The organism is Holdemania massiliensis (genome assembly GCF_022440805.1).
Classification (GTDB): Bacteria; Bacillota_I; Bacilli_A; order Erysipelotrichales; family Erysipelotrichaceae; genus Holdemania; species Holdemania massiliensis_A.
Window position 1 is genome coordinate 3,686,938 of record NZ_JAKNTK010000001.1, and the last position, 115,343, is coordinate 3,802,280.

The following is a 115,343-nucleotide window of genomic DNA, read 5'->3' on the forward strand; positions in this document are numbered from 1 at the left end:
CTTTGGATGCTGGTGTGAAGCCGAGATCGTCCTCATCAATCGGATTGGCGCCGATCACATAGGCATGACCGACATCATTTTTCATATATTGAGCAATGCCCATCGCGAGTGGATTATCCTTGCCGCCGTCGTTAAGAACGATGACCGCGTGCCGTTTTGTAAAGCCCATGGTCGGACCGTGCAGACCATCATCCATCTCATAACCGACGCACATGAAGCGTTTGGCAATTTCCAGAATTTTGAGTGCGCCTTCCAAGGCCACACCATACAAACTGCCTGGACCATACAGAACAAACGCATCGACATCCATCAGCGCTTCCTTGTTGTGGTCAAACCAGGTCAGCGTACGGTCGCAGATTTCCTTATGATCCTTCGTCACGGCCAGCGCATCTTCAATGTAAGCGGCAGCTTCTGCATCACTGACAACGCCGCGAGCCTGTCCGAGCGCGACGCCCATCAACATTTCCGTTAAAATACTTGCACAGTATCCGATCGTCCGCATGCCGTATTCTTCATAACCGCAGCCCATGTCGATATGCACATCGGCAGCCTGAGCCAGCGGAGTCGTCGGTGCTTCTGTGATAGCCGCGGTCAGACAGCCCAGCGCCTTGACTTTCTTTAGCGCCTTCTGGGTCAGAGTTGAAGTCCCGGATTGGGAAACAAAGACATACAGTGCTTTGGGATTGTAAACTGTTTTAGCTAAAAATTCATTCGGAATCATCGTGCTGGTTGACAGCTGACTTGCTTTTTCAACAAAGCGGTAAGCGGTAACTGAACACGTATTGCTTGTGCCGGAGCCGACAAATAGGATTTCATTCAGATCATCCAGACGATCCTTCACCGCTTCCAACAGCGGCGCAAACGTGGCTTCGCGATGCTCGACAATGCTTTCAATCACTGCCGGGACGCGGTAGATGCAGTCCAGTAAAGTAACCATTTCTTTTCCTCCTTCAAATGGGCAGAATCCGATCAGGCAGAGAAAACCCTGCCTGATCCTGTTTCTTCTTTCTTTTATTGTAGCGTTTTATTGGTTGAACCGATATCCTCGGTTTAGAAAATTCCAATCCAGATGCCCAGGATCGCGAAGATCATCAGACCGAAGATTAAAATCGTTGGATTCACTTTATTTTTCAATAGTTTAAAACAGAATAAGGTCAGAAGCAGTGGAAGCAGGTTCGGGAAAATCGTATCCAGCATCGCCTGAATCGACTGTTCAGCACCATTCATTTCAAATACAAAGCCGATATTGCAGGAAACCATCGTCGCCGTCATCGCGCCAACGGTCATCAGACCGACGGTACTTGCCGCCTTTGTAATCGTACCCATAATCCCATTCTCAGCGGCATCGCTCATAAACTTCGCGCCTAAGCTATAACCAACAAATGGACCGATATAACGAACAAATGTTGCCGGGATGTTATAGACTAACAAGAAGATGATCGGTCCTAAAATACTTCCATTAACAGCAAAGCTTAAGCCGATACCCATAGCGATAACGCGCAGTGTACTCTGGAAAATTGAATCGCCGATCCCCGCAAACGGGCCCATCAGAGAAGACTTGACCGCGGAAATCGAAGATTTATCGAAATTCGGATCTTCGGCTCCCTGTTTTTCCATGGAAGCCGCCAATCCCGTGATGAAACCGGAAACGCTTGGCGTCGTGTTGAACAGTTCCCAATGCCGCTTGTAGCCTTCAATCCGGTCTTCCTTGTCCGGATAGTATTTGTTGATAACCGGGATCATCGTATACAAGAAGGCTAGGGCTTGCATTTTTTCCCAACAATATGGAGCACTCATAGTGCAGGATCGCATAGCGATCTGACGACACATCTTATTTTCTTCTTCAGTTAAATTGAATTTTTCCTTAATCATTGAATAATTCCTCCTCTTCTTCCACGGCACTCGTTGATTTACCGTTGTGATTTTGTTCCACAAAGAGAATAATAACGTACAGAATTCCTAAAATAGCAACCGCCATTAAAGGTAAACCCAAATAGGATGAAAGAATGAATCCAACGAAGAAGTAAACCGCGAGTTTCTTCGTCCACATCATCTTTAACAATAGCGCAAATCCAACGGCTCCCAGCATACCTGCTGCAACGCCCATACCATCCAATAATACGGTTGGCAAAACGGCGATGAAACTTTCAACAGCTGTGGATCCCAAGGCAATCGCGCAGGCGCATACGACGCCACGCGGAATGAATGTCGTTAAAGATACTAACGGCATGATTCTTTCCAACGTTTTATAATCGCCTTTTTCTACCCATTTATCAATTGCAGGGCTCCAGAGAGATCGTAGTGCTGTAAATGGGACAAACATCATCTGACAGAGCATTGAAGCTGGAATGGCTAAAGCGAAAGCAGTTTCTACGCCTTGACCTAAAATGATCGCGTAGGCAGTTCCCACTGCAGTTCCGGCAACTGCATCCGGCGGTACCGTACCGCCAATAGCCATGACGCCCATGAACACTAATTCCAGGCTAGCTCCAACTACGATACCGGTTGTAATGTCCCCTAATACGATACCGATGACTGTACCTACAATCAACGGTCTGGTTGTCATAGGATAAGAAAACCACGTTTCTACGAAATCGCAGAAAATGACTGCTAATCCTACTAACAAAGCTTGTGTCATAATTGTTTCCTCCTCTAAATTAATTTACTGACATCTGTTTTTGATTCGCTAGGAACCATTCGCAATTCAACGTAAACCAGAGAGTTTAGTTCTCTGAGTGCCGTTAAATCGTCATCGTTCATATGGACGTTGGCCGCCACCTGTCTGCTTCCCTCCTTTTTCTTGACTCCTCCGATGTTGACACTTTTTATTTGGCCTCCTGTTGCCTTAACGAGTTCCAAGGCGTCCTGAACCGTTCTGACAATCAGGAAAATCCGGGTTTTCTTCGTGCGCGGATCATTCAGCAGCACCGCCGCATCCTTCACCGTTTTGATCGCCAGCTTCACCCCGGCCGGTTTGGCCATTTTGAACGCCAGCTTGCTCATCTCGTTGGTCGCCGCTTCGTCATTGGCAATCAAAATCGCATCAGGGGCAACTTGATTGACCCAGGTCACCGCGACCTGTCCATGAAGCATCCGATCATCGACTCGGCACAGCTCTACCATAAAACATCATCCTCCATTCCCTTCTCAATTTGTTCCACCGCCTGCTTGTGCGACAACACGGTAATCGTGTTTTTAGCCGACTGCACGGCGTTTTCCACCAATTCCATGGTTTCGATGTCCTGAACGTTCAAGTGACATTCCAGAATCATCGACAACGTCACGCCGCCAACCAGATACACATTTGGATATCGGCATAACTCTGTCAGCTGATTGTGAACACTGCCGCCATGGATATCGCAGAAAATAATGAAGTCGCAGGCGGGTTCTGCTGCAACCTGCCGCTCAATCTGACGGGCAATTTCCGTCGGGGATTCATAATGATCCAATCCCAGAGCCTGAATTTCTTCACAATCCCCCATGATCATCCGGGCGGCGCTGAGCACCCCTTCAGCCATGGATCCATGAGAAGCCAAAATTATCTTTCTCACGGGCTGTCCTCCCTTCTCTACTTACGCTCAAATATAAGCAATTAGTATGCCAATTCACCCATTTTTTTAACAAATGGCTCTTAAGTATAGAAAAAAAGCTGAAATTCAAGAAATTTTTCTGAAATTTCAGCCTCAGTTCTGACCTGACAGACCTTTCTATTCAAAGTATCCTGTTTCATCTTCGACACTATTTTCTTCTTTTTCGACACTGCCGAGGGTGATGTATTCATATAAATAGCCAATTTCCGATAAAGGAATCGACACATTATAAATCCGTTCCACCTCGGCAAAACTTTTGCGGATCACCGCGATGAAATCCTGGTGATCCCGCTGCAGCTGTTCCAGCTTGTCGTAGGGCGCCACTGTCTTGTTAATAATCAGCCGTTCGATCAGACAGCTGATATGCAGATACAATCCGACCTTGACATTGCTTGTAATCCGCAGACCCAGCTGCGCTTCAATCGAGCGGATGATTGTTTCAACATTGCCCAGGATGATTTCCGGATTGAGAATCGTCAGATAGTTCAGCAGATTTTCCATCGGAAAGTTGCGCAGCAGATTGTCATTGAATTGTTGGATTTCTTCCTCATTCAGCAGGCCGTTGAGCAGCTCCGAGATCTTTTCAATGTTTTTCTGTTCGATTAGCTCCTCCAGCGAGATAAATTCCACACCTTTGATCTTCGGATCCATCGTGCCGACGACAAACAGAATATTGTATTTATCAAAGACCGGAGCCTGGGAACCCATCGTTTCTATGCTGTCATATTCATAGGAAAGCACTGGAATATTCTGATTTGGCGGCAAACTTTTCTCCAGCAGCTTTTTGATTTTCTCCGCCGTGCCGAAGCCGCTTTGACAAATTGAGAGAATCGCATTGGGGCGCTGACGGTTGCGCACGATCAGATACCGATGCTGATTGCGGTTGGCGGCTTCCTCCAGGATCGTTTCAATTCCTTCGCCTTCCATGATCATGCAGCCGATATCCAGAGCCAGCTTAGTCGTGACGTTATTGATGATCCCGATGTCGATGTTTTTAAGATTTTCTGTGTACTTGTAGATTTCCTCCAGCGATCCCATATCCACCATCAGAAGCACTTCCTTGCACCCTTCCAGATGCTTCAAATAATTGGAGACCTTGCGGATGATGACATCCACACCGCATTCAATCGGCATGTCGATTGCGTCAAAGATCTTGCGCCGCAGCAGCTGATTGGCCACCTCGGCAATACTGCTGGCAATATTGAAGCCATGCGCGATGATCAGCACTGGGATCTGCGAGGTTTCCATCTCGCGGTTGAAATACATCATGTAGATCAGCAGATCGAGATAGCCGATCCCTTCCAGTTTGATGTTCAGGCTGTCCTGAATCAGCCGGGCGACATTGCGGATCGCCGTGGCATTGATCGGAAACAGATGCTGAATGGATTCAATGCAGTCCTGAATTTCCTTATGGTATTTCTTATCCAGCGGCAGGCAGGAGGCATTGTGACTGGCAAAATCCAGAATGAAGCGCGTCATCGTCACTACCTCGGAATTGCTCAGTTTTTCCAGATTGTATTTCTGCGCTGTAATCCGATAGATATTCTCAACCAGACTGGCCGTCAGATCATCCTTCGGTGTTTTCCCCGCGGGATTGTTGAAAAACAGATAATCCGTATAGCCTTCTAACAGAATATAGGCTTTTTCGATAAATTCCGGCATCGGCAGAGGAGTTAAATACTGATCAATCAGTCCTTTGTTGAACGTGTACAGCATCGTATCAAAATATTTCTGCTTCATCATCTGCCGGGTGTCGATGATCTTGCCGTCGTCATATTCCATCAATTCACCGTTTGCGGTTCCACTTTGCAGCAGAAAGCTGGGCAGATCATACAGATGCAGTTCAACCGGATCGGCAGCCGGATCGCGCAAATAGGCTTTGGCTACACTGGCGCGGATGGTGTTGACCAGTTCTCCAACATTGCCGGGATAGGCATGATTGACCAGGGTTTGATAGGCCAGTTCGCTGAACACCACCTGCCGGGTGATCTTGGCGCTTTCCGTCGTTACAATTTCATGCACAAGCTCGCGTTTTTCCTGCAGAGAACGGTCGATCAGCGACGGTACCTGAACCACAATCGGAATGCGTCTTAACAAGGTTTTCAACAGAACCTTCTGCGGATCTTCCGTCGTGGCGAAAATCAGCCGCACCTGCGCGGAATGCCAGGTTTCGTTATCGCCCACCATGTGATAGATGCCTTTGTCCATAAACAGAAAGATTTTTTCCTGACATTCCGGCTTGAGCGCATGGATTTCATCGAGAAACAGGACTCCGCCGTCCGCCAGTGCCAGCAAGCCGGCCTTGTCTTTCTCAGCTCCAGTGTAGGAGCCTTTTTTATAGCCGAACAAATTGGTCAGAAACAGTTCAGGATTGTTGGCATATTCAGCGCAGTTGACCGTCACGAAATTGCCCTTTTTGCCAATGATTCCTTTTTCCACACTGTACTCATAAGTCAGCTGGGCGATGTAGCTTTTGCCGGTTCCCGTCTGTCCCTGCAAAAGTATCGGCAGACCGATGCCGGGATAGGTGATCGCAGCTTTGCATTGTTCTACGCATTGTTTCAGACTTTCCTGATGTCCGACCAGCTTGCGGAAAGAAACAATTTTCTCTTTCCGGGCCGCACCGTCTTTCATTAATTCCTCGACCGAATCATAAACCGATTTCAGATCTTCCGCCTTCATCCGCTCACACAGTTCAGCTTTGCTCAAAAAATAAACAGGACGTGTATTGATCTTAATTACCAATCCCTCGTTGTGTGCTTCATTGAGATATTGTGAAATAAGATTGCGGCTGAGTCCGAAGTGTTCCGCTAGGCTCTGAGCACTCAAATCAGACAGATCATTCCAGGCAAAATGGCGGGTAGTCTCCCCCAATGCATCCAGAATTTTTTTCTTTGCCGGACTTTCCATCATTTCCCCCTCCTTTGATTTTTTCTTTTTAATTCGTGTGCAAAAAGATTACAATTTAAGAATAGGTTCGGAATTCGACTTTGTCAATCAAACGTGAATTAATTTTGTGAGCGCTGTCATCGGTGCCGGGTTGTGCTACAATAAAACAAAAGGAGGCCGACCGCATGAACAATACGTTCTCATTGAAGCCGAAGGTTCAGACGAAAACCAAACTGAAACCGGCGATGTTTCAATCGTTGAATATCCTGCATATGAGCTCGGATGCGCTGTCTGCCTACCTGAATGAACAGATGCTGAGCAATCCGCTGCTGGAATGGAACGATCAGCGCTTGGCAAAAAGTGAAGATCTTTACACCAAAGCGGAACAATTTGTCGCTGATGATATCTCTTTGAAGCAGCAGCTGCAGCATCAAGCGGCGATGATCCTGGATCCGCAGGATCAGCAGATTGCGGACGTGTTGATCAGCTTGTTGGATGACGATGGTTATCTGCGGGAAGATCCTGCCGAGTTATGCCGAATATTGAAAATCGGCGAAGGTCGGCTGAATCGGATCCTGACACAGTTAAAAAATCTGAAACCGGCCGGGCTCTTTGCTCATGATCTGCGGGAGTGTCTGCTTTATCAGCTTATGGAAAATCATCCGGAAAATGAACTGGCACAGCGTTTGACCGATCATCTGGAAGCCTTAGCCCGCGGAAGCATGAGCGCCTTATGCCGAACACTTCACTGTAGTGAAGCCGCGCTTCATGAAGCACTGGCTTTGCTGCGCAGCTGCGATCCCAAGCCGGGCCGCAGTCAGGGAACACCGGCCGCACCGTTAGTCTGCGAAGTCCAGGTGGAAATCGAAGAAGAGCAGTTTAAGATCACGCTGACCCACAGCTTCAGCGAACTAGTCTTCCATCCCATGCCGCTGGATGATCCATCGGTTCAGGATTATTTAAAGCAAAAAACATCAGAAGCGAAAAATCTGCTTCTGGCGATTCAGAAACGCAATCAGACGCTGGTTTCCATTACTCAGGCAGTTTGTCTGAATCAGAAAGCCTTCTTTCTCAGCGGACAGCCGTTAGTGCCGTTGACCCGACAAAGAATTGCGGAACAGCTGGGGCTGCATCCTTCCACCATTTCCCGTTCGCTTTCCGGCAAAGGGTTACAGTTTCAGGGTCAGCTTTACCCCTTTTCCTTCTTTTTCCCAACACAGGTACAGGCGGATCTCAGCCAGGATCAGGTGCTGCGGGAATTAAAAAAGCGGATTGATCAGGAAGATTCGGCCCATCCCTTCAGCGATCAGCAGCTCAGCGACTGGCTAAAAGCTCAAGGCTGTCCGATCTCACGGCGGACGGTTGTCAAGTATCGACAGAAACTGCGCATTCCTGATTCCCGGGTTCGCCTGCAATGGGCAAAAGCCGCAGCGGCAAGGAAGAACAAGCATTAAGGGTGCTGAATCTTGCTGCCTATTTGCAAAACTCATCACAAACAAAAAACACGGTTCCTCAGAATCGTGCTTTTACATTGGTTACTTGGATGATTATCGCTGTCCATTCCATTCAGCGAAGAATTCCTGCAGATACTCTTCCATGAAGGCCGTGCGGTGCCGTGCTAAACGCCTGCCAGTTTCGGTGTTCATCTTTCCCTCCAACAGCAGCAGTTTTTCATAAAAGTGGTTGATCACAGTGCTGCGTTCCTTACGATAACTCACGGCGTCCATCTGGGCGCGCGGGGGAAGTTTGGGATCATACATTGCATTGCCGACATGTCCCCCATAATAAAAGGTACGGGCAATTCCAATTGCGCCAATCGCATCCAGCCGGTCAGCATCCTGTACGATCTGACCTTCTTTGGACAGCGTCTGACTCTGATCTAAATTCTTGGAAAAGGATAAATGATCAATAATCGCAAAAACCGGCTCTTTGACAGCCGGATCAATCGCTTCCAGCGCTTCTGCCAGACGGTCATGTTCCTGCTTGGGATTCGCAGTCAGCTTATCATCAATCACATCATGAAGCAGCGCGGCTGCCACGATCAAATACAGATCGCAGGGTGTTTCATCACTGGCAATCAAAACTGCATTGTTGACAACACGAAGTATGTGATCCAGACTGTGTCCACTGGTATCGCTGGCTAAGCTGGTTTGGGCAATCGCGTAGAATTTCTGACAATTTTCAATTTGTTTGGAATTCATTTTTCCTCCTGTGGGCTGAGCCCATTTTTTTATTATTCATCAAAAAGACATAAGTATCAAACTGATCCGTTTTCCATCCAATCCAAGCTTATTTAGAATTCTTTTCTGTTATAACATTATTTTATCTTGATTTAAAGAAGATTCTTTTTAATCCATTCTGCTGGTCCGTCTTGATCATTACTTGCACAAACATCATAAGCAATTTTCTTTATTTCTGAAGTTGCATTTTCTACAGCAATCCCAATTCCAACTTGCTGCATGATTTCTTCGTCGTTATAATCATCTCCAAAGTAAATAAATTTTTTCACCTCCATGGATAACTGATCACAAATATCCTTTAATCCGCGATACTTAGTTGCAAGGATATTCACGATGACAAAATAACCCGGCGTATGTGAATTAGCAATAATTTTAACTTTATCCACATCCAAATCAAGCTGATCCAATAATTTCTCATCTTCTAAGTCCAGAGAAATCTTTAGAACATTGGATGAATCATAATTTTTAAAATCACTGAAAATATAAGTAGGATCAATTTCGCATATTTCAGGATCGTTTGTTAAAATTCTTTCGGCATAAGTAAGCGCGATGTTTACGTTCGGTTTATCAATCAAATATCTAACCGTTTTTTCAATAATATCCGGTTCTATAAAATAAGAAGAAATTAGCTTTCCTTGATAGAAATTTAACGCTCCATTTAGTGAAATAAGGCCATCCGGTAAGACTAAGTCGCTGTATTTTTTCATGCGCATTACCGATCTTCCTGAAGCAAAAAAGAGATTCTTATTCAAATGTATTTGTTTTAAAATTCCTACTGTATTTGAAGATATGCTTTTATCTTTATGCAGCAAAGTTTCATCTAAATCAAATATAATTCCGCAGCAATCATCCATACTTACCTCCTAAACCACTTTTTGTGGATATATAAATACATATTATCACTTTTTACAGCTTATAATCTATTTGTTATGAATTTGTAATACCTATTCCGAAAATGCAAATTACAAAAGCAAATGCATCCCTTTTTCCGGAAGAGATGCATTCTAATTTTCCTGGCTCCTGCTGCTTAGATAATTATAATCATTCTTTTTTACGTTTGAATATTTCGTTTCCTATAAGCAATGAATAGAAAAGAGGTTATTTTCTTTTACTTCTCCATAGGATCAAACACCGTATATTCGCCATAGATCTGAATCTGCTGACCCTTGACTTTCACGAAGGCGTTATCGCACAAAGCGAGAATCGGGGCGATGCGGCTGGCCTGGCGAATTTCTTCCTTATGTTCTATATTGGATGCATCATAATGCGGCTCTAAATTAATCTTGGTCAGACCCAGTCCCCGGTATTCGCTCAGCTGCGGAATATGATCACTTTCCTGTTTTGCTAAAACAACATGATCACCCATGTTGATTGCACCGGCGCTCATTCCAATGATGACCGCATTCGTGGTTTTTAATTTTTCCCGCAGACCTATCCGTTCAAATGAAGCATGCTGACGCAGCGTGTCGCCGCCAGCCAGCCAAATGACATCCACCTGCTTTAAGCATTGATCTATCTGACTTTCCGATAAACGATCATCCAGCAGTGTCAGTGTTTTAAAGTCGAGGTCTGCTTCATGGAACAGGGTTAATATAGCTTTAGCATACTTCTCAGTTTTTTCGGCTTCATCAAACGCCGACGCGACAAAAACAAAATTATTAAGCTGGGGAATCGCAGCTTTTAATTCCTGAACAAAAGCTTCAGGAAAGCCGTTGGGAAAAGCACTGGTTAAAAAAAAGGTTTGCATATCCAACCTCCTAAAATCATCGGATATCATATATATCTCATATTCTTAAGCAGAACAGAGAAATCAAAGTTCGGCTGATCAGCGATGTTATGATTCCCTGATCATGTTGTTAGCTCCAGTTACAGGGATGCAGAATCAAATCTTTTATTCATCGAATAAAATCGAATGCAGATGAGCACGAATCTCCGGCATCCGTCTCGTTTCAAAAACAGGATGATCTTTCAGCCATTTGCGGTTTAAGGGGGAAGGGTGCGGAAGCGTATAAACAGGTTTTCCCTGAAAACTCTGGGTGCTGAAAATTAATGTTTCCAGCGGAATTTCTGGGAATAACCATTGTGCTGCATAACTGCCGATTACGATGTATAACTGCGGCTGTACAAGTTCCAGTTCCTGCCTCAGATACAGCTCCGCACACCTTACAGGCGGACGCTGATCACCGCTGCCTTTCGCTTTTCCAGGAAAACAACGGGCAATGGAAGCAATGTAAAACAGCTGCGGATCATAGAACTGAGCGTCGCTGATCTGATACCATTCCTGTTTCAGTTTGCGGCCACTGGCATCATTGAACGGCAGTCCAGTTTCCATTACGCGTCGTGAAGGCGCCTGGCTGATCTGAAAAATTTTTGATCTGAGATCACCCTGAAAGATCGGATGCCATCCCTCTTCCTGCTGCCTTGGACAAATACGGCAGTGCAGCAGCTGAGCTTTCAGTTGTTCAAATTGTATGGAGTTTTCTTGATTTTTCATCGTCTTTTCCTTATTTCAATTGATGTTCTTTTATTATACCACGCTGCAATAAAATTCGGCTTTCTTTCCTAATCCCTACTCTTATAAAGACGAGAAAAATGAGAAATGATGATCAGGGTCTTCCCCGTTCTTTAAGTAAATGGATTGCAATAGAAAGCAGAAGATGGTTTAATTCAGACAGAGCCCCTTCAGCCCTCTGGAAACTGATTCTTCGGTTTCCAGATGTTTGCCATTCTGATAATCAGGAAAGGAGCAAAAGATGAAACACATCAATAAAATCCTCTGCCTTGCCATGCTTTTTCTCGGAATCGTAACAGGCTGTTCACAAAATGTTGATTCCCAGCCCCAATCCAGTCTGAAACCCGCGGCCTACAACCAGGAAGACACAGCGATTGCCAAACAGTTTGGTTATACTGCGGATCCGCAGATCTTTCAGTTTGCGGCCGACACTGCGATCCAATCATTGCATTATACGGTTTACAAGCTGAATCAGGGACAATGGGAAGTTCAATGGACCGCAGATCAGACTTTATCCGGAGCTCGCGGACGGATCGCCGTTTATTCCGATGCTTTGCCTTCCGGATATACGATCATCATGCAGTGTGATAATATCTGCGTTAAAGATCAGCTGCAAGTTGACAATCCTGACTTTACGCTGCCGGAAGAAGCCGCATTTTCTCACACTTCCTTAAACAAAGAAATCCCATTGGAATTCACACAGGAAATTCCGGTTCTCCTTCAGCAAATTTCAACAGATAAACAACACAATTCTGTCGAACTGGATCAGTTCTTCAATCCGGGTACGTTTTCGGATCAAGATGAAGTCTGGGCTTTAACCTTAACTTTTCAGGCATCCAAAGCATCCCGTCAGCTGCCGGCTTAAAGAAACCGGATACCCTTGCTTACAACTCATAATAATAGAGTAGAGGGAAAGTTTTAACTTTCGCCCCTCTCATTGAACCGTACGTACGGGTCTCGTATACGGCTCTACATTTATATCGAATCACAAACTCTTAAGATAGTATTCTAGGGGATTGACTAAACCTGGTCTGTCCCCTTTCTTTATGCCTAAAACTTTTGGTGATAATGTAAAGTTTACGATATTCATCCCACTTCTTTTATACCACCCTAATCTCGTGTTAGCACACTTATAGATATCTTCTTCGCTAAACTTACATTTGCTCACTATATTTAGCTTCATTAGATTTCTATATATCGTCTTTGGTTTCTTCCATTGCTTGATGATGATACATCGTACCTTATGGCGTAGCCATTGCCCAAATTCATCAAGAAACATTTTAATGCTACCTATCTTAAAATAGTTTATCCAACCTCTTACAGTTTGATTTACTTTCGCAAATGTAACTGCCAGCGGTCTTGATATGGCATGTTTTCTCTTCATCAATGTTTTAATCTTAGAATACAGTCGTTTCTTTCTATCTTTCGTAGGTACGCATTTCCAATCTTGTCCATTCTTATAAAAGGTAAATCCTAGGAATTGCCCTTTCGTTGGGCGGACGACTTTTGTCTTTGTTGCACTCACTTTCAAGAATAGTTTTCTCTCTAGCCATGATGTCACTGACTTCATTACACGGTTCGCACTCATTTCGCTTTTGACGAAGATCATACAGTCATCGGCGTATCTTACAAATTTAAGGTTTCTAGACTCTAGCTCTTTATCCAATTTATCTAAATAGATATTTGATAAAATAACGCTAATTGGTCCTCCTTGAGGTGTGCCAACCGTAGTACTTTTGACGAGTCCATCCTCTAACACACCTGCTCTTAGATAGGCTCTTATCAAATGTAATGTTGTTGCGTCATTGACATTCTCTCTTAAGATTGAAATTAATTTGTCATGATTTACGGTATCAAAGAATTTTTCAATATCCAAATCAACTATCCATTCGTATTCATCATTTAAGTTATTTAACACTTCTTCCATTGCCATATGTGCACTTCGCCTTGGTCGAAATCCAAAACTATGTTCACTGAATATAGGCTCATAGATTTTTGTGAGTTCTTGTAGAATAGCTTGTTGGATAACTCGGTCAACAACGGTTGGTATTCCTAATGGTCTTTGTTTTCCATTTGGTTTTGGAATATAGACTCTTTTCACTGGCATGGGTCGATATTGCTTGTTCATTATCAAGGAAACAATTTCTTCTTGATATTGTCCAAACCCTTGTTCGACTTCTTGCACTGTCATCTTATCCATTCCAGGTGCTCCCTTGTTTTGTTTGACCTTTTTGATTGCCTTTTGCAAATTCTCTTCACTTAAAATCTTTTCCATTAATTTCATTTGCTGCTCCTCCTTCTACTTGTAAATCGATTTGGAAACATCCCCACTACTTTCACCATCTGTGCTTACGATTCACAGTTCTAGGCTATCCTCATTTTCGGACTATCCAAACATTGCTTATAGCGATTCGCACTCTATAAACGTTTCAGTCCTTCGGTATTTCTACCTACTATGACTTCATCTGACTTCTTGCGATAAACCTTTTTCGACCATGGGTACCATCACTGATTTTAAAGTTTATTGGACTTCCTTGTTCGCAAGATCTCCCAGGGTAAGACATATATCTTTCTCTTCACAACCTCTTGATTTACTGTCTTGGTTTTACGTTTACCTTTTGGACTTTGGTTTGTACTGCAACCTTATCCACCATTTAGCCTCATCAAGTTTCTTTTCGTAAGCTCGAAAGATTCGCTACACCACTTCCTTCACCCATGGTATCACTACCAACGGCTTGTGGTTCACTACACTTGGCGGCAACTACCCGTGACTGGACTTTCACCAGTTAGATATATGTCATGCCTGGCACACAGTTAAAACAGCCTGGACTTGCATCGAAGCATTCCGGGCTGTTTTGTTTCAGCTTTGATTTAAGAAATGTTCGGCAATAAACCGACCGATTCCGTCATGATCATGATCGTCCGTAATATAATCTGCGGCACTTTTGGTTTTTTCACTGCCGTTGGCCATCACCACGCCAATCTTAGCATTCACCGTCATATCATAATCATTATCTGCATCGCCAAAGGTACAAAGTTCATCCATCGTAAAACCATGCAAGGTCATGAATTCCTTCAGTCCTTCCGACTTCGATACCCGCGGATCCATATATTCAAATAAGATGCTCGCTGTAATCAATCCGGCAGACTTGGTTTTCGGTACCGTAAAGGTATGACTGCGGGCAATCACGGTATCCATCATCGCCGGGTCACAGACGATCATGACCTTCGGCCGCGGTTCGTTCAGAAATTCATGATAGTCAACGACGTGATAAGGAATGTGATCGGCTTCAGACAGCTTTCGGATATGTTCATCATCCTTCGGCGTATACAGTTCTCCTTGCCAAGGAATCGCAAAATTCACGTCCAGATCCTGATAATGTTCGATGACCTGGCGGATAACATTTCCCTCCAGCGGATAACTGCTTTTTTCCACATTCAGCTGGAAATCCGCAATTTCCGCGCCGCCGGTTCCAACAATCGCGTCGACCAATCCTTCGATTCCCCATCGGCTTAGCTGTTCCTTAACACTATGCACATCCCGGCCGGTAGCCAAACCGAACAACATTCCCTGCGCCTTGACTTTTTTTATCTGTTCGATCGTATAGGGCGAAACAACTCCCTGGCTGTTCAACAATGTTCCATCCACATCACACATGATTGCTTTGATCATCTTATTTGAATCCCCCTCTGATTTACAAGTCTTATTTATTATAACAAGAAAGGGACTGCCGTGCATTCGGATTGTATCCTTTTTCACTGCCGTCCCTTTTCCTGTTCCGTCTTTGGATTTAAATTCTGAGAAAATATCCGGTTACCGTTTCTAATCAACCGTGAAATCGGAAGATTGAAAATGACTGTAATACCGCCCGCTCTTCGCTGTGAATTTTAAAATCAGCTTGACTGTGTCTTCCGTTTCCTGACTTTCCTGCAAGGATTCCAACTGATTGATGTCTGAGGACGCTTCCCTCTGAAAGAACCCTTTCAGGCAAACCCCACGGTAAAACCGCTGATCCATAAAATAAAGACTTGCCGGACGCGCCGCAAAGTCAGCACCAAAGCAGCCGGCAGCTGGATCGATCTCAAACCAGAATTCACGAATGCCCTCCCGTCGGAAAGGCTGCGGCATCACCTGGGTTTCCGGATAACCCTGTTCATCAATAAAACTGCCAATTCCATAGCGGACATTATCCACCATTTTTCCGATTGTCTGTTCAGGATTTCGAATCATTGTTTTCTTCTCCTTTCTGCGGCTTTAGGACCGCTTTTACAATCTGCAGCATTTCCCCATCCACAATGGAGGACTCAAACTGAATTTTGTCTTGGCTTATCCAATAGGTTTCCGTCATCACCGTATTCAGACCGCAGGCTTCCCCGACAAACAACAACATGCCTGCTTCGGCTGTACCTATTTTCCACCGGATGCCCGGCGCTCCATGCAGCTTGAAGCGCTTCAGGATGCTGCCCACCTGCTTCATCAGACGGGTACAAAACTGAATGATTTCAGCCTGTCCATGGCAGACGGATTCCGCCATATTGGTGACGACAACCGCATCGGCAGCATAATCGCGGGCGATAATCCGGGCATTCAGCGATCCCATCATCAACGCATGATGATAAAACTTCTTTTTCGCACTCGGGGAATCCGGAATGATCTGCCCACCTGCAAACAGCGGAAGCCTGATCTGTAAATCGCTGAGCACCAGGGTGAAGGCCGTGATTTTTCCGGCTTCCTGACGGCAGACATAACTGCAGAAGGGGGTAATCGTGGGCAAAGAAAGGGCGATCACACCGAATTCTTCTGTGCTTTCCTTTACTGAAACAACACGCTGGGAGCGCGCTTGGTAACAGGCCTCGGAAGCAAACAGACATTGAAACAGCTGAATTGCGGCTGTATAATCCAGCTTCATCATTTTCCCACGGTAACTGGCCAGTCCTGTTAAAGAAGGGGACAAGTCTGCCAGAAAAGCCTCGCTCTGTAAATCGGCCAGGGCTTCCAGATGTTGATTCATTTCTGCATTCATAAATAAAATCCTTTCTGCCAAAACTGGCTGGATTCTGCATTCACACAGCTCGGATCACCTGAAATTCTTTGCTTTTTCAGTTCAGTAACTAGGCATCCAGTCAAAGAATTCAATCCGCTGCATCGGCGCAGGTCGTTTTGTTCTGCCTTTATTTTTGGGGCTGACGCCGCTTGCCTTCAGTCTTCGCTGTCAAAGCAAAACTCTGACTGATCACTTCCTGAATGACCTCATCCTCTAGCGTTCCATCGAGAACCACAGTGATCCAATGTTTTTTGTTCATGTGAAACGCCATGTAGAAACCCGGATGACTCATTTGTTCGGCAATCTGTTCCGGCTGAGTTTTTAAAACTAGAATTTCAACTTGCCCCGTCTTTTGCGGATCCAGCTTTCGATAATCAATGCACATCAGCACACCGAACCATTTCTGTGTTTCCTGATGGCGCAGGGCTGCCGAAGTGGGCGAGCCTTCCCAGAGATATTCTGGCTTCACCCCATAGTTTTGCTCGATCATTTGGATGATCCGTCCCGCTTGTTCTGTGCGAAATTCATCGGCTATAAAACAGGCCGAGGCGATTTCCTTCAGCTTCTTGCCGATCTCCTCGCGCAGCTCCGCGATAAAATTTCCCTGGGCATGCACTGAATGGATCAGCGTATATTCTTCCCCGGTGACCTCGTCGATCACAGCATAGGACAGCACACCGGAAGCATCCACATCCAACTGAAGCAAAAACTGACCTTCCTTAAGCGGCAGTTTCAGCGTATAACCAGCCTCTTTCGTTTGAAATCCATAGGCGATCAAACGCTCCGGTACCGGTTTTTTTAATTGAAATAGCGCTTCTGCTTCAATCACTCGGATCCCCTCCTTTTCTCGTTTAAGCCGCCTGCCGTTTTGGTCTGGGCATGCGGGAATAGCAGTCTGTTTTCCATTGGCAAATTCAGCTGTTTTCCGCTTGACAAACGTAACACAACATTCTGATAGCTCGTCTGTTTCATACCGTTTCCCCAACCTACTAACCAACAGTTCACTCACCGAAGACGTGGTGCGGATCAGTCGGGAAGCCGCAGATAGACAGAAGCGGAAAAAACATCTTCTTTCTTTTCAAAACTGGCATAACCGCGGTAAGCCGCAGCAATGTCCTGAATTGACGCCACGCCGATCCCCATGCCTTCCCGTTTGGATGACAACGGCAGGGAATTGGAAAAGCGAATAGACTGGGTGCAGGAATTATCGGTTAAGATCAATAACGCATGGTGTCCCTGCGGCTGAATCCGCAGCTGGATCCAGCGAGCCTCTGCCGGATCTCTCAAACACCCTTCCACCGCATTTTCCAGTAAATTTCCTAACAGCACCGTGATTTCCGTCGCGGAGATCGGACAAGCCTGAGGATAATCCACTTTGACTTCAAACCGGATTTTATGGCTGCGGGCTTGGGCAGCATAATATCCGATCACAGCATTCACAACTTCGTTGCAGGAAAACAGCTCCACCTTCTCCGGCGGCAGTTCATTCTGAACCAAAACCAGATATTCCTGTAAACCCTGCTTATCATCCTTTTCTATGAATGAATGCATCACAGTCAAGTGCTGCCGCAGATCGTGGCGGGCCTTACGGGTTTCTGCCATCGTCGCCGCCAGTGCATCATACTGTTTTTTCTGCATTTGAAGACTGCGCCCAGCATATTTCAGCGCTTCTTCCATCTGCGCCCGGGCCCGCGAAGTCTGCAGGATTTTTAAAGCCGCGCCGGATGCATAACAGGCACCAAACAGCATTAAATAGCGGGAAACCAAAAACTGCCATGAAGCATAAGCATAGACATCCTGCGTCGTGCAGTAAAGCATGCCGAACAAGGCTGAAAACAAAGGAATAATCCATAAGGAACGCCACATTTCAGGATCTTCCATTTTCAGCGCGTCGCCAACCGTGTGATAGAAAAAATGAATGAGGAACGGACAGGTTATCAAATAGAGGACACTCCGCGCCACATTGTAGATCAGATACGGATGTTCATCAGAGAAGGTCCAGAAAAAACGCGATTCAATGTAGTTGGCATTGCCCAGGACAAAAAACATCCAGGCCAGAAACAAAAGATAGGTAAACATCTGTTTGGGAAACGATTCCCGAATTAACAGGAAGCTCAGCGCCAAGAATACCAGCATGAAGCCGTAACGAACAAGGGTTGTCCATTGCGCCGCCGTTTCAAGGCCGGCCTGATTGATTGCATAAAAGACCGCACAATTGAGAGATATCAAAAGCAATTGAAGCAGTACAACCTGAGGAAAGGGAATCCGCAGCTTATCCTTAAACAGCCAGTATCGCGGCAGGCTGAACGGCAGAAAATCCAAAACCGGGAAAAGCAGTACCATTATCAGATCGATACCTTTCATAACAGAACCTCCCGCCGGGCCTGGTCAAATAAATAGGCATGATACTGCGCTTCGATTTTCCTGCGCTCCCGTTTGGAAAACGGTATCCGATCCCCCGTGTCCATCACAAAGTCCAGCACATCCATCACGTCGACCCGCTGCATATTGACAAGACAGCCCTTATAACACATCAGAAACTGCGGATACGCTGACAGCTGATCCAGCAGCTGAGCAAAGGGCATGCGATAACGGAACAATCTCCCGTCATCGGTATGGATTTGGCAATAATGTCCGCTGACATCGCACCACAGAATTTCCCGCAGCAGCAGTTTATCCTGTTCAAGGCAAAGGCACTGCGCCCTGCGGATCTTTTCCATTCCGACATTATCCAGCATCCGGTCAAAAGCCTCCTGCGTATACGGTTTAACGAGATATCCACAAGCCCGTACACCATAGCTGTCCACCGCATGATCACGGCTGGTTGTGACAAATACAAGCGGAACCAACGGATCTTGGCGGCGGATTTCCTGAGCGGTTGCCAGACCGGAAAGTCCGTTCATATATTGATCGAGAAACAGAAGATCATAGCTCTCTTTCCTGAAAGTCTTTAAAAACGTTTCGCCGCTGGCGTATTCATCCAGCCGCAGCGTTTCTGCCGGCATGCGGTGCTTCGCATACCGCCGCAGTGATTCGCAGATTTCAGACCGGCATTCCTGCTGATCATCAAGAATTGCGCACTTCATCTCGATCCCCCCTGACTGCCCATCCGCTAAGACTTAATATCATTTTAACTTTAAAAGGAAGGGGATACAATACGATTTGCCGCCAAAAACTGCCGGATGCCGCCAACCGCTTGTCCATCGTTTCCATTTCGATTATGTTAGAGATGACAAAGCAAAGGGAGAGGGGAATCTTGATGATCAGAATAATGATCTGTGATGATGAGCAGCAGGAACGAAAGCAGCTGATTAAAGATGTCCAGCAATGGTGCGAAAAGCGGGCCCAGCCCGCGCTGATCGAATTTTGCGAAAACTGGTCAGATTTGGCAGAAAAAATCAAATGCCGCAAACCGGATTTATTAATTATCGCTAACAACGGTGTAGCCGGACTGGATCTCGTTACCAACGCGCTGGCTTTAATGCATAAGATTCTTTGGTTTTCTGATTTGGATTTCAGCCTTCAGGCTTATCGGCTATGTCTGCCTTATTTCTGCCAAAAGCCTCTGACCTCCGCTAAAGTCGAGTATGCCCTGGATCGGATCGCAGAACAGAGGCCGGCAGGGTATCCTGTATGAGTATCAATGAAGCTTCGAATGAGGGTGCAAAAGCTCTCATTTTTTTTATTGTTGGCCTAGTTTCATTCATCCAACAGCAGATGGATCATCTCTGCCACGGAGGCAACGGTATGCGCGGCTCTTGCGGCTACATGCGCTTCTGCCAGGTCGATGCAATAGCTGTGTCTTGTAATTTCAAACATCGGAATGTCATTTTCGGAATCGCCGACAACAATCAGATGGTCACGGTCAAGCTTGAAGCGTTCGCACAATTCAAGAATGGAAATTCCTTTTGAGCTGTTCAGTGGCCCAATATCAATCATATCCTGATCGCTGGTCGTGATGAGACCCGGATAGTTCTGTTTTTGAATAAAGGCTCTCAATTCATCCCTTTGCGGAGGTGGGACAAAGATCTGAATCCGCTCCACCCCAGCAGTCGGATCAATCGTTTCCAAATCTGCCTGAATCACAGAATCCCACACGGAATCATATGCTGGAACACCGCGTGGATAACGATCCGTTCTTGACCAAATCCATTGGTTATTGAACCCCGTGGTCACACTGATATTCAGATCCTGTTCAATTACCTTGCGGCAGAGGTCGATATAAACGCTGCACGGCAGCTGCTTGATGATCGTCTCCCCGGTTTCCAAACGTACCGCTGCGCCATTGCCGCCAATGAAATTGATATCAAAGCCAAGGGCTTCTGCGATCACAGGATAATGATGCAGTCCCCGGGCTGTAGCAACCGCAAATTTATTTCCCTGCTCAACCCAACGCTTCACCGCCTTAAAATTATCTTCCCGCTGGTGCGGATTGGCGGATTCTTTGCGCGGATACAAGGTTCCGTCTAAATCTGAAATTAACAGTTTGGTCGGTTTGTCTGAAGTATGAAATTCCCAGTCCTTCTCCATAGCCTACTTCCTCTCCTTTATATCTATATAGATATGTTCTATTTAGAATATACTATGAATTCGGATTCACGTCAATTCTCAGTTTCAGCTCAACTTAAAAATAGGAATAAGAATCTGAGGCCTTTTCTTTTTCATCTCCGCAAACCGTTTCTGTTATACTTAATGTAAGCAAAGAAACAAGGACAAGAGGTGGTTTGTTTTATGATTCGATCAGTACTGTTTGATTTTGATGATACGCTGGGCGATTACAAAGAGGCGCAGGAAGAAGCTAAGAAAATCATCAGCGTCTTTCTGAATGAGAAAAAGATAGATCCCGATGCATTCTGGGAAGTATTTCATCAAAGAAATGAAAAGTTGTTTCAGCAATATACTGCTGATAAAATCAGTTTATCTGACTATCGCAGCGCCCGATTTCGCTTTGAAGGCTTGAATGCTGAGGATATTCAGCATATCAACACCTTGTATATGGGTTATGCGAACGAAAATGTTCAGCTTTTTAAAGACGTTGAACCTGTTCTGACGACCCTTCTCAAAAACAACAAGGAAATCGCCATTCTTACGAATGGCCCCAGCGATGGTCAAAGAACTAAATTAAAATGTTTGAATTTCCTGGGTCAGGATTTAAAGTTCTTTATTTCCTCGGAAATCGGCCTGGCTAAGCCATCTCTTTCTTATTTTCTATATGTGCTGGATCATCTCAATCTTTCCCCAAACGAAACGTTGATGATCGGAGATTCGTTAGAGAATGATTATTTTGGCGCACAAAAAGCAGGAATCCCTGCCTTGCTTTTGGATCGCAAGGGTCATTGTGTACGCAAAGATATCTCTGTCATTCATAGTTTATATGAGGTTCTGAAATATCCAGGATTGGATATCAAAGCTTGAAAATTCTTTTCCATCATCAACAGGTCTGAATCTTCATCTTGATCAGACCTGCACTTCAATATTTAAAAATCCCATTTGCATCCGGAGATCGCTTGATTTCTTTGATAAACAAGCGGATCTCCATCAACGCTGCATGAATACCAGTTCCCCAGAATTCGATTCTCCTGTATTTCAAAATTCTCATCCCAAGAATAAACAAAATCGCTGATCCAATCTCCTCGGAAATTGAAAACTGCACCTTTTCCCTGCATTTTCGCCAAACCGTATTCGGTATGGTTAAAATACAGGATATCCTCATAAATGGGTTCCAGAATCATCTCTCCCGTTTCCAACATAATTCCTTTTTTGTCGTCTCTTTCCACGACAAACATTCTAAAAATAGTTCCATCCTCAGCCTCAAAAGCATCATGTTCACCGACGATTCGATCCGCTGCCGCTTCAAACTGCAGCTCAAACTCATCATTGTAAAAAACCAGTTTATTTGCTTCTCCGATAAAAATGCCAAACTGTCCTTGAATTTTTGCCGGATACACATCTGATGCCTTCTCAGACGGCAGTTCGATTGTTTTAGCGTCCGTAGCACAAATCACTTTATCCTCAGTTTTTATAATCGTGATCCATCCCCATTGTTCAATCTCAATATTTTCAGCTAGAATTTCACCTTGACTGTCCATGATTCCATAATGGATACTTTCTTTTAAAAATGGAAAATAATTCTTGCTGCATTGAGTTCCATAACAAGATGTTGAAATCCAATCCAAAGACGGAAATCGTTTGATGATTTCCATTTTTTCATCTAAAAGACAAGGAGCACCAGAACATATTCCTGTATAGCGATCAAATCCATTATATCTATATAAAATAATGTTCGGTGAAATGACATTCCCTTGATTGTCCATTGTTCCCCCGATTCTCCGCATTTCATAGTAGTCGCCCTCTTTAAACAATTCATCGCAGTTGTGTTCAAAAAGAACTTTCCCATTTGAATCAATTACCTGACGTTGACCGTCCATTTTGACATTAAATTCTGTTAATTCAGGCAAACCATATAAATAGAGAACTTCATCGTATTTTAGAGGCAGAATAAAGTTTCCATCCGCATCTAAAATCCCAGACTTTCCATTTTGCGTTACAATCACTGACTTCTCATCATAAAATTGAATGTTATCATACTCAAAATCCGCAGCTTCTGTTAGCTTATCTAAAATTGCATATTTACCGTTTTTTTCAGCAATCACAGTATGGATGGAGTATTCGAATGACACATCAGAGGCATCATTAAATAACCGTTTGCCCTCTAAATCATAGCCATCATACACATTATCATTTTTAATAGAGACCATGTATTCTCCTGATTTAATCTGACTGTAAACTACATCAAAATATCCGTCTTCAGCAGCTTGTCTATAGCTTTCAGGTGTAATTAATTGTCCTGATAAGTTATAAACATCAACATTGTATTCCTGATTCTTCCGGTTTGCGGCTAGAAAGACAGGCGAAATCTGACCCTCAGAAGGAGTTAAACAGGAAACGGACTGAATAACATCATAGAATCGCTCCGTAAGCAAAACTCCATTCAAATCCATCAGTGTAAATTTTCCTTCTTTCTCAACTTCAAATAAATTCAAAGTCAGATCAAAGTGAACAGAATCCCATTTCTGCACTTGATGATTCACTTCAGTCAAATTCATCGGTATCCACTCTGTATTGTACAAAGTATATTGTTCATCCTTTATTCCTAATACCCGGCCGTCATTAAGAATAAGCACCTGATCATATTCTGCGGGAACAACAAGTTTTCCCGTTCTGTCAATCACACCATATTGTCCGTTCTCATAGGCTTTGGCAAAACGCTTCTCATCTTTCAGATTTATTGTTTTTAATTGATCATAAACTGAAACCAGTTCCTGCTTTGTCTCTGTCTGCCCATGAACGGCTGAGTATTCAGGCTGCGAATCCAGTACATGGCAGCCGCTGAATAGAGTTAGGGAGAGCAACAAGAATAATCCCTTCAATACAAATAATTTCATTCTGATCCTCCTTTGTATTCCTGTTCTAAAATAAAGACCTGACTACAAAGTTCTTAAGGGAGCTTATCCATAATTCAGTTTTTAAAATATGGTTTCTTTTATTCAAAAACGATAACATCTTTATATTGAGAGAAATCAATCCCTTCATCATAAGGATTTCCCGGATATACGAAAACATAATAACCGTCTTTTTTTATTATAGCTTCACTTTCCGAGCGTTCCATTGGCAAGCCTTCACTGGAGTATCCGTTAAGGTTATCCTGAATATAATATGTCGTAATCAACTCAAGACTGCTATCGCTTCTTTCATAACTAAGATTAATTGCAATTCCATACTCTGTTTCCTCATTTTCAACAACTATGCATTCCGGTAATGGATCTTTTATTGAATATTTAAAACTTCCATTGAAAAGTGATTCAGTCTTATATCCTGATCTGGCTGGTGCTGACGGCGCGGCTTCTGGTGTCTTTGTTGATTCTGCAGTTGGCTCGGCTGTGAATACCGGCTGTTGTGAAATTCTCGATTCCACATTATTATTTTTTTGAGAGCATCCAACAATCAGCATCAAATTCAGTAAAACTACAAAATATTTCTTCATTTTCATTTCTCCCTCTTCTTTTATTATTCCGGCTGATCAATACAGTCATCCTTAAGATTCTGCCTATGATTCCTGATTACAGGATACTAGATATTCATAAATAATTAAAGCCTTTAAAATTGAATTTCAAAGAATTGGAAACATAGATGATTTGAAAATAATTGTATTAGAGTTCTCAAAAGGACTTGTGTAAATTGTCAAACACAAGCTAGTATAAACAATAATTATATCCTGCTAATCAGACAGAACAAGCTTAGCAGCGAACTTGATTGTAAGAAACTTGGATTTCGCTTCAAGTTTATTCTATATTTGTTTACTCATTGGGTTTATAATGAAGAAAACAAAGTCAACGCAGAACGGGTGAGGTAAATCATGAAATCCATACAAACAAAGTTTATTCTGCTAATCCTAAGCTGTATTTTCATTTGTTCCACAGTGATCGGCGGAGCAGGCATTATCAATGCTCAGCGTGCTGTCGATGCGGATACCGCTTTGATGATGAATTATCGCTGCAGTGAATTGACCAGTGATATTGATGCACTTCTTTCACGTATTGAACAATCTGTCAAAACACTGAGCGCTTATACTGATGAGCATTTGGAAAGCGTGGATCGGCTGAAAAATGATGATGATTATCGTCAGGAATTTACCGAACAGCTGCAGTCCGTTGCGGTCAATGCCGCTAATAATACGGAAGGGGCCGTGGCGGTTTATGTGCGTTTCAATCCCGATTTTACACCACCGACCTCCGGTTTATTCTGGAGCAAAACCGCGCTTAACGGAACTTTTCAGCAGCTGACGCCCACTGATTTTTCAAAGTATAATCCATCGGATATAGAACATGTAGGCTGGTATTACATCCCCGTAAGCAATGGAAAAGCAACCTGGATCCCACCTTATTCCAACGAAAATATCAATGTGCAGATGATTTCGTATGTTATTCCATTATACAAAAACAATCAAACCGTCGGGGTTGTTGGAATGGATATTGATTTCAATGTAATCAAAGAACTGGTCGATGAAGTCCGCATTTATACAAGTGGATATGCCTTTTTAACCGATGATAAAGCAAACATTATGTTTCATAAGACTTACCCGTTCGGGATTTCAATCGAGAGCGTGGATTCCAGTCTGATCCCATTAATGACTGAATTAGGAAATGGTACCAGCGGCGGTAATTTATTTTCCTATCAAGCCAACGGCGTTAAGAAGAAAATGGCTTTCCGGACACTGCGCAACGGCATGCGGCTGGCTTTGACCGCACCGCTTTCCGAAATTGACAGTCATAAAAATCAGTTAATCCTTCAGATTCTGTTAGCTTTATTAATCATTACTCCGTTGGCGATTATGGTCACGATCATGATCACCCGAAAGATGATCAAGCCGTTAAAAGAACTGAACACCGCTGCTCAAAAAATCGCTGAGGGCGATTTAAGCATTGCCTTAACCAAACAAACAAAGGATGAAGTGGGAACATTGGCCGATAGTTTTCAAAAAACAGTCAATCATTTACAGAAATATATTGAGTATATTAACAGTATGGCTTATCGCGATGCCTTAACCGGTGTAAAAAATAAAGCTGCTTATCAGGAAACGGAAAAGCGCTTAGAGGAACAAATGCACAAGGGCTGGCCGGAATTTGCGGTGGTCGTTCTGGATATCAACGATTTAAAGCATGTTAACGATCACTTTGGACACGACTTCGGCGATATGATGATTATCTCTGCGTGCAAATTGATTTGTAAGACTTTCTTACACAGTCCAGTTTATCGTATTGGCGGTGATGAATTCGTGGTCATTCTGGAAAATGCAGATTATGTCAATTACAAAGAACTTTTAGAAAACTTCCAGCTAGCTATTGATGATTACAATGCCAGCAGTGATGCAGACAGTCAGCTTTCTATTGCCCGGGGAATCGCGATTTACAATAGTGATATTGATCTTGTTTTCTCCAATGTCTTTAAACGTGCGGATGACGCCATGTATCAGAATAAGGCTGCGATGAAAGTTAAGAAAAATAACACAAGTACTGAACCAGCCGCTTAAGCTGGAATCTGACTTGAATCGAGCAAATTACTGTCTAAAAAGAGAACAGCAGCGTTTATGCAGTTTGACTGCCTGATGACCCTACTGTTCTTTTTATAACGTTTTGTTCTTCTGATTATGACTTTCCACATCTATCGAAAACATAGAGCTCGTAAACAGATTTTCAGTACTGTGTTCTATGTCTACAATGAGTTTCTCACTTTAGAAAATAAGATATAAACAAAAAAATTTGGATGCGCTTAAACTTCTTTTAGAAGTTGCACATCCAAATTTGTTTAATAGATGGTGTCTTAATAGTTATATAACACAAACTATCAAAACTACTAACTAAGCGCTATAAACAGATCGATTAAATCTAAGTATATTATAATATTAACCTATATCAACAAAGATAGCAATGCTTTTATTTATATATTATGTCAAATTTTAAGTTTTTAGCGTTATATTTTATATACTTAACATGAGATTCTAAATAAATACGCTTCGCTCTATAGCTCATACGCGAAAAAACAATAACATCATTATCTTTATAATATTTATCCGTCCATATTTTTAACTCCTTATAATCTTGCTTGAGTTTTTCAATTTCTCCTACAGCTAACTCAAATTCTAATTTTCCAGATACGTACATTTGATTATAAAAATTTATTAATCTCTTTATTCGAGTTTTCCGTTCTACCGCTTCCTTTAAAAATTTTCCGTGTTCTTGGAGCATAAATCTACGATCTAAACGCCCTTCCAATTCGCTTAAAACAGTGCTTTCAGAAACACGATATCCACAGGCAGGACAATAATAATACAAATAAATTTTACCTTTACCATTTCTTTTGCGTTTTTTAGTACTTTGCTGATCTAAAATTGTATCACATGTATCACAGTGTATTATGTCTTTGAAAACATACTGATATGTATTTCTTTGCCCTTTATAATATAGATTTTTTATTGCCCTGTTTTGCTTTTCTTTCGTTATAACTCCTGGAGTATGATTTTCTATTTTATATCTTTTTGTGACAAAATCACCTGAATAAATTGGATTTGTTATCATACGAGTCAAATTATGAGTTGTCCATTTTATTGCCATGTGCTGTATAGAATTCAAATAATCAACACGTTCCTGCAAACTGCATTTGACATCAGCGATATAATCAAATACAAAAACTATATCTTTAACATTTTCATCAGGGAATTCAATAGCTTTTTTTGCATCACCTCTTTTACAGCGTCTGGCACCAATGGGTATCGAAGCAATAGTATAATTACCTTTAAGAGCAGACATATAAAGATTATCCAGAGTCCGTTCTGATGCTTGGGTAATTTCCAGCTTATCTTTGGCACTGTAGACAACTTGCATAAATTCCTCATTTGCATTATGCCAGGCAATCTCCCCGTCTTTAACACTGATCACCTTAACTCTTTTATCAACAACAAAGTTATTTTGTATTGTATAAAGATCTTGAACATCACGAATAAGTCGATCCCTTTTATAGATGAAAATACGTTCAGCATCACCATTCTTGACAATATTCTCTAACTTTTTAAACTCTCTACGATTTAAATTTTTAGCAGATTGCGCACCATCAATATACCAATTTCCATGAGGTATTTCGATGTTATTTTTAGTGATATAATCCTGAATCCCTTTTAGTTGTACTTCTATCGTATTGCCATCTTTAACTTGTTTTGTGGTAGAACAACGTATATATGCAAAATCTTTTATTCCCATACTTCCTCCAAACATAGTCCATGTTATATATTATCAATCTTAATAACTTCAATCAATAAGGTAAGATTTTATTTTAGTAATTCAAAATCTAATCCTTAACTAGACTTATTACAGATTTTAGGAAAATAATATTATTATCTTTACAGTAAGAAGCTTCTTAATCACATTTCTCTTTTACACTATCTTTTGATCTATCGCTTAAAGTTTATAGTTTATTGCAGCATAGCCTCAGAATTTCTTGGTTTAACACGATCTTATGATCTAACTGCGTCCATGGTTTTATTATTATATTCCAGCGTCCATCCAGAGCTACACAAATAACTCCAATATATTTCTTGCTTTTTATCCATTCTGCATATCGCTCATTGATTATTTTTTCCTTATCTGCAGGTATAACGATATAACTTTTGTGACAAAATTGCAGATTCATTTCAGCCTGTGCTAAAGCCTTCTTTATATCATCCAATTTAAACTCGTAAGAGCAAAATTGAATGATATTTTTATCTTTTATAATAACTTGTTCCACAGTTACCAAGTCAATGCCTCCATGTCTTGCCTGGCATTCAAATTGATATCTCAAAATATTTGATCGCCGAGAATATACCTTCCAGAAAGCATTTCTTAATTGCTGTTCTTCTATAAATTTCATTCAGCCGCCTCCGTTACATTTAAAATTGTGTTTAAATTTTTTCTTGCAAATTTTCCAGTAGATTCCTCTACATTAACCTCATTTCCATTAACCTCATTCGATGCAACATTCTCGTACATTCTTATTTTCCTTTTATATACATCTTCTATATTGAACCAAAGAACGGGTCTTAATTCTTTTTCTTGCTGTATACAATCTTTATTCATCGTTTGGTAAAAACAATATTTATTAAACGGCAATAAACGAGTCAAAAAAGGATTTCTTCTCTGGCGGATAAATAGGGCATCACCAATATCAAACTTTGATAGTTTTTCAGGTGTTAGCAGCGGCTCTCTTTGGTATGTTTCGCGTTCTTTATCCCATCTTAACTGATCACCGGCTCGTTTAGATACATCCTTCAACGTTTCCGGATCCCCGCCAAGTAAGTAAACAAAATTAGTTACATTGTTACTGATTGCTTTAGCTACCTTCTCATTGTAATTTTCTTCTATCTGCGCGAAGTCCTGGATTGCCATAAACATTCTCACTCCGCGTGACCTTCCAGCAGCCATAATGTCATCAATATTCTTCAATTTAGAGATACCAAATTCGTCATAAATAATATTGAGTGGATATTTTAAGCGTAGATTCTTTTCTTTTCTAGCTACTTTTATTACTTCTTCATACAGTTGCGTAATAAATATATCAACAAATGGATGATACGTCTTTTTTTCATCTTGAACCATTATGAAAACAGCTGTTTTTTGTTTAACGATATCCTGCATTTTAAACTCTGATATCGAAGTCATAGCCATGATATCTTGATTCAGTGTTAACAAATCCATCTTATTTGCAAAAACACTGTCAATGGAGCCTTTGGTGTTCTTCGGGCTATTGAAATAATCTGTTAATTTAGCTCTCGATTGATCATCTGGTTTTCTATACTGTTTAACGTATCTCATTAGTAATGTTTCATCTTTACTCACCAGCGTATTCCCTTGTTGATGCAACATTCGAATGGACTTTGAATTGATCATTTCATCCGGCAAGGGAATCATTTCTCCTGTTTCTGGATCCATCACTTTTTCTTCAAGCAAAAAACAAACCAACCCTTCAAAAAGGATACCTGCCTGGGCATTCCAAAATGGATCCTTGGCAGATTTTTCATAGGTTAATGTATTTGCTATATCTTTCAGTAGTTCTAAAGCCTCCGAGTAATTAGGTTCGGCTCCACTACAACTTGCCTCCATCTCAGCTTGACGCCACTTGTTAATGATGATTCCTAGTGGGTTCCACGACGATGAAGCCTTAGGATTAACAAAATTGATATTTATAATTTGATATCCCTTTTCCTCAAGTTCTTTGCCATGCATTCGATAGAGTTCACCTTTAATATCATTAATAATCATTGACTCCCCAGCCATAGCACATGTGGATATTAAAATGTGTATAACGGAGTAAGTTTTGCCCGAATTTGTTGTACCAATAATCATTGTATGGCTATCTGTCGGATCCACATAAAGTTTATTTTTCTTGGTGATGATTGGTAAGCCACCTCTTTTATTTTTCTTTTCCCCAACAATATAAGTATGTCGGATATTTAGTTTATTAATATCTGTTGTTTTAAACAATTTTCTGCAAACATTACTTCCTACAATAAGATTATAAAATCTCTTCAGCGGATCAAAAGCAGCATCCACATAATCTAAAATCGTATTGTGTTTGATTTCCCCTCCTTTATTAATCTCCAGCCTTAGCAACCCTTTCTTTGCTTCATGCTTTGTTGCCAGATGTGTTATAGACACCTGTTCATTGTGAGATAATTTTCTTTTCTTTTTGCGCTTATCCCTCTGTTTTTTACTAAAGTAGGTTGTATACACCACGTCCAGCCAAAGTCCCAACGCAATAAATGTTAAAAAATAAAAGTATATATGGTGTTCATCAAAAAAAAGCGATTTATAATTAAACATTCCAGCTATAGAAATTGATTGGTATTTAAAAATAGAAACAGCAAGTATGCCAAACCAATATATTGACAAGAAAATAAAAATAAAACCAGCAATCACAACCATTAACTTTTTCATGTTTACTCCTTCGTTGCATCTCCATAAAGATATTTTTCGATGTCTCTTTCAATCTCTGCAGATCTCTTTGCTAGATAGCTTCGCACACCACCATTTACAAATTTTCCTAGTTTTTTAATAGGCTTAATTGTGTTTTGTGTTTTATCAAGATATCTTAGTGCGAAGATATTATTTGACGCGGCAGCTTTCTTGAGATATTCGATAGCTAAAGCAGGATTTTTATCAATATATTGGCCTCGCATCAAATACATTCCATATCTATATTGAGCAAAATCATTGCCCTTATCTGCAGATAATTTCAAGTAATATAAGCTCTCTGAAATCTTGTTTAGTGACAAATATATTTTACTTAGCAAAAACATTGCTGGCGCATTATTTCGCGCTGCAGCTACAGAAGCATACTTAACAGCTTCTTCCAACTTTATATGAGTACCTTTACCATAATAATATAAAACAGCAAGTCTGTAGGCAATTTTATCACTTTTATTGGATTCAAATTCTTTGAGATATGCATCTAGTGCCAACTTGTATAAATGTTCCTGTTCATCTCCATGCACTTTTATTTTTCCTCTTTGAATCAACTCTGCAGCTTTGTAAGCTGCATCAGCATTTCCATTTTGTGCAGCCTTATGATAATGTTGAAAAGCATCCACACTGCTTTTTTCAGTCCCTAATCCATTTTCTTTCATTTTTCCCAGGATATATTCAATTCTTTCATCCGCTCCAGATATACTCTGATTAATAAGTGATTGATATGCACTCTGATAAAGTTCTTGCATTTTCGTTCTGGACTCAGTTACATCACAAGATCTAATGAGTTCTGCAGCTTTATACGCTCCCATTGGATTTCCGTTATGATATGATTTTAAATACCAAGCATAAGCTGTAGCACAATCCTTTTCTACGCCATTTCCATATTGATATAGTGTTCCTAAAGCAAATTGCGAAAATTTATAATTTTGAGAAACCTGATAATTATTCATTGCTCTGTCAAAATCTTGATCTACACCCAATCCATATTGATACATCTTGCCTATTCTGTAACGGCAATATTCGTTTTCTTTTTGATTGTTGATTTGGATAAATCTTTCTAGTGAACGTTTATACCACTCCTCTGATGTTCCTGTAACTGATATCTTTTTACTTTTTAAAACATTTCCAATATCGCTCATAGCTAGGGGATTCCCTTTATCTGCTTCTTGTTTTAACCATTTTAATGCCTCATTTAAATTTTGTTTTATTTCGTCAGTGCCAAACATTAACTTTTTTGCATACTGATAATCTTTATTAAAATAATCCCAAATCGTATTACATGTCTTTGCTGAATGACTAATAAAATGTGAGTCTTCATCCAACAAATTATCAATTAGATCTTCGTCTTTTTCTATAAGCTCTGCATCCGATTTATTCTTTTGAAGAGGTCTTTCCAAATTATTTATTTCATTAATAAATTCAGGATTTTTAAATTGCTGCAAAATCAAATTCCCACATTGTTTCATCAATTTTTTTGTCTCTGCAGTTCTTATATTTCCAGTTTTACCGGTGGCTTTTTGCATTTCCTTTTCTAAATCATCAACCTTTTGCATATAATCATCATATGCGGTTTTTAAAGGCTGACTGCTTAATATTGCTGTTGTTATCTCATCTATCTCCTCACGGTAAGGCATCATAGCGGATGAACCGTATTGTAATCGCCCTGCAGTTGGTAGTTTTTGATAAAGTTGTAGTACTGTATCATGAACTGTATTGAGATTTAGTATCGTATCAGATGTTATCTGAAATAATAAATCAGTAAAAGCTTTGTCTTTACTTTGTAGATAATCTTTACTTTCTTTATTCGATAATCTAGAATTTATTTCTTTTGCAAAAAGCAGCTGAAACTGATCAAGCTGCTTTTGTGTTAATTTACCACGTGTCCTTGTTTGGTTTTTTTCAATAAAACACAGATGCATGTGAGGATGCATTGTATTCGTATGCTGATCTTCCCACCAAATTACATTATCCGGATCTAATCCCATTTTTTTTAAAAATTGAGGTAGGATTTTTTTGCAAATATTAGCGTAATCACTGTGATTTTTCAGATGCGCCTTATCTGCAAGCTCGTAGTTTTTTAACGAAATCACTGTATCATATAAGATTGCTCCATCATGATCTGTCGCTTTATATAAATCTTGAATTAGCGTTTTACGGTTATCTTTATTAATCCAGCCAAGATAGCTATAGGTACCACTAGTTGCATTGGATCGAGATGTATATCCTAAAAAACCGTCTTCATGGCAAGATAATCGATCACCTAAATCCTGTTGAGTCTTTGCAGAAGATCTCCCTGTATACTTTGACCATCCAATAATTGACTTTTGTGTAATTATCCCTTTAAACCTTGACCTCTTTGGCGCTTGTTTTCCTATTTCCAAAAAGCGACTTTTAACAATAATGTCAGGCATTATATTTCAAACTCTCCATCAAGTTCAGGATTGGATGATATACATAAAGAGTCACCAAGATAAAGACAGGAAGGATCTTTTTCCCTCAGGCTCAGAAACGTTCGATCATTAAAAATGATGTGATCTAAAACTGTGACATCAAGTAATTTTCCGCAAGCCACTATTTTCTTGGTTATATCTAAATCTGCCTTTGAAGGTTTTAAGTTCCCTGAGGGATGATTATGCAGTAATAAAATAGCTCTTGCATTTGATAAAATGGCTGTCTTATATATTTCACGTGTTGAAACAAGAGCTGCATCTAACGATCCCATAGATACAACAGATAAATTTACAGGGATATTATTAGTGCTAAGGTTAACGACAATAAATACCTCTCTATCGAAATCCCCGAAATTTTTAATTACAAATCGAATCGCTTCTTTAGGAGAACTTATTGGGTGGCTCAAATAATAATCTTTTTCTTTTACCATTCGTATCCCTACCGAAGTAAAAACATTATTTAACATTTTCGTCTCTCCAGTAGATATTTATAACTATTGGTTCTTCACCACTAATTAAAGTCTTTATCTCTTCAATCATTTCTTCAATTTTCATGATCTCCACTTCCTTCCTGCAAGGCTTTCAGCATTTGTTTTGATATAAGTTCTTCATATATTGATGGCTGCTTTAAAAGTTTTAAGGCTTTATCAGATTCTTGTGGCAAATCATAAGTAAGTAATAAAATTTTAATTAATTCTTTATTAACTTCTGTTATAAATCTCGTCGCATTACATGATCTTGCTATAGCATTTAAATTCTGCTTTATCGCATCATTAATATAGGTGGCCATACGTTGAAGATATTCGTCCCCTACAGCATCATCCATTTTAGCAGCATAATAGAAATCGACAGCCTTTATAATGACTGCCGATTTGTTTTGATTTGATTTTAAATTTGCCTCTGGATCTTCTAAAACTATTAATGCATTGATCTTATCTATACTCTCTTTTGAGAGTCTTATTGATGTAACTTGCTTAGCCATATACTTCCCTCTTTCTTTCCAATATTCTTTTAAAATCTTTTCTAATTTTTCCGATAAAATCTCACCGAAAATAATCCCGAAACATCCTCCGATATATTAATATAATTTCATCGAAAATTCATTACCATTGAATATTCAAGGTAATATCGAATGTAATACTAACGTAATACAAAAATCTCCTGAATTTAAAAGAGAAAGTGCGCGTTGCACACTTCTCCTCACCGAGAAATGTATTACATTTCTCCTTATCCTGCTTTCACTTCCGAGTGAATAAAATTGACGATAATCATTCAAAAATCTAATATTAAATCCGAAAAGAATCATTCAGTAATTCTTTTTTCAATTGGGGCAATTTGCCCCAACTATCTTTTATATTCATCTTCTTTATACATTTAAACTCATTTTCTTAGAAAGAAAACCATGGCACACAGCCATGGTCTACAAAAAATATGGGTTTTATAATTATTTAGACTCATATTTCAAGATTTATATCCTCTTCTTCAACTTGATTTTCGTTAATCTCTTCTATGATTTTTGAATTCGTATTAAGTATGTACATCGAAGCTAAAACCTCTTTTATATTGCTATTATTTAATTTTTTTGGATATTTCTTTTCAAATTCAATAAGCATCTTTTTATTTTCTTTTTCTCTTTCCTGCAATGTTTTATACAAATCCTCTAGTCTATCAACGCTCAAATTAAGCACACTTTTTAAACGTTCTATTAAATCTTGATCAATTCCTTGTCGCGATCCATATAATTGATTTACCGCATTATCCACTTTTTCAAAAGTTAAAGGGTTGCCAAGTCCTTTCTCTGCTTTTACAATACCTACAATATCACTAAGATCATTTTTGTATTCACGTCCAGATTTTAGTTTCATTGCTATCAGATATTCCGCAGTTACTGTACGAAAACTAACTATATTTGAAAAAGTCTTATAATACTGGCTGTATTGGAAAAGTTTCGATGAATAAGAATCTGTTTTTGTAAAGTCTGTATTTATCCATCCATTAGGGAGATCAAACCGGTCTCCCACATTATTTATAGCATCTTTCATTGCAGAGCTTGCTCTGATAATTACATCAATATCATATGTTACATTTCGGAAACCATAGTTTGCAAGAGCTGCCGCACCTCCAACTAAAATTATCTCCGCAGGCATAAGCTTACCATTAAGTTTACGATATTCTTTAGCCAATTCTTTAAGATAAAAATCTAAATTTTCTTTTGTAATAGGTTTTTCATGCGACATTTCTAATCTCACTTTCTACAATGTTATGTCTCAAAAATTCTGGAATTGCATCTTTTAAACTTTTTTCTAATCGTCTCGGGTCATTAGTTAAAAAATATGACACCATCACCCCGGCAGGATAAATTAGTTTTTTTAATTTGCAATTTCTTATATCATCATAATCAGTGCAAAGTTGAATTGAGTGAATCCGTGATAGATAATCAATCATTGCAAGCAAGTAAAGTGATTCAGGATACCAATTCTTATTAAATAGATCCCGTATTTCATTATTTTCAAGAACATTAATCATAAACTGCAAATCACCTAAGTCCTTTACTCTATGACATACTGTACTCTTATAAAGTTCGAAGTCCATTCTTTCTTCCATGTTATCACTTCCTTTATATTATTATACACCAATCTCCAAGTTCTTTTACATTTCTAATTCGCCATCCTCCAACTCTTCTTCTTTTTGATCTAGCAGCTCATTAAGCTGCTTCATTTTTCTCATGAATTCTTCATCAACTCCTAAAAACTCTTGATCAGGATGATTTTCATATTTTGCAATTGCATAGTAACCCTTATCATTAAGGGTAAAGAAAGTTTTATCATCTCTTGGTAACGATGCCTGTTTATTTTCTTCGTTTTCCATCGTATTTTCTCCTATTAAAAGAACATGGCAAAATTGCCATGTTCAAAGTTCGAATTCATCATATTTATATATATTCAAATTATTAATCCAATCATCACATTTTTGCTCTAAGCTTATAAAATCTGAAGCTTTTTTATTATCTTTATGTCGTATCCCTATCGCCTTGCACAATACAGTGCCCTGACTCTTTGTAATATCTGATGCTCTTTCCCCCCCAAAAAAAATCTTATTTACAAACTGCAAATGACTATTAAAAACGTTTACTCTTCATAACAACATTCTTCGAAAATAACTTGACTTTATTTGAACAGAATTAGAATATTTACGGTTTTCTAAATCAACTATGACTTCATCAATTGTATTAATAAATATTTCGGAAATAGTTGCTCTAATTAATAATTTTTCTTTCTTATCTTTCACAATAAGATTTTCTAAAAATGATTTAAGTCTTATAAAATTATTTAATGATAATAAAATATTAACAACTTTGCACTTATGATTAATCCAGGTATTTTTAAAAGCTTCATATATCATATAATAATTTCCCTGAATTTCCATCTCATCATCTATAAAAGGAGAAATACATAATATTTCATCATTATAGAAATCATCTATAAGATTTTCAAAGTATGTTTTACCATCTAACATACATGAATGCATTTTTGATTTACTAATTTCACTATACATTGTAATAATCCTAGTTAGTAAATTATGATCAAAAGCATACATAAAATCACATGGCCATAAATTATAAAAAGCAAAATGATTAATTATATATCGCTGTATTTCTTTACAACATGCATCTTGTAATATCCTATAGATCTCCAATTCAGAATCAGTTAATCCTTCGAGGGGATCATCAGTTATTTCTTGGAATGAATGAGTCCAATGATTAAAATTTAGTGAATATACCTTTATTGCTAGCCCTGCATTTATAGCATTATTTATCTTACATAATATAATATCATTTATAAGATCAAAATCAGGTTTGGGTATATTATCTTTTATATTTCGAATGAAGCTATAATTTTTGATAAATATAGCATATTCGTTTAAAGAAAAACTGTACTTACCCTTTTTAAAAATTTCCAAAGCATCAAGATAAAATTCATATATTATCCTTTCATGATTAAAAAAATAATACTGCTCTTTGAATATTGGATTTACATTTATAAAATTCTTCGACCATTTACAATCTATTTCGTATTTTAAATCATCACAATTTAATTCTCCTATAGAAATATATTTCTTCAAGCTAATAGGTATATCTCTGACTTTTTGAGGACTTTTTTCCTTTTTTCCTATATAAATATAGTATAAAATAAACTCTATAAACCAGTCACATGATAATTCATCGTGATGATCAATTTCAATTAAAATATCATAAACACGTTGAAACATATGGATAGCTATTTTCAATCTTCTGAAATTAATATGCTCTCCTGAAAGTACAGAAATAATTTTATATTTATTATTGGTTAGATATTCCTTATATAATTTAGACTCTGATGGGTAGTTAACTAATATATCGTTCAAAATTAGAGCATTCTCATCAAAATATATTGTTCTATCTATAGTTTTTTCCTTATAGTCATTATACTCTTCATTAAATTTTCCTATCAAAAACGCTTCATTACTAACCAAAATAACTTTTAATCTTTTATTCTCACAATAGTCATTGATAATACCAACAACATCATAAATATTAAGTTCTGTTCTTTCTAGGTCATCAAAAATAATAATTATTTTTTTAAACTGGCTGTTTTTATCATTTATTTCATATAAATCAAGAATATCTAAATTACATAAGGGTTCAATAATTTTTTTTACTATATCTATCGTATTAATTGCCCTACTGATATTCGAAAAAAATTTTTTTATTTTATTAGGATTAGCATCTTGCCACAAATATTTTTCTTTAAGATAAGCTAGTTTAATTTGCATATGTACATTCTCAATAGAGCATTCACCAAATAGTGAAATAATAATAGGAATATAGTTACTTGCTATATATGGATCTTTGCAAAATATATTTTTAATGAAATAAGTTTTTCCACTCCCCCAAATTCCTGTAAGTAATAATGCTCCATAAGAATTTTTTTCTCTACAATATTCTTTAATTTCTTCTAAAGTTTTGCCCATATACTTACCCCTTCACTAGAGAATTGCTTAATACTCTCACATAAATCATTAGTATATAGCATTATTTTTACTATATTTTTTTTAGGCACCAATAATTTTTATGATCTAATTATATCACTAATGATTGATGATTTGTTCAGAAGCATATCCCATAATAATCATAGGATTAAAATATCGTTCAACACCCTCTGAATCAATAACAAAGGTTGCCAGATGTAAATGAGGGCCGGTGGCATAACCAGTTGATCCCATTTTTCCAATTGTTTCTTCCCATTCTATTTCCTGGCCTACTTGAACATTAAAGGAATCCATATGAGTATAACGCACATAAAAAGTAAATCCTCCTAAAGTGGACTGCACAACAACAGGATTGCCTGCAGCTGTACTTCCTATGCTTATAACAACACCATTTGTCACAGCCTTAATTGGAACACCTCTGGCTTTAGCATAATCCGTAGCATTATGATAAGTAATGATTGGATCCTCATCATTTACTCTTAAGGGATTAGTGCGATAGCCAAACCTTGATGTTATTCTGTAACCAGATTCAGTTGGAATATGGAATGGATATACTGACATTTCTTCCCTATATTGCTCGCAGCGATATTGTGTGTCACCATCTTCGATCATTTCACAGTGATTTTTAATTTTAGTATTATAATCCGTATGGTCGTATACCCAATAAACATCTACTTGTTCAGGTATATTTAAATCCGGTCGTCCTGGCGTAATATCAACTTTCTTTTTCCAGATCTGATACCGAAAAAGAGCAGGCAGTGTAATATTCTGAAATGCAGATGATGGAATCTGACCCCTGTATTCATGCCATGTTGGATTAACATTGAACTCTTTGTATATAGTCCCAAGTGTAGTATTAATTTCGTCTTTAAACTCATCCATCAGCTGCCCATCATTATCAAAAACAAGCAGGCATTGAGCTAAATTATCAGCCACAGCCGGTGACATTGTACAGCCATAAATCTCATCATAAGGGATCATGACATGAGTATCCGCCATAGCTTTATCAATAACATATCGAAAGTCATCAAAGTTATTATCGCCTGCTTTATAATCTCCATCCCCCCAACTAAATAGAGTCATCACCCAGACAACAGGAGCTACTAAAGAAGCTAAAATCACAAAAAGCAAAGCTATTCCAGATACCATTATGCCAAATTTAATTACGAACTTGTTAAATAGTTTCTGAAAATCCATATCATGCTCCAAACTCCTGTAGCTCAGCATCAGTACAAAGTACGCTAATCGGGATTCGCCGATCCCCACAAATGAACAATGCTTCACCTTGAGAAAATTCTTGTATAATACCTTGCTCGCTATCATTAAGACGAACTAATTTTGATACTTCGCACACAGAATCTAAGTCCAGGTTCATAATAATCTTATAAACTGAATTATTAAAGATGGCTTTACCATGTGTAAGAACCTTTTCATCAGCAAAGTCCTTAGGTTCCTGCGTCGCTAAGATCATTATATTGTAATACTTGCGGCTGCGCCGGGTAAATTGTGCAATCAACTCAGCCGACTTTCCTTCTAAAATTCCTACATGTGCTTCATCATAAAGAAATGCGGATAAATACCGATCATCCAGGCAAAGTGACCAGGCATATTGATACATAATATGATTTAAAGCTTCTCTAAGATTCTGAGGTTTTTGGTATAGTTGTTTAGTTCCAAAAGAAATAATTTGGTGCTCCGTTTCGTTGATCTGAATAGTTGTATAATTGTCAAAGTACATTTTCCATTCAGTTAAGATTGATTTCATGTCTAATTTCAGCTCGTTAAGGTACTGCAGTTCCAGAGCAGCTGCAGCATCATTTTTAATTTCTCCGATTCGCTCCATCAATACTTCATTCATAGTCGTAAAACGAGGCATATCTGTGGATGTCAGTGATTCAAATGAATCAAATGTTCCATCATCATTCTTCTTAATGCCCACCTTTTCAAATGTTTTGAAGACTAAATCTCCAATGCAGGAAAGCGTTTGTGTTGATGTTTCAGGAAACAAATATTTAATAACCTGTTTTACATCATCAATCACATTAATAATTGCAAGCTCCGTGTCCCACATATCAATCTGTTCTTCTTCCTCGCTTGATATAGGTTTTAAATCGAAGACATTAATGCAAGCGTTACGCGTCCCCCAGTTAACAAAGGTTCCGCCATACTTTCGAGTAAGTGTAATGTTTTTATTTTCTGGATCAATCCAAACCAAACGAACCTTATTTTTAATCAAAAAACGAACAATTAGATTGAGTGTTGTTGTTTTTCCTGATCCAGATTTTCCTAACAGGATCGCATTCCCATTCATTCGCTGTGCAGCTGCAGCTTGTTTCTTGTTATGAATATAGTAATAAGGATCAAAGACGATTGCGCCTGAATTTTGTAGTTCTCGTCCTAATAAAAAGCCTTTTGGATCTTTTAGCGTTTCGAACACGTATGGATACATGCCAGCTAATCCTGTAGACGGTAATGGTACTCCTAAATTATCTGAAATTGTTTTTGGTAATTTAGAGTCTATCCAAAGTGGTGTAAATTCCTTCAAAAGCATTTCTTGCATACCTGTAACCCGCTGAACTTTAAATCCTACTGCAGATAGTCTCAGTTTTAAATCTTTAGCTGAAGCTTTCATTTCCTTGAGATCGTCACTCTGAACAGAAAATACAATAACTACATTATGAGTTGAATCATTATTTTTGATATTCTCTTCAATATAAGTGTTAAGTGATGTTAGTTCATCAGCTATTCGTTTTTGTAGAGATGGATCCTTTGTTTTTTGGTATTCTTGCTCTTTTTCTTGATAATCTTTTTTTAGCAATGCAGCAATATTTGTATCTAGTGGCTCAGTACGCATAAATACCTTTATATTTGGATTACTTACATATTCACAGAGCATTCCTAATCCAAACGATCTAGGCAGCTGCATTACCAATAGGTTTGTAATATACAGATCTCCAATCATATAATAATCAATATTGCTTCGGAAGCTGGTAGGTACTAACTTTGATCGCTTAACTAATTCGATATTATTTTTCATTTTTTCCTCCACAAAAAAACATGGCAAATTGGCCATGTTTACTTTAAATTGATTCTCTTTCTCAGGTTGGGGCAAATTGCCCCGACTACATTCCTAATTCATTGTCATCCAAATCTATTTGATCATTTTCGTCTTTATTCAGTTCATCTGGATGACAATTAATAAATCCATTTGTCTTAAGAAAACTATTTTTAGCATCTATAACAAACACATTTACTTCTTCTAAGGCTCGTTCAATTTTTCTTCTTTCAGTTTGATAATTTAGAACATACCTTGTTTTTGATTCCCACAAAGAAAACATTTCACTGTGTTCATCAATATACTCTGTAATTGGACACGGTACATTATCTTTATGGATTATTCTAATTAACTGATCAATATCGTGTGTTTTAGGATAATTGATACCATTCTCCTCAAGATAATACTTTAATGTCATTTCTACAGCTTGCTGTAAATGATAAGCAACATAATTTAGATAAACATCATCTTCCTCTGCTAATGTATAAATTTTTTTCGCAACTTTTAAATTTTGTTGAGCTTTGTCAAATAACGTTTCATTGGCGCTCATAAACAATCACTCCTTTCTGTTCTATTTCTTTAAGCAATTTTGTGTCAACGCTGAAATTCGTCCAGAGATCATATACAAAATCATAATAATTCTTGATTACTTTTTTTTCTTGATCAAGGACAACGTATAAATCTAAATCACTATCATTATGACACTGTACCGTAACACTCGAACCAAAAACAATAACTTTAATGATATTATTGTCTTGTTTAAAATCTTCTAACATTCTCGCTACTTTTTTTTGCTGTAAAGGATGTATTCTTTCACAATTTTTAAAAGGCTTTTCAACAAATACTTTCCACATTGTTCTTCATCATCCTTTCTGTCAATCCTTGCTAATTACACTTTTGGTTTAAATCTCTAAATCAGGCATATGTCGATGCTCATCTGTCTTTTCAAGTGTTTTTTGCCACGTTTTGATTAATGAAATCTCTATAAAATCCCTCATGATACTAATGTCTTCTTGCTCATCATACGCTTTTAAAGCATCATAATAAGATTTCTTATCTTCTTCATAAATGATTGTTGGAGGCAAATCATTAATCATTAAGTAATAATTTAATAGTGTCCTTCCTGTACGTCCATTGCCATCAGAAAAAGGATGAATATATTCAAAATTACAGTGTAAATAGGCAGCCACAGTCAAATAATTATTACCTGAATATAAATTCACTTCTTCAATCAGATGTTTTAAATCTGATATAACATCTTCTGGGGAAGATCCTACTTCGTTAATACCCACTACGTAATCATGCTTTTTAAATTCCCCCGCTCGCTCCCCATTGATAATATATCGACGTTCATCAATTGTACCTTGGCATAATAGTTTATTTACTTTTTTTATGAATTCGATAGAAATTGGCTCTTTTTTTATTATTTTTTTCAATAAATAATTCGAGCAATTTTTTTGATTTTGAATTTCATACAAGGTTCGCAGATCACCAGTATAATTGATGACTTTACCTTTACCAAAAATTTCACGTGTGTCGTTGAAGGTAATTTTCTCGTTTTCAATTTTACCTGAATTATAAGCAAAAAGCACATTGTAATTTTGAAGTGCGAGTTCCAGCTGCTCATACGAATTAATATTCAGGTTCTGCCAATACTGAATTACTTCATTGATTTCCATATTTACATCCTTTCTCACTATTTGACTGTCACTATTATATCACAAGCGATTTTAAGCAACACTCATATCCACATCCATGAGCCTATATTCTTGACTTTCTTCATCATAATTATAGCGTTGCTGCAAACATTTGAAATCACCTTGTCCAAAATAATAATCATTGATTAATGGATTTTCAAAAAGATATGCCAAGTAATTTTGAAAATCTCTTTTGGTTAATTTTTTCGGTTTAAAGCCGGCTATATTAAATTCAGAATACAAATCCATATACTGATTATCTAAGGATTTTGGATCTGATGAACGTACCATAATAAAGAACTCCAATTCTCGATATGATGCCATAAACTGGTAAGCTTTGTCAAAATCATCTGTTATCATTTTTTTGACTGCTTCATCTGTTTCCTCCCGCTGAGTCCGTAACAATTCAGCCAGATGATCATCTAAATTAACCGGCGTGTAAACAAACCCATACCAGAGTTGACCCCGAATTTTATTGTGTGCTATTCGCAGCCGTTCAATCAATCTGGACTGCTGAATCGGTTCATCAAGGAAAATATTATGCGGTGAAATTTTAATACCCTTGATATTCATCGTCTTGCTGCCTCTTTTAATTTGTATTTGATCATCAAGCACCGCATCAATATCACACCAGTCCAACGTGGTTGCCACTTTCTTTTTAAGTGTCTTCGCAGTTTTTTGCTTCTGTTTTAATTTTGCAGCCTGCTTTTTTTCAAGCTTAGTCATCGGTGGCTGCTTTTTCTTCTTCATATTTGTAGACTCCTTCCCATATGAATTTTTTTTGTGATTTGAAATACACAAAAAGCATCAACGTAAACTCCATTAAGTTGTGGTAAACCTGAAATGGTAGTACAAGCGTTAATGTAACTGTAGCTGGCACGCAAAGCACACCAATAATAAAAGGGTTTTTCCCGTCAAAACCCATTAAGTAAAATAAAATACTAATTACACTAACCGCAGTCCCAATTCCAAAAACAATTAAATCGATCGGTCTAAAACGATTGAAAATAAGTCTGCCTCGCTTAAAATTCTTTGGCGTATAATACGTCATTCGTTATCTTCCCCTTCCCCACCGCGATGTCCATCACCTTTAAGTGAATGATAGGCGTGTGACGCCTGAACAAAACGGCTATCTCTTGTCATCATTGTTCCGCGCGCTGTGCGTATTTGTACCGGTCTTGCTAAACGTTCTGCAGACTTTGCATAAAGCGATTTAGTACATCGTGTCATGCCGCGGTCGGCACCTGAATTACGCACACAGGTGCGATCAATACGATCTAAAACGGATCCTGCTCTTACCATAGGATCAGCGCTTCGACGTATGCTCCCACCTCCTGATCCACTTGCAGCACTACCTGCAGCATAAGAGCCGGCTTCCTCGCTAACTGTGCTCCCTGAATCTCCATCAGATCGCATTGTCCAGCCTTCGGATGATTGATTAAATCCTGCGTTAGATCGTCCCATCGTAGACAGCAGCGACTGACCACCTAAAACACGCCCTGTACCATAAATCCCAGCTGCAGCTGTTGTAGTGGCTGCAGCGCCAACTAAAGATGCTCCTGATGACATAACATGACCCATCATATTTAATGTTTGCATTTGCTGTAAAGCTGTACCAACCCCGATATCAGAACCTAAAATTTGCGCAACACCTGATGGCGCATTCATCACGGCCATCAAAGCACCCAGCAAAAATATAACATGCGCTAATCCCGATATTTGTATCGCGGGAATTAGCGTTAAAGCTAAGAGAACAAGCAACATTTGATAAAAATTTGTAAGTAGATCTCCAAGCACTAATTTACACCATGTACTCCAAGTTCGATCATCCGGATCAACAATCCCACTTAAAGCATAAGGAGAAAGTAATACTTTGAACGCCAGTCCTACTAGTCGTTGAGCAATTTGCAGTCCAATAAAAATCATAATTACGCATCCAGTAGCAGAGCTTGCTAGAAGGAAAACAATTTGCCATGTATCATTAAAGTAATTGTATTTTTTTTCATCTTTTTTATAATCATTGATCTCAATTTGTTTCCAATCCGCAATATCTTTATCACCATCTTGTCGTGCTCCATTGACAATAATCTGTGATGCTTTAGCTCCGTCATTTCCCGTCATGATATCAATATTTTGAATTGCAATTGTACTAACATTAGATAATGCTCCCAATATATTGGGCAATAAACCAATGATGATTGCTACAGCCGCAATACGGGCAATCATCTTAACTGGATCAAAGCGTTCTAAAATGTCATCATCAACTAACGTTCGCAAGAATCGCACGATCATACGTACAGTGATAAAAAAATAGAGCAGCATACATAATGCTCCCCACCATTGCCATATAAAATCAAATTGACTAATATCTATTGTTGCAATGTTTTGTATTGCTTCAAAAATCATGTCAAAAAAACTCAAAAATGCTGTCGTCAGAAACCAAAAAAAAGTTCTGACTAAATCCATAAAAACTTTCATGAAATCCATGTTTGTTTCCTCCATAAACAATAAAACATGGCTAGTTCACGCCATGCTTTATTTCTTTAATAATAAATATTTTATTATTCTTCAAACTTAATTATTTCATCAATCATTGTTGATTTGTAATCAGGATGATTAATTAAGTAATTCACTTTGTATTCTTTGTCGACTTGAACACCTTCAATTAATTCATAAACTACACTTCCATCCATATAGTAGAGAACATACATCACTTCAGCACCTTCTACCGTGGTGACTCTTGTCTTTAGATCCGTTCCTAATTTAACAATTTTATTTTCAGGTAATTCCACCGGAACTTGTTCTTTTTCTAAAGCGATAATAGTTATATTTAATCTTTCTGATCCCGAATCGGAGTATTCATCCAAAGCATACACTTCACAACCTATCGTTGATCCTTCCCTAACGCTGCCATCACACTCAAATCGTAAAGGAGATCCATTCGATAGCATTTTGTAGTTATCGCTATATTCAAAATAAGATTTGATTTCTTCCCACTTCTCATTTTCATGTAGAGGCGCTTTCAGTGTTATTCTGTTATTTTTCCCTAAAAACTTAATTGTTGGCGGTGTTGTATCTTGGAATTGAATTGTTTCTTCCTCTGTGATCGTTTTAGATCCTTTAGTAAGTGTGTAAATAATTTTATAATCTGTATACAATTCGATTTCATCTGGCGTATATTGTTTTTCATTCCCCTCCAAATCTTGAATTACGGCTGTAACTTCAACTCCCTCTGTCTCTGTAGTGACTCTGTTTACAAGATCATCCCCATATTCAACAAGCTTATCTTCTGGCAATACAGCTTCTAGCTTTTTATTTGAACATCCACTTATTAATAATAGCATTAGAATCAAAATCCCTGTTTTTTTCATCTTATGTCTCCTTTTTTGTTTTAATATAACAAATAATATAACCACTTACAAACAGGTAATTATTTAATTTTTATTGATTATCTTAAACATCACTAAATCATTCTACATTATAATCTATGTAATAATTAGCAAAGGAATATAGTTTTCTCACCATATTCCTTCGCTAACAAAATTATTCAATAAGAATTCACGCAATACCGAAGAGCTTAGCGATAACAGGGATACATTCAATTATCACTGCGTACATTACTGTTTTCTTTAATGTTCTTGGCAGTGGTTTCTGTTCTTTTTTATCTTCGTCGGCGATAAACCAAGAGATACCTTGCGCAACACCAATGAGCACTGCGGCAATTGGGACACCCCAAAGCATAAAAGTTAACAATGGAGTTGTATACTGTTGAACTAAAGACATTGCACCACTTGCATCAAAACCAAGCATATAAACTAAATTTTTCATTTTATTTTCTCCTTTATTATTCTTTTGTTTAAAAATCTTTTGAAAAAACGCTGGCGATTTCATCCAGCGTTAAAATTATTTTTTTCCCTTTATCATCAAAACATTTGAATTTCTGGTACTTATCACCATATAAGTACCAAGCGTTGGCTTGATCTCGATCAATCTTCGCTTTCACTACTGGAATCTTAAATTTGTATCCTTCATAGCAACTGTCAAAGGGAAACTTCAATATAAACCACTTTTCATCAACATCATCAATATCTGTGGTTTCCCAAAAAAACAGGATTTTTTGACTACTCATAAAAACTCCTTTCGCCTTATCTTAAACTAAAAATTGATTGGGGCAATTTGCCCCAACTACAGTTCTAAATCGTCCTCATCATATTGAACAGCTGAAATTTCATAACTCTTTGAGATCATATAATCAGCAATGGTATCAGACTCTTTAATGACCTCGAACAAAATACTGTTATCTGATTTGATTGCGTTAATCCAATTTTGCAGATATGCAATATGATTGTCCGTGACCTCTGTTGTAATTGGACAACCAAGCTCTTGAGATACAAAAAAAGAACTGATCTCTGCTCTCAATTCTTCTTTTGCATATTCTGGACTCCCAAAGAAGCCAGACATATCACGATTTAAACGAGTTGGATGTCCAGTCGCATGAGCTAATTCATGCAGCATTGTTGCATCATACATCGCTTGATCCCAAAAACAACTTGATTCAGGCAAGTGGATATCATCCGTCGCTGATCGGTAAAAAGCGCGGGATCCTCCATCAGAGTAGATCCCTACCCCCATATTGTCAGCAATATAAGATATGGACTTTTGCATTTTAATATCGTTATTTCTAGCAGGTGCCTTAAACGGCTCAAGCCCATCTATGCAACTACCATTGAAAACAACAGATGATCGAAATACAAATTGGATATTTTCTCGGTAATTTGCTTGTTGTTCTAATGTTAACGTATTCCACCAGTCAAAATCCAGATCTCTTTTTTTAACTTTGTCATAGACTCGATAATATCCTATTTCTGCCCCTTTTGATCCAGCTTGCAGATGATATCCTTTGTCTTTAAGCTGTTTAAAGGTCATCCAACGTGGGTCTTGATAGCCCTTTTCCCATGCTAAAACAGATAGATACAGATTATTAGAACCTCTGTACTTTTTCTTAGAGATTTCATTGTAGGGAGCAACGACAGCTGTAATCCATGGTTTTTTCCATTCTATTGCGTCTTCCATTCGGGCAACAATAACATCAGCAATCTTTTGGCGATGTTGCATCAAATTCTGAGACATCAATAAATTCCTCCTCTAAGATATCTTCTCCTGGTTCTTCATCGTTAATTTCTAGACCTAGTTCATCAATAATTTGTTCTAACGTCTTCATTTACTATACCTTTCTATTTCATTCTTTAAGTCTAAAACATAAGGACGATTGATACTATGCTGCAAAATTTTGGGATAATTTAAGCTAATCAGATCCTGTCCTATTCTAACTTTTACAACATTATCGGAAAAAGATAGTTCATCGATTTTTAAATCTTGAGCAGCAGAAATTGCGCGCCGTAGATCAGATAAATCAATGCATCCGCAGCATCGATCCATATATAAAATCGTTTCATTGTCATTCCAGATTTGACGATTTTTGAAATGGATTTTAGCGTTTAAAATGCCTGACAGCTTTTCGCTTCCTTCAAGTTCCCAATTTGGATCACCTCTAATTGCATTTTCTAAAAAGAAAAACACGCTGCCAACACTTTGTTGTTTTGCACAAATTGTCATTCAATCACTCCTTACTTTCTTTTGGTTTTTTACAACAGCATTTTTTCCAGCTATCTAATTCCTTTTTTAACCGAGACGCTTTCAACCAAATACTTTCTTTTTTCCATTCGCCTCCTTCATTATGAGCCTTTGATATTTTGATATTTTTATCGTCCTCGAGTTCCGCATAATAAAGGCTATCTTTATTCTCATCTTTAAAAACAACTTCGACAGGTAAGATAAAACTAAAACCTTGATATTTAGAATTATAAGGTAAGATGACAGAGATAAACTCAGCTCCATCTTTAGATGTGAATACACGCATTTGTTTTTGTGTAAATGATATTGTAATTTTCTTTTCCATATACTACTCGCTTTCTATGGTAAATGATTTCATGGGATGATTCGGATCTAAATTGTTAAACCAAGACTCATAAGATTGCCAGATATCTGAATCACCATTAGGAAATGGATTTTTGGGATCTACGAATCGCACTCGATACTGATCATAATAGTTCTCCGTTATTGTATAGTCCGCAATAAAATTCCAACTGAATTCATTGTAGGCTGTCATTCTTCCTCTCACATCATATTGATATGTTTTTAAAACTGATCGTCGATCGGTATACCATTTCTGTCCTGCAGGTATCACTTCCTCATCTGGTAACGTTAATATCTTATTGTAGATATTGCCAGATCGCTTAGCAGCATACATCTGTGGCAGCTGATAAGCTTTTGCGTCTGTGTTGTATTGCAAAGGCACTTCATATTCTGTACCCTTTTCATATTCATATTTAACCGGTTCTGCCCCATGGATATAATCTGCAGCTGCAGATCCGCTGTTATAGTTTGCTCCTGCAACACACGCCCAGTTTTCCACTCGTTCGCAATTATTTTGATACTGCACCTGTACAGCTGTCGGAATACCTTCTCCTGCGAAAAATTCTGTTTTTTCTTGCACTAGTTTTAATTTTAAAACTTCTTCAATATTTTTTTGTGGTTCCCCATTTGCTACAATGCTACATGTTGTCGCTATAAAGTCCAATGTATCACCAGAGGTTGACTTTTCAGCCATCGTTTTCTTGAATACAGTGAGATCTAATGTGTCATTATCTTTATCCATATTTGCATCAGCAGACACTTGAATGCGGATCTGTAAACTATCCGCTGCGCTGCTGTAAGGATAAGTATATGTATAGCTTTTATTTGTTAAAGTCACTGAATCTGTTTTCTTTAAAGTTCCGTTTTCGTAAACTTTTATCGTTGCTGGTGTGTTCATCTGGCAGTTATTGCAAGTGATATTAGCATAAACATTATTCTGTATGTTAGGAGAATAGCTAAAGCCATATAAGTTCCCGATTCCAACATCGCCTTTGTCGACGGTATAGGCCTCAGAATAAATCGTGTTTACATTGCCAACCTTATCCTCAATGTCCACTCTTAGCACAAATTGTCCGGAGATTCCAAAAGTAACAGTTTCTGAAACAGTTGTATACCAGTTCGAAGGTAAACTATAAGTTTGTCCTCCATCCGTACTCACAGAATATTTCCAGCGTTGTACTCCAGAATGATCATCACCTGGTGTTATCTTGACTTTTAAATCATCGTAATAAACTCCTGTTGGTTGTGGATCAAATGATGCATAAGGTTTGTCTCGGTCAATCAGAAATTCCTTCGACCAGGCATCTCCTGTTTGTCCTAATTTGTCATAGACGACAGCTTTAATTTTCCATCGTCCTGTTTGCTCAAAAGTAAATTTTTCAATTTCTTCAGAGGATGTTTTTAGGAAAATTTCTACTCCATTATCTACATTGTATAAATAATAATCAACCTTACTTACATAACGATCATCCGGATGTACAGTATTGTTATACCTCTGCAGAAATGTATCCCATGTATTTAGCCTAGCGTTGGATGTATGTCCGTTATATTTATAGCAATGACCTGTAGACCCTGTTGTATCCTGACACCATCCACGGTCTGTGGAATCCGCCACCCAGTCGCCGGTATTGCTTGTAGACCAATACATGGGTACTGCAATATATCTTATACCAGTTGTGTCACCTGTATTAATATAGGGATAGGCTGTTCCGCCAGCGCCACGAGATAAAAACTGAGATCCATCCCAATCCCATCCTGTAATTTGTGTTGCATAACCACCCATATAAACATTAAACCGGTTATCTGGTGCTTGCCAAGCGTTCCAACTCCATTCCTTGTGGAAGTCATAGTTAAGCCATTCTCGTGTGATAAAGCTCGGATCATAATTAATAACCGTTGTTACAGCCGGCGAATAAGTCGTATAAGCGCTTCTTTGCCAGCCATTTGTGCCATCCGGTGAATAAACGCCTGATTGAGTGCAAATCGTTTCCGTGCGGGTCTCTGTACCTTCTATATACGATGTTGTCCATGATACATGCTCATAAATTTGATAGGTGTCAACTTGAAAATAGTTTAAGATGTATGTACTTCCAACATTTTGATTATCAAAGATAATCATGATATTGGATACATCGGTATTTGCAGGGATTGTAACCGTATGGCGGCCGGATGATGATGTATTCTGCAGCACAGTCCCACGAAATTCTAAGTTTCCTCCGCCGACATCCGCAGCATAACCATTTAAAAGTACTGTTTTTTGTACTGGATTACCATTTTTATCAAAAGCGTCTATATCATAAGTAAATTGCTGAATGCGCAAATTACTAAAACTCGCTTGGAATAGATAAGGATCTTTATCAGTTGTTTGTCTGGTTACGGAATAAGGCTGCTGACCAAGTAAAGCATCTGCCCCTTTTCGTACTGGCCAAGCCCAAGTGCCAAGAGCATTCACAACACTACTTTTATCATGGCTGTTTACAATGGCTTCTTGACCATCTGACCATGGTATATCATAAAAGTTATAATAGGTTACCCAATCTTTTTTGCTGTAGTAGGTAACTGTAATGCAGCCGGCCTGAATAATATCTGCAGATAATAAAAAAGTGATCAATAAGATCACCAAAGCTTTAATCAGATTTTTTACCAAAAGACCACCTTCTTTTTATTTTTGGATCCGGCATTGTTATTCCCAAAAGTTTTAAAATTGTTTGCACTTCATTTTTATAGGAAAATTCATTGAAATATGGAACTACAGCACTAAACTGTTGTTCTATATCCAATTCTATTTTTTCAATTTCTGATTTTGTGAAAATTGATTTATTCAAGATAAGTTTTTTGCCGATGAGATCTTCCTTTCGATGATATTTTTGCCATTTATTTATTTGGATAGGATTATGAGCATAGATAACAAAAGTTTCGTCTGCTTGTTCAAATTGTATATTATCCAATAAAATAAATTCCGCAGATTTATGATCTAGCAAGAAGTCCTTAATTCTCGACTTCGATACGCTAAAGCAATACTCGTTGTTAAAAGATACAAGATCTTTATTGTTTAATTCAACAGCTACTGTTTCATGCCTTAATTCATTCAAAAGCTTTGTCAAATAATATATCAATGTTGTAACTCCGCAACGATCGGTTAATCCCACAAAAGAGATAATTCGAGTTACCTGTAATTCTCCATTGCCTACATAGACTACTCTCTCAATCGAGTCCGGATTATCTCTTTGAAATAACAGTTTTTCTTTTATATGTTCCATTTCATCTGCCGGAATGTTTGATAAAGCATAAATGCTTACATCCAGGCCAGCTTCCAGTCCTAGTCGTATTTGTTCCATTTGTGTCCAGGTAAAATGAGCGTTAGCATAAACGTCAACATTCACTTTATTTTTTTTCCCTAATTCAATCTGATAAAGCTGTTCACCATTAAGTCCCATATCTTTATATTTTTTTAATGGATCCATTCATTTCCCTCCTCGTCATATTAATATAAACATCGTTTTGTCGATTTGGATGAAGTTAAAGGGATATCAACGTTTAGTATTGGTAAATGTAATGAGGTTATTACTTTTACTTGATAGCTTTTATAATCACCTATAGCTTGAGGATTGATCTGAATTGTTGCTTTTGTCATATCCTGATCCAGCTGGTTGATTAAAGTTTGTGCATCATCTGTCAGACCTTCATGCACTTCAATGATGTCTGTAACAAAAGCAGATGCATCTGATATAGGTTTATAATAAACAGAGTACCCAAGCATACCAAACAAAATAAGTACAAACATACAAAACAGATAGATTATGCCATATCCTTCTATAGCTTTACTCATTACACTCACACCCCAATCTTAAAGAAATCCATTGCTGTAAAGAGTAGCAATATCAAAGCACCCATGGATCCAAATAATGCGTACGAAAAAAGGTTGTGCTTATCTAAAACATCCTCGGCTTGTATCTGTTTCTGCTTATTTAGTTTTTGATTTGCTAAATTGCAGAAAGACATCATCACGTCTTCCCTATTTTTGCTGGATATTGTTAACGTAAACAAAGTACGCATTACAGAGTTAATATCTGGAACTTGCTTAAATTTATATGCAAAATTAAGATATGGTGCTAAAGTGGATCCGCTGTTATGTATTTCCTCCACTAAAATCTTTAAATCTGTTTGAAATAGTTCCGGGGCGTCTGGGATGACTTTCTGCAGCGTAATCGGAACTGAGTTTAATTGGATTAAACTCGCAATCTTGTCTAAAAGAAAAGGAAATTCTTTAATAGCTATGGCTAATTTACGTTTATATTTATTTAGCAAAATTTTATATTGCAGATAATAAGCTGCTAAAAAAAAGAGAATACAAGTGTATTCATTGGACACGCCCAACAAAAGAGTGAGCATAGCAACAATCAAAGACCATAATATTCGATCCTTAAATTTCTTTTCCCAACTAACGCTATAAACTTTTTCGATCAGAAATTTATAATCTTTTTCAATCAGTACTTCGCGTATATCTTCCTTTGACCATTTTTCAGGATCATAAAACCAGATATACCACAATAAGATTAACCCTATGATTAATACAATTAACACTACTCATTTCCTCCTTTCATTTGAAAGTGTTCTTTAACGTTGACCAGTGCTCATAAAATAAAACAAGTACAACATGGAATATGTAAAATAAAAAGTAATAAAACTTTACCTTAGTTACATTTGCTCCCATATCCACAGTAAACATCGCATGAACCATATATGAAACAAATATGGATAAGACTACAATCATGTAGAACCCTTTACGTTTCGCTTCTCGCCCGATCTGATAATTTGATAAGGTAACCTGATACATTTCTATCGCGCTGTATGTTAAGTCATATTGTTTCAAATTGTAAACACCATCTAGTGACTTTGAAATTAATAGATTGTCCAGCTTTTTTATTTCTTCTTGCGGATATTTTTTCTCAAAATGCTTTAAAGCCAGACGTAGATCTGCATTTTCATAAATATCTTTTAACAACAATTTCAGATCGCCGGCAAGTGGCTCTTCTGCAATTTCAGCACAGTCTTTCAAAAGACTAACGACTTGACGATTTTCTTTTAGGAAAAGGATGGCATATTGAATGTACGAAATAATTTGCTCCTGCAGATGATCATTATAGACTCTTACACTATTAAGGAAAATGAAGTAAGGCAACATAAATAAAATGCATACTGTAATAATCAATGAATATACCATGCTATCTAGGCTGCTGTAACAAAGCGCAAAGGAAAGGAATCCAACTATTAAGGCTTGTTGGCTATATTTTTGCAAGCTGTAAGTTGTGCCATATTTACTGTAATCTAATCCCCAATAACTATATCTTCTAAGTTTAGCTACTATTTTAAAATCCTTCCAATTCAGAATCGGAAGAACCCACATTGCAAATAAAATCAAAACTGTTGCAAGTAAAACAAAAGGAAACAGCAATCTCATAAAAAGATTCCTCTTTCCTTCATTTTATACGAAATTTTTGGGCAAGATTTATTAAGGTTATTTGAGCCTTTACTCCATATTAAATGATCTGATGGGATTAAATTTGAATAATCATATTCTGTGATATTTGATATAAAACGTTTTATTCCTTGCTGTGTTTCAATTTTCCTAACTGAGACAACAACATCAATTAATGAATGAATACGATTTGACAATGAATCATAGTCACTTGTGGGCAGTTTTAGCATCTGCAAAATTCTGGACACTACACCGATGGATTCATCAGTGTGCATCGTGGTCATAACATGGCATCCGTTACTCATGCCATCCAATAGATCTTCAACCTCTCTGCCTCGCGCTTCCTGCAGAAACAACCATTGCAAATTTTGTCTTAGACACTTAGCGATAATTTCTGAATATGTCATATCTTCCCTAACCCTCACTTCAAGGATATTTTTTTCGGGATAGAGCAGAGGTAGCTGAAACTCCATACTATCCTCAACGGTTATGATTCGTTCCTGACCCGGCACAGAACCGGCTAGCCACTTAACAAGCTGTGTCTTTCCACTACCCGTTTCCCCAATCACTAAAATGTTGCAACCTGCTTGTACATATTTTTTTAATCGTTCTAAAACTGATGCTTCAGCATACCCGCTTGTTTTCATGTAGTTTTCTGACAGAATGTTTTCTTTTGTTACCTTTCGTAAAGTGAGAGCTGTGCCTGCAGGCGAGACATAAGAATGGAAAGCAGAAATACGAATAATATAATCATCAACATCGATCTCCCCTTCTAAAAAAGGGGAACTAGGATTAAACTCTTTTTCCATCTTATTTGCTACTTGTACAGCTATTTTTGTAATTTCTTCATTGCTTAGCAATAAATTAGCACGATAAGTACCTTTAGTATTTGAGGTAGCTGTTATAACTCCATTTAAGCATGTAATATCTCGTATATCATCATTGTCCATTAATTCTTTTAGTTGACCCAGATCCACATATTCAAAGATGTTACTCATGGTTTTCCTCCGCCGGCATTCGCAGCTGCAGATCGATTGTGCGTTGATAAATAGCATCCTTCATCCTTGCCCTATCGTAAAAGGTGTTACCTGTAATCCCGTGCATAGATTCGAAACTAATTACCGGAAACACATCTCCAAAATGTTTGGCTCTTCCTACAAGATCAGCATCCTCGTAGGACAACGCAACAACAATTGTAGCAGCATCCCCAACACCCAATTGTCCCATTTTGATACCAGCCTCATCATAGACAGCTAAAACTCTTGCAGCTTCAACAAGCTCACCATAAACGATTTTTTCCTTTTGATCTTCAGAATTAGGTTCAATTCCCGTTCCTGAAAAATACAAATCAATCTGATGACCCGGTAGGATGGAATTCGCATAGGAACTTTGTATGTCTGTATTTACGGTAATTGCTATTTCTCCCGCTTTCAAATCATATAAGCTAACATCTTTCATTTCTTCTGAAGGTTTAATCAGAGCTTTATAAAACAACGATTTTTCAGCCAAAGAATCGTATGAATTAACTACCTTCCCAATAATATCTTGAGGCTCCGTATAAATATTCTCAATAACAGCTGCAGCTGGCAACTCCATATATGTAATATCACTTTCATTTATTATTTGACCTGCAGACATATATTTATTTGTTACTGGTACTGATATTAACTGTTTTGCATGTGTAACTGCTGATTGATAGCTTAAATAAAAAGCTATTGCAATACCAGCAATCAACACCATAGATACGATTGCTTTATGCTTTTTAACAAACAGCTTAATTTTAAACATAGATTCATCCTTCCTTATCGTCAATAATAATAATATTTGTATAATCAACTATAAGATCAGTATCCAGCATTAAATAGGTACTGTATCCTCTTACTCTTACCGCAATGCCTGGTGGTTCTTCAGATACACCTAAAATATCAATTTGATATTTTAGGTTGATATCCTTATTTTCTTGGAAATTTGACAACCATAAATCTAATGCCTGGCTTTGATCTATAGATAATTTACCACTTGAAAATAGATCTCCGAGATTTACTGCCTCTGTAATTGAGGATATCTGAGTGGTGCGCGTTGTACTATGTACATCATCGTCCGCTGTTATCTTGTTGTTAAAATCAATAGCAGTAAAGATCAGTATCAAGGATAATAACACCAATCCATAGTAAGCAATCGCACCACTCATTTTAATCATCCTCTCATTAATCTAACATTAACCTAAGAACCAAACTTTTAATAAAATTCTGCTGCCTAACAATTTATTGAAATTTTCCAAAATACCATCGGTCAATTGCTTCATAAAATCCTGTTTTGCAAACAGGATAAATAAACCAAAGATTGCAATAACCACGATGATTAAGCCATATTCTTCAAAAAACGCCTTCATCAGTCCACCTCCTTTCTACTGGCAATTTTTTCTAGTTAAGGAATTTTCATACACATACAACCACTCCTTTCTGAACAAAAAAAAGAGCAACACCAGGGATGTGCAGCTCTGCAAATCGGATGGATGAGGGAGGGGATATCCCTTGATCTTCCGATGATAATATTTTAGCACGGTTTTTAGCCAAATTATTCCCGCCCACGCGTGCAAGGTATTAGCTTTTGTGCAAGTAAAGTCATTTTACCCTTTTATAAAAGCATTTGTAATGATTTAAGATTTATGTACCAAGCAAAAAGTTATATAAAAATATTTTTATAACCGTATTTCTTGAAAATTTGTCACCTAGTAGATTGACGAAATCCAAGTATCACTTTATCGATTTGTTCCTTCGTAAATTTGTTTTTATCCCGCCATTTTTGCAAAGTTGCGGGAGTAATATTTAATATGTCAGCAACCTTTAACGGATGAGTATCTAAAATAGCTTTAAAAATTTCTTTACGATCTTCTTCCTGTTCTAACTCCATACGATGTATTCTATTTGTCAGAACTTTATAGCGCTTTTTTTGTTCATAAAATAACGCCGACAGTCGGCAAACATCTGCCCCATCTAAAAATCGATTTTCCAGTCCATAATCGAGTATTTCATCAATTTCCTTCATAATTTGTTCTCCATCTATTTTATCCCACTCTATATCATAATAATCTAACGCCCAAGAGTGCTGCATTATCAATTCTGCACGTTGTAACAAAATATAAACTTTCCTAGAACTTGATATGGATAAATCCTTTTGAATTTGAGATATGGATGTTGGCAAGATATATTTCTTTACAAAAATTTTTCTAGCGAGTGAGTCTGAAATTTGATTAATCTTCCCTATCCAGTATACTAAGAATTTTCTCTCTATATATTCTCTTTCCATTACGTCGAATACCTTATCTCTATTATTATTATATTTTGCAGGTATACGAATTATAGAATGACTATAGTTGATGGTATCTAAATAATAATTGTGAGTAACGTAAAAATTAAATCTTAAGGTCGCTCCTGCAAGATAGAAAGATCCCAACATATCAGCATATTGCATCATCAACTTGATCATTTCAATCATCTTTTCTTTTGGTGTCCAGATAGCATGATGGATTATATCTAATTGCCTCATAACTCCCCCTAACATGGTTATTTGGCCATGTTTTATTTTAATTAAATCTGTTTGGGGCAAATTGCCCCAAACATCATTGTATAATCTGCTCGCACATACCTATGAGTTCGTTAATTTTAATTTTAACAATAACAGTTTCATCATCGCTAAACTTTTCAAAATCTAAATTTGATAGCTCATCAATTGTTTTATTGAGCTTCTTCAATATTTTTTCTGCGGTGTTTTTTTCTTTTTTTTGAGGATCCTCTTCTGCTGTTTCCGGGGCAAATTGCCCCAATTCATTTTCTTTATTTAGCTTAGTTAGAAAATCTTTCACGCTACCATCGCTATATCCTAATAAAGCTGTGATCCATTCTCGCTCTCTCCCTTTAGGTTTGCATCCCCTGTCACATAACTTTTGATAGCACTCATGAGCTTGAGTCATCATGGCTTCTCTCTGTTCCTTTGACCAGGATCGGTGTGAATTGGAACGCATAAGATCAATCTCTTCCATAAGTTCATCTTCTGCTGTCTGCTCCACGAATACAGGCACTTTATCTAACAGCACTTTACCCATAAAACTAACTTCTTTCCCTTCTTCAAAAAGTTGCTTTAGGGCAGTCCAACGCCTTTCGCCAGTATGAATCATATAACTGTTGTTTTTCTTATACACAACCAGAGGTTGCTTTAGTCCACCTTCTAAAATATTCTCCTTCAATTCCTCAATCGCTGTAATCGGTGCAGTATTCAGTGGATTTCTTTTTATCCGATCAATGTCCACAAAGATCAGTTTCCCCAGGTTGACCTGTTCTTGTGTTACTGGATTCAACATGTCTACTAATACATCTGTCAATAACTGACCCATACATTAACCTCCAATATAATTATCCAGTTCTTCTACCAGATTTCGATAATCCTCACTAACCCCGGATTTTCCATCAATCGTAAAGTCTTTTTTAAAACCAGCTGACAGAACTCCTTTAGCTTGATTGCGAATCACTGTTTTAAAAACCTTTTTCCCTAAAATTCGACTAAAACTTTTAATGATCTGATCGCATTCTTTTAGCCAGCCATGAGATGTTTTTTGAACCATTGTGAACAAAACTACATAATCTATATCTAAGCCGTAACCCTCGCATATCTTATGAATAAGCTGCACGGTTAAAGCCCATCCTGATAATCCTCCTTCATCAATTTTCAGAGGAATTAATATCTTACTGGTTGTTGCACAAATGGCATTGATGGTCAACAAATTCAGTGCTGGCGCGCAATCAATCAAAACTAGATCGTAATCATTTTTAACTTCCCGAAGCATCATGCTGATTCGATTGTGCTGAGGCATTGTCGCATCGCTTCTGATCTTGATCTCAGAATTGCTCAGATTCAATGTACTTGGTATAATATCCAAGTTTTCAATATCGGTATGAATTATCGCTTCTTTGATTTTTTTCGGTTGCAAATAGAGATCGCTTAATTCTACTTCATAATTAATGTGATTTAGGATTGCGTGAATTAATTCGTTTTCTGAAACAACCGCACTTAAATCAATCTTAGAAATCGAAGATGTAGTAGGAGATAAGGCCTTTGTTATATCCCCCTGTGGATCGTTTCCTATGACAAGTACCCGCTTTCCTTTTTCAGCATTTCCCTTTGCTAAGTTTCTTGTCGTTTCAGATTTCCCTGTGCCCCCCTTAAAATTCACAATTGTAATGACTTCCATAAATTTTTCTCCTTTTCTGCGGGGCAAAATGCCCCATTTTTTCTTGTTCAAATTTAAATGTTATAGCAATTCATTCAATAAGATAAAATTCAGATTTGATAATAACGAGTTGACTCCGATCCACACGATATCTTTGTGTCGTTAAGGAATAGAATTCTTCTTCAGTTTTGCAGAAGCACAGTTGAATACAATTCTGATTGACGAATCTCCAAGTTATTAACAGTTCAACCATAATCTAAAGCCTCAGTTCTTCTTCATCATACAGTTCATTAGCTTTTACCACTGCAGCATAGCCTAGTATGTAATCCTGTTTTTTTATTCTGTCCTTAACCATGAGCTTCAACAGATCTTTTAAATGGCATTTCCCAAAATTCTCTTGATGCTGTATATCATCCAAGGTTAAAGTGATTATAAATGCATCTTTTGGCAAAAATTTTAACCTACACCAGCTTAAACGCTCATTCAAATTATCATAGTTTTCAAAATAAGCATAAACCTCTCGCTGACTTACATTAAATTTTGTTGAATAATAATCCGCGCCAATTCTAAAAAATGCGTGTTTAATGGTTAGCAGTCTCTGCTTGATTTGCAACTCTTGGGCATAAATATCAATTAGCTTTGAAAGATAATCTACTTTTTGTCCAAATTCAAAATGACTATAATCAACAAACATTGTTTCTTGGCCTGTATACCCCAATTCTTTTAAATATTTTTCCTGTGATACCAATAACCGATCGATATTCTCATGCAAATTCTCTAATTCTTGCATAGTCTTTCTTCTCCCTTTCACTTTAAATTATCAGACACTTCATATTTTATTTTTCCTAGACTAAACCCGTAGAAAATTTTTCAGGGAATTTTTCTAGAATTTCGTTTTGAAATATCTGCTTTAGATATTCGATGTTTGCATCTGCTAAATCGGCTCTTCCATTAAGGAAAAACACCTCATCTTTATAATGAAATTTATTATGTTTAAAACGGGAACGATAGTGATTGTATATCTCCTCTAAAGCGACGTGATTTTTTGATTTTAGAGATTCCCCTGGACTTCCACCATTCCGATAAACTTCATAATTATCAGGATACAAAGGCTCATAAAGAAGATTTAATATATTTTCAATATAGGTCATCAGATGATTCTGGTGGATATACACTCTCTTCAAATATCTTGCCATTTCAAAATGTAACTTTTTCCGCGCCATAAGAAAAGTACCCTGGGCAATGGTTTTCATCTTTTGTAAGGCAAGAATCCAAAAGTCTTCAAAACGTTTTTTGAAATCTTCCAGATCTTTATAACAGAAGATTCTTGATTTAGTTATCGAGAAACCGGCTGAAATGTAATCCTTTACTTCGCCTTTCTTACGAATTAATCTAGCTCCTGGCGTCTGCTTAGTGCATAATTGACCGTTAGCATTTTGCCATACGTCTCGCTTATAATGTAAAGCTCTATACGGCAGCCATTCCCGATCGGTAAAGTACACATGCAAATATCTTGCTATGCCAATTACCTCTTCCCAGGCAAAATATAATAATTTCTCCTCACCGATCACCGCTTCAGCAAAAGTTTTGATGATTTTTTGCTTCTTGGATTTTGACCAGTTACCATGTGGTAACAGACCAATAATATGTGATCCGTACCGTGTTTTTCGTCCAGAGTCAGGTTTATAATGACGTTCTTTCTTACTTTCAACTATTCTGAGTTCCGCAAATAGTCCATCTAGGCTTAGGGGACTATTGGTTGCTAGCACATCATATTGGGCAATCCGCAGCTGGATCTGATCTAAATCATAAACAGGTTGCTGCTTAAAAAAACACGGAAATCTTCCAGTTTCATCACAAAACGTTCTCATACTCACCTTTTCCCTCTTCATCCCAACCAATCACGTATCCAAAGGCATCAAGTTTATCCGCTTCTGCAAAAATGGCATCACGATCTAAAAAGGACTGATTAATTGCAGCCAAACATTGATCAGCTAATTTTGAGTCGCCTTTAGAAATTGCAGATTCAGCCAGTTTAATCCATTGGTACCGGTCCTTACATCCCTGTTCGTACAGTCGCTTAAGTTCTTCTTTATTAGGCATTTCAAGCCCTCCTTTACCATATATATAAATACACAATTACGGTTCCCGTATTTGTTTTGGCTTCTTCCTTCATATTCAATTGAGTTTTATAGATATTTCTAGTTGATCTAAAATCAAATATTTGTTAAAATCTATAGTACAAAGGCTAGGCAGTGCGCGCTGGCGGGCGATGAGGGTGATGAGGGTTGATCTCTGATCTCCGATCTCCGAGGGTACACTCCTCCCTGTGAAATGAGCTATAAAATTTTTAAACAGTTGGCGCTATTTAAAAATTTCGCTCAAGCTTTTAAAAATGAATTTCTAAGTAACTTGAAGAGTGGGGAGCCTCCCACTTTTTCTTTTTTCAAACTATAATAAATCTTTTAGATCAATTTGCAGGGCGTCAGCCAGCTTAATTAAGGTAGATATAGTCGGCAATACCTCACCTTTTAAAACTCTTCCCACTGTACTTTCTGCAACACCAGAAACGGCTGCTAATTTATAATTTGAATAACTTTTCTTGCCTTTCTCTTGATTTATTCGAGTAATGAGTGATTGTTGAATCTTTGGCATCTTATTTACCATAAGTTTGATTCCCCTCACATCCCTTTAGTAATTTTTTTACATCACACTGCAGAACGTCAGCTATCATCAACAAAGTGTTTACTGTTACATAATATTCAGCATTCTCAATCTTTCTAACTCTTACTGAACATGTTGATTTATAGCCCAAGGCTTGTCCTAATGCGTATCGTGACATTTTTTTTGATTCACGTGCCTCTTGTATGTTTTTACCGAGTATTATCAGTCTTTCATCCATAAACTCACCTCCTAACTCCAAACAAACTGATTTTGTATAGTTTGCAAAAATGCAAAAAAGGCCGACTACTTAAATGTAATCGACCTCATTGCTTATAAATGGTGTCCTCTTAGGGACTCGAACCCTAGACCCACTGATTAAGAGTCAGTTGCTCTACCAACTGAGCTAAGAAGACATATATATCAACAGCAAGATTTTAGCAAAATCATCTTATCACACCTTGCGGCGGAATGCAATGTTTTGTTGAAAACCACACAATTTTCAGGGGCTTTCTCTTGCCGTGCTTTGATATTATATTCCAGCGTTCTGAGAAATGCAAGCTTTTTTTAAAATATTTAACACCGAATTCCAGGCCGCAACTTGCAAATGGAATTTCAAGAAAATCAGAACTGTCCTGTTGAATTTTAGTTTTCTTTTTCCCAGCTCATTTCCTGCAGGCACGTTTTATCATATCATCCAATAACTCCCCCACCTGCATTGCCGTTTCATCGACATTTCCGTCTAATTGACCAAGCACACAAGACTCAAGCACCCCTAAAACCGCCATGGCCATAAACTTACGCAATACCTTTGTGTTTTTTTCCTGAGAAACACCGATTAATTTGATATCTATCTGTTCCATCATGAAATTCATTAACCGACTGCGAAAAGCGGTTGTGTTATCCGCTGTAAATAAGGCTGTAAAAAAAGCTTTGCGTTCATCAAAATACCGAAACCAAAGAACCGTTCCTTCTGCCAATCCCAGATCTTTCTTTTTTTCGCAAAGAACTTCAAGCTCACCGATCATTTCCTCCGTAATTTCTTTCAACAGATCATATTTATCATCATAATGCAGATAAAACGTTTTTCGGCTGATATCCGCTTTTTCAGCAAGCTCCTTCACCGTCATCGCCTCAAAACCGACGCTCAGCAGACACTCATGAAAAGCAGCTTTAATTGCCTTTTCTGATCGAAGACAACGGCGATCTTTCTGATTCTGCATGCTCTCCCCCTTTTTACACACTGTTAACAAAATGAGTATTACTACATTCTTTTAGAAATTTGGTCATTGAACCGACACCGAACATGCGGTAACTTAAATATACACGAGAGTATTAATTCACACAAGCCTTCACAGAATAAATTCTGCTTTCTGCTTGGAAATGAGGAAAACAGTTTGATGTAGTCCATTTTCTGTGTTTTTGAAAAACTGATGACTTTTGCGAATGGAATTATACTCCCGACAGGAGGTACTGAAATGTCAAGAACTGCCGAAGAATTGATGACTCATCATATCGAATCCATGATGAACATGAAGAAGGATTCCAATCTGGACGATGCCTTATCCGATTACTCAGAAGATTTAATTGCCATTACCCGTTTGGATGGCCGCGTGCGTACAATGGGACATGATACGTTAACCAGCGTCATGCGCAGCTCTTTGTCTTTTGCGATGAAGCTGGGCATGGATATCGAACACGCGGTTGAGAAGCTGAATTTCCTTTACCGTCAGAGTACCGATCATTACATCACTTTAATTGCTTCGCTTCCGCCTTTCTCTTCCTTTGCTTCCTTTACCTATATGGTCGAAAACGGAAAAGCTATCTACGTTACCGGTTACGCCAAAACACCCATCAGTATGCCTTCCCTTGGCGTGAAAGCTCATCCTTTTCCTCACAATTCTGAAGTGATGAACATCACGGAAAAGCATCTGGAAAAACTGAAGAATAAAGATATCGAAGGGCTGATCGATGACTATGCCAAAGACGCCGTGATTCTGACGAACTGCTGCGCCCATCCGCTCCAGGGTGAAAGTGACATTCAACGATATTGTCAGAGTCTGACGAGTAAGTCTGCGGCTGAAATTGACGCTTTGACCTCATCGGATTCAAAAATAACCGTCAAGGAAGCGGTTGCCGAGCTAAGCTGCATTGGCTTTCAGAACAAAGTGATGAAGCAATGCGGCGTACTGACACAGCGCATTCGCGACGGAAAAATCATTTTTGAGTCTTTGACCTTTCAGCAGCCCTCAATCAAAATAGAATAAAGTGAAATGCGGCTCCCAGGCAAAACGTCTGGCCGCCTTTTTTGTTGAATAAAAAAAGCCTGCGCAAGAACAGGCAAAGTATAAAGTTCATTCATTTCAGTGAATTGCAAAAGCCACAAAACAAAAAAGCCCTTGCGGACTTTTCATTTTTAATGGTGACTCGTACGAGATTCGAACTCGTGAATGACGCCGTGAAAGGGCGCTGTGTTAAGCCACTTCACCAACGAGCCAAAAAAAATGGCGCCTAAAACAGGGCTCGAACCTGTGACCTAACGGTTAACAGCCGTTTGCTCTACCGACTGAGCTATTTAGGCGTTTGCTTAATTATAATATCATAAGCGCTAAGAGCATGCAAGCACTTTTTTTCAAATTTTCGCTTTTTTTCATTCCCAGTTTTTAACAGTTTTGTTTACTCCCTTAAAATAGAAAAGCCTGCCCGTGAAGGCAAGCTTTCCTCTGTTTCAGAATTGCGTCAGGTTGACGACCCATTTCTCTTTCCGCACTAGAGAATAGGCGATCACCAATTTGAGGATATCCGTCATCTGACCGATCACATAAAGCACCAGAATATTGACGCCCGTGAAATAGGTGAAGCAGCAGACCAGCGGAATGTTGACCGTCCACATATATCCCGAATCCATGAATAAGGTGGATCGAGTATCACCGCCTGCCCGCAGAATGAAATAGCACTGTGTGTTGCCCATGTAGATCCAGAACATGACTGACATGATCCGCAGGACGTTGACCGCGACCTGCTTCGCGGTTGGTGAAACTTGATAGAAGTGCGGAACCACAAAGGAGGAACCAAACATCAGCACGGCAAACAACAGCGACAAGATCACGCTGAAGCCCAGCAGCTGATACCCATGATCGCGAGCTTCATCAAGTTTATCCGCCCCCAGCGGCTGCGACACCATCACTGTCGTTGCGGCCGCCATGCCGCCAAAGAGGACGAAGAAAATATCGCCGATCGTGTTGGCAATCGAATATCCCGACATGACCTCTGGTCCGCGGGTAGCATAGAACTTAAACAAGGTCGCCATTCCCAAAGACCACATGACTTCATTCAACGCCAGCGGAGCCGCTTTGATCAAAATACTGCGAACCAGCTGACCGGAAACATGAAACATCTGCGACAACTTCGATTTGAAAGCAAACGGCAGCTTTGCTAAAACCAGCAACAGTACAGCCGCTTCCAACAGACGCGCGATCAGCGTGGCAATCGCCGCGCCCTCAACGCCTAACCGTGGAAATCCGAAATTACCAAAGATCAGGCAATAGTTTAAAAAGGTATTGATTAAGACTGCGCCGGCACTGATGACCAGCGGAATCTTAGTTTCCCCCACCGCCCGCATTGCACTGGAGATGCCAAGCGACAACGCCATAGGCAAAAACGTAAACGCCGCGATCCGCATATAAGCCCCGCCCAGCTGAATGATCGCCGGATCACTGGTAAAGAAGCGGACGATTCCCTCCGGCACAAGAAAGCCCAGCAGAAAGAACGGGATCATGATCGCATAAGCACTCAGGATGGAAAACCGAAATGATTGTTTCATTCGTTCCTGATCCTGAGCGCCAAAAAACTGAGCGATAAAAATGGCCGCCGCCGCTAAAACTCCGTTAGTTCCATAGGTCGCTATAATATAGAAACGATTGACTGCCGCAACGCCTCCCAACGCGGCGTCGCCCAGCTGTCCTACCATCAGATTATCGACAAGATTGACTGAGCTGGTAATCAGCTGCTGCATCATCAACGGTACAGCGACAGCCAGCGCCAGCTTGTAAAACTGCCGAGTACCGATAAATTTTGATAATTTTTTTCTCATTCCCCGATCCTCCCTCTTTTAAATCAATGGTATCAGTTTATCACACTTTCTCAAGAAGTTCATCCTTCCTTCTGCAGACCCATAGAAAAAACGCAGCGGATTCGGCTGAATCTGTGAAAGCTGCGCTTTTTACAGGGTTCGATACGTTTATTTTATCTGAAGACTTTCATGTTTTATGGTCGTCAAAGATCAGCGTTCCGTTTCCAGATCCTTGAGGAACTGATCGCAGGCTGAGTCAAAGCTGTAATAAACGGGAATGGCATTCGCTTTTAAACCGCCGATCACAAACGCGTTGTAGCCGATCGGACAGTCTAAGCCTGCCGCCTGATTCCGGCCGATCCGGCTGTCGGAATAAACCGGGTATAAATGGATCGGTTTGCCGCTCAGTTTTTTCTCCAACAGAATCCCCAGTGCCATATGACTGCCGGTATCTTCATTAGCCAGATCGAAAAACACATGCGTTGCTTCGCACTGATAATGATAATCCGCCTGGAAAATAGCTTCTGGGGTAGAAGCGCCGCCTTCATTAAGCGGCAGATCAATCGGACTGATCAGCTGATATGCAAGGCCGCGGGCGGTCAGTTCACGGCGCAGCCGTTCTCCTTCCAAACGCCGCTGGCGCTGATCAGCCTCGGTAAACAAGGGGCCGACGAGATAGACCGTGATCATTGTGAAACCTCACCCAAGGCCCAGTCGATGTAGCTCTGCATTTCCGCAATGGTTTTCAGATGGGCTTCGCCCTTGCCGCGGTCATGACTGCCCAGCGCCAGAACCCGCAGCAGTACCGGATGTTCGCTCTGGTTGTTCTCCTGCAGCTTCGCCGCCATTTTCTTGCCATGATACGGCGGAACGTTATTATCGCACTCGCCGGTCTGAATGTAGATTGCCGGATAAGCAATCGGCTGGATGTTGTGATAAGGCGAATACGAAAGCATGAGTGGGAACAGGTTCGGATCCATTGGATCGCCGTATTCCGTGATATACATCGGACCGCGGTCATCGTTGCGGAAACGGATCATATCGGTATGCGGCACCGAGGCGATGACGCAGCCCCACAGATCCGGACGCATCGTCACTAATGCGCACATCAGTAAGCCGCCGTTTGAGCCGCCGCAGATCGCGGTTTTGGCCGGGCAAGTCCAGCCTTCCTGCTGGATCCGCTCAGCTGTGACAATGAAATCCGTAAAACAGTTTTTCTTGTTCGCCAGACTTCCGCCTTCATGCCAGCGCGTGCCGTATTCACTGCCCCCGCGCAGGTTGATGCTCACATAAATCCGGTCCTGGCTGACCCAGTCCACAATGTCCAGATCGACAAACGGATTATTATAGGAAGGCAGAATCGCGTTGTTATAACCGCCGTACCCATACATCAAGGTCGGCGTTTCGCCGGTTTTTTGCAGCCCCTTCGGCATGACGACAAACGCTGGAATGCGCTCACCGTCGGCAGCTTCGGTGAAAATCTGTTGGACTTCAATCGCATCGGTGCTCTGCGGATTCGGCTGATACAGCACTTCCAGCTGATCGCCGGTCAGCTTCAGCAGCATCGGCGAATGGACAAATGATTCAAATTCCAGAATCAGGGATTCCGTTTTCCGGATAGCACGGGCATTCTGCATCGCCAGCGTGCAGGCGCCCCATGGACTTGGCAGCGGCAGATCGCAACAGAAGGCTCCCGTCTTATCGACAATGCGGACTAAGGAAGCGGCATCGTTGAGGTAAAACAGCACCAGCTGTTCGCCATGGCGAACGGCATCTTCCAGCTTCATTGAGCATTCCGCGACAAATGTCCGACCTTCCGCCAGCGTCTGCCCTTGCTTCACGGCGATCAAACGTCCCATCGGAGCTTCGGACTGAGTTAAGAAAATCAGCTCGTCCCCCAGAGTATCGACATAGGTAAACGCTCCTTTTAAATCCTGGCTGACCGAAACAAATTCGCCGTCATCCTGCTGCACAAAGATGACCGTATCGGCATAGTTTTCCATCACTTCCGCAATCACGGTTTCCCCATCCGCAGAGCTGGCCAAACGCACCAGCACGGCGTTTTCATGATAATCAAAACACGTCTGGATTTCATCCTTGTCACAGTCATAGCAGCGGACATGATTGACATTCAGGCCTTTTTCCGGATCGGCATCCGCGTCGGAATACAAAATCCGCCGGCCTGTTTTATCCCATAACGAATAGAAAATTCCGTCCAGTTTGCGGATCAGTTTGTTCGCTTTCTGATCCACGACCAGCACGCACGGACGTCCGGCGCCGTCTTCCAGTCCGGTATAATAAATCAGATTGGAATCCGCAAATGATGAATTCGCTGTAAACACGGTGATCGTGTCGGGAATCAGGCTGAGATCAACCTCCCGGATTTCCTTGAAATTTTGATCCAGAACGACCAATGTCCGTGTTCCATCCTTGTTGGCACGGGTTGCCCAATAGCCTTCTTCGGTTTCTGTCAGCGCCGAATAGCTGGCATAAAACGGGCGGGCCTGCAGCTGTTCTTTTTTCTCAGCATAGCCGGGCAGAGCCGCGAAAAATTGATCGGTCAGGGCATTTTCTTCAGCCACCCAGTTCAGCACTTCCGGATCCTTCGGCTGTTCCAAACCGATATACTCATCCTTCATCGTGATGCCGAAACGTGTTTCAGACCAGTTTGATTTTTTCCATTGCGGATAATTCATGAATCTTCCTCCTTCAAATTCGATTGTCTTCATTGTACCACAACAAGGAGCGAAATAGGACGATCATCCCCACGCTGGCAGAATGTCATCGTTTCTTAAGAAACGTGTCATAGACCTTCACAAAGCGTCATCAGGAAGTAAAGAACTTAAGATTTTTTCCTTTTATACTGAAAGTGACAAACAAGTCACCCAAAACCCCATAGAAGAGTCATTTTACAGTGCCATAATAAGGGAAACTTCAAGGAGAGTGAAAGTATGAGCCGACGTCGTGTAACCGAATTTCTGCCCTTTCTGCTGCCGCTGCGCAGAAAGCAGAAGATTTGGTGTTTTTATCAGAAAATGAAGCATGATGGGCATCGTTATGCCCGTCATCAGGCCGAGAACCGGCTGCCGTATCTTCAATATGAATGTACTCAGGGTTTAATCAACCCTGACAGCGGGTACGATATCCAATATCAATACAACAAAGCGCACAACCTGAAAGTCGTATCGCGGCGGATGCAGCAGCTGATCATTGAACCGGGGGAAGTGTTTTCCTTCTGGCAGCTGGCCCGCGGTGCGGATCATGATGATCCCTATCTACCAGGTTTAGGCCTGCATGACGGCAAGATCGTGCCGGTGCATGGCGGAGGCCTGTGCTTTATGAGCGAGCTGCTGTACTGGATGGTTCTGCATACGCCGCTGACGGTGATTGAAAAACATCCGCACCTCGTCATTTCCCTGCCTGCCAATCCCAATGCTGAAATGCCGGCGGGGATTGATGCGACGATTCAGGAGGGGTGGAGCGATCTGAAATTCCGCAACGATACAGACATGCCGTTTCAGCTGATTCTGGATTTTGAGGAAGCTTCCGTTCACGCTCAATTTTTGTGCGGACAGCCGCCGCAGTATCGCTATGAAGTTTCAGGTTCAGAGCTGGTCTACTCGCGCAAAAAGGGAAAGATCTTCCGCACCCAGCAGATCAGCCGCACGCTTTATGATGCTGAAAGCGGCGAGGTTGTCCGGCAGGAAGCGTGCTACACCAGCCGCAGCCGGATCGATTATCCGCTGAGTCCGGACACGGAAATCATCGAGGAGGATGAAGGATGACAAAGAAAATAAAAGTCGCAGTCTTATTCGGCGGCTGCAGTGATGAATACAGCGTTTCTCTGCATTCGGCGGCCGGCGTCCTGCGGGCTCTGGATCCGCAGCGCTATGAAATGATTCAGATTGGAATTGATCGGCAGGGAGACTGGTTTTTAACTTCGGCTTCCCCCGCAGAAATTGAAGCGGATCAATGGCATCAGCCTGAAAACCAGCGTCTGCAGCTGACTTTGACGCGCAGCCGCTTTGAGTTAAAAACAGCATCGAACCAACCGATTGACGTCGATGTCTTTTTCCCGGTGCTGCACGGCCGCAACGGTGAAGACGGCAGCCTGCAGGGTATGTTTGAGCTCTTTCACATTCCGTTTGTCGGCTGCGGCCTGGACGCTTCTTTGCTTGGCATGGACAAAGCGCTCAGCCACCAGTTAGCTCAGCAGCACGGGATCGAAGTCAGTCCGTTTCAGGTCTTCAACAGCGCGGAATTGGATCAGAAACGGAGTCAGATTCAGCGTCTGAAGCTGCCCTGCTTCGTCAAGCCGGCGCGCGGCGGATCGTCGATCGGCATCACCAAAATTACCACCTGGGAAGAACTGGACAGCGCCTGTGCCGCAGCCGCAAAGCATGACTCACGGATTTTGATCGAGGAAGCCGTCGTGGGCGAAGAAATCGGCTGTTCCGTGCTGGAAACGGAAGAGGGGCTGGTTTTAGGAGCTGTCGACCGCATTCATCTCAACAGTGACTTCTTTGATTATGAAGAAAAATACGTCGATACGCATGCCGAGGTCGAATGTCCCGCGCCGCTGCCGGATTTTATCTCGGAACAAATGCGCCGCATGGCGCTCAGGCTCTGGGAGATTCACCATTGCCACGGTTTAGTGCGGGTCGATTGTTTCCTCACCGGTGATCAGCGCATTGTCTTCAACGAGATCAACACGCTGCCAGGCATGACGGCGACCAGCCGCTATCCGCGGATGATGGCACAGGCAGGGATCACCTTTGAAATGATTTTGGACACGCTCATCGGCGAGGCTTTGCGGAGGTCTGCGAAATGGACTGCGTAAGGTTGGTTAACCGTGAACATCGGCTTCCGCACGAGGAGTCGCTGTGGACTAAAGAGTTGGTTTGGATCGATCATCAGACTCAGCTGCAGCCGGTCTGTGCCCGCGCGTTAAACGCCTGGATCAGTGCCTGCGGCGGCGAGCAGGAAGTGACCTTCGTCAGCGGCTGGCGCAGTTATGCCCAACAGCACACAATCATGAAGGAAACAGAAGCTGAACGGGGCTGGTATTATGCCCATCAGTTTGTCGCCGAAGTCCGCGCCAGCGAGCACCATACGGGATTGGCCATTGATCTGGGGATCGCCGGAAAGGATCAGGATCTGATCTGTCCGGACTTCTCTGGTCCGCTGGCTGAGAAGATGCACGCCTGCGCTGCCCGATTTGGCTTTATCCTGCGTTATCCCAAGCATAAAACAAAAATAACCGGCATCAGCGAGGAACCGTGGCACTATCGTTATGTCGGACCTCTGCATGCGCAGATCATGAACGAAAGGGACTGGGTACTGGAGGAATACGCCGAATTCCTTCGGACTTGTTCCCCTTCGCATCCTTATTCTTATTTTGACGGAAAGCAGCACTGGGCCTTGTGGACGCAGTCTATTTCATCGACCGTCAATGACGAAGCCGCCGGTTCGCTGCTGGATGAAACGACGCGGCTGGTCGTTCAGGCACTGGATCCCGCCCCTGTGGCCATCGGCAAGGATCGAGCCTGGGTAGAACTTGACAGCGCCGCTTTGCGGCATAACCTCATCACGCTGGAAAAAGCTATGACAGACAAACAGAAAATCATGGCCGTGCTGAAAGCCAACGCGTATGGTCATGGTCTGGCACCTATCGCTCAGTTTCTAAGCCGCCAGGGTGTAAACCATTTCGCAGTAGCGACAATGGAGGAAGCTAAGGTGATCCGCGATCTCAATCCGGATGCTGAAATTCTGATCCTGGGGTATGTTCCCGCCTGCCGCGCGAAGGAAGTATCCGAGCTGAAACTGTCGCTGACTTTGACCAGCTACCAGCAGGCCTGCCAGCTCAGTCAAACGGGCTATCCGATCACAGCTCATCTGCCGGTCGATACCGGCATGCATCGTTTGGGCGAAGCTGCGCAGGATCTGGATGCTCTGGCACGGTATTATCAGCTGCCCAATATCAAAATTACCGGGACGTATTCCCATCTGTATGAGGCTGACAACCTCAGCCCTGCGGCTCAAGTTCACACTCAAGCACAGATCGAGCGGTTCTTTGCCGCTGTCGACGGCCTGAAACACCGGGGTATTGATCCGGGGAGCGTCCATCTGCAGGGCAGCTACGGCTTCCTCAATTATCCTGAACTGCGCTGCGATCTGGTTCGCTGCGGCATCGCCTTGTTTGGCTGCATTGCCGATCATCGCTCCCAAACCAAGCTGGACTTACGGCCGGTGGCTTCTGTCCACACCCGCATCGCGGCGCTGCGTTCCTTGAAAAAAGGGGAAGGCGCAGGATACAATCATGTCTGGTCTGCCCCTCAGGATACCACGGCAGCAATTCTTTCCATCGGTTACTCCGACGGGCTGCTTCGCAGTTCATCCTTTCAGGGCGTTGAAGTCCTGATTCACGGTCAGCGCTGTCCGCTGGTCGGGGCGATGTGCATGGATCAGTGCTTCGTCGATATCGGTTCGCTGCCCGCAGTGATCGGCGAGGAAGTCATCGTGATCGGAACGCAGGGAACCCAGTCGATTTCAGCGTTGGAAATTGCGGACAGAACTGGAACGATTGTCCCGGAAACCTTGAGTTTACTGCGCGGTCGGATGCCGCGGATCTTCATTTAAGTTGGCATTCACCCATTTCCAGTTCACCGCTCACCCCTGCGTCCCAGCCTCAGCCCTGATAAACAGAAGCTTGATTTTAATGTAGAAAGGCGAAAAGGCACGGAAGCCAATTCTGGAAGAAAGTGACATCATAAAAAAACGTTGATCTGCCTCGGATCTGAATCCTCAGACTTGTAAGGCGGTCAGCGTTTTTTGTTTATCGGGTTAATTAGTTTATTCTTGGTCAGAAATGGTTTCCTGTCTGATCCCTCGGTAAAACATCCGCTGCGGATAAAGTGTTCAGTCTGCCAGCACATCAATCTGCCGCAGCTTTACTCTGCGGTAAGCGCCAATGCTAAAAAGCATGCACAGCCCTTCGGAGATGACAAAAGCTAGCCACAGCACATTCAGCCCGCCCCATCGAGAAAGCAGCCAGGCCAGCGGCAGCACCAGGATCAGCTGGCGGCCCAGAGAAACCCACAGAGAAAGCATTCCGTCATCCAGCGCCTGAAAAATCGAACAGAGCACAATCGAAACCCCGGCAAAAACAAAGGAGAGGGAAATTGTTTTTAATGCCGGAATGCCGATCGCCAGCATTTCTTCGGAAGCATTAAACATGCCTAACAGCCATTTCGGCGCCAGCTGAAACAGCACCGTTCCCAAGGCCATGATCAGGACCGCAGCGATCAAAGAATATCGGGCAGCCTGATTGATCCGCTGTTTTTTCTGCGCCCCAAAATTATAGCCCACAATCGCGATCAGTGCGCTGTTCATGCCCAGGACCGGCATGAAGATAAACTGCTGCAGCTTGGCATAAACGCTGTAAACCGAAATCGCCAGCTCTGAATAAGGCAGCAGAATCATGTTCATCCCCAGCGTCATCACCGAGGCAACCGACTGCATGATGATCGCCGGAAAACCCACCGAATAAATCTGACGGCAGATATCCCAGGAAAACGAAAATCCTTTCACTCCCAGATGAATAAACGGAATCTGTTTATGAATAATCCACGCGCCCAGAACCATTGCCAGGATCTGTCCGCTTACCGTCGCGATCGCTGCCCCCAGAATTCCCATTGCAGGAAAGCCGAAGAAGCCGAAGATTAAGATCGGATCGAGAATGATGTTGACCAGGGCTCCGATTCCCTGCATGACCATGTTGTAAACCGCATTTCCCGTTGCCTGCATAATTCTTTCCATGACGATCTGCACAAACACGCCGAAGCAGAATACCGTTACGATTCCAATATACAAGGCCGCTTGGGAAGCGATGTCGGCAGATGTCGTAAACAGATTCGCAAAGGCTCTGGCCGCACTCAGACCAAAGACCGCAAACACCGCCGCACTGATCAAGGCTAACAGAATCCCATGCTGCGCCGCTTTATTGACTTCCTCCATTCTGCCCTCTCCCAAACGCCGGGAAAGCAGGGAATTGACCCCGACCGCTGTGCCCACGGAAACTGCGATGATCAGCATCTGGATCGGAAAGGCCAGCGACACGGCCGCCAGCGCTTCTTGGGAATAGCGTGCAACAAACATACTGTCGACAATGTTGTAGCAAGCCTGGATCAACATTGAAAGCATGATCGGCAGCGACATCGTCGCCAACAGTTTCTTCATCGGCATCGTCCCCATTTTATTTTCCATTCCTAAGTCCTCCTTCAAAATAAAAAACCACTCTGTGTTTTTTAGAGTGGTTTTGCCTCACTGATTTTTTGATTCCTTTTTCTTCAAGATGACGCTACAATCCGCGCTTCATCCTGATCCTGAGTTAGTTTACGCTTTTGCCGCCGGCTTGTCAAGGAAAAACCCAAGTTCTTCCCTATCCCAGCTCTGTTTCCTTGGGTACGGTTGTATTTGATCCCTCAGCGCGACTGCCATTCCTGTTGGCGCGCAAGCCAGAACTTTCGGTCTTCATCACTGATCCTGCGCAGCACCCGGCATGGATTGCCGGCTGCGATGACGCCGTCAGGCAGATCATGGGTCACGACCGATCCGGCTCCGATCACCACATTATTGCCAATCGTAACTCCCGGATTCACAATGACATTGCCGCCGATCCAGACAGAATTGCCGATCGTGATCGGCTTGCCGTATTCCAGTCCGGTATCCCGCACTTCACTGCTGAGCGGATGGGCTGCGGTATACAGACAAACCCGCGGTCCCAGCATGACATGATTGCCGATGGTAATCGAGCAGACATCCAGAAACAGACAGTCATAATTAGCGAAGAAATGATCGCCGATTTCGATCTGGCTGCCGTAATCGCAACGAAAGGGCGGCATAATTACCCCATCTTCGCCAAAACTCCCCAAGAGCTCCTGGATCAGCGCTTCCCGCTCCTCAGCCTGGTCTTCCCCTGTTGCATTGTAGCGCTGCGTTAAACGCAGAGCACGCCGATGCGCCGCCACAAGTTCAGGATCCTGAGCGGTATATAACATCCCCGCCAGCATTTTTTCTTGTTCACTCATCATCCTCTGATCTCTCTTTCTTTTCACTTCCGGTAAGCTTATTGTAACGAAATCCATAGTGCAAAAAAAGCACCAAGATTATCTTATTTCCCACAGTTTTCCAGCCTTCTTGTTTTGCAGAAGCATGCCTGCATATTGGCGCAGAAAGAAGGAAGAAATCAATTTAGAAACGGGTGTCGGAGAAATCATCGCCGTCTTTGAGCATGACATGCGATTCCGCGTTGATCTTCTGCATGGCCAGAATCAGCCGCTGCATAAACGGTTCCCGCTCCTCATCCGCAAAGGCCTCGGCCATCAACGCAGCAAAATGCATGATGATCGCATCCGCTTCCCGGCAAACCTTCCGGCCATAAGCGGTCGTCTTTAAATGCAGACTGCGGCGGTCCTTCTGTTCGATCTCCCGTTCCACAAAATCATTGTTCACAAAATAGGTGACAATCTTTGTGACATTGGATTTTGACATGCGAAAAACTTCCGCCAATTCACCTGGTTTTACACCTTCATGTTTCCGTATATATTCAAGAACCTTTAAATAATGAGGATTAATCCAGTTTGCGATCTGTTGATCAATCGACTGCGTATAAGTTGTGCATAACGCTGAAAGCAGCACATAAAATTGTCTGTCTTTGGCTTCCATTCACTGACCCCTTTCTTTTTTCTCATTGTACCGCACATCGGAAAAAAGGAAAATCCCAATCCTACCAAATCTGTATGAATTTCCTTATTCCTATCCGCTGAATTTTACTTTTATCACTTCAATTTAAAACAGCAAAGCTTAGCTTGTAAGGGAAGCTTCATAAATTAAACTGCGGAGAGAAGTGATTTATTGATATAATGAAATTAGTTAAAAATGATACTTGCTGTTCGCAGGAAATTCAGAAGAAAGGAAATCCATGAAAAAACGTTTGTCCAAGACCATGAAATATTTCTTCCTCATCGCTTTGCTTTTTGGATTGCTTCCTCCATCCCCGATTCAAGCAGAGGGAATGCCGGCAGCGTTCCGTCCGCGGATTCAGGAAAAAGCGAATGCGGAACAAGCCATAACAATGGGAGCTTATTTTGACAATCCATATCAGCACACCTTGCAGTCTGATTATGAAGAGGCGCGGCGCACAAGCCAGGATCGATGGACGGATACCGTCTGGCAAAATGATGTGCTGGATGCGAAAATTACTGTCTGGGCGGGGGAGGAATCGCTTGATCAGCTGGAAATCCAAGCCGGTGATTTTGTCAATGGAACTCATCGCATCGCGGCAGAAAATGCGGATATTCGCTGGCTGCATGAAACGATGGCCAACATTGGCAGCGCAGATCCTGAAGCTCCGGTTATCGCTTATCCCGATGTCATTCATCAGGGTGGTGTCACACAGCTTGATGCAGGACAGCTGAAATCCGCCTGGATCACACTGACGATTCCCAAAGATGCGTTTCCAGGAACCTATACCGGCACCTTTCAAATCCGTGCGGCGGGAAGCAAAACCATCACGCTGACGTTGACCTTTGAGGTCCTTGATCTGACTGCCCCGGACAGCTGGAATGGTGAAACGCAGATTGAGCTTTGGCAGCATCCTTATACCACAGCCCGATATTATCAAACAACGCCTTTCAGCGATGAACATAAAAATGATCTGCTTGCGCAGCTGCAGGAATACGCGCAGATGGGCGGCCGGGGTGTGATCGCCACCATCGTTGAAGAAGCCTGGAATCATCAGTCCTACGATAGTGATCCGTCGATGATTCGCTGGACACGTACTGCCGAGGGTGTGTACAGCTTTGATTATACCGATTTTGACCAGTGGATCGAGCTGGCAATTCAGGCCGGCGTGCTGGATCCAGCAGCCAACCGCGGACAGATCAAAGCTTACAGTATCGCACCCTGGGGCAATATCGTAACGATGTATGATGAACTGAGTGATACGGATCTGCGTTTAACGTTGGTTCCGGGCAGCGAAGAATGGACGGCAGCCTGGACGGCATTTCTGGAAGATTTCATGCGGCACACAATTGAAAAGGGCTGGTTTGATATCACCTACATTTCCATGGATGAGCGCGAGATGGAGGTGCTGCAGCCCTGCGTGGATTTAATTGAAAGGTTGCGCAGCGACACCGGAAAAAGTTTTAAAATTTCATCGGCGATGAATTATTCCAGCGGTGATGATTATTCGTTCCTGGATCGAATTGACGATGTTTCCGTCAGCCTGATTCACGTTCAGGATAAGTCAAAAGCCATGCAGAAGCTTGCGCAGCATCGCCGTGAGCTGGGTTTATTGACGACAATTTACACCTGTACCGGTCAATATCCCAGTGCCTATACGATTTCAGATATGGCGGATACCGCCTGGACAATGTGGTATTCAATGAAGCAGGGCGTCGATGGATTTCTGCGCTGGTCCTGGGATGGCTGGGTGGAGGATCCGCTGACCGATGTTTCGTATCGAACCTTTGAGCCGGGGGATCCATGGCTGATCTACCCTGCTGAGCGGGATACTGCGGGCGAAGTTTTCTACGAATCACCGCGCTACAAAATGTTGAAGCAGGGAATTCGCGATATCAACAAAGCCAAGTGGCTCCAGAGCCTATCCAGTGAAACCAGCACCGCCATCACTCAGCTGGTCCAGTCGCTCAAGCGTCCAAAGATGAAGATCAATCAATATGGCAGTGCGACATATGCCCGTGCCTCTGACCGACAACTTGTCCAAAATGAAGTTCGGCGCATGCGAAACGGCCTTGATGAAATCGCACGAGCCTATATTCAATCGCGCAGGATCCCGATCACCGGGGTTGAAAAACCAATGCAAAGCCTGTCACTGCGCAGCGGGAAAAGCCGGCAGATCCGGATCGAGCCGATTCCCTACAACGCCAATCCGCTCACCTGGATCTATAGCAGCAGTGATGAAACACTGGTTTCTGTCGATGAAGCCGGCGTCATCACCGCCATTCAAACTGGCATGGCAGTCATCACAGCCTATGCAGAAGAAAATCCGCAAGTTCAGGCTGTGATTGAAGTCACCGTTCTCGATCCGGCAAAGGCTCCCGGCAAAAAAGCCGAACGGTCGGTAAATACACAGCAGGAAGTCTGGAACAAGCGGAAATCGGACTAAATAATGGAATGCTTTTTAAATGGGGAGGGAGTAAAAATGAAGAAATTCTATTCTATCGGCTTGGGTCTTATTCTCATATTCGCTTTAACTGCATGTACAAAGCGAACTAATATTCATCTTAATCTAGTCAATTCACAGGATGTTAAAAATTATCTTGTCGGACAAAAACAAATCGATGATAAGAAATACAATCATTATACAATTTTGAACGGTCACTTCAATTTCTATATTGTTGAACCTTTGCCCGATGATGTTACGTTTACGCTAGAGGAAGATCCTACTCATATGACCTATGCTTCACTTTCCTTCGATGCCTCTGGTGATCATCCTGAACGAAAACGTGGAACTTTTGCGGTTTACTTTATTATAAAAGAAGACGCTGATTTGGAAGATATCGAGCGCATGGAACTTCTCACCGTTCAAAATGGTTACGCTTGTTATCGCTTTGGTGAGGAAATAGAAGATGAACAGTTCATTCGCTGGAAATAAACCAGCGGAGTTATTCAATTTAATAAAAGATCGCTTTTGTGATATACCCTTATCGCAAAAGCGGTTTTCTTTTTTCCGTCATAGTTTTATTATTTTCTCGAAGGTTCTATATTAAGCCGATCAATTCTAACCCTTAAGTCATCAGCATCCATGAGTAAAACACATTCCACAAAATAACTTGTGATTCCTTGATCGGTAACAAAATCAGTAACTACATAATACAGTTTATCCTTTTTATTATACGTTACATAGCTGACACCCAATGCAAGATTTCCTTCCTCTATTTCAAAGTCAGGATTCTTGATCAGATAAATTTCTCCCTGGTCTTCCCATCTCGTAAAATCTTCCGGCATGTAGAGCTTAAATAAAACATGATGCGTTTTGTCTATTCTAATTCGATGGTTAATTTGAAGCAAGTTTCCAACTTCGTTATTTTCGGATTCGAGATGAATTTTCTCCGCAGAAAACTCATTTTCATTTTTCTCCAATGTGCTCAAATAGTTTGTGCCCAGGTAAAACATAAGAGCCGCAAAAGCCAAAATCCCTGCAACAATCAAAACACATCTTTTCACTGAAGATCACCCCTATTCAATGAGTTATAAAGCCCGAGCTATTCAACAGCTCATGTTCGTGTCACGAGTAAAATGACGATTAAAGCTACGTAGCTTCATCGATTAAAAACGGATATCGTTAAACTATATTAACGTTAACGCATTACTTCATATCTATACCTCAGCACTCTTCTTACCCTCAAATTACAGAATATTTTAAATCTTGTCAACACTTATATTTTCAAAGACAGAATTCCAAGTTTTTAAATATTGAGTCCTGTAAGTTTAGCGATAAGCAACTTTAGAATACTGGACGTTCTATTATTGGGATAAACTTTCCAGCAAAAGGATATTTTGATAAACAGCCACCGTTTTAAATACAATTAAACTTTTTATTCAAAGGTATATTGTAGGAACGGAAAGACCGTGGTTAAAATGGATCCCGCTTCAATCAACTATTGCGAATAAAAGGCATTCTGATTTGATTTTTGAAAACGATTACCTGCTTTTGTTCCAGCAATCCTTTTATTCTGAACTTCCCTGCCAGAATTGTTCTTTACCCTTCCTTATTGCAAAGATATTCTTTACAATAGAGTTATAAATGAACTAAGGAGTGATTACATCATGAGAAAAATTGCATTGTTTTGTGCAGGCGGATTCAGTACAAGTATTTTAGTCAACAAAATGAAAGCGGCAGCTCAAGAAGAAGGTTATGCGTGCGAAATTGATGCCTATTCCGTATCAGAAGTGGCTTCCCGTGCCAAAGACGCCGATATCGTACTGCTTGGCCCGCAAATCCGGTTTAATCAGGAAAGCATAAAAAAACAGGTCAGCTGTCCGGTTGCCGTGATTGATATGCGAGCTTACGGTACCGTTAACGGTAAAGCAGTTTTGGATCAGGTTAAAAAAGTATTAAACGACTAGAGTTCAGAAATTTATGTCTTTCCATTTGTGGCAGAGCTCATTGGAGGATTGACTTAACAACATTAAAAAAGAGAGGTTTATTATGCAGGGATTAGAGTTAATCAGTTTTCAAATCATCAGCGCTGTGGGAACCGCCCGTTCCTGCTATATCGAAGCCATTCATTTGGCAAAAAACGGAAAGTTTGACGAAGCTGAGGCCTTGATGAAAGAAGGGCAGACTGTTTTTATTGAAGGTCATCATGCCCATGCGGAATTAATCCAAAAAGAAGCATCCGGTGAAAAATCTGAATTTGCTTTACTCTTAATGCACGCAGAGGATCAGCTGATGAGTGCTGAAGCTTTTGGAATTCTGGCTCAGGAATTTATTGATGTCTACCGAAAAATAAACGAATGACAGTTTCTGTCAAAGACTTTGAAGTTTTATTTCATCAGTTAACAAAATAAGAAAAAGGATATTTCTCTGAATCATTGAATTTTCACAGGAATATCCTTTTATCTGCATGAATCCGTGCGGAAGGCGATCATTTGACTTTGTGAATAATTTCCTCCTCTTGAAGGTTATTCATTCGTTTCCGACGTTCAAAAACCAGTTCCGAATGTTCCATCACGGATTTTATATTTTTATTATAGTGCATCGAAAATAAAAAAGAATAGATGAGATCCAAGATATAATACTTCGTTACCCGTGAGGCGCACGCTGCAAATTTCGAATGAGTTTCCATGTTGTCAAAACTGATCGAAACCGCCGCTCTTTTTGAAAGCATATTTTTCTGATTTCCATGAATCATAATAATTGGAATATTCTCCCGGTGCAGTTCATTAAAAGCCTCACCGATCTGCTTGCTATCTCCATACTGCGTCAGGATAACCGCGCACTTCTTAATCTGATCATCGCAGGGAAAGACAGCATCAAACCCAATAATGGACTCACAGCTGCTGCGTTTGCCAATCCGCACCAAATCAGCCTGCAGGCAGCGCAGCGGAAGCAAGCTCTCTCCTCGACCGTACATTAAAACCAAATCACTCTGATCGATGAGCTGGGCTGCTTTCCAGACTTGATCGAAATCCAACGTATTATAAATATCGGTCAGCGCTTGATACTGCAGATTCAGGATTTCACGGGCAATTTCCTCGCGGGTGGATCCCGGCGAAATCGGGATATCCGGATCAAGACGACTTTGCGTGAGGATAAAAGTATTCAGTTCGCTGGCAATCTTGATTTTAAACTCGGAAAAGCCTTTCATCCCTACTTTTTTACAGATTCTTACGATCGAGGAATTGGAAGAAAAGGTTTGACCTGCTAATTCATCAATGGTCATTTCTGTAACCCGCCGCGGATTTTCCAGAATGAATTCAACGACTTCATTTTCCGCCTTTGTGAATAGCTCGCTGTGTTTCAACTGTTCTATGATCATCACCTTTCCCACCCCCTATGCAGGAATTCTGATCGACTTTATTGTACTAGAATTCTGATCGAAAGCAAAGAACTTCCATAAGAATGCAGCATTCCATTTATCCCGCGCTTTTTACAAGTTGAGCCTGAAATCCTTTCTTTTTAAAAACAACGGCTATATCAGATTGAAAGTTCCCAATCCCGTGATAAACATAAATAAAGTGCCTAAGACCAAAAGCGTCGTCACTAACACAGCTTGGGCTGCGAATTCACCGTCTAATCCCATTTGCTGAGCCATGGGATAAGAAGCGACGGCAACAGGCCCGCCAAACAGTACCAGCATGCTGATCAGTTCCACACCGCGGAATGAAAGCAAAACCGCTCCCGCCAAGCCCAGCGCAGGAATCAGAATCAAACGCAGAAACGTCAAACCTGTTAACAGAAAACGATTTTCAGCCAGAGTATGAAACTGGAAGGTTCCGCCAAGCACAAACAACGCCAGCGGGGTCGTCATCTTGGTAATGGAAGCCAGCACAGCCGAACCTAAAGAAGGCATGGAAAACCCGCAGGATACTCCTATCAGACCCAGAACGGCACCAATAATCATGGGATTTTTTATCAGTGCTTCCAACGTACTTTTTAAATTAATCTTCTTACCCGAATAAATTTGAAGTATTAAGACTGCCGCTACATTCAAAAACGGCACAAGCAACGCCACCATGACAGAGGTTATCCCAACATTTTCCCGGCCGTAAATACTTTCCACTATCGGAAGTCCTAAAATAACGAAATTGCTTCGAAACAGCGCCTGAACAAAAACCCCTTTTTTCGCTTTGCTCATGGATGAGCGGTGCAGAACCAAGATCCCCATGCCGATAATCAAACACAGAAAAACCATGCAGTAGCCAATTAATAACGGATTCGCAATACTGGACGAATCAATCTGAATAATACTTTCAAATAAAGATAACGGCAGGCAACACCGGAACACAACTTTGTTAAAATCGTTCAGAGAGGTTTCGCTTACAATTCCTTTCTTTCGCGCTGCAAAACCCAGGATCATCACTGCTGTGATGGGTATGATGGCATTCACCGCCACAGTAAAACTGTTCATTGAATTCTCCCCCTTTAAGAAAGGCTGACCCTCAAGATCAGCCTGATTTATTCACTAAGCTTCTTCACCCTGCTTATTCAGCAGTTTGACAAAAGGGATGTAAATGACAACGGAAACAACAATACAGAGAATCTGAGTAATTACAGCTCCGATACTGCCCGCCGTAGTCAAATAAGCGTTGAGAATCGGTGGGACTGTAAACGGTACAGTGATGAATGCCGCTCCGGCAAAGCCAATGGCGGTAGCTACATAACCAATGGCCGCGGTGACCATCGGCGCCAGGATGAACGGAATTGCTAATAACGGATTCAGTACAATCGGCATTCCGAAAATCATTGGTTCATTGATTCCAAAAATCATTGGAATGGTTGATAATTTTGCCATTGAACGATTATCCTCTCGCTTGGAGAAAAGGTAGATCGCAATCACTAATCCGATCGTATTGCCGCATCCGCCAATGGTCACATAGGTGTTCCAGAAAGTATAGGTGAAGATATTCGGCATCGGCAGTCCTGCTTCGTATGCCGCCAGATTCGCCGCAATGGCCGCCATGCCAATAGTATTGCGGACAACGCCGATCATCTGCGATCCATGAATACCGATCATCCAGAATAACTGACAGACTAACGCAAGGACGATGACTCCAGCTGGATGCTGCATAATGCTTTCCATTGGCGCCTGCAATGTTTTTGTAATCATGTCCGGAATATAATAACCTGTACCCTTGACAAACAAGAAACCGATTACACCAAAGATCAGCGCTGTGATCATTGCTGGAAACAAAACTTCGAAGGAACGTGAAACTCCGGCAGGAACACTGTCCGGCATTTTGATCTGCAGTTTTCCGCTTTTGATCAAAGCACTGAATAATTCTGCGGATGCAATCCCGACAATGATCGCCATGAACATTCCCTGCGAATTCGTGTAACCGGCAGAAACAACATTGGAAAGGGTAATCAACTCTTCCCCGGCGGATGTCTGCACCGAAGTTGGCAATAATGTTACATAACAGGCTAAAGCTACAAATCCGCTTAAAACAGGGGCTGTCCCACGAATTTCCGCCATTTTGTGCCCGATTCGATAAACCAGATAAATGGCCAGAAAACTCATCGTTGCATAGTTAATCGTACTGAAAATGGATGTAAACTGTTCCAGGAAGCCAAACCCGGCAAATTGTGCCAGACCGTTTTTTGGGCTGCAGATTACATTGCTGATCAAGGTGGCAAAGGATCCGATAATGATGATCGGCATTAAATCTGTAAAAGCATCCTTAATCGCGATCAGATAGGTCATCTGCTGTAGTTTTCCGCCATATTTCTCTAAAATCTGCATAAAGCGGTCGAAGAATTTTTTCATTTTACTTTACTCCCTCCTGCGGGCTAATCTAAATCTTCCCCATTGGACTTAATAACTTTGGCATACCAGTCATAGCTGTCCTTTTTCATCCGTTTTAATGTTCCATGACCTTCATTGTCTTTGTCAACATAAATAAAACCATAACGTTTCTTCATTTCACCGGTACCGGCGGAAATAATATCAATTGGACCCCAATATGTGTAGCCCATCAGTTCTACGCCATCTTTTATGGCTTCTTTCATTGCCCGGATATGCTCCCTTGTATAATTGATGCGATATTCATCGTGAATCTTTCCATCTTCCGCAATTTCATCAATTTGTCCCAGACCGTTTTCCACGACAAACAACGGTTTCTGATAACGGTCATAAAGTTCATTGAGCGTATATCGGAATCCAAGCGGATCAATTTGCCATCCCCATGGCGTACTTTGCAGATAAGGATTAGGTGTTCCTTGATCCCCGCCTGTATGTCCGCAGAAGGGTTCCCCATACACATGCGTCGTTGAACGATAATAGCTGAAAGCCAGATAATCGCACGGGTACTGCGCAATAATTTCAAGGTCTCCTTCTTCCATCTGAACGTTAACGTTTTTCTGATCCCAAATCCGGTAAATGTATTTCGGATACTTTCCACGCATCATGACATCCGAGAAAAATAAGGAAGATCGGCGCAATTCTAGAGTTTCAAAAACATCCTGAGGGTTACATGTATTAGGGTAAACGTTGCTCAGAGAGAACATTCCGCCGATCTTAGCCCCTGGCATCATCTCATGTCCTAATTTCACAGCCAGAGCGCTGGCAACAAACATGTGATGACTTGCCTGATATATCGCCTGATCAAGATTTTCTTCCGGTTTAACAAAGACCGCTCCGGCATTTCTAGGTGTCCGCCGCATGTTGTTGATTTCGTTAAACGTCATCCAATACTTAACTTTTTTACCATAACGTTCAAATACAACCCGGCAAAATCTCAGAAAATAATCAATCAGCTTACGATTGGTCCAGCCCCCGTATTCCATCGCCAAATGCATCGGCGTTTCATAATGAGACAGGGTGATTACAGGTTCCATTCCTCGTTTCAGCATCTCATCAAACAGATCATCGTAGAATTGCAAACCTTTTTCATTGGGTTCTGTTTCATCCCCGTTTGGGAAAATTCGCGACCAGGCAATGGATGTACGAAATGCATTAAAATGCATGCCTTCCATTAAAGCAAGATCTTCTTTGTAGTGATGATAGAAATCTATCGCTTCATGGCTTGGATAATAGGTATTCTCCTGCAAGGGATAATCAAACCTGCCCCGGAACCCATCCGGAAATCCATCGGCAATACTCAATCCTTTCCCATCTTCCAGGTATGCACCTTCGGCTTGATTGGCCGCAATTGCACCACCCCATAAAAAATCTTTTGGAAACTTTTCTTCGCTGTACACAAGTCATCCTCCTTACGATGGCTCTATCATATTGAACTTTTTAACAAAGCTCAATCTTTTGGCAGAGTTCTGAACCTGATTGCCGATGTATGTCGCAAATTCAATCTAAATTTGAAAAAAAAGTTCAGATTGAGTGATTGATTATCTTCACTTCGCTTTTCATTTTATCCATTCGGAGCAAATATTTAAAGGTCAATCGAATTGTTCAGTATCTAGGCAAAGAATGAAAGTGTGCTCGAATCCTTTATTCTGTTCAACACAAAAAAAGCCGCTGTTCAGCGTCCTGTTTATATTTATCATGTCTTTAAGCTATTATGGAATTACCATACGGTATACAGCTCAGTAATTCCACCTTTACAAATGGTGTGTAAAGAGAAGAACCGATAATTTTTCTTTGATATTTGTTTGCTTTTTGAAATTCCTTTTATACTATTATATATGAGGTGGCTCAAAATGAAATTATTAAAATTGTTCGTTGTTCTTATTACCCTAAGCGCTTGTACGACTCAATCAGAACAAGCTGTATATTCTGTTCCCTTAGATAAATACAGTAATCAATGGATTAGTGATGAGTATACAATAGACAAATGTCAATTTGACTCTAGCAATATCATCGGTGCTTGGATCGAAAAAGACGGAGTATCTTCAGAAATGTACACTCAATATTTTCTTGATAATGGAATATGGGTCATGTATGGAAAAAATTTGTTAAGTGAAGCAAACTCATATTTCTATCCTTACCGGCTAGGAAACTATTTTTTCAGTAACTGTGAGTTAATAAAGGTTAAACAGCGATCCCTTTATTATGCTGAGCCAGTTTATATTACATCATTTTCTAGTATCAACAAACTATCGGATACTGAACTTGTTATTAATGAAACAGTAAAGTATACTCGAATCATCCCTACTATTAATGATAAACTTAACGGTCAATGGACAATCCCCGAAAAAAATTTAGAGTTTGTTATTGATATGAACGAAAACGAATTAATCATTCAAGGAGAAAATTATGATATTATCTCCATTCAACAATTATCTGATGATGTAATTTATATTAAATCCTCATTATTTAGCGAAGTCGGTTTATACCGGTTTGAGTTTTATCAAGATTGGCTTTATCTCTATCCACTTTATCGCGATAATCCTGATGAAGGATTCATTAAACTATCAAGAAGTGACTTAAAAGACTAAGTTACAATCTTTTAGTGAGCATAGGCCATTTTGTGAATCATAAGTTGATTATTTTCATATTACTAAATATTATACACAATTCTTAAGTCGTCCTAGAGGTTCTATACAAGTTCTATCTAATTTATCAGTTTCCTAAAACAAAAAGGATATCGCTTAAAGCTTTACATAGACTTTGAGCGATATCTTAATAGTAATATATCATTTCTTTGAGAAATTATTAGGATTACTGAATTTTAAAATATTCCTAATATATAACTTGCTTAAGTTGAAATTAAATGTATTTATTAAAGAGATATAATTATTTTGAAGATAAAGTTCATGTTGATTAGAACGTGAGTTTTTAGAGCTTAGTGGAGTTAATATGTAAAATCAGAAAATAAATTGACTGTTGCATTGTGGCCTGCTAATTTATTTTTCTTTGAAATTAATGAATTGGTTCCCGAGATGAACTCAACTATTATTTGGCGTTCGAATGCTTGATAGATTAACGATAATTTCAAATGATTCTTTTGTTATGTTGACACGCGGTTCTTCGCAGCCTAATTGTGCCAATAATTTCTTAACAATATATAATCCCTGGCCTGAATTACCATTCCCTCTGGAAATATCTCCTGAATAAAACCGATCAAATATTTTTGTCGAATCCAGGCAAAAGTCTTCCTTTATCGAATTTTGAATACTGACTTTCAATTCACGATCATTTGTAATTAAACGGATACTTAGTTTCCCGGTTGTTGAGCGAATCGCATTAATAATAAGATTTTGAAAAATACGCGTCAGCGCCGTTTTATCGGAATCCAAGAAAATGTCTTCCTCTGCCAACTGAATTTCCGGAATAATTTTTCTGTTTTCAAACAGAGAATGATTATCCAATATAACCTCAGTCACCAGTTTATTGAGTTCAATCATTTCCTTTTTATAAGAAATTTCATTATCATCCAACAATGAAATTTGATAAAAATCGTTGATTAACTGTTCTAAACGTATCGCTTTTCCAACCAAAGCTTCCATATACTGCGCTCGCTTTTCATCCGAAGCATTTTGCATCAATTCTAAATAACCTCTAATAGAAGTTAATGGAGTCCGCAAGTCATGCGTTAAACATGTTATATTCTCTTTCTGTTTTTCCTCTTTTATCTGTGCCTGCCCCATACTTATTCTTTCACTTTCAGCAAGCTCATTAATCATGACTGTCATCTTTTCCAGATCTTTATCCATCAACGTTAGCGTTATAAACTTTTGCGTTTTCTCATTCAGAATTTCCTGCAGCTGAATATTTATTTTACGAATCTGTTTTTTCCAGCAAACTAACTTGAAAATAAAAATCATCAAAAAAAGAAGTGTTAAAATAAATATCCAGAACATTGATTTTTCCTCTATTTAATTTCTTTCCGATTGACAAGAATACAACCGATTATAAGCAGTAATGTGCTGCTTAATAAATACCAAGGCAAATAATCTATAATTCTTGTAATGTTAGATGAGCAAATATTCATCCAGTAAAACATCGGGTTTGCGTACACATAAGTTCTCAATAGCGGAAATAGAGTTTCCATGCTTGCCCAAGACATCAGATAAACGCATGCGCCGCTGAATATATAAATACAGCTGACACCTGTTACAACGCTGATATTCGAGATTAAACCGCATAAGAAGATGACAAGGCAGTTCATCGCCAACAAAACCAAGCCGTTAATCACAGTCCATTGTAGAAGCTGCATGAATTCTGCCAGACTCATCAAATATCCTGACTGCATTGTTTCTAAGATGAAAAAGCCCAGGATGAATGCAAAATACATAAATATCGAAACAACGAGGATGATCATCGCTTTTGAAAAATAAATAATCCGGCGGTCAATTCCATAAGCAACAGACAATTTTATCGTTCCCACTTCATATTCTTTGTTAAAAAAAGTAGCCGTAAACAGAACATTGACTAGCCAGAAAAAAGCAGTATATCCAAGACACGACTGAGCAACAGTTTCAAAAGTAGGTTCTGCGGCAGATAAATAACTTTTAGCTTGGAAGCCAATATCCAAAAGCATCCCTTCACCTGATCCCATGATCGTCATTTCACCAAAAATCATGGATAAAAACAAAATAAACGCACTACCTAAAATAAAACCGATCCATGATTTTGAATGCACCAGCCGGTACAATTCCGCTTTTAAATAATTTAACATGATTTTTCTCCCGCTATGATTTTCATATAGTAGCTCTCTAAATCTTCGCCTTTGCACGTTAACTGATATAAGGTGATATCATTTCTTCCCAGCATCGCGGAAATTTGTTCAGGCGCATCAAGATAATCATATAAACAGATGGAATTGTCAGGCAAAACTCTATAATTATGGGTATGCAGCTCTAATTCTAATAAAGAAGCCACTTTCGACACATCGCTCACTTTCAGGTACAGATGCTTCTGACATTGTTTTTCTAATTCCTTCGCATCAATTTCCTGCATTAATTCTCCATGACTCAAAATACCATACTTCGTTGCCAGTTGATTCAGCTCTGACAAAATATGACTTGAAATCAAGATCGTTATTCCCATTTCTTTATTCAAACTTTTTAATAAATTTCTAAGTTCTAAAATACCGACCGGATCTAATCCATTAATCGGTTCATCCAAAACCAGAAATTCAGGGGTTCCTAACAAGGCAATGGCCAACGCAAGCCGCTGCCGCATTCCTAAAGAAAAATTCTTTACTTTTTTCTTTCCGACATGATCTAAATGAACTAAAGCGAGAACGTGGTCAAGATTCTCTTTACCAGGAATTCCCCGCTGCAATCGCTGAACTTCTAAATTTTCAATCGCCGTCATCTCGGAATACAAAGACGGACCTTCTATAATACATCCCATTCGGGAACGCTGTCCTGCAATGGACTTTCCTTGGTGTCCAAACAGAAATAACTCTCCGGTCGAAGGATTTGCCAGTCCGGTTAATAAGCGGATTAAGGTTGTTTTCCCCGCTCCATTCTCACCGATCAATCCGTAAATGTCACCGCGCTTCACCGTCATATTAATCCGATCCAGTACATTGACATGTTTATATCTTTTTACAATGTCTTTCGTTTGAAAAATGATTTCATTCATCCTATCATCCCTTTCTGTCCTTCATTATCGCAGAGAAAGGTCAAGGAAAGCTTAAGAGAAAGCTAAAGACTCCCTAAAGTTCAGCTCTTGATGAAACGATACCCCAATCCCCATACAGTTTCTATACGCCACCCTTCGCTGCCCAGCTTTTTTCTAATATTACTGATGTGCGTATTCATTACATCATTATCTCGTGCAAAAACATCATTCCATACAGTTTCATAAAGATTTTGCTTAGAGAAAACCTTATTGGGATATTTCATTAACAATTCTAAAATTTGATATTCTTTAGCTGTCAGTGAAATGGGATTCTCTTGAATAAAAACTGATTTTGACTGCGTATCTAACGCCAATTCTCCACAGATAATCCGGATTCCCGGAAATGTTTTCTGATTTCGGATTAAACAGCGTTCGATCCGTGCCAACAGCTCTTCTAAGTTGAAAGGCTTGGTTATATAGTCATCCGCGCCAAGCCGCAGTAATTCTACTTTCGTGCGTACTAAATCTTTTGCGGATACAACTAAAATCGGTACATCGGAAACCTTTCTTATTCCGCACAGTATTTCTTCCCCGCTGACATAAGGAAGCATTAAATCTAAGATAACTAAGTCAAAGAACTTCTGGTTAAAAACAGACAATGCGTTAAGTCCAGAAAAACAACATTCAGTTTCATAATTATAATTGCACAAAAAATCAGTTAATATTTGACATATTTCTTTGTCATCTTCTATGATTAATACACTGCTCATATTCAGCTCCCGTTTATGTTGAAAATTTATTAAAGTGCTTTTCTCATCTTTGAAATTTGATATTAAATTTGGTATATCCCCGCATTTACGTCACATTTATCAATGAACCTGAGCTTTTAGCCAAGAACAGTCCATCAAATTCAAGGATATCTTTGATTCAACTTTATCTCAACTATGGAGAAAAAAAGGATATCGCTCAAAGCCTTACATAGACTTTTATAAATCGCGATATCCTAATAGTAACATATCATGGTGGAGCATAACGGGATCGAACCGTTGACCTCCTGCGTGCAAAGCAGGCGCTCTCCCAGCTGAGCTAATACCCCATGTATATTTAAATTCGATGGTGGGCCTGAATGGACTTGAACCAACGACCTCACCCTTATCAGGGGTGCGCTCTAACCACCTGAGCTACAGGCCCAATTAACTGTTTCCCATCGAATGCTTAATAAATATACCACGGAGAAAATAAAGTGTCAACAACTTTTTAAAGTTTTTTCGATTTTTTGCATCGCCGATGATCCTGCCCTCTCAGTCGGCCTGTTTTTCCCTGTTATTCCAGAATCTTAACAAAATCATCAATCCCCTGAAAGATTGCATAAGCAATTTCATCCAGGTGTTCATCTTTCTGCAGTGCAGCTAAATCCTGACCGTTGGACAAGAATCCAATCTCAGCCAAAATCCCCAACGTAGTCGTCTGTTTCAGAATATAGATATTCCCGGTTTTGGGTTGGAATTTCGACTCCGTTACCGGCCGCAGCCGTTCCAATACCGCCGCGGCCAGCTGATGGGAATTCTCATTTCCCTGCTGATAATAAACTTCGGCTCCATGAACACGTTTGTCCAGCGAGATATTGCAGTGAATGCTGATAAATAATGTCACTTGGGGCTGATTCATAATCTCTACTCGTTTCTTCAGATCTTCCCGCTTCACATTCTTAGCCTCCGAAGGTGCCAGATCAACGTCCTCTTCCCGGATCATAATCACTTCGGCACCCGCCCCTTCCAACAATCGCTGCAGTTTCTTCGCTGTTTTTAAATTAATCTCATCTTCGTCGATCGCCTGACTCCGCGCTCCCGGATCCTTTCCCCCATGGCCCGCATCAATCACTATTGTCATTCCGTTTAAGCGTGTATCCGACATGACCGTAATCGCACGGCTGAATGCCCGCATCACCAGAGCGGCGATCAACAGAACAATCAAACTGCCTGTTGCCCAACATTTTCGTTTTAACCGTTTCATCGTTTTATTGTATGAAAAAAGCAGCGGAGCTATGCCGCTGCAAAGGGATGCGTTGTCCGCATCAGGATCAAGCTTAAAATCAGACACAGACCTTCGCTTACGGTCGGAGTCAGCCAGATACCCACTGCCCCTAGAGCTGAGGACAAAATCAATAAACAAACTAAGATCACAACGATTCCCCGTGCTAACGATAACGTCAGGGCTGCTTTTGGCTTTGCCAGCGCAACAAAGAATCCGGATGTTAATACATTATAGCCCATGATCAGAAAACAAATTGCATAAATTCGGAAAGCGGTGATCGTATTGGCAAACAGCGCCGCTTCCTGCGGCTTGATAAAGACTGAGACGATCTGCGGCGTCAGGATCATGCAACCGCCAAAACAGAGCGCCGAAGTGAGTGCAGCGGCAATCAGTCCGTACCGATACACCAGTTTGATCGTCGCGGAGTCCCGCTGTCCCACCGCATAGCTGACTAACGGCTGACAGCCCTGGGCAATGCCTACAAACGCCATCAGCACCAGATTGTAGACATATGTCATAACCGTATAGCTGACAACGCCGGATGTTCCGATAATGGATAAAATCTGATGATTGAACGCAAAGACGATGACGCCGGCGGATAGCTCGGTAATGCAGTCGGCAATCCCGATCGGCACAATCCGCTTGTATTGAGACAGATCCAGCGAAAACCGGGTAAAATGAAAGTGCGTTTTCCGGCTAAACAGAAAGTGGCTGAAGAAAACAAGAAAGGTCAGCAGCTGGGAAATTCCCGTTGCCCAGGCAGCTCCGGCTAGTCCCCAATGGAAGCCGAAGACAAACAAAGCATCCAGCACAACGTTGGTAAACGCCCCCAGCAGAACACCGAAAGTGGACAGCTGCGGGAAGCCGTCGGCCTTGATCAGCACTTCAAACGAATAAGAAACAATAAAGAAAAAGCCAAATCCCCCGATGATCCGCAGATATTCCGTTACATACTGCAGCGTATCGCTGCCGGCTCCCAGAAACAAAGCCAGCGGCTGAGCCAAGATCACACAGCTTACCGAAATCAGCAGCGCCAGCGTGGACAGGACAACGGTATTCATCGTAAACAGCTGATTAGCCCGCTCCTCTCGCCCCGCGCCTCGATGGATCGAAATCAACGTCGACGCGCCGATCGACAGCAGCAGTGAAAAAGCAAACATAAAGTTGATAAAAGGCATCGCCAGATTGACGGCAGCCAAGGCTGTTTCTCCTGCATAATTGGCAATAAAGATCCCGTCCACCATCGTATACAGGTTAAAAACCAGCATCGACGCCATGGATGGCAGGACAAAGCGTATAAATTTACGTTTTAAGCTCATAATTCCTCCTTCCTGAACCAGTATAAACCTTGGTATAATACTAGAGTCAAGGGGTGATCGAATGAAAAATCAGTATAAGATTCACCAGATCTGTCAGCTGTATCATATTGGTGCAGATTCGCTGCGGTATTATGAAAAGATGGGTTTGATTCAGCCGCAGCGCAGTGAAGGAAATTACCGGCTGTACTCCCTCAGCGATATTTGGCGGCTTAACGTGATCCGAGACTTATTAAAGCTGGGTTTCAGCACGCAGCAGATCAAAACCTATCTTGATTCCCGCTCCGTGGCTACCACCCGTCACCTGCTGGACGAAAAGGAAGCCATTCTGAGGCAGCGCATCGAGGAGATGAAGAAAGACCTACAGGACTTGCAAAATCGCCGTCAGAGCCTTGAGGAAGCGCTCAGCGAGCCGATGAATCAGGTGCGTTTACGAACATTTCCTAAACGGAGATGTCTGCTTTTAAAAGAGAAGATTGAACATGACGAGGATATCGATTATCTGTTGACAAAATTATCTGGACGGTTAGAGGAACAGCTGTCGATTCTCGGCAATGTCGATACCGGATCCATTCTGGAACCTCAGGCGGACGGCACAGTCCGATGCACATCGGTCTTCATTTGTACGGAAGATGAGTCCTATGATTTTACATTGGAAGAAGGCCAATATCTCACCCTGACTTACAGCGGCCGCTACGATACGCATGACGAGCATCTGCGAATCCTGCAGGAGGCAATTCAGAAACGAAAACTAAAAGCCGTCGGTCAGTTCCTGGAATTCTTACTGATCGACATTCATGAAACCCAGCGTTATGATGAATATGTCACGCAGCTTCAGGTCCGTGTTGTTGCTGAGTAATTCACAGGCAGAAAAAAACCTGGCCTTTTGCGGCAAAGCTTCTAAGTTGCTGCCGAAGAGCCAGGTTTTTATTCGTTTGGGTTTCTCCCGCAGAATCTAATGGCATCGGATTCCGCGCGCTAATCCTGCATTGCGCCCGAACTTGGATTATTTTGACTGCAGAGCAGAATGGATTCCTGATGTTCTGCCTTTCTTAACAATCCAAGACTGAATACCGCAATCACGACCTGAGAGATCGGAACCGCCGCCCAGGTACCGACGATGCCGAACTGAGCCGGCAGGAACAGCAGCAGACATGCCAGAATGATCGGTTCACCATAAATCAAAAGATAGGCATATTTGTTCTTCTCTGTCGCATAGAAATAGGAAATCGCAATCCGCGAAACAGCAACAAAGGCAAACCCTAGAATAAAGACCGGCAGACTTCTGCCCACGGCGTCTATTGTCTGGACTGAAGCCCCAAACAAAACCGCTGAGGCATAGCGTTGGCTGTACAGCAGAATCATGCTGAGCAAGGCAATCGCCAGACCAAACTGAAAGGCCAGCTTCCGCACATGGCGAACTTTGGACGGGTTCTGTTCGCCATAATATTGGCTGAACAGCGGCTGCGTGCCGTCACTGATTCCCTGCAGCAGAAGCAGCATGACGCAGCAGACATAGCTGATGATCGCGTAGGTGCTGACGGCATTGTCGCCTCCGACCCGAATCGCGCTCCAGTTGATCAAAATCAATGTCACATTGGGGACAAAGGTCAGACCTAAAGGTGAAGGCGTCAGTTTCAGAATCCGAGTAGTCTGATATTCCCAGCCTTTATCCCATTGTGCCTTTAGCGTTTTCCGCAGCGGATACAGCACGGCCAGGCACCAAATCATCGTGACCGCCTGTCCCAACACTGTCGCAGCGGCCGCGCCAGCCAAACCATACGGCAGCACCCAGACAAAAACATAATCCAGCAGGATATTGGTAAGAAAACCGGCGATCATCGCAGCCATTGCCTGAATCGATTTTCCCATATTGCGGATTACGGGTACTAAACCGACACCCAACACCTGAAACAAGATTCCCATTATAATGACCGTGATGTATTCCCGGCCATAACTTTCCAATGCTCCCTGTGCTCCCAATAGATGCAGCAGCGTTCCGCCTAAGGGCAGATACACCAAAGTCAGAACCACGCTGACTAAAACTAACAGACCGCAGGTAATCCAGAAATAACGATTCCGTTCATTCATTCGATTCCCGCCCTCCGCAATGGCGAAGTGAATGGCGCCGGCCATCCCGATCCCTGTCCCTGCAGCCTGAATCAGAGCGACCAGCGGATAAACAAGATTGATTGTGGCCAGCCCTTGATCACCCACACTGTTGCCGACAAAGAAACCATCGACAATCGCGTAGATTCCTGACAGGGCAAAAGCGAGCATGGAAGGGATCACATACTTAAAAAATGTTTTGGTCAAGGTTTCACCTCCTCAAACGCATCAAGAAAGCGTTTCGTTTCCTTTAACATCGCCCGCATTGATGAAATTCCGATCGTTTGGATCACCTCAAGCTCGTGAGTCTGCAGCTCACGGATCACGGTTTGCGCCAGCGCCGTTCCCTGCGTTGTAAGAAGGATTTCCTTACGCCTATGATCTTGTGGGGATTCTTTGAAAACAACGATCTCCCGCTTCGCCAGGGCGTGCAGAATTGAATTGACCGTTTGTTTTGGCAGATGCCATCTCTGACACAGATCTCGTTGGGTTATGGGCCGATCTGTTTCCCACAAAGTATAAAGAAACAACAGCTCTGTATATGAAATACCCCGTGCTTTTGCCCAGTGGTCATAAACGTCATCCATTCTCCCCCAGAGCTCATAATACTCCATCATCAATGTCTGATGTTCATTCATTTTCATTCCCCCTCTCTTTGACCTTTTCAAACTCTGAATAAATCATGACTCTATTTAAAGATCAGTTTTTCAATTAGTCTGATTTCAGACCAATTGAAAAGAAGTATAGCAAATCCGTTGATCCCTGTCAAGTTTTCCAAAGAAGTGTATGCTTTATGTGTTATGAATCCTCGATATCTTCGTTATAATTGAGGAGAATATCGTGAAAAAGTATAGATTGTACGTATGACTAAGGATCGCCAACATCTTTTGTGAAACAACATAGCTGGCGATATAAAACAAGAGTTTTTTGAGCTATGCAGCATCAGGCTGTAACAGGCTCCTTGTCTAATGTTACGTTGAACGTGACGACAACCTCAGCGCAGATTTGCTGCCTTGTTAGAACTATCCTATCGCCTGTATACTCACGGAAAATCTAAAAAAATCCTATAATGGCCTTTATCTTAAATCTCTCCAGGCTATACCTGCTGAAAAAGTGCTGTGTTGCCAACCTGTTCCCAACAAGGACGATTTACCAGCTCATTCCAACAAAGAAAAACCCCTTCGCAAAGGGGTTTCCGCATAACTGATAGGTCTTGTAATTAACGCTGCTGAACCGCGGAGCACGACGAGCGGCCTTTAAGCCATGTTGCAATTCCCAGAACACCGTTTTCCTTGTGTATTCCGGGCTTTTTTCGGCTCTTTGTATATGGGTCATCCTATTTCTTAATCACAAATTCCGATGTAATTTACCCCTCTATTTCCAGCTCTAATCTCAGAAGAATGTTCCTCACAACACCAACATCCTCAATCAACGTAATTCCAAAGCTTACCTTAACTGCTACTTCGCTATGCAACACACTGGCCAGCATAGAAATTCCCTGTTCTGTAAATGCATAAGGAAGTGTCCTACGGCCACCATAATTCTTTTCTTCCTGATCAAAACTTGCAAAGCCAGTTTGGCATTTCAAGTTTTGATACTCCGTGTTCCGAATACTCTGTCCGTTGACATATTTAGTAGGTTCTCTCTCGATTATATATTGTCAGACCTGCTAAAACTGCGAATAGGAAAGAGATCTCCCTTGCTGGCGGCAATCACATACTCTACTATAGATTTTTCCTTCATCTCCCACAAACAATTCTGTATGTATCCAAATTCACTTTTTACCAATCAGCTCTGTTTCCAACTCCAAAACTTTTTCTAATGTACGCATCTATTCTGAACTTCCTTTGCGATAAGTTCTTTTCTGATTCTATTATTGGCATATGAAAGCGAAACACAAAGATACTGAAAAAAAACAGAGTGAAGACGTAACGCCGTTCCATCTTTTTAGTTTGAGCAGGCGATGACTTGCGCGTTCATAGACTTCACCTTATTTCTAAATTATGTTGATTGCTTCTGGAAATAGAAAAAGCACCCAGTCATCATCTATACTGAATGCTTGCATTAAAATCATATTCAATGATTCATATTTGGCCAAACTATGTCAAACCCTATCAGCTCTTCCAGTCAGAAATAAGAAAACCCCGGAAGTCTTTGATTTCTCGGGGTTCTTTGATCTGTTTTTGATACAGTTTGTACAGCAGATTAACGCTTGCTGAACTGCGGAGCACGACGAGCGGCCTTTAAGCCATACTTCTTCCGTTCCTTAGCGCGGCTGTCACGAGTCAGGAAACCCGCTGCCTTCAGCTTCGGACGGTAATCACTGGAAGCTTCCAGCAATGCCCGTGCGATACCATGACGCATAGCGCCTGCCTGGCCGGTGAATCCACCGCCACAGACATTGATCTTGATGTCAAACTGACCCAGAGTTTCTGTCAGTTCCAACGGGGAACGGACAACCATGCGCAGTGTTTCTTCCGGCAGGTATTCCTCCAAAGTCTTTCCATTGATGCTCATTGCACCTGTGCCCGGGGTCATGAAGACGCGGGCAACAGCTGTTTTACGACGGCCTGTGCCGATATACGTTACGTTTGATTTCTTTTTCGCTGCCATTAGTCTTTCTCCTTACTAACCCTTGATTTTCAGCTCAACAGGTTTCTGAGCCTGATGCGGATGTTCGCTGCCTGTGTAAACAAACAGATGTGTACGCATAACATCGCCTAACTTCGTGTGCGGCAACATACCCTTGATGGCCTTTTCGACCCATTCAACAGTATACTGTTCACGCATGACACGAGTCGTACGAACGCGCAGTCCGCCTGGATGCATCGAGTGGCTGAAATAGCTCTTCTTGTTATCCTGATCTCCAGTGATCTCGATCTTGTCAGCATTGATGACGATGACATAATCACCGCAGTCAACATTCGGTGTAAATGTAGGTTTGTGCTTTCCACGCAGAACGGTCGCGACTTCACTCGCAAGACGTCCCAGTGTTAATCCTTGTCCGTCAACGACGTACCACTGACGTACAACTTCATTTGGTTTTGCCATAGTTGTCTGGCGCATAATTTAATTCCTCCTAACCAAGTGTAGTTTCCGGGGCTACATTTGGCATAAGTTGCCGAGTATTATTCTAAACTCCCAGCCCCTTTTCGTCAACTGTTTTTTAGGCTTTTTACCGTTTATTTTCACTCTTTTCATCATTTACCTGATTTCCACAGCTCTCCGTGTGCCATTTCCCTGAAAAAAGCGAAAAACGGCAAACTGCCGTTTCTCAGATACACTTATTTATCTTGTTAATCCGAAACCATTTCAGCGAAACTGAATATTCGTATCTCCCATGGCATTATCAATTTTCAGATGATGCGTTCCGCTTGTATCCTTCCAATAATTTGAAAGGTTCTGATCGTAATAAGCCGTCCCGATTCCCAGATCGCCCATTGCATTTTCCGCTTCAATCTGATAGTCAGTGCGATTCCCATTAAGCGTCAGCGCGACATCGCCCAGGGCCACATCAAATTTGCAGCGGCCATGCAGCGTTCCGCTGAAATCCACATCGCCCAGTGCCATCTCAAATTCTGAATCCACAAAATCCAGATCATCGACAAACAAATCTCCTAGCGCCAGTTCCACCTCGGAATTAGTCAGCGTCACACCGCTGCCGACATAAACTGCAATCCAGCTATGTTCGTGATCGACATTGCAAAGCCGGGTATGTTCAAGATGCTCCAGTTCGACCTTCAAAATTCCATTTTCAACTTTTGTTTTAACGCTCTGGCAATTTCGGTAACTCACTTCCACCCGCGTTTCCGTATCGCTGTTGCGAAGCAGCGTCACATCGCCCAGATCACTTTCCACATCAATTCCTGTGATATTGGAAAACGTTTCTTCATAGATCTGAAAATTCCCGTCGCCGTAAGCCATGCCGTGCTGATAATGAACTTCATCCTCATCGTCCTGATGATGCCGGTTCTTATAACCCTGGCCCATTCCCATCCAATGATCGCCGACGCTGATGCCGATTCCATTTTCCAGCTGATTCACGTTAATCCCCAAATCCTCAGAGGTCAGTGAAGTCTTCCCGCTGATCAGCGAGATCACAAGAATCAGAATTAATCCGGCTGCACCCATGCCTGCCGCAATTTTTAATACTGTTTTCATGCCTGGCTCCTCCTTTCCTGAATCCATTCATAGCCTTCCTGCGCCTTCACTTTTGCCCAAGGGACAACTTTTTTAATTAAGGTAATCAAACCGCACAGGCAAACCAGAAACAGAGCTGCGCAGATTAACATTCCGCCTAAAGCCAGTCCGGCTGAAGCCCAAGAAACAAATATCATTCTCACTGCAGTAATCAGCAGCGAAGCTGCCAGTCCGAAAAACAAGAACAGAAGCAGCAGAATAAGCATAAATGGCAGACACAGCAGGAATCCGAAAATGATCAGCAGGATCACGATCACTGCCGCCAGCGGCACCCAGATCGGACAGGCCACCAACGCCAGAATCAGAATCAGCGGCCATGGCCAGCTCTTATGTTCTTTCTGGTCTGCATTCATCCGGCTGTTATAGCTGCTGCGAATACCCTTCGCAAATTCTTCCGGAGATCCCAGATCATGAACTGCCTGTTCAAACTGATCCTCACCCGCTTCATCAAAATATTCCTCACAATACCGCATCGCACTTTCCTGTTCCTCCCGCGGCAGGCCTTCCAGCGCTTCTTTCAGCCGATGCAGATAAATCTGTCTAGTCATCAAGATTTCCTCCCTCTAAAATTGTCGTTATTTTTTGGGAAAAATGCACCCATTCCCGTTTGTATTCCGTGTTTTTCTCCAGCCCGTCTTCGGTCAGCCGATAATATCTCCGATTTCTGCCCATCACCGCTACATCATAGGTTTCCAGCAATTCTTCTTTCTGAAGTCTTCGCAGTACCGGATACAAGGTTGATTCCGACACCCCCAGTGTTTCTTTAATCTGCTGGGTCAGACGATAGCCATAGGTATCCTCTTTGGCCAGGATTGCCAAAACACAGGCATCCAGCAGGACCGATCCAATCTGAAATGTCATGGTATCTCCTCCTTGTATAATATTATATGTCGTATAATATTATATGTCAACTAGAGTATAAACAGAATTGACCGGACCATACTAAAATCAGGTGATAACAATGGAACTTTCTGAGAACAGACATATTTTGTACTTCAGCGAACAACCGATTGTCCTGATGGAGGAATTGCTGAAAATTAAAAAAATCGGATTTACCCATATTCCAACGGGAGTCCCAGAAGCGGCCCTGAATCAGGCTCAGCTGCATTATACAGCACTGAAAGCCTCGCCGTTTGTGGAAAACTCTGGGATCGGCTTTATTTTATTTGGTTCAGCCTGTGATCTGGCCCTGCCTCTGCAGCAGCTCTGCGATGTGAAAATGCTGCTGGTCAATCCGCTGCGGCGTGAATATTTTCCGGCGATGATCAGCGTGATCGAAGCCAGTGAGGAAGAATCGATGTTCTTACAGATCAAAGCGAAGCTGGAAAACATCGTTTAGCAACAAACCTCGGCCTTATCCTTTCGTTATCTGTTCCATCGTAATCTTGTAATTCATGTTTTTTCCATCTGAAGATCCGGCTGCAACGCAAAAAAACTGATTCGTCCATGAATCAGTTTTTTTATTCTCTGCTCCGTGCCCTCGCGGCAATCTTATTTTAAGTCAAATTCCAGGAAACACGGAGTCAGCGTTTTCTTTCAAGCTGTCTTTCAACCCTGCCTCGGGCTGAGGCGGATAATACACTTCCATCAACGTTAATCCTTGCGGTTTAGCGTTGAAATGACAGATCTGTTTGTCTCTGGCTTCCAGCATTCGGCCGACTTCGGCTGGAGCCAATCGTCCGCGGCCAACCTCGATCAATGTGCCGGTGATCATTCTGACCATATACCGCATAAACCCATTGCCCTCATAGATCAAACGCAGCTGCCCAGGTTCTTCAACCAGTTCCAGGCGCGTAATTGTACGGACCTGATCTGGAAGTTCTGCATGGGTATTGGCACAGAAAGAGGAAAAATCATGTTCTCCCACAAGATAAGCGGCAGCCTCACGCATTGTCAGCACATCCAGCGACCAGGGCGACTGGAAAGCATACCGACGGGTGAAGACGTTCGCCTCGCCCAGCTGGATTCGATAGTCATAGCGTTTTCCGATAGCATCAAAACGCGCATGGAAATGTGGATCCACGGCTTCGACTGAGCGAATATGGATATCCTTGGGCAGATGACCATTCATCGCTCGTTTCCATTGGAAAGCACTGAGCGAAAAATCAACGTCGAAATGAAAAACCTGTCCCCAGGCATGAACCTGGGCATCAGTTCGCCCAGAACCCGTAATGGAGATGGGGGTTTGACAGATTGCGCTGATCACATCCTGGATGGTCTGCTGGATTGTAGCGCCTCGATCCGCAGGCTGGATCTGCCATCCGGCATAATCAAACCCGTCATAGCTGACAACGGCCTTAAAGCGCTGCTTCATGCCAGCCAGAGAACAAGCATAGCGCCCAATAACGCGGCCGCACCCGCCAGCAGCAGATAATCCCGGCCTTCCATTTTTAAGACCTTATAACGGGTCCGTGGGCGGCCTGGGCAGTAGCCTCGGGCTTCCATCGCATTCGCCAGCTCTTCCGCTCTTTGAAACGCGGATACAAATAACGGCACGATTAATGAAAGAACCGCCATAATCTTTTCTTTCAGCTTGCCTTCCTTCAAGTCAACGCCGCGGCTCGCCTGAGCCCGCATGATGCGCTGCGTTTCCTCAATCAAAGTCGGGATGAAGCGCAGGGCGATGGAAATCATCATCGCAATTTCATGCGATGGCAAATGGAAGCGCTGAAACGGCTGAAGCAGATCTTCAATGCCCAGCGTCAGATCCAGCGGTTTGGTCGTCGCGGTCAGTACCGTGGTAATGATGATCATCAGCATCAAACGAATCGCAATATACAGGGTCTGAAATACGGCGTCACTGTAAATCGTAAAGCCCAGCACGGAGATTAACGGCGTGCCCGTGCGCAGAACAAGAACATTGACAATTAACAAAAACAGCAGCATGAACAACATCGGTTTCATCGAACGCCAAATGAAATTCAGGCTCAGTTTGGCAATCAACACTACTGCAATCGTGCAGACAGCGATGATCGCATAACCTAAGAATCCGGCAGGGAAGAAGATCGCGATCAGCACAATCAGCATTGCCATAATTTTTGCCCGCGGATCCATTCGATGAATCGGGGAATTCAGCGGCAGGTATTTACCTAATGCGAAATTATTCATTTCGTCTTCACCTCCCGCTGGATGGCCTTGGCCAACGTTTTAATGTCCATGATCTCCTCAGATAAATGGAAGCCGCGCTGGTTCAGCATCTCGCGCGTCCGGATGATCGCCGGCGGCAGAATGTTCAGCTGCTTCAGCAAATCGGTTTTGCGGAAGAACTCCTGAACCGTTGTTTTCTGCAGGATTTCACCGTTATCGACAACAACGACGTTATCACAGTAATTGAGGACATGTTCCATATCGTGCGTTACGATCAGCACGGTCTTGTGCATCTGTTTGTTGAGATTCATGAACAGCTGCATCATCGACTGGGCGCCCTGCGGATCTAATCCCGCTGTCGGTTCATCCAGCACCAGCACCTGCGGATCCATCGCCAGAATCCCAGCAATCGCAACGCGGCGTTTCTGCCCGCCTGACAGATCCAGCGGCGAACGCTCCAGCATCGCTTCCTCCAGGCCGACGACCTTGATCACTTCTCTGGCCCGGCGCACCGCTTCTTCCTCACTGACGCCAAAGTTTTTCGGACCGAAGGCAATATCTTTTAAAATCGTTTCCTCAAACAGCTGATATTCAGGGAACTGGAAAACAAGCCCCACATCCTTGCGCAGACTTTTTAAATGCTGCGGCTTCTCCTGGGCGCTGATCGTCCGGCCGAGAATCTCCAGCTTCCCAGAAGTCGGCAATAACAAGGCGTTTAAATGCTGCACCAACGTGGTCTTGCCGCTGCCTGTCTTGCCGATGATCGCCGTGACTTTCCCTTCCTCAATTTCCAAATCGACGTCCTTGAGTGCCGCATAGGCAAACGGCGTACCGCTGGAATAGGTATAGCTTAGTTTTTCAAATCGAATTGACACAGTTGATTCACCAGCCCTTCAATCGTAATTTCCGGCTTGATCGTCAAACCGTTTTTCTTTAACTGCTGCTGCAGCTTGATGCTGAACGGAATATCCAGATGCAGCTGGATCAGTTCTTTATCCCGCAGCAGGATTTCTTCCGGTGTGCCTTCCATCTTGATTTCCCCTTGATCCATCACCAGCACATGATCACTCTTGGCAACTTCTTCTATGTCATGGGTAATCGAAATGATGGTCAGCTGCGTTTGTGCGTGGAGCTGACGGATCACCCGGTTGATCTCATCCTTGCCCTGGGGATCCAGCATGCTCGTCGATTCATCAAAAATAATCATTTCCGGAGCCATTGCCAGAACGCCGGCAATCGCAACCCGCTGTTTCTGACCGCCGGACAAGCGTGTCGGTTCACTTTCCAGATACTCAGTCATATTGACTTTCTCCGCAAATTCCGTAATGATAGCGTCCATTTTGGATTGTTCTACACAATGGTTTTCCAAGCCAAACGCGATATCGTCACGCACCGTCGAGCCGATAAACTGATTATCCGGATTCTGGAACACGATCCCGACACGGCTGCGGATTTCCATCAGATTTTCCTCATTCAAAGGCAGATCGTCAATCAGGATCTCCCCTTCATCTTTTTCCAAAAGACCGATCAGCAGCTTGGCTATTGTTGACTTGCCGCTGCCGTTATGACCGATGATCGTTGTATAGCTGCCTTTCTCAATGGCGAAGGACACATTGCGCACGGCATGCGTCGATTCATCATAGGAAAAGCTTAGATTTTTGACTTCCAGCTGTTTCATCTTCTCACCTCAAAGTGTTTTAATTATACAACAGATGCACACGTTTTAAAACAAGAAAGAACCCCTTACGGCAAAGGGATTTTTTAGACATTAACAGGATTTTGAACGAACTTTGGGATCGGCGTTCTGTGATAGCCCTTACTTAAAAGAATCGACTGTTTTTAGGCTGAGGAACGTCAAAAAAGAAAAGTCTGTCACGCCGCTCAGACGCATCCAGACTTTCGTTTGCTTTTATTTGGCTTCCAGACGATAAGCGTGATATTGACCGTTCAGGCAGCAGACCTGATTGGAAACGTTCAGGATATCGCTCAGGATTTTCCCTTTTTCCACAATCAGATCTTTGCTGATCGTCAGCGATTGATCGCCGTCCGCTTCATTAATCTGATAGTCATGTTCCTTGATGATCCGCACAAAAGTAATCAGATCCTCCACGGCTGGGAATCTGATGTCGTGATAAATGGTAATCAGCGAGCCTTCCGGATAGTTCTGATCAAAATCCAGCTGTTCTTTCAGGGATGCTGAAATGAAGGCAGGCTTCAGATACGGATACATCAAATTGATTTCCTGGACTTCACGGGAATACTGCGGTTCTTCTTCAGCGGGTTCTTCCTGTGCCATCTCGGATTCAGGCGTTTCTGCAGAATCTTCATTCATCGGCTGAACTGGTGGTTCTTCCTCATCACTGCTCAGCGTAATAATCGTTTTTTCTTCTTCTTTTTTATTGGCGGCTTTGCTTAACAAATAGGCGGCGCCGGCGGCCGTCGCCAGCAAACCGAATAATAATCCTTTTTTCATCGTTGTCACCGATCCTTTTCTCTATTCTATCATATTTCATCAGGTTTTAAACTATTTTCTTAACAAGCCGACAACCGCAACGCCATCGCCGACTTCCGGATAGAACTGCGTCAGACAATTCGGATCCGTCATCAAGGTTTCGCGGAAACGCCGCAGCTTCTTGATCATCTGTTTTGTTCCTTTGTTTTCCGTCAGCGACGGATCTTCTACCATCCCATGGAAATTCAGATTATCAAACACAAAAACGCCGCCTTCCGCCAGATTCGCACGGAATTGCTGCATGTAATGCGGATACTGAGCCTTTGCCGCATCGACAAAGATCAGATCGTATTGCTGATCCGTTTGAAACTCGGCAATATCCACGACGTGAAGCCGAATCTGAGATTCCAGGTGTTCCACTGCGATGTTCTTCATCGCCACCTGTGCCCGTTCAGGATCGTTTTCCAACGTGTCGATCTGAATCAAAGGGGAAATCCTGGCCATGCGGATCGCGGAATACCCAATCGCAGTTCCCAACTCTAAAATGCGGGTATAGGCCTGGTTGCGAATCAGTTCCAGAATGAATTCAATCCCTGTCTTCATCATAATCGGCACATGATTTTCATGAGCGTAGGCTTCCAGTTCATCAATTGAAGGCATTCGTTTTCCTCCTTTTCCAAACGTCAGTACATGCGTTATTCATGGTTAAAACTAATAAGAAAAAAGGCTCCCTAGGAAGGGAACCGAAGAACCTGGCAACGAGCTGCCTTCACTATGGCAGGCATAGCTATTCTCGCCGCGGAAATGCTTAACTTCTGTGTTCGGGATGGGAACAGGTGTGACCATTTCGCTATCGTCACCAGATCGTTTCAGGATTATTCCCTGAAAACCAAATAACAGTTGCTTCTAGAAAGTCTTGCTCTTTCTTACTTCGTTATGAACGTTTGTTTTTTCCTCATGTGATTAAATCCTCGACCGATTAGTATCAGTCAACTCCACACATCACTGTGCTTCCATCTCTGACCTATCTACCTCGTCGTCTTCAAGGGGTCTTACTTTCTCTAGGAAATGGGAAATCTCATCTCGGAGTCGGTTTCACGCTTAGATGCCTTCAGCGTTTATCCGTTCCCCACTTAGCTACCCAGCTATGCATCTGGCGATACAACTGGTGCACCAGCGGTGGGTCCATCCCGGTCCTCTCGTACTAAGGACAGCTCTCCTCAAATTTCCTACGCCCACAACAGATAGGGACCGAACTGTCTCACGACGTTCTGAACCCAGCTCGCGTACCGCTTTAATGGGCGGACAGCCCAACCCTTGGAACCGAATTCAGCTCCAGGATGCGATGAGCCGACATCGAGGTGCCAAACCTCGCCGTCGATGTGAACTCTTGGGCGAGATCAGCCTGTTATCCCCAGGGTAGCTTTTATCCGTTAAGCGACGGCCATTCCATTCTGCACCGCCGGATCACTAATCCCGACTTTCGTCCCTGCTCGACTTGTCTGTCTTGCAGTCAAGCACCCTTCTGCATTTGCGCTCGTCGATTGATTTCCAACCAATCTGAGGGTACCTTTGGGCGCCTCCGTTACTCTTTAGGAGGCGACCGCCCCAGTCAAACTGCCCACCTGACACTGTCCCTTACCCGGCTCACGGATATAGGTTAGAATTTCAATCAACTAAGAGTGGTATCCCAACGTCGACTCCATTGAAACTGACGTCCCAACTTCTTCGTCTCCCACCTATCCTGTACATACTTGATCAAAACTCAATATCAGGCTACAGTAAAGCTCCATGGGGTCTTTCCGTCTAGTTGCGGGTAACCTGCATCTTCACAGGTACTAAGATTTCACCGAGTCTGCTGCCGAGACAGCGCCCAAATCATTACGCCTTTCGTGCGGGTCAGAACTTACCTGACAAGGAATTTCGCTACCTTAGGACCGTTATAGTTACGGCCGCCGTTCACTGGGGCTTCAATTCAATGCTTCGTGTTGCCACTAACACATCCTCTTAACCTTCCAGCACCGGGCAGGCGTCACCCCCTATACTTCGTCTTGCGACTTTGCAGAGAGCTGTGTTTTAGTTAAACAGTTGCTTGGGCCTCTTCACTGCGGCTCTTTCGAGCGCCCCTTCTTGCGAACGTACGGGGCTATTTTGCCGAGTTCCTTGGCAACAGTTCTCTCGCTCACCTTAGGCTTCTCGCCTTGACCACCTGTGTCGGTTTTGGTACGGGCCGCTCATTGATTTGCGCTAGAAGCTTTTCTTGAAAGCTGGCATCGCCGTCTTCGCTACTGGGTCGCCCGTTCGCTCCTCTTCACGCCTTCAGATTGACAGCCGGATTTGCCTGACTGCCTCCTACCTCGCTTGATCCGGAATCCATTTACCGGTCCGGTTAGCCTTCTTTGTCACTCCATCACTCAATGCGCGGGTACAGGAATATCAACCTGTTTTCCATCGACTACGCTTTTCAGCCTCGCCTTAGGTCCCGACTTACCCAGGGCGGACGAACCTTCCCCTGGAATCCTTGGTCTATCGGTGTGCAGGATTCTCACCTGCATCTCGCTACTCACACCGGCATTCTCACTTCCATGCGCTCCACCGCTCCTTCCGGTACGGCTTCGACGCCCATGGAACGCTCCCCTACCCAATGACCGAAGTCATTGCCATAGTTTCGGTATACTGCTTAGCCCCGGTTAATTTTCGGCGCAGGGTCACTCGACTAGTGAGCTGTTACGCACTCTTTCAAGGGTGGCTGCTTCTAAGCCAACCTCCTAGTTGTCTGTGCATCCCCACATCCTTTTCCACTTAGCAGTAATTTTGGGACCTTAACTGATGATCTGGGCTGTTTCCCTTTTGACCATGGACCTTATCACCCACAGTCTGACTGCCGAAGATGACATAATGGCATTCGGAGTTTGATTTCATTCAGTACACCTTGACGGCGCCATCATGAATTCAGTGCTCTACCTCCACTACCCTTACTTCGACGCTAGCCCTAAAGCTATTTCGGGGAGAACCAGCTATCGCCGTGTTCGATTGGAATTTCTCCGCTAGCCACAACTCATCCGCCAACTTTTCAACGGGGGTCGGTTCGGTCCTCCAGTTGGTTTCACCCAACCTTCAACCTGGTCATGGCTAGATCACTACGGCTTCGGGTCTATCTCATCGTACTCTCGCCCTCTTCAGACTCGCTTTCGCTTCGGCTCCGTGTCTTCCACTTAACCTTGCACGATAACATAACTCGCCGGTTCATTCTACAAAAGGCACGACATCACCCCTTAACGGGCTCTGTCTTCTTGTAAGCATATGGTTTCAGGTTCTATTTCACTCCGCTCCCGCGGTTCTTTTCACCTTTCCCTCACGGTACTGGTTCACTATCGGTCATGTAGGAGTATTTAGCCTTTCCGGATGGTCCCGGATGCTTCCGACAAGGTTCCACGTGCCTCGCCGTACTCAGGATTCCACTAGGTCGTCTTCCAATTTCGATTACGGGGCTTGCACCCTCTTTGGCGGACCTTTCAATGTCCTTCTTCTATCGGTTAACGTACCACGTTGTGGTCCTACTACCCCAGCCCTGAGGCTGGTTTGGGCTCTTCCCCGTTCGCTCGCCGCTACTGAGGGAATCATTCTTATTTTCTTTTCCTCCAGGTACTAAGATGTTTCAATTCCCTGGGTTCTCTCCTCATGAGCTATGTATTTACTCATGGGTAACGCGACATTACTCGCGCTGGGTTTCCCCATTCGGACACCGACGGATCGATGTGTGCTTACCACTCCCCGTCGCGTTTCGCCGTTAGCTGCGTCCTTCTTCTGCTCTACATGCCTAGGCATCCACCATACGCCCTTATTCATTTAATCACGCGTTCCTGTCTTGACTGCGAGTCGTCCAGTTACGCTTTTCTTTCTTAAGAACTGTTCAACGTTCAACTTCAAATATCTTGTTCTGATTTTTGAAATCTTTTCAACTTTTCAGAAAGATCATGTCTTTCTATCTGTTTTCTGTTATTCGGTTTTCAAAGAACAATCACTGGACTGAGAAATCTTTCGATCTCTCAAAACTAAACAGGCTTACTTTTCCACAAAATCCAACTTTTCTCGTCTTTCTCCTTAGAAAGGAGGTGATCCATCCCCACGTTCCCGTAGGGATACCTTGTTACGACTTAACCCCAATCATCAGCCCTACCTTCGACGGCTCCCTCCCTTTGCAGGGTTAGGCCACCGGCTTCGGGTATTGCCAACTCTCATGGTTTGACGGGCGGTGTGTACAAGGCCCGAGAACGTATTCACCGCGGCATGCTGATCCGCGATTACTAGCGATTCCGGCTTCATGAAGTCGGGTTGCAGACTTCAATCCGAACTGAGACGGACTTTCTGAGGTTTGCTCCACATTGCTGTCTTGCTTCTCGTTGTATCCGCCATTGTAGTACGTGTGTAGCCCAGGTCATAAGGGGCATGATGATTTGACGTCATCCCCACCTTCCTCCGGTTTGTCACCGGCAGTCTCTCTAGAGTCCTCAACTTAATGTTAGTAACTAAAGACAAGGGTTGCGCTCGTTGCGGGACTTAACCCAACATCTCACGACACGAGCTGACGACAACCATGCACCACCTGTATTCAGGATAACCTCCAGCATATCTCTATGCCTTTGCCTGATATGTCAAGACCTGGTAAGGTTCTTCGCGTTGCGTCGAATTAAACCACATACTCCACCGCTTGTGCGGGCCCCCGTCAATTCCTTTGAGTTTCACACTTGCGTGCATACTCCCCAGGCGGAGAACTTATTGCGTTAACTGCAGCACTGAGTTTCCCCAACACTTAGTTCTCATCGTTTACGGCGTGGACTACTAGGGTATCTAATCCTATTTGCTCCCCACGCTTTCGTGCATGAGCGTCAGTTACAGGCCAGGCAACCGCCTTCGCCACTGGTGTTCCTCCATATATCTACGCATTTTACCGCTACACATGGAATTCCATTGCCCTCTCCTGTACTCTAGTCTGACAGTTTCTAAGGCTGTATGGGGTTAAGCCCCACGCTTTCACCTTAAACTTTTCAAACCGCCTGCGCACCCTTTACGCCCAATAATTCCGGATAACGCTCGCCACCTACGTATTACCGCGGCTGCTGGCACGTAGTTAGCCGTGGCTTTCTGGTAAAGTACCGTCACTCCCATAGCATTCCCTCTATGAGCCGTTCTTCCTTCACAACAGAGCTTTACAACCCGAAGGCCTTCTTCACTCACGCGGCGTTGCTCGGTCAGGCTTTCGCCCATTGCCGAAAATTCCCTACTGCTGCCTCCCGTAGGAGTTTGGGCCGTGTCTCAGTCCCAATGTGGCCGGTCACCCTCTCAGGTCGGCTACGTATCATCGCCTAGGTGGGCCGTTACCTCACCTACTAGCTAATACGCCATAAGCTCATCCATCCGTGTTGTATCCCAACTTTAATTAGTCCCTGATGCCAGAAACTAACCTATCCGGTATTAGCAGTCGTTTCCAACTGTTATCCCAGGCCGATGGGCAGATTGCTTATGTATTACTCACCCGTTCGCCACTCCTCGTAAAGAAGCAAGCTCCTTTACAAAGCGTTCGACTTGCATGTATTAGGCACGCCGCCAGCGTTCATCCTGAGCCAGGATCAAACTCTCCATTTGTTCGAGTTTGTTTAGCTCGTTTATCTTCTCTGTCCTAAGACAGATTCTTTATGAATTGACGTTGTATTTTGTGCTTTTCTTCCTGTTTAGTTTTCAAAGATCGACGCGCTTGACTCTCACCGAGTCAGCTTAGTTAGTATATCCCGAATCTTTACTTTTGGCAAGTCTTTTTTTCACTTTTTTTTAGTTTTTTTCTTTGATTTTGTTTTATCCCTTAACAAAAGGCTTTTTTAAACTTAACATTTTTTGCAGTAAAAAGGTTGAGGCTGGGATTAACAAATTTTATGTACTGAAAGAACTCTGAATTTATGGTTAGTTGATAAAACAAACTGAAAAAGAAATGAGGATCTGCTATCGCTAAGCATTGATGTCCACCGCAATGACTGCTACAGTGATAAATTGCGGCGGCGGAAAATTTGAGCTGCGGCGATATAGAGGATTACACCAAGAATAGCCAGGCATCCAGCCATCATCAGAGCCTCGCTGCTTTCCATCGCAAGTTCTTTCGCTTGAAATAAAGTGAGGGGTGTCAGCAATTCTAATCCTTCAAGCTGTTTCGATACCTGTGAAAGCATCTGAATCAGTAAAAAGGCTACTAAACAACCTCCGGCACAGCCATATGCTTTTTTCTGCTCGGAGAACACGCTGGAAAAGAAGAAACACATGCCGCCTAAGAAAAGATGCAGACACAACAGTCCCACATTAACCAGAAGATAGTGAGAAACATCCAATTCCCCAGGAAATAACATTTCACTGGCGATGAGCCCCAATCCGCTGGAGTAAATCACCAGAAAGAGCGTGCACAGAACCAGAAACAGGATCTGCGTCCGGATAATTGTACCGCGGGTATTGGGTGTTGCCAACAGATAGGCCATAGATCCTTGATCCACATACCGAACAACTAGACGGCCGGCAATCAACAAAAGGCATAACATGGGGATGACAACTAAAATAAACCCATACAGATAGTTGATGATAAATTCAAGCATCGTTGCCCCGGCATTGGTCATGCCAAAGGCAGCGAACAGTTCCGGCATGCTTTCTGCCATCATATTCAGACTTGCCCCTAATTTGGGATCGTACATCGCAATGATCACTGTGCTGTAAAGCGTGATCACGGCTGTAAACAGTAAAATCATTTTATAATTGGCGCGCAGTTCGCGGCGCAGCAGCGGCAGACTCATGCATGATTCTCCTTCCCGTAATAGTGTAGAAACAGATCTTCTAAAGTTTGACGATGTGTTTCCAGATCTTCAACTTCATAATGGGCTGCCAGTTTGAGAATGGCGTCCAGGCTGCCGGCAGTCTTCAATGTAACGTGTTTCCCATCGGTCTGGGCATTGGGCACACGTGCGGCAAACTCTGCGGCCTCGGAAGCCCGACGAAATTTCAGAATTAGGATACGCTGATGATTTTTGTTGAGTTCGTCCATTTTTTCCACCGCGATCTGTCGGCCTTCCTTGATGATGACGACCCGGTCGCAGGTTTGTTCAACTTCTTCAAACAGATGCGAAGACATCAAAATCGTAGTTCCTTTGCGTTTTTCTTCCTGAATCAGATCTACAAACTTTTTCTGCATCAAAGGATCAAGGCCGCTGGTTGGCTCATCCAGGATCAGGATCTCAGGTTGATTCATCAACGCACAGACCAGACCGATTTTCTGCTTCATGCCTTTGGACATTTTCTTGATCCGTCCCTTGGGTTCCAGTTCAAAATAGTTCAACAGCTCCTGGGCTCGCTGTAAACTCGGCATTTTCTTCATCGCAGCGATAAACCGAATGAACTCCATGCCATCCATGTCGTCCATGAAAGCAATTTCTCCTGGCAGATAGCCGACATCCTGCTGAATTTCAGCAGCACAGCGGAAACAGTCGCGGCCTTTAATGCTGACGCGTCCATGATCAGGCTGAATGAATCCCATCAAAGTGCGGATCGTCGTTGTCTTTCCCGCCCCATTGGGTCCGAGAAAACCCATCACTTCTCCGCTTTCCACGCCGAAGCTCAGATCGAATACACCTCGCTGATGGCCGTAATCCTTGGTCATGTTTTTAACTCTGAGAATGGGTTTCATCGTTTACCTCCTTATAGGCAATCTTGCGGAACATTTCCTGCCAGTCGTGAAAATCCTGCATCAGTTCATCGATATTTAACGTTTCAGACTGCCGCAGCTTATCCTGTATATAGCCTTCTGCCATCCATGTCAGCATATTTAACAATTTCTGCGGATCCACTTCTTCCTTAAAGCGCGAAAAGTCAATATTCTTGAAGTACACAGTATAAATCTCTCCAATGGTAGAGCCAATTCGTTCCTTCATCGCTTCGCTGACTTCCTCACGGCGGGAATAATAGGCTTTCATCACAAAATTCATGAAATGCGGATACTGCAGAATCAGACTGTATTTGATGCGGGCGGCATATTCCATAAGATCAAAGAAATCTGTGATTTGAATGAAGTTCTCAGTACAAATTTGTTGATGAAAAAAATTGCAGCAATAGTCAAACAGGAACAGATAAAATTCTTTCTTGTTCTTAAAATAATAGAACAACAGTCCTTTAGAAATCCCGGCTTTCGCCGCTATATCATCCGTTGACGCCTGCGGATAATCATACGCCCCAAAGACTTCCAGACCCGCATTGATGATTCGCTGCTGTTTTTCAGCGGGCAGTTCATAGAACTTCTCGTTCATCGATAATCCTCCTGACTGACCTGGTCAGTCTTTAGTTTTCATTATAGTGGATTGACTCAGGTTTACAACCCCACGCAATCCATAAAATTGCAATCAAACGGATGAACTTGATTTTTCCCTTCTCTCGCCCTGTTTTTGGGCTTATTCGGCGTGTTTTCAGCAGAAAGGGGACAGAAATCCTTTTCCATTTTAAATGTCGCACCCGAGGCACTTCTGACACTTTGTTTCTCAAAATGGGATGCTGAAACAGCACAAAAAAAGCACAGCCGCAGCCATGCTTTTCCATAACAATTAAACCAGCTCGATGATCGCCATCGGAGCGCTGTCACCGCGACGGAAGCCGGTCTTTAAGACACGGGTGTATCCGCCGTTGCGGTCGGCATATTTCGGACCGATTTCATCAAACAGCTTCTTCAGGACTGTTTCGCCTGTCTTTTCATCAGCAACAACATTGCGGATGTAAGCAGCAGCCTGACGACGGGCATGCAGATCTCCGCGCTTAGCCAACGTAATCAGTTCGTCGACAACAGAGCGAAGTTCTTTCGCCTTCATTTCGGTTGTTTCAATTTTGCCGTTCAGGATCAGACTGGTAGCCATATTGCGAAGCATCGCTTTCCGGTGGTCAGCAGTGCGTCCTAATTTACGATTCCACATAGGGGGTTCCTCCTTTACTTGCGATTAGTCGTATGATTTGAAGCTCAGACCCAATTCGTAAATCTTGTCTTTGACTTCTTTTAATGATTTTTTACCCAGATTCCGGACTCGCATCATTTCTTCTTCAGAACGCTGCGTCAGCTCTTCGACGGTCTGGATGCCAGCCCGTTTCAAACAGTTGTAAGAACGGACGGACAGATCCAGATCTTCGATCGCCATGGACTGCATGTTCTTCGGGGATTCCCCGTTGACATCCTTCATCACGGATTCCATATCCGCAACGGACTCGTTGACATGGGTCAGAAGATCGAGATGATCGATCAGAATCTTAGAGCCCAGCGCCAGCGACATCTGCGGCGTAATCGAACCGTTGGTCCAGATTTCAAAAATCAAGCGGTCGTACTTCGCATCCTGACCGACACGCGTCGGTTCAACATTATACGAAATCCGATCGATCGGGGTATAAATTGAATCGGTATACACCGTTCCGATACCCTGAGAAGATCCCTGGTATAAGGCTTTGTTTCCATCAGCGCTGATGTAGCCGCGGCCATTGCGGGCCTTCAGCTCCATTTCCAGCGTAGCGCCTTCTTCCAGATGCGCGATTTCCAGATCTTTGTTCAATACTTCCACACCCGTCGGGCAGATAATATCGCCCGCGGTCACGGTCATTGGGCCTTTTGCGGCAATTCGTAAGGTATAGGATTCATCGTCATCAATCTTCATGATCAGATTCTTGATGTTCAGAATCATCATCGTGACGTCTTCTTCAACGCCAGGAATGGATGTAAACTCATGGTAAACACCCTCGACCTTAATCGAGTACACCGCAGCTCCCGGTAACGAGGAGAGTAAAACACGTCTGAGAGCATTACCAAGGGTAGTGCCGAAGCCTCTTTCAAGAGGTTCTACAACGAATTTTCCATAATGGTCAGATTCAACATATTCTTTGACTTCAAACT

115 protein-coding genes, 5 tRNA genes and 3 rRNA genes (2 of these 123 only partly in view) are annotated in these 115,343 nt (G+C 41.9%); 16 read left to right on the top strand and 107 right to left on the bottom strand.

The genetic code is table 11. The features are described 5' to 3' along the window. The 6 genes from MCG46_RS17030 to MCG46_RS17055 form a co-directional block, all read right to left on the bottom strand. On the bottom strand, window positions 1-937 hold the 5' portion of the coding sequence (locus tag MCG46_RS17030; RefSeq protein ID WP_240281050.1) for an SIS domain-containing protein. The gene continues 140 nt to the left of window position 1, outside the view; 937 of the gene's 1,077 nt are visible here — the first part of the coding sequence; its start codon is at window positions 935-937; its stop codon lies off the left edge, out of view. 113 nt (window positions 938-1,050) lie between these two features. Beyond that, window positions 1,051-1,872 carry a PTS system mannose/fructose/sorbose family transporter subunit IID gene (locus MCG46_RS17035; protein WP_240281051.1) on the bottom strand — a complete coding sequence of 274 codons (822 nt, stop codon included), beginning with the start codon at window positions 1,870-1,872 and terminating at the stop codon, window positions 1,051-1,053. Then, window positions 1,865-2,638 (bottom strand): PTS mannose/fructose/sorbose/N-acetylgalactosamine transporter subunit IIC, encoded by a 774-nt coding sequence (locus MCG46_RS17040; protein WP_240281052.1) that lies wholly within the window; start codon window positions 2,636-2,638, stop codon window positions 1,865-1,867. Before MCG46_RS17040 ends, MCG46_RS17035 begins: the two co-directional genes overlap by 8 nt. Before the next feature lie 14 nt (window positions 2,639-2,652). After that, window positions 2,653-3,123, bottom strand: a complete 471-nt coding sequence (locus MCG46_RS17045) for a PTS system mannose/fructose/N-acetylgalactosamine-transporter subunit IIB (protein WP_240281053.1) — start codon at window positions 3,121-3,123, stop codon at window positions 2,653-2,655. Continuing rightward, window positions 3,117-3,551 (bottom strand): PTS sugar transporter subunit IIA, encoded by a 435-nt coding sequence (locus MCG46_RS17050; RefSeq protein ID WP_240281054.1) that lies wholly within the window; start codon window positions 3,549-3,551, stop codon window positions 3,117-3,119. The genes MCG46_RS17045 and MCG46_RS17050 overlap by 7 nt, the downstream gene beginning before the upstream one ends. A gap of 156 nt (window positions 3,552-3,707) precedes the next feature. Next, the gene (locus MCG46_RS17055; RefSeq protein WP_240281055.1) at window positions 3,708-6,503 is read right to left on the bottom strand and encodes a sigma 54-interacting transcriptional regulator; all 2,796 of its coding nucleotides are present in this window, start codon (window positions 6,501-6,503) and stop codon (window positions 3,708-3,710) included. Between the two features lie 161 nt (window positions 6,504-6,664). Here MCG46_RS17055 and rpoN point away from each other — a divergent pair, with 161 nt between their 5' ends. Then, a complete protein-coding gene (rpoN, locus tag MCG46_RS17060) occupies window positions 6,665-7,933 on the top strand; it encodes an RNA polymerase factor sigma-54 (RefSeq protein ID WP_240281056.1) in 1,269 nt (422 codons plus the stop codon). Window positions 7,934-8,026: 93 nt separating this feature from the next. Here rpoN and MCG46_RS17065 read toward each other — a convergent pair whose 3' ends face one another. The 4 genes from MCG46_RS17065 to MCG46_RS17080 all read right to left on the bottom strand — a co-directional run bounded on the left by MCG46_RS17065 (window position 8,027) and on the right by MCG46_RS17080 (window position 11,213). Continuing rightward, window positions 8,027-8,680 carry an HD domain-containing protein gene (locus MCG46_RS17065; RefSeq protein WP_240281057.1) on the bottom strand — a complete coding sequence of 218 codons (654 nt, stop codon included), beginning with the start codon at window positions 8,678-8,680 and terminating at the stop codon, window positions 8,027-8,029. Window positions 8,681-8,811: 131 nt separating this feature from the next. Beyond that, a complete protein-coding gene (locus MCG46_RS17070) occupies window positions 8,812-9,573 on the bottom strand; it encodes an HAD-IIB family hydrolase (RefSeq protein WP_240281058.1) in 762 nt (253 codons plus the stop codon). A 254-nt stretch (window positions 9,574-9,827) separates the two neighbouring features. Beyond that, on the bottom strand, window positions 9,828-10,466 hold the full coding sequence (locus MCG46_RS17075; protein WP_240281059.1) for a Type 1 glutamine amidotransferase-like domain-containing protein: 639 nt from the start codon (window positions 10,464-10,466) through the stop codon (window positions 9,828-9,830). Between the two features lie 144 nt (window positions 10,467-10,610). Beyond that, entirely contained in the window at window positions 10,611-11,213 is a 603-nt protein-coding gene (locus MCG46_RS17080; protein WP_240281060.1) for a uracil-DNA glycosylase family protein, read from the bottom strand. Between the two features lie 259 nt (window positions 11,214-11,472). Here MCG46_RS17080 and MCG46_RS17085 point away from each other — a divergent pair, with 259 nt between their 5' ends. Then, complete coding sequence (locus MCG46_RS17085) at window positions 11,473-12,096, top strand: hypothetical protein (protein ID WP_240281061.1); 624 nt, start codon at window positions 11,473-11,475, stop codon at window positions 12,094-12,096. Between the two features lie 120 nt (window positions 12,097-12,216). Here MCG46_RS17085 and ltrA read toward each other — a convergent pair whose 3' ends face one another. The 7 genes from ltrA to MCG46_RS17120 form a co-directional block, all read right to left on the bottom strand. Then, the gene (ltrA, locus tag MCG46_RS17090; RefSeq protein WP_240276617.1) at window positions 12,217-13,515 is read right to left on the bottom strand and encodes a group II intron reverse transcriptase/maturase; all 1,299 of its coding nucleotides are present in this window, start codon (window positions 13,513-13,515) and stop codon (window positions 12,217-12,219) included. 576 nt (window positions 13,516-14,091) lie between these two features. After that, on the bottom strand, window positions 14,092-14,904 hold the full coding sequence (locus tag MCG46_RS17095) for an HAD family hydrolase (protein ID WP_240281062.1): 813 nt from the start codon (window positions 14,902-14,904) through the stop codon (window positions 14,092-14,094). A 150-nt stretch (window positions 14,905-15,054) separates the two neighbouring features. After that, window positions 15,055-15,462: a hypothetical protein gene (locus MCG46_RS17100; protein WP_240281063.1), complete on the bottom strand. Its 408-nt coding sequence runs from the start codon at window positions 15,460-15,462 to the stop codon at window positions 15,055-15,057. Beyond that, window positions 15,446-16,255, bottom strand: a complete 810-nt coding sequence (locus MCG46_RS17105; protein WP_240281064.1) for a hypothetical protein — start codon at window positions 16,253-16,255, stop codon at window positions 15,446-15,448. Before MCG46_RS17105 ends, MCG46_RS17100 begins: the two co-directional genes overlap by 17 nt. Window positions 16,256-16,403: 148 nt before the next feature. Continuing rightward, window positions 16,404-17,105 carry an MmcQ/YjbR family DNA-binding protein gene (locus MCG46_RS19585; RefSeq protein ID WP_240281065.1) on the bottom strand — a complete coding sequence of 234 codons (702 nt, stop codon included), beginning with the start codon at window positions 17,103-17,105 and terminating at the stop codon, window positions 16,404-16,406. Window positions 17,106-17,302: 197 nt separating this feature from the next. Next, window positions 17,303-18,640 (bottom strand): sensor histidine kinase, encoded by a 1,338-nt coding sequence (locus MCG46_RS17115; RefSeq protein WP_240281066.1) that lies wholly within the window; start codon window positions 18,638-18,640, stop codon window positions 17,303-17,305. Next, window positions 18,637-19,362, bottom strand: coding sequence for a LytR/AlgR family response regulator transcription factor (locus MCG46_RS17120; protein ID WP_240281067.1), 726 nt, complete (start codon window positions 19,360-19,362; stop codon window positions 18,637-18,639). Before MCG46_RS17120 ends, MCG46_RS17115 begins: the two co-directional genes overlap by 4 nt. A 173-nt stretch (window positions 19,363-19,535) precedes the next feature. Here MCG46_RS17120 and MCG46_RS17125 point away from each other — a divergent pair, with 173 nt between their 5' ends. Next, a complete protein-coding gene (locus tag MCG46_RS17125; RefSeq protein ID WP_240281068.1) occupies window positions 19,536-19,913 on the top strand; it encodes a hypothetical protein in 378 nt (125 codons plus the stop codon). A 62-nt stretch (window positions 19,914-19,975) separates the two neighbouring features. Here the strand turns inward: MCG46_RS17125 and MCG46_RS17130 are convergent, their stop codons facing one another. Next, window positions 19,976-20,806: an HAD-IIB family hydrolase gene (locus MCG46_RS17130; RefSeq protein ID WP_240281069.1), complete on the bottom strand. Its 831-nt coding sequence runs from the start codon at window positions 20,804-20,806 to the stop codon at window positions 19,976-19,978. A 201-nt stretch (window positions 20,807-21,007) separates the two neighbouring features. Between MCG46_RS17130 and MCG46_RS17135 the strand changes: the two genes are divergently transcribed. Next, window positions 21,008-21,691 (top strand): HAD family hydrolase, encoded by a 684-nt coding sequence (locus tag MCG46_RS17135; RefSeq protein ID WP_240281070.1) that lies wholly within the window; start codon window positions 21,008-21,010, stop codon window positions 21,689-21,691. Between the two features lie 62 nt (window positions 21,692-21,753). Here MCG46_RS17135 and MCG46_RS17140 read toward each other — a convergent pair whose 3' ends face one another. Together MCG46_RS17140 and MCG46_RS17145 are read right to left on the bottom strand one after the other, a co-directional pair. Further along, entirely contained in the window at window positions 21,754-23,721 is a 1,968-nt protein-coding gene (locus tag MCG46_RS17140) for a WG repeat-containing protein (protein ID WP_240281071.1), read from the bottom strand. Between the two features lie 98 nt (window positions 23,722-23,819). Beyond that, window positions 23,820-24,326: a hypothetical protein gene (locus MCG46_RS17145; protein WP_240281072.1), complete on the bottom strand. Its 507-nt coding sequence runs from the start codon at window positions 24,324-24,326 to the stop codon at window positions 23,820-23,822. Window positions 24,327-24,692: 366 nt separating this feature from the next. Between MCG46_RS17145 and MCG46_RS17150 the strand changes: the two genes are divergently transcribed. After that, window positions 24,693-26,366, top strand: coding sequence for a diguanylate cyclase (locus tag MCG46_RS17150; RefSeq protein ID WP_240281073.1), 1,674 nt, complete (start codon window positions 24,693-24,695; stop codon window positions 26,364-26,366). 403 nt (window positions 26,367-26,769) lie between these two features. On the opposite strand, the gene MCG46_RS17155 is transcribed toward MCG46_RS17150, so the two are convergent. From MCG46_RS17155 to MCG46_RS17365, 44 genes are all read right to left on the bottom strand, one after another. Beyond that, entirely contained in the window at window positions 26,770-28,089 is a 1,320-nt protein-coding gene (locus MCG46_RS17155; protein ID WP_240281074.1) for a recombinase family protein, read from the bottom strand. A 205-nt stretch (window positions 28,090-28,294) separates the two neighbouring features. Beyond that, window positions 28,295-28,738, bottom strand: a complete 444-nt coding sequence (locus MCG46_RS17160; RefSeq protein ID WP_240281075.1) for a hypothetical protein — start codon at window positions 28,736-28,738, stop codon at window positions 28,295-28,297. After that, window positions 28,735-30,801 (bottom strand): type IV secretory system conjugative DNA transfer family protein, encoded by a 2,067-nt coding sequence (locus MCG46_RS17165; protein ID WP_240281076.1) that lies wholly within the window; start codon window positions 30,799-30,801, stop codon window positions 28,735-28,737. The genes MCG46_RS17160 and MCG46_RS17165 overlap by 4 nt, the downstream gene beginning before the upstream one ends. Window positions 30,802-30,803: 2 nt before the next feature. Beyond that, window positions 30,804-33,245 carry a relaxase MobL gene (gene mobL, locus MCG46_RS17170; protein WP_240281077.1) on the bottom strand — a complete coding sequence of 814 codons (2,442 nt, stop codon included), beginning with the start codon at window positions 33,243-33,245 and terminating at the stop codon, window positions 30,804-30,806. After that, entirely contained in the window at window positions 33,245-33,751 is a 507-nt protein-coding gene (locus MCG46_RS17175) for a JAB domain-containing protein (RefSeq protein ID WP_240281078.1), read from the bottom strand. The genes mobL and MCG46_RS17175 overlap by 1 nt, the downstream gene beginning before the upstream one ends. Before the next feature lie 77 nt (window positions 33,752-33,828). Next, entirely contained in the window at window positions 33,829-34,266 is a 438-nt protein-coding gene (locus tag MCG46_RS17180; RefSeq protein ID WP_240281079.1) for a DUF3313 domain-containing protein, read from the bottom strand. A 472-nt stretch (window positions 34,267-34,738) separates the two neighbouring features. Then, on the bottom strand, window positions 34,739-35,521 hold the full coding sequence (locus MCG46_RS17185) for a DUF6036 family nucleotidyltransferase (protein WP_240281080.1): 783 nt from the start codon (window positions 35,519-35,521) through the stop codon (window positions 34,739-34,741). Further along, window positions 35,511-35,888: a hypothetical protein gene (locus tag MCG46_RS17190; protein WP_240281081.1), complete on the bottom strand. Its 378-nt coding sequence runs from the start codon at window positions 35,886-35,888 to the stop codon at window positions 35,511-35,513. Before MCG46_RS17190 ends, MCG46_RS17185 begins: the two co-directional genes overlap by 11 nt. Window positions 35,889-35,933: 45 nt before the next feature. After that, entirely contained in the window at window positions 35,934-36,152 is a 219-nt protein-coding gene (locus MCG46_RS17195) for a hypothetical protein (protein ID WP_240281082.1), read from the bottom strand. Window positions 36,153-36,419: 267 nt separating this feature from the next. After that, window positions 36,420-38,294, bottom strand: coding sequence for a KAP family NTPase (locus MCG46_RS17200; protein WP_240281083.1), 1,875 nt, complete (start codon window positions 38,292-38,294; stop codon window positions 36,420-36,422). 117 nt (window positions 38,295-38,411) lie between these two features. Continuing rightward, complete coding sequence (locus MCG46_RS17205; RefSeq protein WP_240281084.1) at window positions 38,412-39,509, bottom strand: M23 family metallopeptidase; 1,098 nt, start codon at window positions 39,507-39,509, stop codon at window positions 38,412-38,414. A gap of 1 nt (window position 39,510) precedes the next feature. Next, a complete protein-coding gene (locus MCG46_RS17210) occupies window positions 39,511-41,349 on the bottom strand; it encodes a VirB4 family type IV secretion system protein (RefSeq protein ID WP_240281085.1) in 1,839 nt (612 codons plus the stop codon). Between the two features lie 85 nt (window positions 41,350-41,434). After that, window positions 41,435-41,917 carry a HEPN domain-containing protein gene (locus MCG46_RS17215; RefSeq protein WP_240281086.1) on the bottom strand — a complete coding sequence of 161 codons (483 nt, stop codon included), beginning with the start codon at window positions 41,915-41,917 and terminating at the stop codon, window positions 41,435-41,437. After that, on the bottom strand, window positions 41,904-42,221 hold the full coding sequence (locus tag MCG46_RS17220; RefSeq protein ID WP_240281087.1) for a nucleotidyltransferase family protein: 318 nt from the start codon (window positions 42,219-42,221) through the stop codon (window positions 41,904-41,906). Before MCG46_RS17220 ends, MCG46_RS17215 begins: the two co-directional genes overlap by 14 nt. Window positions 42,222-42,269: 48 nt before the next feature. Beyond that, window positions 42,270-43,046 carry a Fic family protein gene (locus MCG46_RS17225; protein ID WP_240281088.1) on the bottom strand — a complete coding sequence of 259 codons (777 nt, stop codon included), beginning with the start codon at window positions 43,044-43,046 and terminating at the stop codon, window positions 42,270-42,272. A gap of 51 nt (window positions 43,047-43,097) precedes the next feature. Continuing rightward, a complete protein-coding gene (locus MCG46_RS17230; protein WP_240281089.1) occupies window positions 43,098-43,814 on the bottom strand; it encodes a hypothetical protein in 717 nt (238 codons plus the stop codon). Then, a complete protein-coding gene (locus MCG46_RS17235; protein ID WP_240281090.1) occupies window positions 43,783-44,115 on the bottom strand; it encodes a hypothetical protein in 333 nt (110 codons plus the stop codon). The genes MCG46_RS17230 and MCG46_RS17235 overlap by 32 nt, the downstream gene beginning before the upstream one ends. Continuing rightward, a complete protein-coding gene (locus MCG46_RS17240; RefSeq protein ID WP_240281091.1) occupies window positions 44,112-45,551 on the bottom strand; it encodes a conjugal transfer protein TrbL family protein in 1,440 nt (479 codons plus the stop codon). Before MCG46_RS17240 ends, MCG46_RS17235 begins: the two co-directional genes overlap by 4 nt. 74 nt (window positions 45,552-45,625) lie before the next feature. Then, a complete protein-coding gene (locus MCG46_RS17245; RefSeq protein WP_240281092.1) occupies window positions 45,626-46,435 on the bottom strand; it encodes a hypothetical protein in 810 nt (269 codons plus the stop codon). A gap of 187 nt (window positions 46,436-46,622) precedes the next feature. Further along, a complete protein-coding gene (locus MCG46_RS17250) occupies window positions 46,623-46,892 on the bottom strand; it encodes a hypothetical protein (protein ID WP_240281093.1) in 270 nt (89 codons plus the stop codon). Between the two features lie 28 nt (window positions 46,893-46,920). After that, complete coding sequence (locus MCG46_RS17255; RefSeq protein ID WP_240281094.1) at window positions 46,921-47,193, bottom strand: hypothetical protein; 273 nt, start codon at window positions 47,191-47,193, stop codon at window positions 46,921-46,923. A gap of 56 nt (window positions 47,194-47,249) precedes the next feature. Further along, window positions 47,250-48,194, bottom strand: coding sequence for an ArdC family protein (locus MCG46_RS17260; protein WP_240281095.1), 945 nt, complete (start codon window positions 48,192-48,194; stop codon window positions 47,250-47,252). After that, window positions 48,154-48,285, bottom strand: a complete 132-nt coding sequence (locus tag MCG46_RS19525; protein WP_275890988.1) for a hypothetical protein — start codon at window positions 48,283-48,285, stop codon at window positions 48,154-48,156. The genes MCG46_RS17260 and MCG46_RS19525 overlap by 41 nt, the downstream gene beginning before the upstream one ends. Then, the gene (locus MCG46_RS17265) at window positions 48,282-48,680 is read right to left on the bottom strand and encodes a hypothetical protein (protein ID WP_240281096.1); all 399 of its coding nucleotides are present in this window, start codon (window positions 48,678-48,680) and stop codon (window positions 48,282-48,284) included. Before MCG46_RS17265 ends, MCG46_RS19525 begins: the two co-directional genes overlap by 4 nt. Window positions 48,681-48,684: 4 nt before the next feature. Further along, complete coding sequence (locus tag MCG46_RS17270) at window positions 48,685-49,023, bottom strand: hypothetical protein (protein ID WP_240281097.1); 339 nt, start codon at window positions 49,021-49,023, stop codon at window positions 48,685-48,687. Window positions 49,024-49,026: 3 nt separating this feature from the next. Continuing rightward, window positions 49,027-51,687, bottom strand: coding sequence for a hypothetical protein (locus tag MCG46_RS17275; RefSeq protein WP_240281098.1), 2,661 nt, complete (start codon window positions 51,685-51,687; stop codon window positions 49,027-49,029). Next, window positions 51,668-52,504: a hypothetical protein gene (locus MCG46_RS17280; protein ID WP_240281099.1), complete on the bottom strand. Its 837-nt coding sequence runs from the start codon at window positions 52,502-52,504 to the stop codon at window positions 51,668-51,670. Before MCG46_RS17280 ends, MCG46_RS17275 begins: the two co-directional genes overlap by 20 nt. Before the next feature lie 20 nt (window positions 52,505-52,524). After that, entirely contained in the window at window positions 52,525-52,869 is a 345-nt protein-coding gene (locus MCG46_RS17285; RefSeq protein WP_240281100.1) for a hypothetical protein, read from the bottom strand. A gap of 5 nt (window positions 52,870-52,874) precedes the next feature. After that, window positions 52,875-53,624, bottom strand: a complete 750-nt coding sequence (locus MCG46_RS17290) for a hypothetical protein (protein WP_240281101.1) — start codon at window positions 53,622-53,624, stop codon at window positions 52,875-52,877. A 16-nt stretch (window positions 53,625-53,640) separates the two neighbouring features. After that, window positions 53,641-54,501: a hypothetical protein gene (locus MCG46_RS17295; protein WP_240281102.1), complete on the bottom strand. Its 861-nt coding sequence runs from the start codon at window positions 54,499-54,501 to the stop codon at window positions 53,641-53,643. After that, window positions 54,498-55,517, bottom strand: a complete 1,020-nt coding sequence (locus MCG46_RS17300) for an ATPase, T2SS/T4P/T4SS family (RefSeq protein WP_240281103.1) — start codon at window positions 55,515-55,517, stop codon at window positions 54,498-54,500. Before MCG46_RS17300 ends, MCG46_RS17295 begins: the two co-directional genes overlap by 4 nt. Further along, window positions 55,510-56,307: an RcpC/CpaB family pilus assembly protein gene (locus MCG46_RS17305; protein WP_240281104.1), complete on the bottom strand. Its 798-nt coding sequence runs from the start codon at window positions 56,305-56,307 to the stop codon at window positions 55,510-55,512. The genes MCG46_RS17300 and MCG46_RS17305 overlap by 8 nt, the downstream gene beginning before the upstream one ends. Before the next feature lie 4 nt (window positions 56,308-56,311). Then, entirely contained in the window at window positions 56,312-56,710 is a 399-nt protein-coding gene (locus MCG46_RS17310) for a DUF5411 family protein (RefSeq protein WP_240281105.1), read from the bottom strand. Between the two features lie 27 nt (window positions 56,711-56,737). Then, window positions 56,738-56,911, bottom strand: a complete 174-nt coding sequence (locus MCG46_RS17315; protein WP_240281106.1) for a hypothetical protein — start codon at window positions 56,909-56,911, stop codon at window positions 56,738-56,740. 335 nt (window positions 56,912-57,246) lie between these two features. Continuing rightward, window positions 57,247-58,068, bottom strand: coding sequence for a hypothetical protein (locus tag MCG46_RS17320; RefSeq protein WP_240281107.1), 822 nt, complete (start codon window positions 58,066-58,068; stop codon window positions 57,247-57,249). Between the two features lie 73 nt (window positions 58,069-58,141). Beyond that, on the bottom strand, window positions 58,142-58,912 hold the full coding sequence (locus MCG46_RS17325) for a ParB/RepB/Spo0J family partition protein (protein WP_240281108.1): 771 nt from the start codon (window positions 58,910-58,912) through the stop codon (window positions 58,142-58,144). A 3-nt stretch (window positions 58,913-58,915) separates the two neighbouring features. After that, complete coding sequence (locus MCG46_RS17330; RefSeq protein WP_240281109.1) at window positions 58,916-59,767, bottom strand: ParA family protein; 852 nt, start codon at window positions 59,765-59,767, stop codon at window positions 58,916-58,918. Window positions 59,768-60,002: 235 nt separating this feature from the next. Next, complete coding sequence (locus MCG46_RS17335) at window positions 60,003-60,536, bottom strand: hypothetical protein (protein WP_240281110.1); 534 nt, start codon at window positions 60,534-60,536, stop codon at window positions 60,003-60,005. A gap of 55 nt (window positions 60,537-60,591) precedes the next feature. After that, window positions 60,592-61,623, bottom strand: a complete 1,032-nt coding sequence (locus MCG46_RS17340) for a hypothetical protein (RefSeq protein WP_240281111.1) — start codon at window positions 61,621-61,623, stop codon at window positions 60,592-60,594. Continuing rightward, window positions 61,601-61,849: a hypothetical protein gene (locus tag MCG46_RS17345; protein ID WP_240281112.1), complete on the bottom strand. Its 249-nt coding sequence runs from the start codon at window positions 61,847-61,849 to the stop codon at window positions 61,601-61,603. Before MCG46_RS17345 ends, MCG46_RS17340 begins: the two co-directional genes overlap by 23 nt. Before the next feature lie 348 nt (window positions 61,850-62,197). Next, window positions 62,198-62,413 (bottom strand): helix-turn-helix domain-containing protein, encoded by a 216-nt coding sequence (locus tag MCG46_RS17350; protein WP_240281113.1) that lies wholly within the window; start codon window positions 62,411-62,413, stop codon window positions 62,198-62,200. Further along, entirely contained in the window at window positions 62,403-62,648 is a 246-nt protein-coding gene (locus MCG46_RS17355; protein ID WP_240281114.1) for a helix-turn-helix domain-containing protein, read from the bottom strand. The genes MCG46_RS17350 and MCG46_RS17355 overlap by 11 nt, the downstream gene beginning before the upstream one ends. Before the next feature lie 99 nt (window positions 62,649-62,747). Next, window positions 62,748-62,823 (bottom strand) — tRNA-Lys (locus tag MCG46_RS17360). A 249-nt stretch (window positions 62,824-63,072) separates the two neighbouring features. Continuing rightward, window positions 63,073-63,630 carry a TetR/AcrR family transcriptional regulator gene (locus tag MCG46_RS17365; RefSeq protein ID WP_240281115.1) on the bottom strand — a complete coding sequence of 186 codons (558 nt, stop codon included), beginning with the start codon at window positions 63,628-63,630 and terminating at the stop codon, window positions 63,073-63,075. 255 nt (window positions 63,631-63,885) lie between these two features. Here MCG46_RS17365 and MCG46_RS17370 point away from each other — a divergent pair, with 255 nt between their 5' ends. Then, window positions 63,886-64,674, top strand: a complete 789-nt coding sequence (locus tag MCG46_RS17370; RefSeq protein WP_240281116.1) for a hypothetical protein — start codon at window positions 63,886-63,888, stop codon at window positions 64,672-64,674. A gap of 153 nt (window positions 64,675-64,827) precedes the next feature. On the opposite strand, the gene MCG46_RS17375 is transcribed toward MCG46_RS17370, so the two are convergent. From MCG46_RS17375 to MCG46_RS17395, 5 genes are all read right to left on the bottom strand, one after another. Continuing rightward, window positions 64,828-64,904 (bottom strand) — tRNA-Glu (locus MCG46_RS17375). An 8-nt stretch (window positions 64,905-64,912) separates the two neighbouring features. Further along, window positions 64,913-64,988: transfer RNA gene (locus MCG46_RS17380), tRNA-Asn, on the bottom strand. A gap of 147 nt (window positions 64,989-65,135) precedes the next feature. Continuing rightward, window positions 65,136-66,500, bottom strand: coding sequence for an MATE family efflux transporter (locus MCG46_RS17385; RefSeq protein ID WP_240281117.1), 1,365 nt, complete (start codon window positions 66,498-66,500; stop codon window positions 65,136-65,138). A 189-nt stretch (window positions 66,501-66,689) separates the two neighbouring features. Beyond that, window positions 66,690-67,169 carry a hypothetical protein gene (locus MCG46_RS17390; RefSeq protein ID WP_240281118.1) on the bottom strand — a complete coding sequence of 160 codons (480 nt, stop codon included), beginning with the start codon at window positions 67,167-67,169 and terminating at the stop codon, window positions 66,690-66,692. Further along, window positions 67,166-69,175: a prolyl oligopeptidase family serine peptidase gene (locus MCG46_RS17395; RefSeq protein WP_240281119.1), complete on the bottom strand. Its 2,010-nt coding sequence runs from the start codon at window positions 69,173-69,175 to the stop codon at window positions 67,166-67,168. Before MCG46_RS17395 ends, MCG46_RS17390 begins: the two co-directional genes overlap by 4 nt. Window positions 69,176-69,430: 255 nt before the next feature. On the opposite strand from MCG46_RS17395, the gene vanW reads away from it, so the two are divergent. From vanW to alr, 3 genes are read left to right on the top strand one after another with little or no spacing between them, the layout of a single operon-like run. Beyond that, window positions 69,431-70,264, top strand: a complete 834-nt coding sequence (vanW, locus tag MCG46_RS17400) for a glycopeptide resistance accessory protein VanW (RefSeq protein ID WP_240281120.1) — start codon at window positions 69,431-69,433, stop codon at window positions 70,262-70,264. After that, entirely contained in the window at window positions 70,261-71,319 is a 1,059-nt protein-coding gene (locus MCG46_RS17405) for a D-alanine--D-alanine ligase family protein (protein WP_240281121.1), read from the top strand. The genes vanW and MCG46_RS17405 overlap by 4 nt, the downstream gene beginning before the upstream one ends. Continuing rightward, window positions 71,307-73,118, top strand: a complete 1,812-nt coding sequence (gene alr, locus MCG46_RS17410) for an alanine racemase (RefSeq protein ID WP_240281122.1) — start codon at window positions 71,307-71,309, stop codon at window positions 73,116-73,118. Before MCG46_RS17405 ends, alr begins: the two co-directional genes overlap by 13 nt. 279 nt (window positions 73,119-73,397) lie before the next feature. Here the strand turns inward: alr and MCG46_RS17415 are convergent, their stop codons facing one another. From MCG46_RS17415 to MCG46_RS17425, 3 genes are all read right to left on the bottom strand, one after another. Next, window positions 73,398-74,744 (bottom strand): MATE family efflux transporter, encoded by a 1,347-nt coding sequence (locus MCG46_RS17415; RefSeq protein WP_240281123.1) that lies wholly within the window; start codon window positions 74,742-74,744, stop codon window positions 73,398-73,400. Window positions 74,745-74,962: 218 nt separating this feature from the next. Then, the gene (locus MCG46_RS17420; RefSeq protein ID WP_240281124.1) at window positions 74,963-75,571 is read right to left on the bottom strand and encodes a sugar O-acetyltransferase; all 609 of its coding nucleotides are present in this window, start codon (window positions 75,569-75,571) and stop codon (window positions 74,963-74,965) included. 160 nt (window positions 75,572-75,731) lie between these two features. Further along, window positions 75,732-76,205 carry a MarR family winged helix-turn-helix transcriptional regulator gene (locus MCG46_RS17425; protein ID WP_240281125.1) on the bottom strand — a complete coding sequence of 158 codons (474 nt, stop codon included), beginning with the start codon at window positions 76,203-76,205 and terminating at the stop codon, window positions 75,732-75,734. 256 nt (window positions 76,206-76,461) lie between these two features. Here MCG46_RS17425 and MCG46_RS17430 point away from each other — a divergent pair, with 256 nt between their 5' ends. Then, complete coding sequence (locus tag MCG46_RS17430) at window positions 76,462-78,669, top strand: glycoside hydrolase domain-containing protein (RefSeq protein WP_240281126.1); 2,208 nt, start codon at window positions 76,462-76,464, stop codon at window positions 78,667-78,669. 36 nt (window positions 78,670-78,705) lie between these two features. Next, window positions 78,706-79,158 carry a hypothetical protein gene (locus tag MCG46_RS17435; RefSeq protein ID WP_240281127.1) on the top strand — a complete coding sequence of 151 codons (453 nt, stop codon included), beginning with the start codon at window positions 78,706-78,708 and terminating at the stop codon, window positions 79,156-79,158. Between the two features lie 89 nt (window positions 79,159-79,247). On the opposite strand, the gene MCG46_RS17440 is transcribed toward MCG46_RS17435, so the two are convergent. Continuing rightward, window positions 79,248-79,730: a hypothetical protein gene (locus MCG46_RS17440; protein ID WP_240281128.1), complete on the bottom strand. Its 483-nt coding sequence runs from the start codon at window positions 79,728-79,730 to the stop codon at window positions 79,248-79,250. A 603-nt stretch (window positions 79,731-80,333) separates the two neighbouring features. Here MCG46_RS17440 and MCG46_RS17445 point away from each other — a divergent pair. Together MCG46_RS17445 and MCG46_RS17450 are read left to right on the top strand one after the other, a co-directional pair. Then, entirely contained in the window at window positions 80,334-80,633 is a 300-nt protein-coding gene (locus tag MCG46_RS17445) for a PTS sugar transporter subunit IIB (protein ID WP_240281129.1), read from the top strand. 82 nt (window positions 80,634-80,715) lie between these two features. Continuing rightward, window positions 80,716-81,027: a PTS lactose/cellobiose transporter subunit IIA gene (locus tag MCG46_RS17450; RefSeq protein ID WP_240281130.1), complete on the top strand. Its 312-nt coding sequence runs from the start codon at window positions 80,716-80,718 to the stop codon at window positions 81,025-81,027. Between the two features lie 127 nt (window positions 81,028-81,154). Here the strand turns inward: MCG46_RS17450 and MCG46_RS17455 are convergent, their stop codons facing one another. The 4 genes from MCG46_RS17455 to MCG46_RS17470 form a co-directional block, all read right to left on the bottom strand. Beyond that, on the bottom strand, window positions 81,155-82,048 hold the full coding sequence (locus MCG46_RS17455) for a MurR/RpiR family transcriptional regulator (protein ID WP_240281465.1): 894 nt from the start codon (window positions 82,046-82,048) through the stop codon (window positions 81,155-81,157). 153 nt (window positions 82,049-82,201) lie between these two features. After that, the gene (locus MCG46_RS17460; protein WP_240281131.1) at window positions 82,202-83,140 is read right to left on the bottom strand and encodes an AEC family transporter; all 939 of its coding nucleotides are present in this window, start codon (window positions 83,138-83,140) and stop codon (window positions 82,202-82,204) included. Window positions 83,141-83,194: 54 nt separating this feature from the next. Continuing rightward, a complete protein-coding gene (locus MCG46_RS17465) occupies window positions 83,195-84,496 on the bottom strand; it encodes a PTS sugar transporter subunit IIC (protein ID WP_240281132.1) in 1,302 nt (433 codons plus the stop codon). 23 nt (window positions 84,497-84,519) lie between these two features. After that, entirely contained in the window at window positions 84,520-85,929 is a 1,410-nt protein-coding gene (locus MCG46_RS17470; RefSeq protein WP_240281133.1) for a glycoside hydrolase family 1 protein, read from the bottom strand. Window positions 85,930-86,382: 453 nt separating this feature from the next. On the opposite strand from MCG46_RS17470, the gene MCG46_RS17475 reads away from it, so the two are divergent. After that, the gene (locus MCG46_RS17475; RefSeq protein WP_240281134.1) at window positions 86,383-87,120 is read left to right on the top strand and encodes a hypothetical protein; all 738 of its coding nucleotides are present in this window, start codon (window positions 86,383-86,385) and stop codon (window positions 87,118-87,120) included. A 450-nt stretch (window positions 87,121-87,570) separates the two neighbouring features. On the opposite strand, the gene MCG46_RS17480 is transcribed toward MCG46_RS17475, so the two are convergent. From MCG46_RS17480 to MCG46_RS17515, 8 genes are all read right to left on the bottom strand, one after another. Further along, window positions 87,571-88,485, bottom strand: coding sequence for a sensor histidine kinase (locus MCG46_RS17480; RefSeq protein ID WP_240281135.1), 915 nt, complete (start codon window positions 88,483-88,485; stop codon window positions 87,571-87,573). Window positions 88,486-88,496: 11 nt separating this feature from the next. After that, on the bottom strand, window positions 88,497-89,303 hold the full coding sequence (locus MCG46_RS17485) for an ABC transporter permease subunit (protein ID WP_240281136.1): 807 nt from the start codon (window positions 89,301-89,303) through the stop codon (window positions 88,497-88,499). Beyond that, entirely contained in the window at window positions 89,297-90,217 is a 921-nt protein-coding gene (locus tag MCG46_RS17490) for an ATP-binding cassette domain-containing protein (protein WP_240281137.1), read from the bottom strand. Before MCG46_RS17490 ends, MCG46_RS17485 begins: the two co-directional genes overlap by 7 nt. A gap of 80 nt (window positions 90,218-90,297) precedes the next feature. Beyond that, window positions 90,298-90,966: a response regulator transcription factor gene (locus MCG46_RS17495; protein WP_020226414.1), complete on the bottom strand. Its 669-nt coding sequence runs from the start codon at window positions 90,964-90,966 to the stop codon at window positions 90,298-90,300. A 250-nt stretch (window positions 90,967-91,216) separates the two neighbouring features. After that, window positions 91,217-91,292: transfer RNA gene (locus MCG46_RS17500), tRNA-Ala, on the bottom strand. Between the two features lie 18 nt (window positions 91,293-91,310). After that, window positions 91,311-91,387 (bottom strand) — tRNA-Ile (locus MCG46_RS17505). A 132-nt stretch (window positions 91,388-91,519) separates the two neighbouring features. After that, entirely contained in the window at window positions 91,520-92,209 is a 690-nt protein-coding gene (locus MCG46_RS17510; protein WP_240281138.1) for an N-acetylmuramoyl-L-alanine amidase family protein, read from the bottom strand. A 29-nt stretch (window positions 92,210-92,238) separates the two neighbouring features. Next, window positions 92,239-93,549, bottom strand: a complete 1,311-nt coding sequence (locus MCG46_RS17515; protein ID WP_240281139.1) for an MATE family efflux transporter — start codon at window positions 93,547-93,549, stop codon at window positions 92,239-92,241. Window positions 93,550-93,610: 61 nt separating this feature from the next. On the opposite strand from MCG46_RS17515, the gene MCG46_RS17520 reads away from it, so the two are divergent. Further along, the gene (locus MCG46_RS17520) at window positions 93,611-94,405 is read left to right on the top strand and encodes a MerR family transcriptional regulator (RefSeq protein ID WP_240281140.1); all 795 of its coding nucleotides are present in this window, start codon (window positions 93,611-93,613) and stop codon (window positions 94,403-94,405) included. A 119-nt stretch (window positions 94,406-94,524) separates the two neighbouring features. On the opposite strand, the gene MCG46_RS17525 is transcribed toward MCG46_RS17520, so the two are convergent. The 8 genes from MCG46_RS17525 to MCG46_RS17560 form a co-directional block, all read right to left on the bottom strand. Further along, the gene (locus MCG46_RS17525; protein WP_240281141.1) at window positions 94,525-95,862 is read right to left on the bottom strand and encodes an MATE family efflux transporter; all 1,338 of its coding nucleotides are present in this window, start codon (window positions 95,860-95,862) and stop codon (window positions 94,525-94,527) included. Then, the gene (locus MCG46_RS17530; RefSeq protein WP_240281142.1) at window positions 95,859-96,293 is read right to left on the bottom strand and encodes a MarR family winged helix-turn-helix transcriptional regulator; all 435 of its coding nucleotides are present in this window, start codon (window positions 96,291-96,293) and stop codon (window positions 95,859-95,861) included. The genes MCG46_RS17525 and MCG46_RS17530 overlap by 4 nt, the downstream gene beginning before the upstream one ends. 728 nt (window positions 96,294-97,021) lie before the next feature. After that, a complete protein-coding gene (locus MCG46_RS17535) occupies window positions 97,022-97,309 on the bottom strand; it encodes an ORF6N domain-containing protein (RefSeq protein WP_345893101.1) in 288 nt (95 codons plus the stop codon). A 551-nt stretch (window positions 97,310-97,860) separates the two neighbouring features. Next, window positions 97,861-98,268 carry a 30S ribosomal protein S9 gene (rpsI, locus tag MCG46_RS17540; RefSeq protein ID WP_006059536.1) on the bottom strand — a complete coding sequence of 136 codons (408 nt, stop codon included), beginning with the start codon at window positions 98,266-98,268 and terminating at the stop codon, window positions 97,861-97,863. Between the two features lie 15 nt (window positions 98,269-98,283). Further along, window positions 98,284-98,721, bottom strand: coding sequence for a 50S ribosomal protein L13 (rplM, locus tag MCG46_RS17545; protein ID WP_020226420.1), 438 nt, complete (start codon window positions 98,719-98,721; stop codon window positions 98,284-98,286). Window positions 98,722-98,967: 246 nt separating this feature from the next. Further along, window positions 98,968-99,816, bottom strand: coding sequence for a DUF4097 family beta strand repeat-containing protein (locus MCG46_RS17550; protein ID WP_240281144.1), 849 nt, complete (start codon window positions 99,814-99,816; stop codon window positions 98,968-98,970). Next, a complete protein-coding gene (locus tag MCG46_RS17555) occupies window positions 99,813-100,403 on the bottom strand; it encodes a DUF1700 domain-containing protein (RefSeq protein WP_240281145.1) in 591 nt (196 codons plus the stop codon). The genes MCG46_RS17550 and MCG46_RS17555 overlap by 4 nt, the downstream gene beginning before the upstream one ends. Next, entirely contained in the window at window positions 100,396-100,716 is a 321-nt protein-coding gene (locus MCG46_RS17560) for a PadR family transcriptional regulator (protein WP_020226423.1), read from the bottom strand. The genes MCG46_RS17555 and MCG46_RS17560 overlap by 8 nt, the downstream gene beginning before the upstream one ends. 100 nt (window positions 100,717-100,816) lie before the next feature. Between MCG46_RS17560 and MCG46_RS17565 the strand changes: the two genes are divergently transcribed. Continuing rightward, window positions 100,817-101,194, top strand: a complete 378-nt coding sequence (locus MCG46_RS17565) for a hypothetical protein (RefSeq protein ID WP_240281146.1) — start codon at window positions 100,817-100,819, stop codon at window positions 101,192-101,194. Between the two features lie 162 nt (window positions 101,195-101,356). Here MCG46_RS17565 and truA read toward each other — a convergent pair whose 3' ends face one another. The 14 genes from truA to MCG46_RS17635 form a co-directional block, all read right to left on the bottom strand. Then, on the bottom strand, window positions 101,357-102,169 hold the full coding sequence (gene truA, locus MCG46_RS17570; protein WP_240281147.1) for a tRNA pseudouridine(38-40) synthase TruA: 813 nt from the start codon (window positions 102,167-102,169) through the stop codon (window positions 101,357-101,359). Continuing rightward, on the bottom strand, window positions 102,166-102,963 hold the full coding sequence (locus tag MCG46_RS17575) for an energy-coupling factor transporter transmembrane component T family protein (protein ID WP_020226426.1): 798 nt from the start codon (window positions 102,961-102,963) through the stop codon (window positions 102,166-102,168). The genes truA and MCG46_RS17575 overlap by 4 nt, the downstream gene beginning before the upstream one ends. Continuing rightward, a complete protein-coding gene (locus MCG46_RS17580; RefSeq protein ID WP_240281148.1) occupies window positions 102,960-103,817 on the bottom strand; it encodes an energy-coupling factor transporter ATPase in 858 nt (285 codons plus the stop codon). Before MCG46_RS17580 ends, MCG46_RS17575 begins: the two co-directional genes overlap by 4 nt. Continuing rightward, window positions 103,793-104,620 carry an energy-coupling factor transporter ATPase gene (locus MCG46_RS17585; protein WP_020226428.1) on the bottom strand — a complete coding sequence of 276 codons (828 nt, stop codon included), beginning with the start codon at window positions 104,618-104,620 and terminating at the stop codon, window positions 103,793-103,795. The genes MCG46_RS17580 and MCG46_RS17585 overlap by 25 nt, the downstream gene beginning before the upstream one ends. A 231-nt stretch (window positions 104,621-104,851) precedes the next feature. Next, window positions 104,852-105,415: a hypothetical protein gene (locus MCG46_RS17590; protein WP_240281149.1), complete on the bottom strand. Its 564-nt coding sequence runs from the start codon at window positions 105,413-105,415 to the stop codon at window positions 104,852-104,854. A gap of 51 nt (window positions 105,416-105,466) precedes the next feature. Next, window positions 105,467-106,054 carry an O-methyltransferase gene (locus MCG46_RS17595; RefSeq protein WP_240281150.1) on the bottom strand — a complete coding sequence of 196 codons (588 nt, stop codon included), beginning with the start codon at window positions 106,052-106,054 and terminating at the stop codon, window positions 105,467-105,469. 90 nt (window positions 106,055-106,144) lie between these two features. Next, window positions 106,145-106,258 (bottom strand): 5S ribosomal RNA (gene rrf / locus MCG46_RS17600). A gap of 95 nt (window positions 106,259-106,353) precedes the next feature. Next, a 23S ribosomal RNA gene (locus tag MCG46_RS17605) occupies window positions 106,354-109,249 on the bottom strand. Between the two features lie 253 nt (window positions 109,250-109,502). Continuing rightward, a 16S ribosomal RNA gene (locus MCG46_RS17610) occupies window positions 109,503-111,040 on the bottom strand. The 16S, 23S and 5S rRNA genes sit together here, the layout of an rRNA operon. Window positions 111,041-111,426: 386 nt before the next feature. After that, window positions 111,427-112,224 (bottom strand): ABC transporter permease subunit, encoded by a 798-nt coding sequence (locus MCG46_RS17615; protein ID WP_240281151.1) that lies wholly within the window; start codon window positions 112,222-112,224, stop codon window positions 111,427-111,429. Next, entirely contained in the window at window positions 112,221-113,111 is an 891-nt protein-coding gene (locus tag MCG46_RS17620; protein WP_154240304.1) for an ABC transporter ATP-binding protein, read from the bottom strand. Before MCG46_RS17620 ends, MCG46_RS17615 begins: the two co-directional genes overlap by 4 nt. Further along, window positions 113,089-113,727: a TetR/AcrR family transcriptional regulator gene (locus MCG46_RS17625; protein ID WP_240281152.1), complete on the bottom strand. Its 639-nt coding sequence runs from the start codon at window positions 113,725-113,727 to the stop codon at window positions 113,089-113,091. Before MCG46_RS17625 ends, MCG46_RS17620 begins: the two co-directional genes overlap by 23 nt. 291 nt (window positions 113,728-114,018) lie before the next feature. Further along, the gene (rplQ, locus tag MCG46_RS17630) at window positions 114,019-114,381 is read right to left on the bottom strand and encodes a 50S ribosomal protein L17 (protein ID WP_006058591.1); all 363 of its coding nucleotides are present in this window, start codon (window positions 114,379-114,381) and stop codon (window positions 114,019-114,021) included. A gap of 24 nt (window positions 114,382-114,405) precedes the next feature. Further along, window positions 114,406-115,343, bottom strand: the 3' portion of a protein-coding gene (locus MCG46_RS17635) for a DNA-directed RNA polymerase subunit alpha (protein ID WP_020226066.1). The gene runs 22 nt beyond the window's last position; 938 of the gene's 960 nt are visible here — the last part of the coding sequence; its start codon lies off the right edge, out of view; its stop codon occupies window positions 114,406-114,408.

Excerpts from the sequence above, each read along its gene's own strand:
- MCG46_RS17035 (WP_240281051.1), bottom strand. The coding sequence starts at position 1,872 with ATGATTAAGGAAAAATTCAATTTAACTGAAGAAGAAAATAAGATGTGT.
- MCG46_RS17040 (WP_240281052.1), bottom strand. The coding sequence starts at position 2,638 with ATGACACAAGCTTTGTTAGTAGGATTAGCAGTCATTTTCTGCGATTTC.
- MCG46_RS17045 (WP_240281053.1), bottom strand. The coding sequence starts at position 3,123 with ATGGTAGAGCTGTGCCGAGTCGATGATCGGATGCTTCATGGACAGGTC.
- MCG46_RS17055 (WP_240281055.1), bottom strand. The coding sequence starts at position 6,503 with ATGATGGAAAGTCCGGCAAAGAAAAAAATTCTGGATGCATTGGGGGAG.
- rpoN (WP_240281056.1), top strand. The coding sequence starts at position 6,665 with ATGAACAATACGTTCTCATTGAAGCCGAAGGTTCAGACGAAAACCAAA.
- MCG46_RS17065 (WP_240281057.1), bottom strand. The coding sequence starts at position 8,680 with ATGAATTCCAAACAAATTGAAAATTGTCAGAAATTCTACGCGATTGCC.
- MCG46_RS17070 (WP_240281058.1), bottom strand. The coding sequence starts at position 9,573 with ATGGATGATTGCTGCGGAATTATATTTGATTTAGATGAAACTTTGCTG.
- MCG46_RS17075 (WP_240281059.1), bottom strand. The coding sequence starts at position 10,466 with ATGCAAACCTTTTTTTTAACCAGTGCTTTTCCCAACGGCTTTCCTGAA.
- MCG46_RS17080 (WP_240281060.1), bottom strand. The coding sequence starts at position 11,213 with ATGAAAAATCAAGAAAACTCCATACAATTTGAACAACTGAAAGCTCAG.
- MCG46_RS17085 (WP_240281061.1), top strand. The coding sequence starts at position 11,473 with ATGAAACACATCAATAAAATCCTCTGCCTTGCCATGCTTTTTCTCGGA.
- ltrA (WP_240276617.1), bottom strand. The coding sequence starts at position 13,515 with ATGAAATTAATGGAAAAGATTTTAAGTGAAGAGAATTTGCAAAAGGCA.
- MCG46_RS17095 (WP_240281062.1), bottom strand. The coding sequence starts at position 14,904 with ATGATCAAAGCAATCATGTGTGATGTGGATGGAACATTGTTGAACAGC.
- MCG46_RS17100 (WP_240281063.1), bottom strand. The coding sequence starts at position 15,462 with ATGATTCGAAATCCTGAACAGACAATCGGAAAAATGGTGGATAATGTC.
- MCG46_RS17105 (WP_240281064.1), bottom strand. The coding sequence starts at position 16,255 with ATGAATGCAGAAATGAATCAACATCTGGAAGCCCTGGCCGATTTACAG.
- MCG46_RS17115 (WP_240281066.1), bottom strand. The coding sequence starts at position 18,640 with ATGAAAGGTATCGATCTGATAATGGTACTGCTTTTCCCGGTTTTGGAT.
- MCG46_RS17120 (WP_240281067.1), bottom strand. The coding sequence starts at position 19,362 with ATGAAGTGCGCAATTCTTGATGATCAGCAGGAATGCCGGTCTGAAATC.
- MCG46_RS17125 (WP_240281068.1), top strand. The coding sequence starts at position 19,536 with ATGATCAGAATAATGATCTGTGATGATGAGCAGCAGGAACGAAAGCAG.
- MCG46_RS17130 (WP_240281069.1), bottom strand. The coding sequence starts at position 20,806 with ATGGAGAAGGACTGGGAATTTCATACTTCAGACAAACCGACCAAACTG.
- MCG46_RS17135 (WP_240281070.1), top strand. The coding sequence starts at position 21,008 with ATGATTCGATCAGTACTGTTTGATTTTGATGATACGCTGGGCGATTAC.
- MCG46_RS17140 (WP_240281071.1), bottom strand. The coding sequence starts at position 23,721 with ATGAAATTATTTGTATTGAAGGGATTATTCTTGTTGCTCTCCCTAACT.
- MCG46_RS17145 (WP_240281072.1), bottom strand. The coding sequence starts at position 24,326 with ATGAAAATGAAGAAATATTTTGTAGTTTTACTGAATTTGATGCTGATT.
- MCG46_RS17150 (WP_240281073.1), top strand. The coding sequence starts at position 24,693 with ATGAAATCCATACAAACAAAGTTTATTCTGCTAATCCTAAGCTGTATT.
- MCG46_RS17155 (WP_240281074.1), bottom strand. The coding sequence starts at position 28,089 with ATGGGAATAAAAGATTTTGCATATATACGTTGTTCTACCACAAAACAA.
- MCG46_RS17160 (WP_240281075.1), bottom strand. The coding sequence starts at position 28,738 with ATGAAATTTATAGAAGAACAGCAATTAAGAAATGCTTTCTGGAAGGTA.
- MCG46_RS17165 (WP_240281076.1), bottom strand. The coding sequence starts at position 30,801 with ATGAAAAAGTTAATGGTTGTGATTGCTGGTTTTATTTTTATTTTCTTG.
- mobL (WP_240281077.1), bottom strand. The coding sequence starts at position 33,245 with ATGCCTGACATTATTGTTAAAAGTCGCTTTTTGGAAATAGGAAAACAA.
- MCG46_RS17175 (WP_240281078.1), bottom strand. The coding sequence starts at position 33,751 with ATGTTAAATAATGTTTTTACTTCGGTAGGGATACGAATGGTAAAAGAA.
- MCG46_RS17180 (WP_240281079.1), bottom strand. The coding sequence starts at position 34,266 with ATGGCTAAGCAAGTTACATCAATAAGACTCTCAAAAGAGAGTATAGAT.
- MCG46_RS17185 (WP_240281080.1), bottom strand. The coding sequence starts at position 35,521 with ATGTCGCATGAAAAACCTATTACAAAAGAAAATTTAGATTTTTATCTT.
- MCG46_RS17190 (WP_240281081.1), bottom strand. The coding sequence starts at position 35,888 with ATGGAAGAAAGAATGGACTTCGAACTTTATAAGAGTACAGTATGTCAT.
- MCG46_RS17195 (WP_240281082.1), bottom strand. The coding sequence starts at position 36,152 with ATGGAAAACGAAGAAAATAAACAGGCATCGTTACCAAGAGATGATAAA.
- MCG46_RS17200 (WP_240281083.1), bottom strand. The coding sequence starts at position 38,294 with ATGGGCAAAACTTTAGAAGAAATTAAAGAATATTGTAGAGAAAAAAAT.
- MCG46_RS17205 (WP_240281084.1), bottom strand. The coding sequence starts at position 39,509 with ATGGATTTTCAGAAACTATTTAACAAGTTCGTAATTAAATTTGGCATA.
- MCG46_RS17210 (WP_240281085.1), bottom strand. The coding sequence starts at position 41,349 with ATGAAAAATAATATCGAATTAGTTAAGCGATCAAAGTTAGTACCTACC.
- MCG46_RS17215 (WP_240281086.1), bottom strand. The coding sequence starts at position 41,917 with ATGAGCGCCAATGAAACGTTATTTGACAAAGCTCAACAAAATTTAAAA.
- MCG46_RS17220 (WP_240281087.1), bottom strand. The coding sequence starts at position 42,221 with ATGTGGAAAGTATTTGTTGAAAAGCCTTTTAAAAATTGTGAAAGAATA.
- MCG46_RS17225 (WP_240281088.1), bottom strand. The coding sequence starts at position 43,046 with ATGGAAATCAATGAAGTAATTCAGTATTGGCAGAACCTGAATATTAAT.
- MCG46_RS17230 (WP_240281089.1), bottom strand. The coding sequence starts at position 43,814 with ATGAAGAAGAAAAAGCAGCCACCGATGACTAAGCTTGAAAAAAAGCAG.
- MCG46_RS17235 (WP_240281090.1), bottom strand. The coding sequence starts at position 44,115 with ATGACGTATTATACGCCAAAGAATTTTAAGCGAGGCAGACTTATTTTC.
- MCG46_RS17240 (WP_240281091.1), bottom strand. The coding sequence starts at position 45,551 with ATGGATTTCATGAAAGTTTTTATGGATTTAGTCAGAACTTTTTTTTGG.
- MCG46_RS17245 (WP_240281092.1), bottom strand. The coding sequence starts at position 46,435 with ATGAAAAAAACAGGGATTTTGATTCTAATGCTATTATTAATAAGTGGA.
- MCG46_RS17250 (WP_240281093.1), bottom strand. The coding sequence starts at position 46,892 with ATGAAAAATTTAGTTTATATGCTTGGTTTTGATGCAAGTGGTGCAATG.
- MCG46_RS17255 (WP_240281094.1), bottom strand. The coding sequence starts at position 47,193 with ATGAGTAGTCAAAAAATCCTGTTTTTTTGGGAAACCACAGATATTGAT.
- MCG46_RS17260 (WP_240281095.1), bottom strand. The coding sequence starts at position 48,194 with ATGTCTCAGAATTTGATGCAACATCGCCAAAAGATTGCTGATGTTATT.
- MCG46_RS19525 (WP_275890988.1), bottom strand. The coding sequence starts at position 48,285 with ATGAAGACGTTAGAACAAATTATTGATGAACTAGGTCTAGAAATTAAC.
- MCG46_RS17265 (WP_240281096.1), bottom strand. The coding sequence starts at position 48,680 with ATGACAATTTGTGCAAAACAACAAAGTGTTGGCAGCGTGTTTTTCTTT.
- MCG46_RS17270 (WP_240281097.1), bottom strand. The coding sequence starts at position 49,023 with ATGGAAAAGAAAATTACAATATCATTTACACAAAAACAAATGCGTGTA.
- MCG46_RS17280 (WP_240281099.1), bottom strand. The coding sequence starts at position 52,504 with ATGGATCCATTAAAAAAATATAAAGATATGGGACTTAATGGTGAACAG.
- MCG46_RS17285 (WP_240281100.1), bottom strand. The coding sequence starts at position 52,869 with ATGAGTAAAGCTATAGAAGGATATGGCATAATCTATCTGTTTTGTATG.
- MCG46_RS17295 (WP_240281102.1), bottom strand. The coding sequence starts at position 54,501 with ATGAGATTGCTGTTTCCTTTTGTTTTACTTGCAACAGTTTTGATTTTA.
- MCG46_RS17300 (WP_240281103.1), bottom strand. The coding sequence starts at position 55,517 with ATGAGTAACATCTTTGAATATGTGGATCTGGGTCAACTAAAAGAATTA.
- MCG46_RS17305 (WP_240281104.1), bottom strand. The coding sequence starts at position 56,307 with ATGTTTAAAATTAAGCTGTTTGTTAAAAAGCATAAAGCAATCGTATCT.
- MCG46_RS17310 (WP_240281105.1), bottom strand. The coding sequence starts at position 56,710 with ATGAGTGGTGCGATTGCTTACTATGGATTGGTGTTATTATCCTTGATA.
- MCG46_RS17315 (WP_240281106.1), bottom strand. The coding sequence starts at position 56,911 with ATGAAGGCGTTTTTTGAAGAATATGGCTTAATCATCGTGGTTATTGCA.
- MCG46_RS17320 (WP_240281107.1), bottom strand. The coding sequence starts at position 58,068 with ATGAGGCAATTAGATATAATCCATCATGCTATCTGGACACCAAAAGAA.
- MCG46_RS17325 (WP_240281108.1), bottom strand. The coding sequence starts at position 58,912 with ATGGGTCAGTTATTGACAGATGTATTAGTAGACATGTTGAATCCAGTA.
- MCG46_RS17330 (WP_240281109.1), bottom strand. The coding sequence starts at position 59,767 with ATGGAAGTCATTACAATTGTGAATTTTAAGGGGGGCACAGGGAAATCT.
- MCG46_RS17335 (WP_240281110.1), bottom strand. The coding sequence starts at position 60,536 with ATGCAAGAATTAGAGAATTTGCATGAGAATATCGATCGGTTATTGGTA.
- MCG46_RS17345 (WP_240281112.1), bottom strand. The coding sequence starts at position 61,849 with ATGCCTAATAAAGAAGAACTTAAGCGACTGTACGAACAGGGATGTAAG.
- MCG46_RS17350 (WP_240281113.1), bottom strand. The coding sequence starts at position 62,413 with ATGGTAAATAAGATGCCAAAGATTCAACAATCACTCATTACTCGAATA.
- MCG46_RS17355 (WP_240281114.1), bottom strand. The coding sequence starts at position 62,648 with ATGGATGAAAGACTGATAATACTCGGTAAAAACATACAAGAGGCACGT.
- MCG46_RS17365 (WP_240281115.1), bottom strand. The coding sequence starts at position 63,630 with ATGCAGAATCAGAAAGATCGCCGTTGTCTTCGATCAGAAAAGGCAATT.
- MCG46_RS17370 (WP_240281116.1), top strand. The coding sequence starts at position 63,886 with ATGTCAAGAACTGCCGAAGAATTGATGACTCATCATATCGAATCCATG.
- MCG46_RS17385 (WP_240281117.1), bottom strand. The coding sequence starts at position 66,500 with ATGAGAAAAAAATTATCAAAATTTATCGGTACTCGGCAGTTTTACAAG.
- MCG46_RS17390 (WP_240281118.1), bottom strand. The coding sequence starts at position 67,169 with ATGATCACGGTCTATCTCGTCGGCCCCTTGTTTACCGAGGCTGATCAG.
- MCG46_RS17395 (WP_240281119.1), bottom strand. The coding sequence starts at position 69,175 with ATGAATTATCCGCAATGGAAAAAATCAAACTGGTCTGAAACACGTTTC.
- vanW (WP_240281120.1), top strand. The coding sequence starts at position 69,431 with ATGAGCCGACGTCGTGTAACCGAATTTCTGCCCTTTCTGCTGCCGCTG.
- MCG46_RS17405 (WP_240281121.1), top strand. The coding sequence starts at position 70,261 with ATGACAAAGAAAATAAAAGTCGCAGTCTTATTCGGCGGCTGCAGTGAT.
- alr (WP_240281122.1), top strand. The coding sequence starts at position 71,307 with ATGGACTGCGTAAGGTTGGTTAACCGTGAACATCGGCTTCCGCACGAG.
- MCG46_RS17415 (WP_240281123.1), bottom strand. The coding sequence starts at position 74,744 with ATGGAAAATAAAATGGGGACGATGCCGATGAAGAAACTGTTGGCGACG.
- MCG46_RS17420 (WP_240281124.1), bottom strand. The coding sequence starts at position 75,571 with ATGATGAGTGAACAAGAAAAAATGCTGGCGGGGATGTTATATACCGCT.
- MCG46_RS17425 (WP_240281125.1), bottom strand. The coding sequence starts at position 76,205 with ATGGAAGCCAAAGACAGACAATTTTATGTGCTGCTTTCAGCGTTATGC.
- MCG46_RS17430 (WP_240281126.1), top strand. The coding sequence starts at position 76,462 with ATGAAAAAACGTTTGTCCAAGACCATGAAATATTTCTTCCTCATCGCT.
- MCG46_RS17435 (WP_240281127.1), top strand. The coding sequence starts at position 78,706 with ATGAAGAAATTCTATTCTATCGGCTTGGGTCTTATTCTCATATTCGCT.
- MCG46_RS17445 (WP_240281129.1), top strand. The coding sequence starts at position 80,334 with ATGAGAAAAATTGCATTGTTTTGTGCAGGCGGATTCAGTACAAGTATT.
- MCG46_RS17450 (WP_240281130.1), top strand. The coding sequence starts at position 80,716 with ATGCAGGGATTAGAGTTAATCAGTTTTCAAATCATCAGCGCTGTGGGA.
- MCG46_RS17455 (WP_240281465.1), bottom strand. The coding sequence starts at position 82,048 with ATGATCATAGAACAGTTGAAACACAGCGAGCTATTCACAAAGGCGGAA.
- MCG46_RS17460 (WP_240281131.1), bottom strand. The coding sequence starts at position 83,140 with ATGAACAGTTTTACTGTGGCGGTGAATGCCATCATACCCATCACAGCA.
- MCG46_RS17465 (WP_240281132.1), bottom strand. The coding sequence starts at position 84,496 with ATGAAAAAATTCTTCGACCGCTTTATGCAGATTTTAGAGAAATATGGC.
- MCG46_RS17475 (WP_240281134.1), top strand. The coding sequence starts at position 86,383 with ATGAAATTATTAAAATTGTTCGTTGTTCTTATTACCCTAAGCGCTTGT.
- MCG46_RS17480 (WP_240281135.1), bottom strand. The coding sequence starts at position 88,485 with ATGTTCTGGATATTTATTTTAACACTTCTTTTTTTGATGATTTTTATT.
- MCG46_RS17485 (WP_240281136.1), bottom strand. The coding sequence starts at position 89,303 with ATGTTAAATTATTTAAAAGCGGAATTGTACCGGCTGGTGCATTCAAAA.
- MCG46_RS17490 (WP_240281137.1), bottom strand. The coding sequence starts at position 90,217 with ATGAATGAAATCATTTTTCAAACGAAAGACATTGTAAAAAGATATAAA.
- MCG46_RS17495 (WP_020226414.1), bottom strand. The coding sequence starts at position 90,966 with ATGAGCAGTGTATTAATCATAGAAGATGACAAAGAAATATGTCAAATA.
- MCG46_RS17510 (WP_240281138.1), bottom strand. The coding sequence starts at position 92,209 with ATGAAACGGTTAAAACGAAAATGTTGGGCAACAGGCAGTTTGATTGTT.
- MCG46_RS17515 (WP_240281139.1), bottom strand. The coding sequence starts at position 93,549 with ATGAGCTTAAAACGTAAATTTATACGCTTTGTCCTGCCATCCATGGCG.
- MCG46_RS17520 (WP_240281140.1), top strand. The coding sequence starts at position 93,611 with ATGAAAAATCAGTATAAGATTCACCAGATCTGTCAGCTGTATCATATT.
- MCG46_RS17530 (WP_240281142.1), bottom strand. The coding sequence starts at position 96,293 with ATGAATGAACATCAGACATTGATGATGGAGTATTATGAGCTCTGGGGG.
- rpsI (WP_006059536.1), bottom strand. The coding sequence starts at position 98,268 with ATGGCAGCGAAAAAGAAATCAAACGTAACGTATATCGGCACAGGCCGT.
- rplM (WP_020226420.1), bottom strand. The coding sequence starts at position 98,721 with ATGCGCCAGACAACTATGGCAAAACCAAATGAAGTTGTACGTCAGTGG.
- MCG46_RS17550 (WP_240281144.1), bottom strand. The coding sequence starts at position 99,816 with ATGAAAACAGTATTAAAAATTGCGGCAGGCATGGGTGCAGCCGGATTA.
- MCG46_RS17555 (WP_240281145.1), bottom strand. The coding sequence starts at position 100,403 with ATGACTAGACAGATTTATCTGCATCGGCTGAAAGAAGCGCTGGAAGGC.
- MCG46_RS17560 (WP_020226423.1), bottom strand. The coding sequence starts at position 100,716 with ATGACATTTCAGATTGGATCGGTCCTGCTGGATGCCTGTGTTTTGGCA.
- MCG46_RS17565 (WP_240281146.1), top strand. The coding sequence starts at position 100,817 with ATGGAACTTTCTGAGAACAGACATATTTTGTACTTCAGCGAACAACCG.
- truA (WP_240281147.1), bottom strand. The coding sequence starts at position 102,169 with ATGAAGCAGCGCTTTAAGGCCGTTGTCAGCTATGACGGGTTTGATTAT.
- MCG46_RS17575 (WP_020226426.1), bottom strand. The coding sequence starts at position 102,963 with ATGAATAATTTCGCATTAGGTAAATACCTGCCGCTGAATTCCCCGATT.
- MCG46_RS17585 (WP_020226428.1), bottom strand. The coding sequence starts at position 104,620 with ATGAAACAGCTGGAAGTCAAAAATCTAAGCTTTTCCTATGATGAATCG.
- MCG46_RS17590 (WP_240281149.1), bottom strand. The coding sequence starts at position 105,415 with ATGAAAAAAGGATTATTATTCGGTTTGCTGGCGACGGCCGCCGGCGCC.
- MCG46_RS17595 (WP_240281150.1), bottom strand. The coding sequence starts at position 106,054 with ATGCCTTCAATTGATGAACTGGAAGCCTACGCTCATGAAAATCATGTG.
- MCG46_RS17615 (WP_240281151.1), bottom strand. The coding sequence starts at position 112,224 with ATGAGTCTGCCGCTGCTGCGCCGCGAACTGCGCGCCAATTATAAAATG.
- MCG46_RS17620 (WP_154240304.1), bottom strand. The coding sequence starts at position 113,111 with ATGAAACCCATTCTCAGAGTTAAAAACATGACCAAGGATTACGGCCAT.
- MCG46_RS17625 (WP_240281152.1), bottom strand. The coding sequence starts at position 113,727 with ATGAACGAGAAGTTCTATGAACTGCCCGCTGAAAAACAGCAGCGAATC.
- rplQ (WP_006058591.1), bottom strand. The coding sequence starts at position 114,381 with ATGTGGAATCGTAAATTAGGACGCACTGCTGACCACCGGAAAGCGATG.